Genomic DNA, 112,465 nt, shown 5'->3' on the forward strand with positions numbered 1-112,465 from the left:
ACCGAAACACCGTCCGGCCGCCACAAACCCCCCACCGGCCCCGTCAGACGGCTTGACTGACCGACTTGCTGTCCCGCCCGGAGGATCCATGACCCCGCCCACCGCCCATCACGATCCGTATGCGGAACCGTACGGGGACGAGGGCGACCAGCCGCTGGTGCGCCCGTACGCCATGACCGGCGGCCGCACCCGGCCGCGCTACCAGCTCGCCATCGAGGCGCTGATCAGCACCACGGCCGACCCCGCCGCCCTCATGGGGCTGCTGCCCGAGCATCAGCGGATCTGCCACCTGTGCCGCGAGGTCAAGTCGGTGGCCGAGGTCTCGGCGCTGCTGAACATGCCGCTGGGCGTGGCCCGGATCCTGGTCGCCGACCTGGCCGAGGCCGGCCTGGTCGCCATCCACCAGCCGGGCGGGGACGAGAACAACGGCGGCGCTCCGGACGTGACGCTGCTCGAAAGGGTGCTCAGTGGACTTCGCAAGCTCTGACGCGGGACGGGCCACCACCTCGGCGAAGATCGTGGTGGCGGGCGGCTTCGGCGTGGGCAAGACCACGTTCGTCGGCGCCGTCTCGGAGATCAACCCGCTGCGCACGGAGGCCGTGATGACCTCGGCCTCGGCCGGCATCGACGACCTGACGCACACCGGGGACAAGACCACCACCACGGTGGCCATGGACTTCGGCCGCATCACCCTGGACCAGGACCTCATCCTGTACCTGTTCGGTACGCCGGGTCAGGACCGTTTCTGGTTCATGTGGGACGACCTCGTCCGCGGCGCCATCGGCGCGGTGGTCCTCGTCGACACCCGGAGGCTCGCCGACTGCTTCCCGGCCGTCGACTACTTCGAGAACAGCGGGCTGCCCTTCGTCATCGCGCTCAACGGCTTCGACGGACACCAGCCCTACACGCCGGACGAGGTGCGCGAGGCGCTCCAGATCGGTCCCGACACGCCGATCATCACCACCGACGCCCGGCACCGGGCCGACGCCAAGAGCGCGCTGATCACCCTGGTCGAGCACGCGCTGATGGCGCGGCTGCGGTAACCGGCCGCGGTAGCACTCAAGTGCGACGCCCCGTACGGCAGTTGCCGTACGGGGACGCACGGGGCCCGGCGGGGCCCACTGTGGCCTTTGACACGGTGGGCCGCGGCGTTCATAACAGTTCGGCAGAGGAATCACCCGAGGCCGCCACGCGACGCGGTCGGCCGGTGCCGCTGCGCGCACGACCGCCCCGCCTTTTGGCGGGGCTCGCTCTTTATGACCGTTTTATCTCTCGCTCACAGCCGAACCGTCACAAGGTTTCCACTGTTTGGAAGTGCGCTGGTCCACGTGCTGGAATGCCTGAACTGCCCCATGGTCCCTGACGTACTGCGTCGTCGTCGGCCGAACGGGCTCTGAGAGACTGCGGCACGACGTAGGTGCCGACCGCCGAGAGGTTGTTGGTCGAGTGAGGCGAAGCAAGAACGGTCCCGAGCCGTCGGCACGGGGCAACTTCACCCCGCCGCCGCGCGCCGCGGCGCCCGCCCCGGTGTCCGGTGCGGAGCAGGCGGACACTCCCGCGCCGGGCGGCGGCCGCTTCTCCCCGCGCAACTGGCGGGTGCCCACCCGACTGAACGCGATCCTGCTCATACCCGCGGCCGTCGGCCTCGTCATGGGCGGCTTCCAGGTGAACAACTCGATCGAGACCTGGCAGCAGGCCCGTGACGCCGAGAACACCGCCCGGCTGGTGCGCGCGGCCCTCGTCTACGCGGACGCCGTGGAGAACGAGCGCGACATCACCGCCGAGCCGCTGCTGCTGAACAAGAAGGACAGCAAGAGCAAGGCGACGATCGAGGACGCGCGCAAAGCGACCGACGAGGCCGCCGCCGGCTTCACCGAGGCGACGAAGAGCATGCCGCACACGCCCGGTCTGGAGCGTCGGCTGAAGCTGTTCCGCAAGGCCGAGCCCGAGCTCCAGGTCCTGCGCAAGACCGCCTACACCTCCAAGCTCACCGGCGTGCAGACGGAGGAGGCGTACGTCGAGGTCGCCCACCCCCTGATGGAGTTCGCCAACGAGCTCGGTCTGGGCACCGGCAACATCACCTCGTACGGCCGTACCGTCTACGCCATGTCGCTGACCAAGGCGGCGCTGTCGCTGGAGCGGTCCATCGGCATGCACCTGCTGGTCAAGCCGGGTCCGGACGCGCCGAACCTGTCCACCCAGCGGGTCTCCCTGGCGTCGTACGCCTACCTCGAGCGCATCGCCATCGAGGAGTACCAGGGCGGTGGCACCGCGCAGGACTCGCAGGTGCTGGCCGAGGCGCAGAAGAAGGTCGCGGCACAGGCCAAGGCCGAGGCGGCACAGGCCAGGCAGGACGACCCGAACTACGTGCCGCCGCCGAGCAACCCGAACACCATGGTCTCGGCGCTGGCCACCATGAAGGACACCAGCCAGGCCACCCGTGACGCGCTCGCCGCGAACGGTGTCAGCGCCCAGAACTGGTTCGCGGTCAACACGCTGAAGTACAAGGCGTACCGCAAGATCGAGTCGGACATGGCCGACAAGGCCGTGAACGAGGCGTCCGGCATCGCCGACGACGCCCGCACCTCCGCGATCATCACCGGCACCATCGTGGTCCTCGCCCTGCTGCTCGCCTTCCTCCTGGCCGGCGCGGTCGCCCGGCAGATGAGCCGCTCGATGCGCCAGCTGCGCAACGCGGCCTTCGGCGTCGCCGAGCAGCGCCTGCCGATGCTGGTCGACCAGCTCTCGCGCACCGACCCCGGCCGGGTCGACACCCGCGTCGCCCCGATCCCGATCCACACCAAGGACGAGATCGGCGAGGTCGCCCGCGCCTTCGACCAGGTGCACCGCGAGGCGGTCCGGCTCGCCGCCGAGCAGGCCCTGCTGCGGGGCAACATCAACGCGATCTTCACCAACCTGTCGCGCCGCAACCAGTCGCTGATCGAGGGCCAGTTGACCCTGATCACCGACCTGGAGAACAACGAGGCCGACCCGGACCAGCTGGAGAACCTCTTCAAGCTGGACCACCTGGCCACCCGTATGCGACGCAACGGCGAGAACCTCCTGGTCCTCGCCGGCGAGGAGCCCGGCCGCCGCTGGGACCAGCCGGTCCCGCTGGTCGACGTGCTGCGCGCCGCCTCCTCCGAGGTGGAGCAGTACGAGCGCATCGAGCTGTCCGGCGTCCCGGACGCCGAGATCCACGGCCGCGCCGTCACCGACCTGGTGCACCTGCTGGCCGAGCTGCTGGAGAACGCCACCACGTTCTCCTCGCCGCAGACCAAGGTCAAGGTCACCGCGACCCGGCTGCCCGACGGCCGGGTCATGATCGAGATCCACGACAAGGGCATCGGTCTGACCGCCGAGGACTTCGCGGACATCAACCACAAGCTGGCCAATCCGCCGACCGTGGACGCCGCGATCTCCCAGCGCATGGGCCTGTTCGTGGTCGGCCGGCTGTCCGACCGGCACGGCATCCGGGTCCAGCTGCGCCCCTCGGGCGAGCAGGCCGGCACCACCTCGCTGGTCATGCTGCCGGACGCGATCACGCACGGCGGTGGTGGCGACACGGCGCTGGACCGCGAGGAGTTCACGGTCTCGCAGATCATCCCGGAGCAGCAGTTCCAGGCGCAGCACCCGGAGGCGCAGCCGCTGCGCACCGCCGCCGAACTCGGCTTCGACGACAGCCAGTACACCGAGGTCCCCGACGACATCCGCGAGCTGGACCCGGTCGGCCGCTCCCTGCTCCGCGAGGGGCGCCGGGCGGCGCTGGAGGCGCAGGCCAACGGCCAGCAGCAGCCGGAGGAGCCGCGCCAGGACACCGGCGAGACCTACGCCGAGCCGCTGTTCGAGGGGCAGCGGCACACCGGTTACCCGGAGCAGCCGCGGCAGCCGTACGAGGAGACGCCGTACCAGGAGGCCGGAGCCGGCTACCAGGGGCAGGGCTACCAGGAGCCGTACACGGAGACGCCGTCCGCGTCCTACGAGCGGTCGTACGACGGGCAGTTCTACCCCCAGGGTGGTGAACTGCCGGGCTCGGAGGGCTACCCGGCGGCCGGCGGTTACCCGCAGAACGGCTATGCGGAGCCCTCCTACCAGGGCGACTGGCAGCAGCAGGACGCCTACCAGAACGGCTACCCGGCCCATTACGCTCCGGAAACGGAATCCGCGCCGGCCGACGCGGGTGAGCAGAACCGCGTAGGCTTCGAGGGTCCCGAAGCGGTCGCTCCCGCCGCGCACGCGCTGACCGACGCCGGGCTGCCCCGCCGGGGTTCCGCCGCGAACGGCTTCGACGGTGCGGCCCCCGCACCGCAGGAGCCGCCGGCCGCCGCACCGGGGAACGACGGCGACGACGACTGGCGCTCGGCCAACGACGAGCGCTGGCAGCAGGCTTCGCAGCTGCGCAAGCCCAAGGCAGGCGGGGTCACCGCCTCCGGGCTGCCGCGGCGGGTACCCAAGGCCAACCTGGTCGAGGGCAGCGCCGAATCGACCCCCCAGGGAGGCCCCCAGGTCTCCCGCGCTCCGGAGGACGTCCGGGGCAGGCTGAGCAACCTGCGCCGGGGCGTCCAGCGCGGACGCAGCGCAGGCAGTGAAACGAACGGCCAGGCCACTGGGAATCACCACAGTGGTCCTGACAGCACCTACAACCAGGAGCGTTAGTGTGAGCCCGATGAGCCAGGCGGCACAGAACCTGAACTGGTTGATCACCAACTTCGTGGACAACACCCCGGGGGTGTCCCACACGGTGGTGGTCTCCGCCGACGGACTCCTTCTGGCGATGTCCGAAGGCTTCCCCCGTGACCGCGCCGACCAGCTCGCCGCCGTCGCCTCCGGTCTGACCTCGCTGACCGCCGGTGCCTCGCGCATCTTCGAGGGCGGCAGCGTCAACCAGACGGTTGTGGAGATGGAGCGGGGATTCCTCTTCATCATGTCCATCTCGGACGGATCGTCCCTCGCCGTCCTGGCCCACCCGGAAGCGGACATCGGCCTCATCGGGTACGAGATGGCCCTGCTGGTGGACCGCGCGGGCACGGTCCTCACCCCGGATCTCCGCGCGGAGCTCCAGGGCAGCCTTCTCAACTAGTAATCGGACGGTGCGTATTCGCGTCCCGGGGCCTTAAGGTTTCGGGACGCGGCTCCACACGGATGGGTGCCCGACGCAGTCGGAGGAGGAGAAAGTGGCAACACCCCCAGGAGGTTCGCCCTCGGGCAACTGGTCGTACGGCCCTGCCCAGGGCCACGGCGACGGCTCGGCGAGCCCGTACGACTTCCCCTCCGCCCCCCACCACCGGCAGCCGTACGCCCCGCAGGGACCCGGCCCCTCGCCGTACAACCAGCCGCAGGGGCCCGGCCCTTCGCCGTACGACCAGCCGCCGGCCCCGCGTATCCAGCCGGTCCAGCCGCAGCGCCGCCCCGAGCCGGCGCCCGCGGCGAACAACCCCCTGGTGCGTCCGTACGCCATGACCGGCGGCCGGACCCGCCCGCGCTACCAGCTCGCCATCGAGGCACTGGTGCACACCACCGCTGCTCCGCACCAGATGCAGGGCCAACTGCCCGAGCATCAGCGGATCTGCAATCTCTGCCGGGAGATCAAGTCGGTGGCCGAGGTCTCGGCCCTGCTCACGATCCCCCTCGGCGTGGCCAGGATCCTCGTCGCCGACTTGGCGGAGGCGGGCCTGGTCGCCATCCATCAGCCCGGCGGCGACGAGAACGCCGGTGGCCAGCCAGACGTGACACTGCTCGAAAGGGTGCTCAGTGGACTTCGCAAGCTCTAGCGGAGGGCCGGTTTCTCAGAGTCGCTCCACCACCTCCGCGAAGATCGTGGTGGCGGGCGGCTTCGGCGTGGGCAAGACCACGTTCGTCGGCGCCGTCTCGGAGATCAACCCGCTGCGCACAGAGGCCGTCATGACGTCCGCTTCGGCCGGCATCGACGACCTCACCCACACCGGGGACAAGACCACCACCACGGTGGCCATGGACTTCGGCCGCATCACCCTGGACCAGGACCTCATCCTGTACCTGTTCGGTACGCCGGGTCAGGACCGTTTCTGGTTCATGTGGGACGACCTCGTCCGCGGCGCCATCGGCGCGGTGGTCCTCGTCGACACCCGGAGGCTCGCCGACTGCTTCCCGGCTGTCGACTACTTCGAGAACAGCGGGCTTCCGTTCGTCATCGCGCTCAACGGTTTCGACGGGAATCAGCCGTACAGCCCGGACGAGGTGCGCGAGGCGCTCCAGATCGGTCCGGACACGCCGATCATCACCACCGACGCGCGGCACCGGGCGGACGCCAAGTCCACGCTCATCACGCTCGTGGAGCACGCGTTGATGGCTCGTCTGCGGTAGGTGGGTCCGCGGCTTCCGGGCTGCCCGTCACGGTCGTACGCCGGCTGCGGGCAGCCTTTGGCCGTTCGCGGACCCCGCGCCCCTTCGGGCGCGCACAGAAGTGGGGCCCCTCCGGAGAGGGGCCCCACTTCTGTGTCTGCTTCTTCGCTCAGCCGTGCCAGCTGTGCGGGGCGCGGAAGCCGGGCTCGCGCTCCAGGCGGCGCCAGCCGGCCTTGGGGTGCGGGCGGTGGTGGGCCGGCTCGGGGCGGGCGGCGGCGCGGGCGAGCAGGACGGCCGTGATGGCGGCGACCTCCTCGGGCTCGGCGTGGCCCTTCTCGACGCGGATGTCGGCAGTGCTCATGGGTGTCAGTCTCCGTAAGAGAGATGGCCGCTCGGTTACTGCGGGGGGTTGCCGTGCTTGCGGGAGGGGAGGTCGGCGTGCTTGGTCTGGAGCATCGCCAGCGACTTCACCAGCACCTCGCGGGTCTCGGCCGGGTCGATGACGTCGTCGACCAGGCCGCGCTCGGCGGCGTAGTACGGGTGCATCAGCTCGGACTTGTACTCCTTGACCATGCGGGCCCGCATGGCTTCGGGGTCCTCGGCCTCGGCGATCTGGCGGCGGAAGATGACGTTGGCCGCGCCCTCCGCACCCATCACCGCGATCTCGTTCGTGGGCCAGGCGTAGGTGAGGTCGGCGCCGATCGACTGGGAGTCCATGACGATGTAGGCACCTCCGTACGCCTTGCGCAGGATCAGCGAAATCCTCGGCACGGTGGCGTTGCAGTACGCGTACAGCAGCTTCGCACCGTGCCGGATGATGCCGCCGTGCTCCTGGTCGACGCCGGGGAGGAAGCCCGGCACGTCCAGGAAGGTCACGATCGGGACATTGAAAGCGTCACACATCTGGACAAAGCGCGCAGCTTTTTCACTCGCCTCGATGTCCAGTACGCCGGCGAGGACCTGCGGCTGGTTGGCGATGATGCCGACCACCTGGCCGTCGAGGCGGGCCAGGGCGCAGATGATGTTGCGGGCCCAGCGCTCGTGGACCTCCAGGTACTCGCCGTCGTCGACGATCTCCTCGATGACCTTCGTCATGTCGTACGGCCGGTTGCCGTCGGCCGGGACCAGGTCGAGCAGGATGTCCGAGCGGCGGTCGGCCGGGTCGGAGCACTCCACGCGCGGCGGGTTCTCGCGGTTGTTCTGCGGCAGCAGCGAGAGGAGGTAGCGCACCTCGGCGATGCAGGTCTCCTCGTCGTCGTAGGCGAAGTGGCAGACGCCGGAGGTCTCGGCGTGCACGTCGGCGCCGCCCAGGCCGTTCTGGGTGATCTCCTCGCCGGTGACCGCCTTGACCACGTCGGGGCCGGTGATGAACATCTGCGAGGTCTCGCGGACCATGAAGACGAAGTCCGTGAGGGCCGGCGAGTACGCCGCGCCGCCCGCGCAGGGGCCCAGCATCACGGAGATCTGCGGGATGACGCCCGAGGCCTTCGTGTTGCGCTGGAAGATGCCGCCGTATCCGGCGAGCGCGCTGACGCCCTCCTGGATGCGGGCGCCCGCGCCGTCGTTCAGGGAGACCAGGGGGGCGCCGGCCGCGATGGCCATGTCCATGATCTTGTGGATCTTGGTGGCGTGGGCCTCGCCGAGGGCGCCGCCGAAGATCCGGAAGTCGTGCGCGTAGACGAAGACGGTACGGCCCTCGACCGTGCCCCAGCCGGTGATCACACCGTCGGTGTACGGCTTCTTGGCCTCCAGGCCGAACCCGGTCGCCCGGTGCCGGCGCAGCTGCTCGACCTCCTGGAAGGACCCCGGGTCCAGGAGCAGCTCGATCCGCTCCCGCGCCGTCAGCTTGCCCTTGGCGTGCTGCGCCTTGGTCGCCTTCTCGCTGGGGCCGGCCACGGCCTGCGCACGGATGTCGTGCAGTTCGGCGACCCGTCCGCGCGCGTCCGTCGGCTCGCCGGTCGGCTCACCCGTCGTCTCTTCCAAAACGGTCATGTAGCGACCTTACGAAGGACACCAAGGAAAGCGAGCCGTCGACTCCGTACAGTCTCCGGCCCGTTTTCCTGGTGCCAGTGAACAGAACCATGGCGCGGTGCAGCCGTTCCGACTGCTCAGAGGCGGCTTGCGTTGTGGGAATACAACAAGGACACCACCGGCCGGCCATCCCGCATTCGTGGGAACGCGCATGCCATCCGTGGAGTGACGCCACCCCTCGGACGGCCCTCAGCCACGACCCCGGCCCCCACGCTACGCGCTTCTCCCGGCGGGCACGCACGGTGACTTCCAGTCATCGACGCGCCACGCTGCGGATGATGTTGAAAACCGAACGGAATGGGTCTACCGTCGGAGTCGTCGGGTTCGTTGAACGTTAAACCGAATGGCTCCCGGGAGGACACCATGGGCATCTTCGGCCGCAAGGACAGCACGACCACCGCCACCGCGCAGAGCGCCGGCCCCGACCTGGCCGCGCTGACCGGCGACTACACGATCGACCCCGCGCACAGCACGATCGGGTTCGTGGCCCGGCACGCGATGGTCACCAATGTGCGGGGCACCTTCCAGGACTTCACCGGCACCCTGCACCTGGACGGTCAGGATCCGGCCAAGTCCACCGCCACCCTCGACATCGCGATGGCGAGCATCGACACCGGCAACGCCGACCGCGACGGCCACCTGAAGTCGGCCGACTTCTTCAAGATCGACGAGTTCCCGACCATGACCTTCCGCTCCACCGAGGCGGAGGCCCTGGGCGGCGACGAGTACCGCATCACCGGCGACCTCTCGCTGCTCGGCGTCACCAGGCCGATCACCGTCGACCTGGAGCTCAACGGCGTCGCCAGGGACCCGTTCGGCAACGAGCGCGCCGGCTTCGAGGGCAAGGCCGAACTGCTGCGCTCCGAGTGGGGCCTGACCTGGAACGCCGCGCTGGAGACGGGCGGTGTGCTGATCTCCGACAAGATCAAGCTGAACTTCGACATCTCCGCGATCAAGAACGCGTGAGCCCCGGCCGGCCGCGCCCCACCGGCAGCAGCCACCACGCCGACGCCACCGAGAGCACCGCCCCGACCGCGATCGCGGACAGCCGGGCCGGCAGCAGCTCGGTGGCGTTCTGGCCGTAGTAGCCGTGCAGCAGGGACAGGGCGGTGGTCATGCCGGCCGCCCAGAAGGCGTAGTCGAGCGGGCGCAGCCACAGGGCCACGGCGAGGACGGCGAACAGCGCCACACCGCCCGGTGCCCGCCGAGCCCGGCCGCCGCCACGCCGGTGGCGAGCAGCGTGCCCGCGCAGGCACCGGCGAACCGGCGGACTCCCTTGTGCAGGACGTCCGTTCGTCCCCGGTTTCCGCTCGCCACGACGTAGGCGGTGAGCACGAGCCAGGGCCAGTGGTCGGCGTACAGGAGCCGGCCGAGCGCGAACGCGGCGGCGATGGCGGCCGCCAGCTGTACGGCCATCCGGGTGCTGGGGCGCGGACGCGGCGCGGTGGCGCGGCGGGGCGTCGGCGGTCCGGGGTCCTCGGGGCGCGGGGCGAGGCGGCCGGCCAGGGTCCGCACCAGCAGCATGCTCGTCCAGGCCAGGGCGCCGATCAGCGCGGACCAGCCCGGGTTCACCGCCGCGGACCGGGCGCCAGGAGGCAGGGTGGGTACGGGGACGATCAGCAGGGCGATGAGCGGCAGGGTGAGCAGGGTGCCCGCACGGGTGGCGGCGGGGCCGTAGCGGCGGATCCAGACGGCGAGGGCGAGGCCCGCGGTGAAGAGGGCGGCGCCGGGCCAGTAGTGGGCGGCGAGCAGCCGGGACAGGCCCGCGCACAGGGCGGCGGACGGGGGCAGCAGGGCGAGCGCGGTGAGCCGGCCGCGCCGGTCGGCACTCCACCGGCCCCGCGCCAGGGTCAGGGTCAGGGCGACCGCGAGGACCACGGAGTCGGTGTGCAGCCCGGCCGCGCCCTCCAGCCACAGGGCGGCCGCCCAGGAGAGCAGCACGGCCGCCATCGTCACGGCCGCTTCATAAGCGTTGCGTATCAGTCTCCGGCGCATTGACCGAGAATAGAGCCCCGGAGTCGTCTCATTAATAAGCTGCTGCGTACGATATCGCGATGGACGATCATCTCGCCGATGCCGCCGCCCTCCGCAGTGCCGTCGTCCGGGTCAACCGGCGGCTGCGACAGGAGCGCGGCGAGGGGGGCCTGAGCCCCAACCAGCTCGCGGTGCTGGGGTATCTGCACGCGCACGGCCCGGCCACACCGGGGCGGATCGCGGCGCAGGAACGGCAGCGGCCGCAGTCGCTGACACGGGTGTTCGCGGACCTGGAGGCGGAGGGGCTGATCGCGCGGGAGCCGGACGCGGGCGACCGCCGGCAGTCCGTGCTGACCCTGACGGAACCGGGGCGGCGGGCGCTGGAGCGGGACATGGCCGAGCGGGACATCTGGCTCGCCGCAGCCCTGAGCACACTCGGGGAAACGGAGCGGGGGGTGCTGAGGCTGGCGGCGGCGCTGCTGGAACGGGTGGGGTCGATGGAGATACCGGGCACGGAACCCTGACCGCCCCCGGCCGCCTCCCCTTACGGGTCCGCCTCAGTCGGCGTCTGTCGCCTTACGGGTCTCCCTCTGTCGCCTTACGGGCCGGCCCCTCAGTTGCCGAAGCCGCCGCCGAAGTCGCCCCCATCTCCCCCGCCGAAACCGCCGCCGTCACCGAAACCGCCACCGAAGTCGCCGGGGTCGAAGTCGGTGCCGGAGACGTCGCCGCCCTGGTAGCCGGCGCCGCCGAAGTCGCCGTACCCGGCGCCGTAGTCGGCGGCGTACGAGGGCGTGGCCATCATGCCGCCGAGCACGGTGCCGAAGAGGAGGCCGGGGAGGATGCCGCCGCCGAAGTAGCCGCCGGCCCAGGGGCCGTAGGCGGGTCCGGCGTCCCAGTAGGGGCGGCGGCCGTACTCCGTGTCGACCTCGCGGACCACGGGATCGCGGCCGTCGGCGAGGCGGGTGGCGTCGGCGGCGCAGACCGGGACCTCGCGCGGGGCGCCGCCGGGCGGGGTCCAGGTGGCGTCGGCGACGGAGGGGCCGTGCCGGGGGTCGAAGAAGCAGGGCGGGCGGCGCTCGGGCAGCGGGCGGCCCTCGCGGCGCGCGGCCAGCTGGGCGAGGCTGAAGCGGCCGTCCTCCAGCGCCTCGGTGACCGGCCGGACGTCTTCCGGTCTGCCCGCCTCGGCCATCCGCTGTTTCGCCCTCTCGTAGGCGTCCAGGGCCCGCTCGTAGTCGGCGCGCATCGCGTCGTCGGCGCCGGGTTCGGCCGGGTGGAAGTCGAGGCGGTCCAGTTCCTCGCCGAACGCGGTGATGTCCTCGTCCACCACCACCCGGAGCCGGTCGAGCGCGGCCCGCTGCTCCCGCTCGCGCCGCCGCCGGTTCCGCCGTACCAGCGTGTACGCGCCCGCCGCGCCCGCCACCAGCACCGCGGCGACCGCGATCAGGCCCGCGCCGGAGCCCTCCCCGCTGCCCGCGGCGCCCCAGCTGCGGGGCGCGCGGCCGCCCATGTGGGCGAGGGCGCGGTCGGTGAAGTCGGTGAGCTGGGTCTTGGTTTCCTCGCCCTGGACGCTGGTCACCAGGTTCTGCCGGGCGGTCGGCGACATCACGGAGGCGTCGGCGCGGGCGTCGAAGCGGTCGCCGAGCCGGATGCCGTACAGGCCGGTGATGCCGGTGGCGGCGCGCAGGTCGGGGAAGAGGCTGGTCGTGGGATAGCCGGCCGGGAGGACCGCGATGAACAGCGGTTTGTTCGCGTCCTTGATCCGTTTCGCCAGCGCGTCGGCGTCCGCGCGGGAGAGCCGGCCGGAGGCCGCCGGATCGACGTAGACCGGGCCGGAGCGCAGCGCGCGGGCGATGGCGGAGACGCTGGTGTCCGCGCTCGCTCCGGGGGCGAGTCCGGTCGCCAGGACCAGGGCGAGCGCGGCGAGCAGCAGGGCGGTGAGGCTTCGGGTCCGCGGGACTGCCTTCATGTCTCGACGCTACCCGAAGCCTCCCGCAAGGGGTGATTCAGGGGCGAACCGGGTCAGGCCGCCCGGTACGCCTGCATCAGCTTCTCCAGCGCCTGCCCGTAGTGGCCGGTCAGCAGCAGGTGGTCCGCGTCCGCGAAGGGTTTCGCCACGGCCGCCGTCATCCGCTGCCCCACCTTCCGCTGGACCAGCAGCCGGGCCTGGTCGACCAGCTCCCGTCCGGTACGCCCGTCACCGCGCCGCTGTGCCGTCGCCGCCCGCGCGGCCAGCGACCTCAGGGTGCCCGCGCCGCCGTGCGGGACGGCGGCGCGGGTGGTCAGGCCCCACCCGTAGGGGAACTGGGGGTCGTACGACGCGTCGCCCACGTTGATCGGGAGCTGGGACTCGGACTTCGGCCAGGTGACCGGGAGCTGACCGGTGAAGGGCCGGGTGCCATAGAGGACGTCGGCGACGCCCTCGCCCTCGGTGCCGGGCAGCCAGGAGGCCACCAGGGAGTCGATCTCGCCGAGCCGGTCGCCGATCAGCTGGGGCCGACCGGAGACGATCAGCACCACGCACTTCATGGCGCCGCACACCTTGTCCACCGCCGCCTGGTCGGCCGCCGTGAGGGACAGCGAGTGCCCGTTGCCGACATCGCCGACGCCCTCGGCGTAGGGGGTCTCGCCGACGACGACCACGCCCACGTCGTATCCGGCGGTCGGGGCGGAGGCGTCCTTGGAGTAGGTGACGTTCCCGCCGGCCTCGCGCATGCCCTGGAGGATGGTGGTGCCGGGGACGGTGCCGCCGGAGGCGCCCTGCCAGGTGAGGGTCCAGCCGCCGCTCTGGTTGCCGATGTCGTCGGCGTTGGACCCGGCGACGTACACCTTCTCCCGCTTGTCCAGCGGCAGCAGCCCGCCGCTGTTCTTCAGCAGCACCTGCGATTCGGCGGCCGCCTGGCGGGCCACGGCGCGGTGGGCGGGAGAGCCGATGGCGGCGGCGCCGCTGGTGTCGGCGTACGGGTGCTCGAACAGGCCCAGCTCGAACTTGCGGGTGAGGATGCGGGAGACGGCGTCGTCGATCCGCGCCTCGGGGACCCGGCCCGCCTTCACCTCGTCGATCAGGGTGGAGCTGAAGTCCTTGTAGGTGTACGGCACCATCATCATGTCGACGCCCGCGTTCACGGCCGTGCGGACGTGGTCCGCGTAGTCGCCGGGGAGCTGGTCGATGGCGTTCCAGTCGCTGATCACGAAGCCGTCGAAGCCCAGCTTCCCCTTCAGCTCGCCGTTGATCATGTCGCCGCGGGCGTGCATCCTCATCGCGCCCTTGCCGTCGCCGGTGATGTCGAGGGAGGAGTACGAGGGCATCACGGTACCGATCCCCCGCTCGACGGCGGTCTTGTACGGCGCCAGGTGGATGTCCGCCAGCTGCTGCCGGGTGACGGTGGTGACGCCCTGGTCGATGGTGTACGTGCCGGTGGTGGAGGAGCCGTAGGCGGTGCCGCCGTCGCCGACGAAGTGCTTGGCGGTGGCGAGGACCTTGTCGTCGCGGCTCAACTGGCTGCCGTCCGCGCGCCCTTGGAGGCCCTGGATCACCGTCTCCATGGACTGCACCAGCGCCGGGTCCTCGCCGAAGGACTCGTAGGAGCGGCCCCAGCGTTCGTCGCGGCTCACGCACAGGCAGGGCGCGAAGTCCCAGGGGACGCCGGTCGCGCGCACCTCGGCGGCGGTCACCGCGCCGGTCCGCTCGGCGAGTCCGGGGTCTCTGGTGGCGCCGATGCCGATGTTGTGCGGCATGACGGTCGCGCCGTACAGGTTGTTGTGGCCGTGCACCGCGTCCACGCCGTAGATCAGCGGGATCTGGAACCGCGTTGCCCGCGCCTGGAGTTGGAAGCCGTCGATCATCTGCGCCCAGCCCTCGGCGGTGTTGGGCGTGGGTGTGGAGCCGCCGCCGGACAGCAGCGAGCCGAGGCCGTACGAGGCGATGTCGCCCGGCGTGGTCAGGCCCGCGCGTTCGGCCTGGGTCATCTGCCCGGCCTTCTCGGCGAGCGACATCCGGGACAGCAGATCGGCGACCCGCTTCTTCACCGGCAGCTTCGGGTTCAGGTACGGCAGTCCGTGCGCGTCGATGACGACCTGCGGGACCTCGGCGGGGGCCTTGGCGCCGTCGGCGGTGAGCTTGAGGGGGATGGTCTCGGCGGGCTCGGCGGCCCCGTCCCTGCGGGTGGGCACCTCGATGGTCCGGGTGGTGCCGGAGGGGGTGCCTGCGGGGAAGGTGAGGGTGCCGGAGACCGGGGTGTAGTCCCGGCCGGCGGTGGCGGTGCCGCCGCCGGTGGCGTAGGTGACGGTCACCGGGTCGTCCACGGGCTTCGCGCCGGTGGTGGCGAGGGTGACCCGCACCCTGGCGGTGCCGCCCCCGGTCACCGGGTAGACGGTCGCGTCGGTGCTGACGGAGGCGTGCAGCGCCTGATCGGCCTTGCCGTAAAACTCCACGTCGTCCATGGCGAATTCGCCCTTGAGGCCGGTGGGGAGGGTGACCGCGTACCCCCACATCCGGGTGAGGCCGAGGACGTGGTCGATGCCGCCGACGGGCTGGTAGTCCGTGCGGTAGGTGAAGTCGGCGAACGGGATATGGATCTGCTTCCAGCCGGTGAAGTCATCGGTGAAGGACGTCGTCCACAGCTCGGACGCCTCGCCGTTGGCGCCGCCGTCCTTGATCTCGAAGCCGATCTTCCTGCCGTTGTCGTGCCCCTCCCACCAGAAGCGGATGCCCTGGTGGGCCGACCAGTCGTGGGCGGGCTGGTCGGCGGCGAAGTCATGGGTGAAGCCGCCGTAGCCGCTGATGTCGTAGGTGCCGGTGAGCACCTCGGCGCCCTCGGGGGCGTCGGCGCGCTCGGCGAGGCGCAGCGTGGGCGGGTCGTCGCTGTCGCCGCCCCAGGTGAAGATGCCGTCGGCGGGCTGGGCGGCGAAGGGCACCTCGCCCTCGAAGCGGTCCACGGGCACCGGTGGCGGATCTCCGGCGGCGTGCGCCGCGGCGGACAGGGGCAGCAGGGCGGCGAGCAGGGCTCCGGGGACGAGCAGGGCGGTTCTTGGCCTCGGCATGGACCTTCCCTCGTCTCTCATGGTTCACTCATGACTTAGCTCACGGCGTGAGTTAACTGACGGCTCCCCAACTCGTCAAGACCGGGCGTCAGTTGCTCCCCCCGCTCAGCCCCGCTCTGTCGACCCGAGAGGAAGGGCGACGCACCATGAGGAGATCCCCCCGCGCACTCCGGCTGCTGCTGGCCGGGCTGCTCTCCGCCGCCGGATTCACCGCGGCCACGCTCCCCGCGCATGCCACCGGTGAGCAGGTCACCGCGTGGCTGACCACCACCGACGACTCCGCGGGCCGCCATGTCGTACGCGGCCTCGAAGCGCAGGCGCCGTTCGCCTTCCAGTCCGGGACCGGCGGTGGCGGCACGAACATCACCGTGGACGAGAACACCCGGTACCAGACCTTCACCGGCGCCGGCGCCTCGTTCACCGACACCGCGGCCTGGCTGCTGAACAGCAGCGGCGCGCTGTCGCAGGCGACACGGGACGCGACGATGCGCAAGCTGTTCTCGCCGACGGACGGCATCGGCCTGTCGTTCCTGCGCAACCCGATGGGCGCCTCGGACCTCGCCCGCTACGGCTACACGTACGACGACGTGCCGTCCGGGCAGAGCGACCCCGGCCTGAGCAAGTTCTCCATCGCGCACGACCTCGCGGACGTCGCGCCGCTCACCAGGCAGGCGCTCCAGCTGAACCCCGCGCTGACCGTGATGGCCTCCCCCTGGACCGCCCCGGCCTGGATGAAGGACAGCGGCTCGCTCGACGGGGGCTGGCTGAAGGCGGAGGACTACGGCGCCTACGCGTCGTACTTCGTCAAGTACCTCCAGGCGTACCGGGATCAGGGCATCGACGTCGCGTACGTGACCCCGCAGAACGAGCCGACCTGCTGCTCCGGCTACCCGTCGATGAGCTGGAACGCGAGCGGTCTGGCCTACTTCCTCAAGAACGACCTGCTGCCGCAGCTCCAGTCGGCGGGCCTGAGCACCAAGGTCCTCGCACACGACTGGAATTGGGACACGTACGACTCCTACGCCGCGCAGTCCGTGGACGACCCCGCGATCCGCGACCACCCCAACTTCGGCGGCATCGCCTGGCACGGCTACGGCGGCGACGTCTCCGAGCAGTCGGCGATCCACGACAAGTACCCCTCGCTGGACGCCTTCGGCACCGAGCACTCCGGGGGCACCTGGATCGCCGACCAGCAGCACGAGGACATGTCGAACATCATCGACTACACCCGCAACTGGGCGAAGTCGGTGACCAAGTGGTCGCTGGCCGTGGACCAGAACATGGGCCCGCACAACGGCGGTTGCGGCACCTGCACCGGACTGGTCACCGTGCACGACGGGGACAGCAGGAGCGGGAGCGTGGACTACACCGTCGAGTACTACGACATGGGCCAGCTGACCAAGTTCGTACGGCCCGGCGCGCAGCGGATCGCCTCCACGGCGTCCACCACGGTGCCCAACGTGGCCTGGCGCAACCCGGACGGCAGCAAGGCGCTGATCGCCTACAACGGCTCCGCCTCCGCCCAGACGGTGACCATCGACTGGGGTTCCGAGCACGCGACTTACTCGCTGCCCGGCAAGACCTCCGCGACCTTCACCTGGTCCGGCACCCAGTCCGGCACCGGCGCCGCGAGCGGGGCGTTGGTGGGGCTGGCCGGCAAGTGCCTGGACGTGGCGGGCGCGTCGAGCGCCAACGGTACGGCCGTACAGCTCTACGACTGCAACGGCAGCGCCGCCCAGCAGTGGACCCTGTCGGCCGACGGCTCCGTGCGGGCGCTCGGCAAGTGCCTGGACGTCATCTCGGGCTCGACGGCCGACGGGGCGAAGGTGCAGCTCTACGACTGCAACGGGACCGGCGCCCAGCAGTGGTCGTACAACGCCGCCACGCATGACGTGGTGAACCTCGCCGCCGACAAGTGTCTGGACGTCACCGACAACTCCTCCGCCAACGGGGCCCGCGCGCAGATCTGGTCCTGCACGGGGGCGGCCAACCAGAAATGGCAGCTGCGGTGACGAGCGGCGGGCCGGTGGCTGGGGGACGATGAGGGGCAACGGCCGCGTCGATCTGGAGCCACCATGACCACACCGCAGGACCTGTTCCTCGTCAGCGTGGACGTTCCCGGCGCGCGCCCCGTCGAGCAGGGCGATCTGTCGCTGGCCCTCGCGGGGGCCGAGCTGATCGACCTGCTCGGGGTGCGGGCGCTCACCCTGGACGGGGAGCGCATCGTGCCGGGTCCGGTGCTGACCACCGGTGACCGGATGCTGGACGAGGCGGGCGCGGCGCTGGTGCGCGAGGAGCCGTACGAGACGGTCGAGGACTGGCTGTGGCGGCGCGGGCGCGGACTGGCCACGGCGTACCACGACGTGCTGGACACCGAGGGGCAGCTCACCGGGGAGCGCCGGCGCTGGCTGCCCCGGCTCGGCGGGGAGGCGCCTCAGCCCGACACCCCGGCCCGCCGCCGCGCCGCCGACCGCTGGTGGTCCGGCGAGCCGGTCCTGACCGCGCTCGCCGTCCCGCTGGGCATCGGCGAGGACCGCGCGGACGGCAACGAGAACGCCGACGACGCGGTCCTCACCGTGCTCGCCGCCGTCGGCGACGCGATCACCGAACTGACCGCGGTCCGCGAACGCCGCCGCATCGAGAACGCCGCCTTCGACAACATCTGGCGGGCGCCGTGAGGGCGGGGGGTGGACCGGCGGCGAAGAGGCGACGGAGCCGGGTCCCCGTCGGGGAGTCGGCACCCTGAGCCCGCCCCCGCGAGAGGACCCAGCTCAGCCCCGCCGGGGGCCGCGCCTCGGCACCGCTGGGGTGGGCGGCGCAGATCCGCCGGGGGGTGGCCCGGAGCCGCGTCCCATCCCCGCCGGCGCGCCCCCACGCCGGGCGCCTGGGGAGGGGCGCGCCCCGGAGCCCGTCCAGGCGGACATCGCGAGCCCCTGGGAACCCGGGGGCCCCGTGGAGGGTTACGCCGGTTGTACGCCCGCGCGCAGGAGGCCGTAGGTGTAGGCGTCCTCCAGGGCCTGCCAGGAGGCGGCGATGACGTTTTCCGCGACGCCGACCGTGGACCACTCGCCGGTGCCGTCGGAGGTGGAGATGAGGACGCGGGTGGTGGAGGACGTGCCGTGGCGGCCCTCCAGGATGCGGACGCGGTAGTCGACCAGTTCCAGGCCCGCGAGCTGGGGGTAGATCTTCTCCAGGGCGACCCGCAGGGCGCGGTCGAGCGCGTTGACCGGGCCGTTGCCCTCGGCGGTGGCCACGATGCGCTCGCTCTTGGCCCACAGCTTGACCGTGGCCTCGTTGGCGTGGGTGCCGTCGGGCCGGTCCTCGGCGATCGCCCGCCAGGACTCGACATCGAAGTACTTCAGCGCCTTGCCCTCGACCTCGCCGCGCAGCAGCAGCTCGAAGGAGGCGTCCGCGGCCTCGTACGTGTAGCCCTTGAGCTCGCGCTCCTTGACCCGTGCCACCACCCGCCCGATCAGCTCGCGGTCGCCGCCGAGGTCGACGCCGAGTTCCTTGCCCTTCAGCTCGACGGAGGCGCGGCCCGCCATGTCGGAGACCAGCATCCGCATGGTGTTGCCGACCCGCGCCGGGTCGATGTGCTGGTACAGGTCCGGGTCGACCTTGATCGCGGAGGCGTGCAGCCCGGCCTTGTGTGCGAACGCGGACACGCCCACGTACGGCTGGTGGGTGGAAGGCGTGAGGTTGACGACCTCGGCGATGGCGTGCGAGATCCGGGTCATCTCCCGCAGCCGCCCCTCGGGCAGCACCTTCTTGCCGTACTTCAGCTCCAGCGCCGCCACCACCGGGAACAGGTTCGCGTTGCCGACCCGCTCGCCGTACCCGTTGGCCGTGCACTGCACATGCGTGGCACCGCCGTCCACCGCCGCCAGCGTGTTGGCGACCGCGCACCCGGTGTCGTCCTGGGGGTGGATGCCGAGCCGGGCGCCGGTGTCGGCGAGCACGGTCGCGACGACGGCGTGCACCTGGGCGGGCAGCATGCCGCCGTTCGTGTCACACAGCACCACCACATCGGCCCCGGCCTCGGACGCGGCGCGCACGACGGCCTTGGCGTACTCGGGGTTCGCCCGGTAGCCGTCGAAGAAGTGCTCGCAGTCCACGAACACCCGGCGCCCCTGCTCGCACAGGTAGGAGACGGTGTCGCGGACCATCTCCAGGTTCTCGTCCAGCGTGGTGCGCAGCGCCATCTCGACATGCCGGTCGTGCGCCTTGGCGACCAGCGTGATCACCGGGGCGCCGGACTCCAGCAGCGCCCTGACCTGCGGGTCGTCGGCGGCCTTGGCACCGGCGCGGCGAGTGGCGCCGAAGGCGACCAGCCGGGCGTTGCGGAACTCGATCTCGTTTTTGGCGCGGGCGAAGAACTCGGTGTCGCGGGGGTTGGCGCCGGGCCAGCCGCCCTCGATGAAGCCGACGCCGAAGTCGTCCAGGTGCCGGGCGATGGCGAGCTTGTCCGCGACGGTGAGGTTGATGCCCTCACGCTGCGCGCCGTCGCGCAGCGTCGTGTCGAAGACGTGGAACGAGTCGTCGAGCTCGCTGGTTGCCGTCTCGGTCATGGTCTCAAGGCTCCTGTTGTGGATCTTCGGTCTTACCGGAATGACCGGCTCCACCGTCCCCCCAATACTCCCCCGCGCTCGGTTCACGGCTGAAGGTGGGCCGTAAAACGAAAAAACCCCTCGCGGATGCGAGAGGTCTGCGCGCGGGTCGAGGACGAACGGTGGCCACCCGCACCTGGTCGTACGAGATGGTCACTGCGGACCGGCGCGCCTGTTGCCGATAATCGTGGCGAACGTAAGCACGGGGGAAGTCTGGCACAGCACCGCCCCCGGCTCACCGTCCGTCTCAGGATGCGGTCGTCACGCGGGACTCCCCCACTCCGCCGGCCCCCCGGACGCCGGTCAGGTCCCGGTCCTTCGTCTCCCGCATCGTGACGTACACGATCAGCGATACGGCTGCGCATCCCGCCACGTACCAGAAGAAACCGGACTCGATCCCAGCCTTCTTGAACCACAGGGCGATGTATTCGGCGGTCCCGCCGAAGACGGCGTTGGCGAGCGCGTACGGGAGGGCGACGCCCAAGGAGCGGACACTCGTGGGGAACAGCTCGGCCTTCACACAGGCGTTGATCGAGGTGTAGCCGGTGACGATCACCAGCGCGAGCAGACTGAGGCCGAGGGCGGGCCAGTAGCCGCCGGTGTGCTTGAGCAGGGTCATGATCGGCACCGTCAGGACGGTGGAGCCGACCGCGAAGGTGATCAGCAGGGGCCGGCGCCCGATCCGGTCGGACAGGGCGCCGGCGAGCGGCTGGATCGCGGCGAAGACGATCAGCGCGGTGAAGGAGACGAGGGTCGCGGTGTCCTTGGACAGGCCCGCCGAGTTGGAGAGGTACTTGGTCAGGTAGGTGGTGTACGTGTAGTACGCGACCGTGCCGCCCATGGTGAGCGCGATGACGAGGAACGCCTCGCGCCGGTGCCGCCACAGGGCGCGCAGGGTGCCGCGCTCCTCGGCGGCCGAGGCGTCCTCGTCGTAGACCTCGCTCTCCAGCATGGTGCGGCGCAGGTAGAAGACGACGGCCGCGCCGAGGGCGCCGACGACGAAGGGGATGCGCCAGCCGTAGCTGTGCAGGGCGGAGTCGGACATGGTGCGCTGGAGGACGATCTGGAGGCCGAGGCCGAGGATCTGACCGACGGTCATGGACACGTACTGGAAGCTGGAGGCGAAGCCGCGCCGTTTCGGGTCGGTGGCCTCGGTGAGGTAGGTGGCGCTGGCCGCGTACTCGCCGCCCACCGACAGGCCCTGGAGCAGCCGGGCGACGAGCAGCACGAGGGCGCCGCCGTACCCGGCGACCGCGTACGTGGGCGCGACGGCGATCAGCACCGCCGAGGCCGACATCAGGGTGACGGTCAGCGTCAGCGCCGCCTTGCGGCCCCTGCGGTCGCCGACCCGCCCGAGCAGCCAGCCGCCGACGGGCCGCATGAAGAATCCGACGGCGAAGATCCCGGCGGTGTTCATCAGCTGCGCGGTGGGGTTCCCACTCGGGAAGAACGCCCCGGCGAAATAGGTGGCGAAGCTGGCGTACACGAACCAGTCGAACCACTCGACCATGTTCCCCGCCGAGCCGACCCAGATCTTCTTCCAGTGTTGGATTCCCATGCCCCCTTACCTGCCCGACTCCGCGACACGGGATGCGCCCCGAAAGGGCCGGGGGGACTGCGCGGTCGACCACACGGAAACCCGCACCCGCCGAACCGCCAACGCGGTCACGGCGATGGGGCGACTAGTCCTTGCTCGATGAACTCACTTACGTGCTGGAGCACTTGTTCTCGACGCACTCCCCGCAACCCGATCGCCACGTGGATCGAGAAGCCGTCGAGCAGCGCGCGCGTCCGGGTGGCGAAGCGGTCCGCGTCCACGGTTCGGAACTCGCCCCGTGAGATGCCCTCGGCGATCAGTGCGACGAGGTCCCGGTGCCAGGCGCCCTCGATCGCGGCCTGACGGGCGCGTGCGTCGTCGTCGGCGTTCTGGGAGCGGTTCCAGACCTCCAGCCACAGGCTCCAGTGGGGATCGCGGTGGCCGTCGGGCACGTACAGGTCGACGTAGGCCGCCAGCCGCTCGCGCGCCGGGCCCTGGCCCGCGAGCAGCCGGCCGCGCGCCGCTCCGAGCCGGCCCTCGCTCCACTCCAGGGTCTGGAGCAGCAGCTCGTCCTTGGAGCGGAAGTAGTAGAGGAGGTGCCCGCTGCTCATTCCGACCTCGCGGCCGAGCGCCGCCATCGTGAGCTTCTCCAGGCCGCGTTCGGCGATCATGCCCATGGCCGCGGCGAGCAGTTCCTCGCGGGGCGGGGCGGGGGTGCGCCGGCGCGGCGCGGAACCCTCGCTCATGCGGACACCGTCCGTGCGGCGAGGGGACGGCGTGCGGGCGACGCGGGCAGCGGCCGGACCGGCTCGGGGAGACGGTGGCCGCGGCCCGTACAGACCAGGACGTTCACCCGTATGTTCTACCCGACGCGGAGGCCCGGCGGTCGCCGGGACGCCGGGACGCCGGTTCCCCGACGCCCGCAGGCGGCCGCCCCTGCGTCCAGACCGCGCGGACGAGCATCCCGGCGAACCGCCAGCCGTCGCCGGTCCGCGTGAGGTCGGCCTCGAAGACACCGCCGACCTGGAACAGCGTGGCGTCGTGGTGGACGTGGACCATCAGGGCGTTCCAGGAGGCCCGCGCCGTGGCGCCGGACACGTCGGCGACGATGCCGGAGGCGAGGTGCTGCGTACGGTCGTACCGCGCGAGCGCCTCCTCGGTCGCCCGGACGGCCGCCGCGCCCCCGGACGTCCCGAGCGGGGTTTCCATCCGGGCGTCCGGGGTGAGGAACCCGTCCGCCCAGCCGGGCGTGAACTCCCGCGCGTCCAAGGCCCGGAAGTACCGGCCCACCAGGGCGGCGATCTCCGTCTGATCCGTGTGCGTGGTCATGTCCGTGGTCATGTGCAGACCGGCCGCCTTCCACGCCTTTCGCGTCCGGGGCCGCCCGGTGCACGCTACCGGTCGGCCGGGCCTTCAGCGGAGGTCAGCCCGGCGAACAGCGCTCTTGGGCTGCTGCTGGGTGATGCAGTGGATGCCGCCCCCGGCCGCGAAGATCTGGCGGGCGTCCACGAGGGTGACCGTGCGGTCGGGGAAGAGGCGGCGGAAGATGGCGGCGGCGGTCTCGTCGCGGGGGTCGTCGAAGGCGCACAGGACGACGCCGTCGTTGCACAGGTAGTGGTTGATGTAGGAGTAGTCGGCCCAGTGGCCGTCGGCCTCCAGGACGGTCGGGGCGGGGACCTCCACGACCTCCAGGGGGCGGCCTTGCGCGTCGGTCGAGGACTTGAGGAGGCCGATGATCTCCTTGGTGACCTCGTGGTCGGGGTGCGCCGGGTCCGGCTGGTGGTGGGCGAGGACGACACCGGGACGGGCGAAGGCGGCGACGATGTCGACGTGGCCCAGCGTGCCGAAGCCGTACGGCGGATAGTCGGCGGTCAGCCCGCGCGGCAGCCAGATCGCCTTGCTGGTGCCGAGGTGGGCGTGGATCTCCGCCTCGACCTGCTCCTTCGTCCAGTGCGGGTTGCGCTCGGGGCCGAGCTGCACGGTCTCGGTGAGCAGCACCGTGCCCTCGCCGTCGACATGGATGCCGCCGCCCTCGTTGACCAGCGTCGAGGTGTACGTCCGCGCGCCCGCGAGGTCGGCGACGTACGCGCCGATCTTCGCGTCGTGCTCCCAGCGGGCCCAGTCCTGGGCGCCCCAGCCGTTGAACGTCCAGTCCACGGCGGCCAGTCGGCCCTGGTCGTCGGTGAGGAAGGTGGGGCCGATGTCGCGCATCCAGGCGTCGTCCAGCTCGCGCTCCACGAGGTCGATGTCCGGCCCGAGCAGTTCCCGCGCCTGCGCCGAGGCGCCGGGGCCGCAGACCACGGTCACCGGTTCGAAGCGGCGGACGGCGCGGGCCACCGCGGCCCAGGCGCGCCGGGAGGCGGCGAGGTCCTCGGCGTCGTCGAAGGTGGGGTTGGGGCCCGGCCACGCCATCCAGGTGCGCTCGTGCGGGGTCCACTCGGCGGGCATGCGGAAGCCGTCGGCGGCGGGGGTGCTCATCTGGGGGTCCGTTCCAAGGTCGCGGGGGCGAGGTTCACAGGAAGTAGAGGCGGTTGAGGGAGACCGAGTCGGCCGGCTCCGAGCGCAGCGGGTCGCCGTCGAGGGTGACCAGGCCGGTGCGCTGGTCGACGTCGACCGCTCCGGTACGGGCGTTCAGGCGCAGGTCGGCGGGGCCGATGCCGCGGGTGCCGCGCACGGCGACCCGGCGGCGGCGCGTCGGCATGGTGTCGTTGCCCTGGTCCACGGCCGCCTGCGCGACGAACGCGACCGAGAGGTCGGCGGCCGTCGCGCCGTACGCCCCGAACTGAGGTCCCAGGACGAGGGGTTCGCAGGTGTCGGTGGCCGCGTTGGGGTCGCCGACGACGCCGTACGCCGGGAAGCCGGACTTGAGGACGAGCTGCGGCTTGGCGCCGAAGTACTCGGGGCGCCACAGCACGATGTCGGCGAGCTTGCCGACCTCGATCGAGCCGACCTCGTGGGAAAGGCCGTGCGCGACCGCGGGGTTGATGGTCAGCTTGGCCATGTAGCGCAGCACGCGGGCGTTGTCGTCGGCCTCGCCGTCACCCTCCAGGGGGCCCAGCTCGGCCTTCATCTTGCCGGCCATGGCGAAGGTGCGCCGTACCGTCTCCCCCGCGCGGCCCATGCCCTGGGCGTCGGAGGAGGTGATGCCGATCGCGCCCAGGTCGTGCAGCACGTCCTCGGCGCCCATGGTGCCGGCCCGGATCCGGTCGCGGGCCATGGCGGCGTCGCCGGGCAGCTCGGGCTTGAGGTCGTGGACGGAGACGATCATGCCGTAGTGTTCGGCGACCGCGTCCCGGCCGAAGGGCAGGGTGGGGTTGGTGGAGGAGCCGATGACGTTCGGCACCCCGGCCATCTTCAGCACGTTCGGCACGTGTCCGCCGCCGCAGCCCTCGATGTGGAAGGCGTGGATGGTGCGGCCCTCAAGCACCCTGAGCGTGTCCTCGACCGACAGGCACTCGTTCAACCCGTCGCTGTGCAGGGCTACTTGGACGTCGTGCTCCTCGGCGACCCGCAGCGCGGTGTCCAGGGCGCGGGTGTGGGCGCCCATGTCCTCGTGCACCTTGAAGCCGCTCGCGCCGCCCTCGGCCAGCGCCTCGATCAGCGGGGCTTCGTGCGAGGACGAACCCCGGCCCAGGAAACCGATGTTGACCGGCCAGGCGTCGAAGGCGCCGAAGGCGTGGCGCAGCGCCCAGGGGGAGTTGACGCCGACGCCCCACACCGGGCCGAACTCCTGCCCGATGATCGTGGTCACTCCGGAGGCGAGGGACGCCTCCATGATGCGCGGCGACAGCAGGTGGACATGGGTGTCGACGGCGCCCGCGGTGGCGATCAGGCCCTCGCCGGAGACGATCGAGGTGCCGGTGCCGACCACGACGTCCACGCCGTCCAGGGTGTCCGGGTTGCCCGCGCGGCCGATCGCGCTGATGCGGCCCTCGCGGATGCCGATGGACACCTTGCGGATGCCCTGCACCGCGTCGATCACCACGACGTTGCTGATCACCACGTCGCAGGTCTCGCGCACGGCGGCGGCCTTGAGGTGCAGTCCGTCGCGGGCCGTCTTGCCGAACCCGGCGAGGAACTCGTCGCCGTAGCGCTGGGCGTCGGACTCCACCCGGATGGTCAGGCCCGAGTCGCCGAGGCGGACCCGGTCGCCCGCGCGGGGGCCGTGGGTGGCGGCGTAGGCGCGCGGGTCGACATGGATCTCCCGGCTCACCTCGCGCCCCTTGGATCGGCTCATCGGTCCTGCCCCTTCTCCTCGTCGCCCGCGGCTCGCGGATCTCCGCCGGCCGTGTCCTCCCGGCAGCCCTCGCCCGGGACATCCCGGCAGCCCTCGCCCGTGACCCCCAGATATCCGCAGGCCGCGGCCCTGCGCAGCGCCTCCGTCCGGGCGCCCGGCGCGTCCAGCGGCCCGTCGACCAGCCCGGCGAAGCCGATCGCGATCCGCTCGCCGCCGATCGGCACCAGCCCGACCTCCTCGCTCTCGCCCGGCCCGAACCGCACGGAGGAGCCGGCGGGCACGGCGAGCCGCATGCCGTAGGCGGCGGCGCGGTCGAAGTCGAGGCGCGGGTTGGCCTCGAAGAAGTGGAAGTGGGAGGTGACGGAGACCGGCACGGAGGCGGTGTTGGTGACGGTGAGCCGGAGCACCGGCTCGGGGTCGGCGTGCGCGGGTGCCGGCAGCAGCGCGCCGGGGGCGTCCGTGCCCAGCCCGCCGCCGATGGGGTCGGAGACCACGGCGAGCCGGGAGCCGTCGTCGAACACGGCCTCGACCATCACCTCGGTCACCACGTCGGCGACGCCCGGCAGCACGTCCTCGGGGCCGAGCACACCGCGCGCCGCCTCGATCGCCTCCGCGAGCCGCCGGCCGTCGCGGGCGGCCTCGCAGACGGTGTCCGCGATCAGCGCGGTCGCCTCCGGCACGTTGAGCCGCAGGCCGCGGGCGCGGCGGGCGCGGGCCAGCTCGGCGGCGCCGAAAAGCAGCAGCCGGTCTCGTTCCGTGGGGGTCAGTCGCACGGCGCGGCGCCTCCTTCTCGTCGACCACTTTAGAGCGGCACTCTAAAGCTTTCGAGCACCACTCTAAGCAGGTGAAGCGGGGGTTGGCCAGAGAAGCCTGCGTGATGGATCGAACACCGCTCCAAAAACGCGCAGGGCCGCCGACGACCCCTGAGGGGTCACGGCGGCCCTGCGCGAGGGGCGGCCCCGTGCGAGGGGGCCCGAGCGTCAGCCGACCTTGTGCATCCAGCCGTGCTTGTCCTCGGTCATGCCCCGCTGGATGCCGAGCAGCGCCTCGCGCAGGCGCATGGTGACCTCGCCGGGGGTGCCGTCGCCGTGGGTCCACTCGTCCGTCTTGGTCTTGACGTGACCGATCGGGGTGACCACGGCGGCGGTGCCACAGGCGAAGACCTCGGTCAGCGCGCCGGAGGCGGCGTCCGCGCGCCACTGCTCCAGGGTGACCACGCCCTCCTCGGCCCGGTAGCCGAGGTCGCGGGCGACCTGGAGAAGGGAGTCGCGGGTGATGCCCTCCAGGATGGAGCCGGTCAGCGAGGGGGTGACGATCCGGTCGCCGTAGACGAAGGCGACGTTCATGCTGCCGCTCTCCTCGACCTTGGTGCGGGTGACCGCGTCGAGGTAGACGACCTGGTCGCAGCCGTGCGCGGCGGCCTCGGCCTGCGGGAGCAGGGAGGCGGCGTAGTTGCCGCCGGTCTTGGCGTCGCCGGTGCCGCCGGGGACGGCGCGGACGTGGTCCTCGGCGACCCAGATGGTGACCGGCTTGACGCCGCCGGAGAAGTAGGCGCCGGAGGGGGAGGCGATCAGCAGGAACAGGTATTCGTTGGCCGGGTGCACACCGAGCGCGGCCTCGGTGGCGATCATGAACGGGCGCAGATAGAGGGCCGCCTCGCCGCCGTGCGGCGGGACCCAGTCGGCGTCCTGGACGAGCAGCGCGTCCAGGGCGGCGATGAACAGCTCCTCGGGCAGCTCGGCCATGGCCATGCGGCGGGCGGAGGTGCGGAAGCGGCGGGCGTTGGCCTCGGGACGGAACAGCGCGATCGAGCCGTCGGGCTGGCGGTACGCCTTCAGCCCCTCGAAGATCTCCTGGCCGTAGTGCAGCACGTGCGTGGAGGGATCGAGGGAGATCGGGCCGTACGGCACGAGCTGGGCGTCGTGCCAGCCGCGGCCCTCGGTCCACCGGATCGTCACCATGTGGTCGGTGAAGTGGCGGCCGAACCCGGGGTTGGCCAGGATCGCCTCGCGCTCGGCGGCGGCGAGGGGGCTGGCGGAGGGCTTGAGCTCGATCGTGGGCGTCGTCATGAGTGATTGTCCTTCACCGGTTGTCGTGACGGGCCGCGCTCACACCTGACACCGGTTGGCGACCGGTGCTCGGACGTCCGAGCTTTCCCTCATACCGCGGCTCCGCGTTCGATTATCGCGCGCGTCCGTCGGCCGACGGAATCGGGTGGGCTGCGGCCCAGGGGTCGTGGTGGCGGCCCAAGGGGCGATGGTTTCACCCGGCGGGGACATGCGGAAGCCGCCGGGCGGTCGTGCGGCCCGGCGGCTTCTTGCGAAGGGAGCGCCGGGTCAGCCGGCTACTCGGGCGGCGAGCGCGTCGCCGATCTCGGAGGTGCCGCGGGCGGGCCGGTCCGCGCGCTCGGTGAGGTCGGCGGCGACCGCGGCGTCGATGCGGTCGGCCTCGGCGTCGTACCCGAGGTGGCGCAGCAGCAGGGCGACGGAGAGGACGGTGGCCGTGGGGTCGGCCTTGCCCTGTCCGGCGATGTCCGGGGCCGAGCCGTGCACCGGCTCGAACATGGACGGGAACTCGCGGCTGGGGTTGATGTTGCCGGAGGCGGCCACGCCGATGCCGCCGGACACGGCCGCGGCGAGGTCGGTGATGATGTCGCCGAAGAGGTTGTCGGTGACGATCACGTCGAAGCGCTCGGGCTGGGTGACCAGGAAGATGGTGGCCGCGTCGACGTGCAGGTAGTCGGTGCTGACCTCGGGGAACTCCTGGGCCACCCGGTTGAAGATGTCGGTCCACAGGTGGCCGGCGAAGGTCAGCACGTTGTTCTTGTGGACCAGGGTGAGCTTCTTGCGCGGGCGGGCCTGGGCGCGGGCGAAGGCGTCGCGGACGACGCGCTCGACGCCGTACGCCGTGTTGACGGAGACCTCGGTGGCGACCTCGTGCGCGGTGCCCTTGCGGATGGTGCCGCCGTTGCCGGTGTACGGGCCTTCCGTGCCCTCGCGGACGACGACGAAGTCGATCTCCGGCTGCCCGGCGAGCGGGGTGGAGACGCCCGGCAGCAGCTTGCTCGGCCGCAGGTTGACGTGGTGGTCGAAGGCGAACCGGAGCTTGAGCAGGAAGCCGCGCTCCAGGACGCCGGAGGGCACCGAGGGGTCGCCGATGGCGCCGAGCAGGATGGCGTCGTGCCGCTTCAGCCGCGCGAGGTCCGCGTCGGTGAGGGTCTCACCGGTGGCGTGGTAGCGCTTGGCGCCGAAGTCGTACTCCTGCGTCTCCAGCTTCACATCCTGCGGAAGGACGGCGGAGAGGACCTTCAGGCCCTCGGCCACGACCTCCTGGCCGATGCCGTCACCGGGGATCACTGCGAGATTGAGGCTGCGAGACATGTCGGCACCCTACTCCTCGTCCCACGGGATGACATGACCTGTCCGGCATTCGGACAGGCCATGTCCCGCGGGGCGGCACGGCGAGGGGCTCAGTGGCCGGTCTGCCCGCCGTTGTCCCTGCGGTCGAGGGCGCGCTGGAGGGCGGCGGCGGCCTGCCTGCGGTCGGTCTCGCTGGCGCGGTGCGTGTGGCGGACTCGGCGGACGGTCGTCTCGGCCATGGCAATCGACTCCTTCGGCAGAACCGGAGCACGGAATTGAGGGGTACGCAGGCGATACGAGGCGCCGGAAGGGGCGGGGAGCAACGGCCGCAGGGGTTGCCTGCACAGGGCCCGGCTCACAACCGCCGTTCGCTGGGTCGAGCGAGATGTTCGGCTTCCTCCAAAGTACGGGCATGCCCCTGTGCCTGTCTGCACAAATACTCGGGCTTCCTACTATCTGAGACGGACGATCCGGCGACCCTCCCCTGACCTGGCCCTTTACTTATCCGGCCGCGGGCTTTCCGGACATTTCCCCGGCGCGCAGGGCCCGGATCAGGGCGCGTACGGCGGTGGTGGCGGCCAGTTCGGGGGTGGTCACGTAGCCGACGCGGCGGTACGGCCGCTCGGGGCCGAGGTCGGTGATCTCCACCGAGGGCGGCGCCGCGGTGAGCGACAGCGCGGGCATGACGGCCATGCCGAGGCCGCTGCCCACCATGGACAGCACCGCCCCGTCGTCCTCGGCGCGGACGGTGGCGGCCGGCAGCCAGTCCTGGGCGGTCCACCAATCGCGGGTGTAGGAGCCGCAGTTCTCGGCCCAGTCCACGAGCGGCAGGCCGCGCGGGTACGGGTGCCCCGCCGGGTGCACCAGGGCGTACGGCTCCTCCAGCAGCACCCCGCCGACCAGGGGTGCCCGCGGCGTCCCGGTCAGCGTGGCGATCCCGAGGTCGGCCCGCCCGGCGGCGACCTCGCCCGCGGTGCCCGCCCCCAACTCCCGTACGACGGTGACCTTCACCTCGGTACCGGGGTGCGCGGCGGCCAGCCGCTCCAGGGCGCGCGGCAGCAGATGCAGGGCCGCGCTGCGGAACGCGGCGACGCGCAGCGTCCCTTCGGGCCGGCCGCCCCGCGCACCGCCCGCCGCGCCGCGCACCTCGCCCGGCATCAGCTCCAGCAGGCGCAGCACCCGCCGGGCGTGCGCGGCGGCCCGCTCCCCGGCGGGGGTGGGCCGGGCGCCGAACCGGCCGCGCTCGAACAGCACGGCGCCCAGCTTGCCCTCGATGCCGCGCACGGCGTGGGAGACGGCGGACTGGGTGGTGCCGAGCCGGGCGGCCGCGGCGGAGAAGCCGCCCTCCGCGTCCACGGCGGCCAGGACCCGCAGCTCCCGCGGGGCAAGGTCTGTCACTTCGGGGCTCCCACCTGCGTCTATGAGTCCGCTTCATGGATCCGCGGCTTCCATGAGCCCAACCCCCTGCTTCCGTGCGGCATTCCTCCCTACCGTCCTGCTCATGACCGAGACCGCGCTCACCGTGCAGCAGACCGCCCGCCCCACCGGCTTCCCCACCGCCGCCCACTTCCGCTTCGCCGAGTCCCCGGTGCCCGCACCGGCGCCGGGCACCGCCCTGGTGGAGAACCTGCTGTGGTCGGTGGACCCCTACCACCGCGAAATGATGGACGGCGACTTCGAGTTGGGCGCCCCGCTGGAGGGCCGCACCCTGGGCCGGGTGATCGCCTCGCGCACCCCGGACCTGCCCGAGGGCGAGATCGTCTTCCACCGCCGCGGCTGGCGCACCCACGCCGTACTCGCCCCCGAGGACGTACGGCGGCTCCCCCACCATCCCGGTGTCCCGCTGACCGCGTACCTCAGCGTGCTGGGCGGCACCGGTCTGACGGCGTACGTCGCCCTGACCCGGATCGCCCGGCTGCGCGCGGGCGAGGACCTGTTCGTCTCCGGCGCGGCGGGCGGCGTCGGCACCGCGGCCGGCCGCTTCGCCCGGCTCCTCGGCGCGGGCCGGGTGATCGGCAGCGCGGGCACCCCCGAGAAGGTGAAGTACCTGACGGAGCGGGTGGGTTACGACGCGGCCTTCGACTACCACGCCGGACCGGCCGCCGAACTGCTGGCCGCGGCCGCGCCCACCGGCGTCGACGTCTTCGTGGACAACGTCGGCGGCGAGCAACTCGGCGCCGCGATCGGCGCGTTGCGGCTCCGGGGCCGGGTGGCGCGGGTCGGCACGATCAGCCGCTACAACACACCCGACGCCCGGCCCGTCGCCCTCGACCACCGGGCCGTGGTGGAGAACCGGCTGCGCGTCGAGGGCTTCCTGGTCTCCGACTACCGGGATGCGCAGGAGGAGTTGTACGACTTCGCCGTGCCGCATCTGCGCGACGGCGCGCTGACGGCGGACGAGACGGTGATCGACGGCTTCGACCGGATCGTGGAGGCGTTCCTGCTGATGCTGCGGGGCGGCAACACGGGCAAGATCCTGGTGCGCAAGGCGGGTTGACGGGCGGAGCGGCGTGACGTCAACAGGTGGACCGGCGTCACGTCACATCACCGTCGCGCCAGTCGAGCACGAGCGCGTCGGCGGGGTCCAGTCCCGGTCGTACGTAGACGCTGCCTTCCTCCTCCGGCAGCCGCACGATCCCGTCCCGCGGCGACAGGGCGCACACCTGCCCCTCCCAGCGCCGCCATCCGCGGGCGGCGTACAGCAGTGCCCCGTCCGCACTGGCGGACAGCGCGCCGAGATCGTACGCCCGCTCGACAATCCGTTCGAGCTCCGCCCCAGTCCTCGTCGGAGAACCGGCCGCCGAAGGAGTCGTCCAACGAATGGGAAACGGGCCGGGAAGCCTGTTCGGACGTCAGGCTTCCCGGCCCGTCGTTCGGGTCAGGCTGTGGGTCAGCCCATGTGCGGGTACGTGTAGTCGGTCGGCGGGACCAGGGTCTCCTTGATGGCGCGGGTCAGGGTCCAGCGCATCAGGTTCTGGGGGGCACCGGCCTTGTCGTTGGTGCCGGAGGCGCGACCGCCGCCGAAGGGCTGCTGGCCGACCACGGCGCCGGTCGACTTGTCGTTGATGTAGAAGTTGCCCGCGGCGAAGCGGAGCTTCTCCATCGTGTACGCCGCCGCCGCGCGGTCGTTGGCGATGACCGAACCGGTGAGGGCGTAGTCCGAGACCGACTCCATCTGGGTCAGCATCTCGTCGTACTGGTCGTCCTCGTAGACGTACACCGCGAGGATCGGGCCGAAGTACTCGGTCGTGAAGACCTCGTTCTCCGGGTCCGAGCACTCGATGACGGTCGGGCGCACGAAGTAGCCGACCGAGTCGTCGTACGTGCCGCCCGCGACGATCGTGCAGGTGGCGTCGGCCTTGGCGCGGTCGATCGCGGCCTTGTTCTTGGCGAAGGAGCGGTCGTCGATGACGGCGCCCATGAAGTTGGACAGGTCCGTCACGTCGCCCACGGTGAGGGAGTCGACCTCGGCCGCGAACTCCTCCTTGAAGCCCGAGTTCCAGATGGACGCCGGGATGTACGCGCGGGAGGTGGCGCTGCACTTCTGGCCCTGGTACTCGAAGGCACCGCGGGTCAGGGCGGTCTTCAGGATCGCGCGGTCGGCGCTCGGGTGGGCGACCAGGAAGTCCTTGCCGCCGGTCTCGCCGACCAGACGCGGGTACGAGCGGTACTTCTCGATGTTGTTGCCGACCGTCTTCCACAGGTACTGGAAGGTCTTGGTCGAGCCGGTGAAGTGGATGCCCGCGAGGTCGCGGTGCTCCAGGGCGACCTTGGAGACCTCGATGCCGTCGCCGGTGACGAGGTTGATGACGCCCTTCGGCAGACCGGCCTCCTCCAGGAGCCGCATGAGCAGCACGGCGGCGTGGGTCTGGGTCGGGGACGGCTTCCAGACCACCACGTTGCCCATCAGGGCCGGGGCGGTGGGCAGGTTCGCGGCGATCGCGGAGAAGTTGAACGGCGTGATCGCGTAGACGAAGCCCTCCAGCGGGCGGTGGTCCATGCGGTTCCACACGCCCGGCGAGTTCGCCGGGGGCTGCTCGGCGAGGATCTGGCGGGCGTAGTGCACGTTGAAGCGCCAGAAGTCGACCAGCTCACAGGGGCTGTCGATCTCCGCCTGCTGGGCCGTCTTGGACTGGCCGAGCATGGTGGAGGCGGCGATCGTCTCGCGCCAGGGGCCGGACAGCAGCTCGGCGGCGCGCAGGATGATCGCGGCGCGGTCGTCGAAGGACATCGCGCGCCAGGCCGGGGCGGCGGCCAGGGCCGCGTCGATGGCGTCGCGGGCGTCCTGCTGGGTGGCGTGGCGGCCGGTGCCGAGGACGGCCTTGTGGTTGTGCGGCTGCACGACCTCGAACGGCTCGCCGCCGCCGAGCCGCTTCTCGCCGCCGATGGTCATCGGCAGCTCGACCGGGTTCCCGGCCAGCTCCTTGAGCTTGGCCTCAAGGCGGGCGCGCTCGGGCGAGCCGGGGGCGTAGCCGTGCACCGGCTCGTTGACGGGGGTGGGGACCTGGGTCACAGCGTCCATGAGATCCGAACTCCTTGTACGTGAGCGGGTGGTGGGCTCAGCCCTTGCTGACCATGCTGCGGAGGAAGAAGCGCAGGTTCGCCGGCTTCTCCGCCAGACGGCGCATGAAGTAGCCGTACCAGTCGGTGCCGTACGCCGTGTAGACGCGCATGCGGTGGCCCTCGGCGGCCAGCCGCAGGTGCTCGTCGCCGCGGATGCCGTACAGCATCTGGAACTCGTACTCGTCGAGCTTACGACCGGCCTTGTGGGCGAGCTCCTGCGCGATGGATATCAGGCGCGGGTCGTGGGACCCGATCATCGGGTAGCCCTCGCCCTCCATCAGGATCCGCAGGATCCGCACGTAGGCCTTGTCGATCTCGTGCTTCTGCTGGTAGGCGACCTCGGCGGGCTCCTTGTAGGCGCCCTTGACCAGGCGGACCCGGCTGCCGGCCTCGGCGAGCCGCTTGGCGTCGGCCTCGGTGCGGAAGAGGTACGCCTGGATGACACAGCCCGTCTGCGGGTGGTCCTTCCGCAGCTCCTCGTGGATGGCGAACATCGAGTCGAGGGTGGTGTGGTCCTCGGCGTCCAGGGTGACGGTCGTACCGATGGCGGCGGCGGCCTCCACGACGGGGCGGACGTTGGCGAGCGCCAGCTCGTGGCCGCCCTCCAGCGCCTGTCCGAACATCGACAGCTTGACCGACATCTCGACCTTCTCGCCGAGTTCGAGGTCCTTGAGGTGGTCGATCAGCGCGAGGTAGGCGTCACGGGCCTGGGTGGCCTGCTCGGCGGTGGTGATGTCCTCGCCGACGACGTCCATCGTCAGCTGGAGGCCCTTGGCCGTCAGGTCCTTGATGATCGGGACGATGTCGGACACCGTCTCCCCCGGAATGAAGCGGTCGACGACCTGCTTGGTCACCGGGGCCGCCGAGATCAGGCGACGCATCCGGTCGCTGCGCGACGCGGCGAGAATCACGGGACCCAGCACGGGGCACCTCCACAGACAAGCACCAGAAGAAGCCATCACCCGACGATTCGGGTACGGCACGGAGAACCACCGTGAAACCTACGGATCCCTCTGATCGTCGGCCATCGACAGCTGTCACGCATCCGTGCCCGCGATCTCAGACATCTGTATGAAGGTGGCCGGAATATGGGGGAGAATGCCCGTGTGGCGTCGGTTTACAAGGGTGATTACCAGGAACTGGTCGACGAGATCTCGGAGCTGCTCGGCGTGCCCGCGACTCTGGAGAACCGCGACTTCGAGCTGCTCGCCTTCGGCGCGTACGACAGCGACGAGGAACTGGACGCCTCGGCGCTGGACCCGGTGCGCACCCGCTCGATCCTGACCCGGCGCTCCACGGCGGGCGTGCGCACCTGGTTCGAGGGCTTCGGCATCACCCGCGCGACCGGCCCGGTCCGCATCCCGCCGAGCCCGGAGGCCGGCGTCTACCGCGGCCGGATCTGCCTGCCCGTGCGCCACCGCGGTGTCGTCCTCGGCTACGTCTGGCTGCTGGACGGCGACCCCGGCCCGACGGACGCCCAGCTGACCGCCGCGATGCGGGTGGCCGGCCGGATCGGCGCGCTGCTCGCGGACGAGGCGGAGGCCGGGGCGGGCCTGAGCCGGGAGCTGCGGGCCGTCCTCACGGCGGAGGGGGGCTGGCAGCGGGACATGGCGGTGGCCGACCTGCGCACGGCGCTGGGCCCCCGCGCCGACGGTCCGCACACCCTGGTCTGCGTGGCCCCCTGGCCCTCCCCCGACCCCGACGACGCCCCGTCCGCCCGCTCCATCCCGCACGCGGCCGCGCTGTGCACGATCCCCTGGGGCACGGCGGCCCAGAGCCTCGCGGTCCTGGTGCGCCTGCGCTCCACGTCGGTGGGGGCACCGGCGCTGGCGGCGGCGGCCCGGGTCCTGGAGGAGACGGAGGGGATGTGGGGGGCACTGGGTGTACGGAGCGGCCCGGAAGCCGAGTCGGACACGGGGGTGCGCGGAGCACGGGAAGCTTCTGGGGGTGCGGCGCGGGGAGCTTCGGGGGTTCCGGGCGCTTCGAGCGGCACTTCGGCGACGCCGAGCGGTGCTTCGGGGGCTTCGCGGGCGGGGGCTTCAGGGACGCCGAGCGGCGCTTCGGGGGCGGGGGCTGCGGGAGCGTCGGGTAAGGGGGCGGCCGTGGCTCGGGGTGCCGGGGCGGTGGTGGCCGCGGCGGTGGCGGCGGGAGCCCTCGGGGCGGCCGGCTTCGCCGGGGGCCGTGGGACGGCGGCCGGGTTCGGCGGGGCGGCCGCCGGGATCGGGGAGCCGCGCCTCGGACTGGCCGAGCTGGGCACGGTCTGGCAGGAGGCGCGCGCCGCAGCGCAGGCGGCGCTGGCCGAGCGGCGCCTCGGGCCGATCGCGCAGTGGCGGGGCATCGGGCCGTACCGCCTCCTGACCGCGCTCCCCCCGGAGTCCGCGCAGGACCCGGCCGCCGGCCCGCTCCTCTCCCCCGCCCACCGCGAGCTGGCCCGCACCGCCGAGGTCTACCTCGACTGCGCGGGCCAGGCGGGCCGCACGGCGTCCGAGCTGGGCATCCACCGCCAGACCCTCTACTACCGCCTCAACCGCGTGGAACAGCTGACCGGCCTGGACCTGGACGACGGCGAGGACCGGCTGCTGCTGCACATGGCGCTGAAGCGGGCGCGGTTGTGAATCAGCCAGAGTATTCCGATCGTAACCAATGGCAGTCGAACCGTCTCTGAAGTACACCGGGTCACCCGAATCGAGCACGATATCGCCCGGCTCCCTGGGCGGCACAGCAATTTCCGACTCCGGCGCGGCCGGCGTGGCGGGTGGAACCGTCGACGTGAGACCCACCGGACATATGGTGGCCACCGAAAGCACCGTGGCCCACGTGCCCCACACCGCCATCCGTATGAGCACCCGTGCCGGCCAACGCCGGTTCACGGGCCGGGGGGTCGAGTCGAGGCATCTCAGCAGGGGCCGTCCGAGAGGCCACCAGGTCGTGGGGCGCGTCCGACGCGTGCTGCACGACGTGGCCGTGGTGATCCAGGAGTTTGCCCTGTGGGTCGTAGTACCTAGCAGGAGCATGCTCGCCTGCGGGGAGCTTGGTCGTGCCTTCCGGCAAGACCCGCCCCTCATGATTTGCCGTGGGCTCGCAGGGGGAGTTCGGATCCGGCCTGTCACAGGATCGGCGAACATCCAGGCAAAAACTTGAGGACGTCGTACTGGTGGCCAACGCGGCGGTGCGCACAAAGGCCGCCGGTCACCAATTACTCCGCGCGGACCCCGGCAAGACGGTCCGGGCTCGTCTCAACCCAGCTGGCGGCGGCGGTAGTAGTGGAGGGTGACCACGCCGAGCAGGGGTCCCCATGCCGCCAGCGGGATGTAGCAGGCGTTCATCACCCACTCGCCCCACACCGTGATGTCCATGTCGGCGTGCAGCGTCGTATAGACGAACAGCACGCCGTAGACGGTACAGGCGAGTGCTCCGAGCGCCGCGGGCGCGACGGCGGCGTACAGCGGGATCCGGCGCCCTCCCAGACCGGGGATCCAGCGGGGCCACACCTCGCCCCACGGCCGGACGAGTCCCAACGCCAGCCAGGCGAGCCCCTCTTGGAACGCGCAGAGCAGCGGGAGGACTAGATAGCCCCAGCCGGGGATGAGCATGTCGTCGTACTCGGACGCGGCGAGCCCCAGCGGGACGCCGAGCACCACGGCGAGGCGCCACAGCGCCGAGGGCAGCGACGCCCAGACGACGGCCTGTGCCGTCCGGCGGGCCCAGGCAGGGACGGGCGAGGCGGTCGCGAGACGCGGGGAAACGGGTAAGGGCGCGCTGGTGGTCATGAGTCCGACTCCTTGAGCGGCGAACATGCTCCGACACCCAGGGACGTTGCCACGCGGCGATCCCCGCCACGTCCGCCCGCAGGACGGAAAGACGTACCTATCCGGACGCACCCGAGGAGCCGCCGGTCAGACCTCGGTCGCAGAACCCGTACGACCTACGGCCGCAGGGACTTTGACGCGTCAGCCGGCCACAGCCGCCTCGATGACCCGCCGCAGACCCTCCGTCAGTGCCTCCCCGTCCGGTGCGGTCGTCGGGTCGAAGGTCCACTGGGAGATCAGGCCCGTCATCAGGGTCAGGTAGAAACGGCCGACGGTGTCGGCGGTCTCGTCGGAGACGTCCTCCTCCGGCATCCCCATCAGCGCCGAGACCAGGCCCCGGCCGCCCTCGCGCTGGGCGCGGGACAACTGGTCGCGGACCTCGGGGAGTTGGTCGCCCATCGCGAGGATCTCCACGCTGAGCCGCCAGATCGAGCCCGGTTCGCGCAGGCTGTCGACGACGCCCGACCACACCTCCCGGAACCGCTCCAGCGAACCGGGAGCGCCGCTGAACCCGGCGTCACCTCCGAAGGACATCCCCTCCACCAGCGCGACGTAGGCCTGCGCCAGCAGCGTGTCCTTGGAGCCGTAGTGGTAGCCGATGGAGGCCAGGTTGGTCCCCGACGCCTTCACGATGTCGCGCGCGGTCGTCCGCGCGAAGCCCTTCTCCAGCAGACAGCGCTGCGCGCCGTCGAGCAGATCCTCGCGGTGTCCCATGCCGGCAGCCTACCGCGCCGTCCATACAGGCGTCCTAGACGCATGGCTTATACAAGCGTTCTAGACAGGCGTTTAAGACGCCCGTACGTTTCCCTGTCATGAAGCGTGAATGGACCGCCCTCTACGTGCTGATGCTCCCGCTGCTCCTGGTCTCGATGGACGTCTCGGTGCTGTACTTCGCCACTCCGGCGATCAGCGCCGACCTGCACCCCACCGGCACCCAGCAGCTGTGGATCTTCGACAGCTACGGCTTCGTGCTCGCCGGGTTACTGATGACCATGGGGTCGCTCGGGGACCGCATCGGCCGCCGCAAGCTCCTGCTCATGGGCGCCGCCGCGTTCGGCGGGGCCTCCCTCCTCGCCGCCTACGCGGACAGCGCCGGGACCCTCATCGCGGCCCGTGCCCTCCTCGGCGTCGGCGGCGCCACCCTGATGCCCTCGACCATGGCCCTGCTGCGCACGATGTTCACCGACCCGGCCGAGCGGACGAAGGCGATCGGGCTGTGGTCCGGCGTGATGACCGGCGGCATCGCCCTCGGCTCGGTGAGGAGCGGCATCCTGGTCGAACACTTCTGGTGGGGGTCCGTCTTCCTCGTCAACCTCCCCGCCATGGCCCTGCTGCTGGTGCTCGGACCCGTGCTGCTGCCCGAGTCCCGCGATCCCGCCCCCGGCCCCTTCGACTGGGTGAGCGTGCCCCTGTCCCTGGCCGCCGTACTCCCCGTGATCTACGGCCTGAAGGAGATCCCGTCCGAGGGCTGGCACCCGCTGTACGTCGTCTCGATCACCGTCGGCCTGCTGTTCGCGGCGCTGTTCGTGCACCGTCAGCGCACCCACACCGCCCCGCTGATCCCGCCCGCCCTGCTGAAGGGCCCCGGCTTCGCCCCGGCGCTGGTGCTCAACCTCCTCTCCGCGCTCGGCATGATGGGCTCGGCCGTCTTCACCACGCAGTACCTCCAGTCGGTGCTGGGCAAGAGCCCGCTCGCGGCCGCGCTGTGGAGCCTGCTGCCCTCGGTGTTCATCGGCCTCGCCGGGCCCCTCACCGCGTGGCTGGTCCAGCGGGGCGTGAACCGGGGGTCCGTCGTCGCGGGCGGATTCGTGACCATGGCAGGCGGATACGCGCTGCTCGCCCTCGCCGGCACCGACTCGCTGTGGCTGGTGCTCGCCGGGGCGGGCGTCCTCGCCTGCGGTGTCGTCGCGATCATGTCCCAGCTGAGCGATCTGGCGATGAGCGCCGCCCCGGTGGAGCGGGCCGGTGCCGCCTCCTCGCTGCTGGAGACCAGCTCGGAGTTCGGCGGGGCGCTCGGGATGGCCGTACTGGGGTCGATCGGTGCGGCGGTCTACCGCCATGAGATGCCGGGCACCGCCCCGGCGGGATCCCGCGAAACCCTGGGCGGCGCGCTCGCCACGGTGGGTCAACTGCCGCGCGCGGCCGGGCAGTCGCTGCTCGCCGCCGCCCGGAACGCGTTCACCAGCGGGATGCGGGATGCCGCGCTGGCGGGGGCGGTGGTGCTGGTGCTGGCGGCGGTGGGGGCGGCGATGACCCTGCGGAAGGCCGAGGGCAAGCCCTGACGGGAAAACCGGGGAAACCCCTGGGGGGCCGAGGTGTTCCTCGGCCCCCCAGGGGTTTCACACCGGCCCGCCACCCGCCGGGTCAGGTGGGCGGGTGGGCGGGAACGCGTCAGACCAGGTTCACCGAGCGGGCGGAGGCCGCGCCGATCTCGGCGGCGACCTCGGCCAGGACGTTCGGCGTCACCGTGTCGTCCACCGTGAGGACGGCCAGCGCCTCGCCGCCCACCGTGGCGCGGGCGACCTGCATGCCGGCGATGTTCAGACCGGCCTCGCCGAGGATCCGGCCGACGGTGCCGACGACGCCGGGGCGGTCCTCGTAGCGCAGCACCAGCATGTGGTCGGCGAGGGCGAGGTCGACGTCGTACTCCCCGACCGCGACGATCTTCTGGATGTGCTTGGGGCCGGCCAGGGTGCCGGAGACCGAGACCTCCTCGCCAGTGCCCAGCGTGCCGCGGACCGTCACCACATTGCGGTGCTCGCTCGCCTCGGAGCTGGTGGTGAGGCGCACCTCGACGCCGCGCTCCTGGGCGAACAGCGGCGCGTTCACGTACGACACCGTCTCGGCGACGACATCCTCGAACACGCCCTTGAGCGCGGAGAGTTCGAGCACCTTCACGTCGTGCTGGGTGATCTCGCCGTAGACCTCGACGTCCAGCCGCACGGCCACCTCGCCGGCGAGCGCGGTGAAGATGCGGCCGAGGCGCTCGGCGAGCGGCAGGCCCGGCTTGACGTCCTCGGCGATGACACCGCCCTGCACATTGACCGCGTCCGGGACCAGCTCGCCGGCGAGGGCGAGCCGCACCGACCTGGCGACCGCGATGCCCGCCTTCTCCTGCGCCTCGTCCGTGGAGGCGCCCAGGTGGGGGGTGCACACGACCTGGTCCAGCTCGAACAGCGGAGAGTCGGTGCACGGCTCCTTGGCGTACACATCGAGGCCGGCGCCGGCGACGCGGCCCTCCTTCAGCGCCGCGTACAGCGCCGCCTCGTCCACGATGCCGCCGCGCGCGGCGTTGACGATGCGCACGCTCGGCTTGACCTTGCGCAGCGCCTCGTCGCCGATGAGGCCGAGGGTCTCGGGGGTCTTCGGCAGGTGGACGGTGATGAAGTCGGAGACCTCGAGAAGCTCGTCCAGGGAAAGGACCTTCACGCCCATCTGGGCGGCGCGCGCCGGCTGCACGTACGGGTCGTAGGCGACGACCTTCATGCCGAAGGCGGACATGCGCTGCGCGACCAGGGCGCCGATGCGGCCGAGGCCGACGACGCCGAGGGTCTTCTCGGCCAGCTCGACGCCCGTGTACTTGCTGCGCTTCCACTCGCCGTTCTTCAGCGCCGCGTTGGCCTGCGGGATGTTGCGGGCGGTGGACAGCAGCAGACCGCAGGCCAGTTCGGCCGCGGTGACGATGTTGGAGGTCGGGGCGTTGACGACCATCACGCCGGCCTTGGTGGCGGCGGACACGTCCACGTTGTCCAGGCCGACGCCCGCGCGGGCGACGACCTTGAGCTTCTTGGCCGCGGCGACGGCCTCGGCGTCGACCTTGGTGGCGGAGCGGATCAGGATCGCGTCGACGTCGGCGATGGCGGGCAGCAGCTCCGCCCGGTCGGCTCCGTTGCAGTGCCGGATCTCGAAGTCGGGGCCGAGGGCGTCGACGGTCGCGGGCGAAAGCTCCTCGGCGATGAGTACGACGGGTTTCGAGCTCACGTGGGTCCTCACAAGTCCAATGCGGACGGCCGTCCCGACGGCCGCTGGCGGAGGGGTGCTAGCCGCGTGGAAGACGCACGACGCTGTGGGCCTGACGCGTATGTTGTGCAGCAGTCTAGTGGCGCCGCGGTCTTTGCTTTGCGCCGTTGCGGAAGGATCACCCGGACGGGGAACTCCACTGTGGAGTACTGCCGGAGATCGTGGCGAATGGGGGCCGGAGCAGCATGCCCCGGCCCCCTGACGCGAGGCTTACGCCTCCTCGTTCACCCAGCTCATCAGCTGGCGCAGCTGCTTGCCCGTGGTCTCCAGCAGGTGCTCGGAGTCCTGCTTCTTGTACTCGTTGTACTTCTTCAGGCCGCCGTGGTACTCGTCCATCCAGTTCTTGGCGAAGGTGCCGTCCTGGATCTCGGCGAGGACCTTCTTCATCTCCGCCTTGGTGGCGTCGGTGATGATGCGCGGACCGGTGACGTAGTCGCCCCACTCGGCGGTCTCGGAGATGGACCAGCGCATCTTCTCCAGGCCGCCCTCGTACATGAGGTCCACGATCAGCTTCAGCTCGTGCAGGCACTCGAAGTAGGCGATCTCCGGCTGGTAGCCGGCCTCGGTCAGGGTCTCGAAGCCCGCCTTGACCAGGGCGGCGGTGCCGCCGCACAGCACGGCCTGCTCGCCGAAGAGGTCGGTCTCGGTCTCCTCGGTGAAGGTCGTCTTGATGACGCCGGCGCGGGTGCCGCCGATGCCCTTCGCGTACGACAGGGCCAGCGCGAAGGCGTTGCCGGAGGCGTCCTGCTCCACGGCGGCGATGCAGGGCACGCCGCGGCCTTCCTCGTACTGGCGGCGCACCAGGTGGCCCGGACCCTTCGGGGCGACCATGCAGACGTCCACGCCGGCCGGGGGCTTGATGAAGCCGAAGCGGATGTTGAAGCCATGGCCGAAGAACAGCGCGTCGCCGTCCTTCAGGTTCCCGGCGATGGACTCCTCGTAGACCTGGGCCTGGATCGGGTCCGGGACCAGGACCATGATGACGTCGGCCTCGGCCGCGGCCTCGGCCGGGGTGACCACGCGCAGGCCCTGCTCCTCGGCCTTGACCTTGGACTTCGAGCCCTCGTGCAGACCGACCCGGACATCGACACCGGAGTCGCGCAGCGACAGGGCGTGCGCGTGGCCCTGGCTGCCGTAGCCGATGACCGCGACCTTGCGGTTCTGGATGATGGACAGGTCGGCGTCGGCGTCGTAGAACAGCTCGGCCACTTTGGGTCTCTCCCTATGTGTGCAGGTGGTGCGTCCCACCGTATGCCGGTGGGCGGTGAGGTGGTTCGGGGGTCTCGGCATACGGGCGAGCGGTGCGGACCGGCCGCCCGTACGCCCGCGTGCCGGGTGTTACGCGGAGCGGTCCAGCGCGCGCAGCGAGCGGTCCGTGATCGAACGGGCGCCGCGGCCGATGGCGATGGTGCCGGACTGGACCAGTTCCTTGATGCCGAACGGCTCCAGCATCTTGAGCATGGCGGAAAGCTTCTCGCCCGACCCGGTGGCCTCGATGGTCACGGCCTCCGGGGAGACGTCCACGGTCTTGGCGCGGAACAGCTGGACGATCTCCACGATCTGGGAGCGGGTCTCGTTGTCCGCGCGGACCTTCACCAGGACGAGTTCGCGCTGGACCGCCTGAGTGGGTTCCAACTCGACGATCTTCAGCACCTCGACGAGCTTGTTGAGCTGCTTGGTCACCTGCTCCAGCGGCAGTTCCTCGACACCGACCACGATGGTGATCCGGGAGATGTCGGGGTGTTCGGTGACGCCCACCGCGAGCGAGTCGATGTTGAAGCCGCGGCGGGAGAACAGGGCGGCGATCCGGGCCAGGATGCCCGGCTTGTTCTCCACCAGGACGGAGAGCGTGTGCTTGGACATGGTCTTTTTACGTCTCTCTCGCTCAGTCGTCTTCGCTGTCGCCGAAGTCGGGGCGGACGTCCCGCGCGGCCATGATCTCGTCGTTCGAGGTGCCGGCGGCGACCATCGGCCACACCATGGCGTCCTGGTGGACGATGAAGTCCACGACCACCGGACGGTCGTTGATGGAATTGGCCTCCTCGATGACCTTGTCCAGGTCCTCGGGGCGCTCGCAGCGCAGCCCCACGCAGCCCATCGCCTCGGCCAGCTTCACGAAGTCCGGCACCCGCGTGCCCCGCGCGTCGGGGTCGATGTCGTCGGGACCGCTGTGCAGGACGGTGTTGGAGTAGCGCTGGTTGTAGAACAGAGTCTGCCACTGGCGGACCATGCCGAGCGCGCCGTTGTTGATGACGGCGACCTTGATCGGGATGTTGTTCAGGGCGCAGGTGGTCAGTTCCTGGTTGGTCATCTGGAAGCAGCCGTCTCCGTCGATCGCCCAGACCGTCCGCTCGGGCCTGCCCGCCTTGGCGCCCATGGCGGCCGGGACCGAGTAGCCCATGGTTCCGGCGCCGCCGGAGTTCAGCCAGGTGGCGGGCTGCTCGTACTGGATGAAGTGCGCGGACCACATCTGGTGCTGGCCGACACCGGCCGCGAAGATGGTGCCCTCGGGGGCGAGCTGTCCGATGCGCTCGATGACGGCCTGCGGGGACAGCGAGCCGTCCTCGGGGCGGTCGTAGCCGAGCGGGTAGGTCTCGCGCCACCGGTTGAGGTCGTTCCACCAGGCGCTGTAGTCGCCCTGGCTGCCCTCGCTGTGCTCCTTCTGCACGGCCTGCACCAGGTCGGCGATGACCTCGCGGGCGTCGCCCACGATCGGCACGTCGGCCTCGCGGTTCTTGCCGATCTCGGCCGGGTCGATGTCGGCGTGCACGATCTTGGCGCCCGGCGCGAAGCTGTCCAGCTTGCCGGTGACGCGGTCGTCGAAGCGGGCGCCGAGGGCGACGATCAGGTCGGCCTTCTGGAGCGCGGTGACGGCGGTGACCGCACCGTGCATGCCCGGCATTCCCACGTGCAGCGGGTGGCTGTCGGGGAACGCGCCGAGCGCCATCAGGGTGGTGGTGACGGGCGCTCCGGTGAGTTCGGCGAGGACCTTCAGCTCGGCGGTGGCCTTGGCCTTCAGGACGCCGCCGCCGACGTAGAGCACGGGCCGCTTGGCGGCGGTGATCAGCTTGGCGGCCTCGCGGATCTGCTTGGCGTGCGGCTTGGTGACCGGGCGGTAGCCGGGCAGGTCCATGACCGGCGGCCAGGAGAAGGTGGTCTTCGCCTGGAGGGCGTCCTTGGCGATGTCGACCAGGACCGGGCCGGGGCGGCCGGTGGAGGCGATGTGGAAGGCCTGCGCGATGATCCGCGGGATGTCCTCGGCCTTGGTCACCAGGAAGTTGTGCTTGGTGATCGGCATGGTGATGCCGACGATGTCCGCCTCCTGGAAGGCGTCCGTGCCGATCGCCTTCGACGCCACCTGGCCGGTGATCGCGACCATCGGCACCGAGTCCATGTGGGCGTCGGCGATCGGCGTGACCAGGTTGGTGGCGCCCGGTCCGCTCGTCGCCATGCAGACGCCGACCTTGCCGGTGGCCTGGGCGTACCCCTCGGCCGCGTGCCCGGCGCCCTGCTCGTGCCGGACGAGAACATGGCGCACGCGGGTGGAGTCCATCAGCGGGTCGTACGCCGGCAGGATCGCGCCGCCGGGAATTCCGAATACCGTGTCCGCCCCGACCTCCTCGAGGGAGCGGATGAGGGACTGCGCGCCCGTGACGTGCTCGACGGGGGCGGAGTGCTGTCCGCCGGATCGGGGCCGGGGCTGCGGATGATGGGCCCCGGTGGCCTGCTCGGTCATCGGCTTCTCTTCTCGATGCTGAGGTTTTTTGCGAGGTTCGGGCGGAGTTCGGGTGTCGTACGAGGGTCACTCGTGCAACAAAAAACCCCTCGTGCCGTGAGGCAAGCGAGGGGAGCGCGCCGGTGAGGGTCGCTGGGGATTCCGGATCGCGTTCCGGTAGGTCCCAGCTCAGCCGACGCGCTGTCCAAGTACGAGAATTCGGGTGCGCATGGCACTGACCCTCCCTCCGGGGCGCACCACGTGTCAAGTGGGTGGGACGGACGTCTCAGAATGTGAGCGAAGGGCACTGCCGCCTCCGAGAACAGCGGGTACCCCTCCGGTCTACACCCCCGCGGCACCCAGCCGCCCCTGGGTTTCCCGAACCCGGCCCGCGAACGCCGGTTCGGCGGATGGGTGCGCCCCGGTGGGCGCGTGGGGGACGGTGGGCGCGTGCGGACCGGCGGGCGCGTGGGGGACGGCCGGTGAGTGCGGGCCGGCCGGCAGGTGCGGTCCGGTCTGTACGTGCGGCCCGGCCGACGGCGCCGGGCACACCCCGGCGCCGAGCGCCCGGCGCAGCCGGTACTCGTCCAGCGGGCCGGAGAACGCCGCGCCCATGCCATGGGTGCAGCCCATCGCACGCAGGGCCAGGGCCTGCTCGGGCAGGTCCACGCCCTCGGCGACGGACTGGAGCCCGAGATCGCCCGCGATCCGCAGCAGCCCGCTGGTGATCTTGTGCAGCCGCGCGGACTCCAGCACGCCCTCGACCAGGCCGCGGTCCAGCTTGAGGATGTCCACGGGCAGCCGCCGCAGCGCGGTGATCGCCGCGTGGCCGCTGCCGAAGCCGTCCAGCGCGATGCGCACCCCGAGCCGGCTCAGCGCGGTCAGCCGCCGCTCCAGCTCGTCCAGACCGAGACCGGGATCGGTGTCGGACAGCTCGATGACCAGCGCTCCCGGCGGCAGTCCGTATCTGGTCAGCAGCGCCTCCACGGAGCCGGGCGGCAGCGAGCGGTCCAGCAGCCGCCGGGCGCTCATCCGCACCGCCACCGGTGCGACGAGCCCGCTCGCCGCCCGCTCGGCGGCCCCCGCCACGGCCTCCTGGAGGGTCCAGCGGTCCAGCTCGGCCGTCTTGTCGCCGTCCTCGGCCACCCGCAGGAACTCGGCCGGGGTGAACAGCACCCCCTGCGAGGAGCGCCAGCGGGCCTGCGCGGAGACCGCCGTGATCCGGCCGTCGTCCAGGGACACCACGGGCTGGTGCAACAGCGCGAACTCCCCGTCGTGCAGCGCGGCGCGCAGCCTGGTGGCCAGCTCCGCCTTGCGTACGACGTCCTGCTGCATCTGCGGCTTGTACAGCTCGACCCGGCCCTTTCCGGCCGATTTCGCGCGGTACATCGCGAGGTCGGCGTTGCGCAGCAACTCGCCCGCGCCGAGGCCGGGTTCGGCGAAGGCGACGCCGATGGAGGCGTTGACCCGGACATCGTTGCCGTCGATCGCGTAGGGCTGGGAGAGGGCCATCCTGAGGCGGTCGGCGAGCTCCAGGATGTTGCGCTCGCGGGCGGCGCGGTCATGGGTGCCGTCCCCGACGATCAGGGCCGCGAACTCGTCGCCGCCCAGCCGGGAGGCGGTGTCGCCCTGGCGGACCGCGTCCTGGAGCCGCCGGGCGGCCTGGACGAGGAGTTCGTCGCCGGCCTGGTGTCCGATGGTGTCGTTGACGGCCTTGAAGCCGTCGAGGTCGATGAAGAGGACCGCGGTGCCGCGCAGGGCGGCGCCCCGGTCGGTGGCCCGACGGCCGGACAGGGCCTGCTGGACGCGCCGGGTGAACAGCGCGCGGTTGGGCAGGTCGGTCAGCGGGTCGTGCTCCGCGTTGTGCTGCAACTGCGCCTGGAGGCGCACGCGTTCGGTGACGTCCCGGCTGTTGAAGATCAGGCCGCCGTGGTGACGGCTGACGGTGGACTCGACGTTCAGCCAGCCGCCCGCGCTCCTGGCTTCGCCCGGCCGGGAGGTGGCCCCGCCCCCGGAGCGGAAGCGGCACTCGATGCGGGTGGTGGGCTCCACGGCCGGGGAGGCGGCGAGGAAGCGGCGCACCTCGTGCACCACACAGCCCAGGTCCTCGGGGTGGATCAGGGCGGCCAGCTCGGTGCCCACCAGTTCTTCGGCGGCGCGGCCGTAGACCCCGGCGGCGGCCGGGGAGACGTAGCGCAGGATGCCGTTGGGCGCGGCGATCATGATGACGTCGCTGGAGCCCTGCACCAGGGAGCGGAAGTGGTTCTCCTTCTGCGCCAGTTCCTGGGTGAGGGCGATGTTGTCCAGCAGCATGATGCCCTGGCGGATCACGAGGGCGAGCACGACGCAGCCCGCGGTGATCAGCACGACGTGGTCGGGCCTGCGGCCGTTGAGGACGTTGTACAGGATGCCCAGGGTGCACACCGCGGCGGCGAGGTACGGGGTGAGCGCGCCGAGCGAGCCGGTGATCGGGCGGCCGGCCGGGTAGCGGATGTGGTCGGCGCCGGGGTAGGGGGCGGGCTCGGGTGCCGGACGCGGCCCGTGCCCGGCGCTCGGGAACAGGCCGTCCCCGGCGTCCGGGAACGGGCTGCCTCCGGCGTCGCGGGGGTGGCCCGGTTCGGTGGCCGGGTACGAGCCGTGCCCGGAGCCCTCGTACGCGTCGCGCCCGGCGCCCCCGTACGTGTCGTGCCCGGAGCCCGGGTACGCGTCCTGACCGGAGCCGGGGTCCCGGCTGTGCTCGGCGGTCGGGGCGGGGACGGACGGCGGCTGGTGACCGGCGGCGGGCGCGGACGGCGTCCGGGTGCCGGTGGCGCGCGGCTGCCCGGCGGCCGCGCGGAGGTGCCCGGTGGCCGCGCGGGTGTGCCCGTCCGCCGCCCTGGCCTGCGGTGCGCTCCCCGGCCGGGGTGTGGCCCAGGGGGCGTAGGCGAGCAGCAGCGATCCGGCGAACCAGCCCGCGTCCAGCAGCTGCCCGGAGCGGTAACTGCTGTGCAGCAGCGGCGAGGTGAACAGCGCGTCGCACATCACGGTCAGGGCGAGCGCGCCGATCGCGGTGTTCACGGCGGTGCGGTTGCCGGGGGCGCGCCGGAAGTGCAGCGCGAGCACCATGCTGACCAGCGCGATGTCCAGCAGCGGGTACGCCAGCGACAGCGCGGTGTGCGCCACGCTCGGCCCGTCGAACCGGGCCGCCTGGGCGAGCGCGAGGCTCCAGGACAGGGTGAGCAGCGAGCCGCCGACCAGCCAGGCGTCCAGCCCCAGGCAGATCCAGCCCGCCCGGGTGACCGGACGGCTGGCGAGCACCAGCAGCCCCACGATCGCGGGCGGCGCGAAGCACAGGAAGAACAGGTCGGCGTACGACGGGCTGGGCACGGGCCGGCCGAGCACCACCTCGTACCACCCCCAGACGGCGTTGCCCAGGGAGGCCATGGCCGAGGAGAGGCCGAACAGCAGCCAGGCGGGGCGGTAGCGCACCCGCGGCCCGCGGGCGTACAGGAAGCAGGAGACGGCGGCGGCGCCGGCCGCGGCGCTGAGCCCGAAGTCGCCCATGATCAGCGCGATTTCGTCGGTGCCCCAGTCGAACGCGGCGCCGACGGCGTACGCCGCGCAGACCAGGGCGAGGACGAGTTGCTCGGAGGCGCGGGTGCGCCGGATGCGGAGCCGTCCGGGCGCCGGCGGGTCCTGGTGCGGGTGCGGCGCGCGCGCCTGCGCGTGGACGGTGGTGGTCGGCGTGGGGGCGCTCACCGGGGCCTCCCGGTGGCCGACGCGCCCGCTTCCCGCCGCACCCGGCGCACCGGGTGTGCGTGCCTGCGGGGGCCGGCCGGCCGGCGCGGGTGGTGGGTGTGGTGAGCGGTGTGGTGGTCGCGGCTGCCCGCGGCCGCGCGCCAGGGCCGCCGTCGCCGGCTCCACCGCGTCGGATCGTTCGTCCATAGGCCGTGCATCGCCCGTCGCCCCCCTCACATGATCTGAAATGTCATCCCCGGCGCCGATGTAGGCGGCGCTGCCCCAGTCGGGACGATACACCAGGATCGTCACTCAGGGACATAGCTTCTCTACGCTCCGTGACGATCAGCGGTGATGCGCGCACGGGCCGCGTCCGAGAGGTCGCGGAGGGTGCCGGAAAGGCCCTAAAGCCCGTTCGTTCCGGGGCTGTCCGGGCCCTCCGGATCTGTTCCCGACGGATCACCGGGGGCGGTTCCCACCGGGTCCTTCGGGTCCTGACCCGTCGTCAGGATCACGTTCCGCAGCGGCTCGTGGTTCACGAACCGGGTCAGCTGATCGACCAGCAGCCGCTTGGCGCGCGGCAGGAAGGCGGAGGTGGGTCCGCCCACATGCGGGGTGATCAGTGCGCCGGGGGCCTTCCACAGGGGGTGGCCGGGCGGCAGCGGCTCGGGGTCGGTGACGTCCAGGGCGGCGGTGATCCGGCCCCGCTCCAGCTCCGCGAGCAGCGCGTTCGTGTCCACGACGGGCCCGCGCGCGACGTTCACCAGGAGCGCCCCGTCCTTCATCCGGGAGAGGAATTCGGCGTCCACCAGACGGTGGGTGGCGTCCGTGAGGGGGGTGGACAGAATCACGACGTCGGCGTCCGGAAGCACAGAGAGCACATCGGCGATCGGATGCACGAGACCGCGCGCCGTGGTGCGCCGGGAGCGCGCAACGCGCGCCACCCGCGCAACCTCGAAGGGCGTGAGCCGGTCCTCGATGGCGGCGCCGATCGAGCCGTAGCCGACGATCAGCACGTTCTTGTCGGCGAGCGCGGGCCGGAACGCGCCCTGCCAGCGCTCCTGTTGCTGGGCGCGCACGAAGTCGGGGACGCCGCGCAGCGCGGCCAGGGTCAGGGTGAGCGCCAGCTCGGCGGTGCTCGCCTCGTGCACCCCGCGCGCGTTGCACAGCCGTACGCCCGGTCTGATGGCCGAGAGCCGCGCGGTGATGTCGTCGACACCGGCCGTGAGCGTCTGGATGACCTCGACGCCGCTCAGCCGCTCCAGTGGGCGCACCTTGACCGGCCCGCGCTTCATGTACGGCACCACGTACATCACGCAGCGCGCGGGGTCGCCCGGAAAGTCCTGGTCGCCGTCCTCGCCGCCGTCCCAGAACAGATACCGGAGGCCCTCGGGCAGCCCCTCGATCTCCTCGGGCGGAAGCGGAAGCCATACGTCTGCGCTCATGGTCAGGAGGCTATGTCAGGTACGCGCGGCGCAGAGGTTAGGTTGGGGACCGGCCAAGGGAGGTTCCGGAGCAGGTGGAGCGCAGGACGATCGGCGCGGGGGCGCTCGCGGTGGGGGCCGTCGGACTCGGGTGCATGCCGATGAGCTGGGCCTACAGCACCTCGCGGCAACGGGGCGACGAGTCGGTGAGATGCGTGCACCGGGCGCTGGACCTGGGGGCGAGCCTGCTGGACACCGCGGACATGTACGGCCCGTTCACCAACGAGCTGCTGCTCGGGCGGGTGCTCAGGGAGCGGCGGGCGGACGCGTTCGTCTCCACGAAGGTGGGGCTGCTGGTGGGCGAGCAGCACATCGTGGCCAACGGCCGCCCCGGCTATGTGCGACGGGCCTGCGACGCCTCGCTGCGCCGGCTCCAGACGGATGTGATCGACCTCTACCAGCTGCACCGCCCCGACCCCGAGGTGCCGATCGAGGAGACCTGGGGCGCGATGGCCGAGCTGGTGCGGGCCGGGAAGGTGCGGTCGCTGGGCCTGTGCGCGCTGGGCGCGCGCGGCGGACGCCGCTCGGGCGCGGGCCTGTACGACGGCACGCTGCGCCTGTTGCAGCGGGTGCAGCAGGTGTTCCCGGTGGCCGCGGTGCAGGCGGAGCTGTCGGTGTGGTCGCCGGAGGCGCTGCGGACGCTGCTGCCGTGGTGCGAGGCGCGGAGTGTGGGCTTCCTGGCGGCGATGCCGCTGGGCAACGGCTTCCTGACCGGCACGCTCACTCCGGGCGAGGGCTTCGAACCGGACGACGTGCGCGCCCGGCATCCCCGGTTCACCGCCGAGATGATGGCCGCCAACCAGCCGATCGTGGCCGGTCTGCGCCGCGTCGCCCGGCGGCACGGCCCGGAGGTCACCCCGGCGCAGGTGGCACTGGCCTGGGTGCTGTCGCGGGGGCGCCATGTGATCGCGCTGCCGGGCACGAAGCGGGAGCGGTGGGCCGCTCAGAACGCGGCGGCGGCCGGGCTGCGGCTGTCGCCCGCGGATCTGGCGGAGATCGCGCGGTTGCCGGGGGCGCAGGGGTCGTGGGACTGAGGGACCCTTGGGAAGGGAAGACCCCCCGCTGGAACGCCGCCCCGAAGGGATCATGATCGTGCGACGTCGAGCTGTGCCGACCGCGCTGGCCGCGGCCGCCCTCCTGCTGGCGGCGGGCTGCTCGTCCGGCTCTCCGGGCGTGGGCTTTCCGGGGCAGTTGCCCCGTACGGCGCCGCCGAGCACCGCGTCCGCCGCCCCGGCCACGGAGTCGGCGGCGCCGGCCAAGGGCTCGGTACGGGTGCTGCGCACGGTGGCCGAGGGCCTGAAGTCACCGTGGGGGCTGGCCGTGCTGCCGGGTGGCGATCTGCTGGTCTCCTCCCGCGACGACGGGACGATCACCCGCATCGACCCCGGCACGGGCCGTAAAACCGAACTGGGCACGGTCTCCGGGGTCGCCCCGGCGGGCGAGGGCGGCCTGCTGGGCATCGCGCTGTCCCCGCACTTCGCCTCGGACCGCATGATCTACGCCTACTTCACCTCCGCCTCGGACAACCGCATCGTCCGCATGCTGTACGACGACAGGAAACCGGCCGGTGAGCAAGTGGGCGCCCCCGACACGGTGTTCAAGGGCATCCCCAAGGGCCCCATCCACAACGGCGGCCGGATCGCGTTCGGCCCCGACGGCATGCTGTACGCCGGCACCGGTGAAAGCGGCCGGCGCGGGCTCGCCCAGGACCGGAACTCCCTGGGCGGCAAGATCCTGCGGCTGACCCCGGACGGCGAACCGGCCCCCGGCGACCCCTTCCCCGGCTCCCCCGTCTACTCCCTGGGCCACCGCAACGTCCAGGGCCTCGCCTGGGACGACCGACAGCGCCTGTTCGCCTCCGAGTTCGGCCAGGACACCTGGGACGAGCTGAACGCCATCAAGCCCGGCGGCAACTACGGCTGGCCCGACGCCGAGGGCAAGTCCGCGAACCCCCGTTTCCAGAACCCGCTCGCCCAGTGGCACACCGACGACGCCTCCCCCAGCGGCATCGCCTACGTGCACGGCGTCATCTGGATGGCCGCCCTCAAGGGCGAACGCCTGTGGCGCATCCCTCTGCGCGGCACCCGAGCGGCGGCCGCTCCCCAGTCCTTCCTCACCGGCACCTACGGCCGCCTGCGCACGGTCGCCCCGGCCGGTGACGGCAGACTCTGGCTGCTCACGAACAACACGGACGGCCGGGGACATCCGAAGAAGGGGGACGACAGGCTGCTGGAACTGCAGGTGAGCTAGCCGCCCTACGGCTCCCGGGGGTCTCCCTCCGTCCCTTCGGGCTCCGGCTCCGTGGTGGGGGCCGGAGCGGCAAGGCGTATGACCGCCTTGCCGGAGGTGAGGTCTATGGGACCGCGACCGGGATCGCTGTCGCCGACCTCCTCGCGGGTCAGTTCGAGGCGGTTCTGCTCCTCGCGGGTGTGTTTGCGCCCTGGCGCGAACAGTTCACTGAAGGCGTCGAACACGGCTGCTCCCCCTTGCCGGTTGTCCTGGGGCCATCATCTCCCGCACCGCACGCGTAAGGGGCCTCGGGGAACCGCGACGTGTGCACGAGTTCCCCGAGGCCCCTGGGCGTCGTGGTCTACCGCCCGCTCAGCTCGCCGACGGCAAGGCCAGGAGGGCGTCCGAGTACTTCAGGACCGCCAGCAGCAGCCCGATGACGCCGAGTGAGACGCCTGCCCAGGCCACCGACTTGATCCAGGGCGCCTGCGGGCGGCCGGGGGCGCCGAAGGCGGGGCGGGCGAGGACGACCACGCCGGTGATCAGCGCGAGCAGGGCGAAGAAGCCGGCCCACAGCGCGGTGGTGTGCCAGGCGTCGCCGTAGACCGCCTTGATCTGCGTGGCGACGCCCGCCGTGGAGGACGTCCGCAGCTGACCGATGAGCTGCTGGCGGGCGCCCGCGACGGTGCCGACCCAGCCGCCGGTGAGCGAGACCAGGCCCAGCGCGGCGGAGACGACGGCACCGGCGCCCTGGCCGACCCCGGTGGGCGTCTTGGCGTCCGCCGCGTCGTCCGCGTCGGCCGCGTCGTCCTCGGGCTCGTCCACGGGACCGTCCGCCGCGTCCGCCGCCTCCCCGGCGCCCTCGGCGACCGCGCCCTCCGCGCTCGTGCCCGCCGTCTCCGCCTTGACCGCGGTGTCCTGCCCCCCGGTGTCGCCCCCCTGTGTCGTCTCGTCGTCGTGCTGCGCCGCCGTCGTACCGGCCGCGGCGTCTTCCGATGTCTTCGTTGCCATGGCAGCAACCGTACGGATGCCGTCTGAGAGGGCGCTTAATGATCGTCAGTGGGCGTGTTGCGCGTCACCGGAACGGGCCATGCGCCATTCGGGTGCCAGCAGGGACCAGATCTCGGTGCTGGTGCGCTTTCCATGGTGCGGGTAGTTCTCGCGCAGGACACCCTCACGGGTCATGCCGAGCCGCCGGGCCACGTTGATGCTGGGCTGGTTCGCTGTGGAGACGTGCCACTCGACGCGGTGCATGCCGCGCTCCTCGAACGCCCAGTCGAGCAGGACCCGCATGCCGCGCGTGACGAGCCCGCGTCCGGCCGCCGCCGGCTCCAGCCAGCAGCCGGCCTCGCACACCCCGCTCGGCGTGTCCCAGGTGCGGAAGAGGAGGCCACCGACCAGCGTCCCGTCCTGCCGGATGCCGTGCAGCGCGCCGGCGTCGGCGGCGCGCTTGTCGGCGTACGACCGCAGATAGGCGCGGGCTCCGTCCAGGTCGGCCACCACCTCCGGCAGTCCGACGTGCTGCCCGATGAACGCGCGTCCCCGGTCGATATGGGCCAGCAGTTCCTCGGCGTGCCAGACCTCCAGCGGGCGCAGTTCTGCGCCGTCACCCAGGGATATCGCGTACATGATGCTGTGCTTCCTCCTGCCGTCCGTCCGGTCGGTCGCGGCCGATCCGGTCGGCCGGGACCCGTGCGAGCCTCTCATGCGCGGCGCGGCACTCCGGCGGCTCGATGCTGATGCGCGGCAGCCTGCGCTCCAGCCAGCCGGGCAGCCACCAGTTGGCCGCGCCGAGCAGATGCATCAGGGCGGGCACCAGCAGGGTGCGCAGCACGAAGGCGTCCAGGGCGACGGCGGCGGCCAGCGCGATGCCGAACATGGCGATCACGCGGTCGCCGCTGAGCACGAAGGCCAGGAAGACCGAGATCATGATCACGGCCGCGGAGTTGATCACCCGGCTGGTCTCGGCGAGGCCCACCCGGACGGCGCGCCGGTTGTCGCCGGTCGCCAGCCATTCCTCGTACATCCGGCTGACCAGGAAGACCTGGTAGTCCATGGAGAGCCCGAAGAGGACGGAGACCATGATCACGGGCAGGAAGGGCTCGATGGGGCCCGCGCGGCCGAGACCGAGCGGTTCGCTGCCCCAGCCCCACTGGAAGACGGCGACGACGACGCCGAACGCGGCGGCCACGGCGGCGATGTTCATCACGGCGGCCTTGAGCGGGATGCCGAGCGAGCGGAAGGCGACGAGCAGCAGCAGGCAGCCGAGCCCGATGACGGTGCCGACGAACAGCGGGAGTTTTCCGACGATCACATCGGCGAAGTCGTCGTAGCTGGCGGTCACCCCGCCGACCTGGATGTCGAGGGAGGTGCCCTGTTCCGCGCGGGGCAGCACGCTCTCGCGCAGCCGGTCCACCAGGGCGCTGGTGGCCTTCGACTGGGGCGCGGAGTCGGGCACGACGGTGAGGTAGGCGGTCTCGCCACCGGTGGCGTAGGCGGCCGGGGTGGCGGAGGCGACACCGGGGGTGGCGCGCAGGGTGGAGTCGAGGCGGTCCAGGGCGAGCCGGTCGGCGGCGCCGTCCACGCGGGTGACGAGAGTCAGCGGCCCGTTGACGCCGGGGCCGAAGCCGTCGGCGAGCAGGTCGTACGCCTTGCGGGTGGTGGAGGTGCGGGGGTCGTTGCCCTGGTCGGAGGTGCCGAGGTGGAGCGAGAGGGTGGGCAGGGCGAGCAGCGCGATCACGGCGACGGCGAGCGCGCCGAGCAGTTTGGGGCGCCGTTCCACCAGCGCGGACCAGCGGGCGGCGAGGCCGGTGGGCACCTCGGGGCGCGGCCCGTGCTCGGCGAGCCGGCGCCGTTCGCGGCGGCTCAGGGCGCGCGGTCCGATGTACGACAGCAGGGCGGGCAGCAGGGTGACCGAGGCGGCGACGGTGAGGAGCACGGTGAGGCTCGCGGCCACAGCGACGCCGTTGAGGAAGCTCAGCCGCAGGATCAGCATGCCCAGCAGGGCGATGCACACGGTCGCGCCCGCGAAGACGACGGCGCGTCCGGTGGTCGTCACGGCGCTGACGGCGGCCTCGGTGGCGTCCAGGCCGCGTTTGAGTCCGCGCCGGTGCCTGGTGACGATGAACAGCGCGTAGTCGATGCCGACGCCGAGGCCGACGAGCATGCCGAGCATGGGCGCGAAGTCGGCCACCGTCATGGCGTGGCCGAGCAGTCCGATGCCGGCGTGCGCGGTGCCCACCCCGATCAGGGCGGTGGCGATCGGCAGCAGGGATGCGGCGAGCGAGCCGAAGGCGAGGAAGAGGACGACGGCGGCGACGAGGACGCCAACCACCTCGGCGGTGCGGTCGTCCGGCGTCTCGGTGAGCCCGATGGCGCTGCCGCCCAGCTCCACCTGGAGTCCGTCGCCCCCGGCGGCCTTGGCGGCGCCCACGACGGCCTGGGCCTCCTTCTTGCCGATGTCCTCGGCCTGCTGCGCGAAGGTGATGGTGGCGTAGGCGGTGCGGCCGTCGGCGCTGATCTGCCGGGCGCCCTGAGCGCCGTACGGCCCGTCCACGGAGGCGACGCCGGGCAGTTCGGCGATCCGGTCGAGGGCGCCGGTCATGCTCTGTTCGACGTCGGCGGCGCGGACGGTGCCCTCGGTGGTGTGCCAGACGACGGTGTCGCTGTCGCCGCCGAGGCCGGGGAAACCCGCCTGGAGCAGCTGGGCTGCGCGGCCGGACTCGGTGCCGGGGACCGCGTAGTCGTTCGAGTACGCCGTGCCGGCGACGGAGGCGGCCGCGGTGACCCCGCCGAAGGCGCACAACCACAGCAGGACGGCGATCAGTCGGTGCCGGACGCACCAGCGCGCGAGGGCTGCCACGGACGTGCTCCCAGGATGGTTTGTGGATCTTTGACCGGGAACGATCGTCCATAGACGGAACAGCCCGCAAAGAACGCATGAGCAATCACTGGACACTCTTGCAGGCAAAAGTGATCGTTTGCCGCGTTCGTGGGCTTACTCACAGCGGGAGCGGACGACACCGGGAAACGCCGAGGGGGACGCGCCGGTGCGGCGCGTCCCCCTCGGGTGACGGTGGCTCAGCCCTCGCTGACGCCGAGCTTCTCCAGGATCAGCTCCTTGACGCGGGCCGCGTCGGCCTGGCCGCGGGTGGCCTTCATGACCGCGCCGACCAGGGCGCCGGCCGCGGCCACCTTGCCACCGCGGATCTTGTCCGCGATGCCGGGGTTGCCGGCGATGGCCTCGTCCACGGCGGTGCCGAGCGCCGAGTCGTCGGAGACGACCTTCAGGCCGCGCTTGTCGACGACCTCGTCCGGGGTGCCCTCGCCCGCGAGGACGCCCTCGATGACCTGGCGGGCCAGCTTGTCGTTCAGATCACCCTTCGCGACCAGCTCGGTGACGCGGGCCACCTGCTGCGGGGTGATCGGCAGCTCGTCCAGGGAGGTGCCGGACTCGTTGGCGCTGCGCGCCAGCTCGCCCATCCACCACTTGCGGGCGGACGCCGCGTCGGCCCCGGCCTCGATGGTGGCGACGATCGGGTCCAGCGCGCCGGCGTTCAGGATCGCCTGCATCTCGGTGGCGGAGATCCCCCACTCGGCGAGCAGCCGGGTGCGGCGCACCAGCGGCAGCTCGGGCAGCGCCGCGCGGATCTCCTCGACCCACTCGCGCGAGGGCGCGACGGGGACCAGGTCGGGCTCCGGGAAGTACCGGTAGTCCTCGGCCTCCTCCTTCACGCGGCCCGAGGTCGTGGACCCGGTGTCCTCGTGGAAGTGGCGGGTCTCCTGGACGATGGTGCCGCCGGAGGAGAGCACGGCCGCGTGCCGCATGATCTCGAAGCGGGCCGCGCGCTCCACCGAGCGCAGGGAGTTGACGTTCTTCGTCTCCGAGCGCGTGCCGAACTTGTCGGCGCCCTTGGGCATCAGCGACAGGTTGACGTCGCAGCGCATCTGGCCCATCTCCATGCGGGCCTCGGACACGCCGAGGGCACGGATGACCTCGCGCAGCTCACGGACGTACGCCTTGGCCACCTCGGGGGCGCGCTCGCCGGCGCCCACGATCGGCTTGGTGACGATCTCGATGAGCGGGATGCCGGCGCGGTTGTAGTCCAGCAGGGAGTGGGACGCGCCGTGGATCCGGCCGGTGGCGCCGCCGACGTGCGTCGACTTGCCGGTGTCCTCCTCCATGTGGGCGCGCTCGATCTCCACGCGGAAGGTCTCGCCGTCCTCCAGCTGTACGTCGAGGTAGCCGTCGAAGGCGATCGGCTCGTCGTACTGGGAGGTCTGGAAGTTCTTCGGCATGTCCGGATAGAAGTAGTTCTTCCGGGCGAAGCGGCACCATTCGGCGATCGAGCAGTTCAGCGCGAGGCCGATCCTGACGGCCGACTCGACGCCGGTCGCGTTGACGACCGGGAGCGCGCCGGGCATGCCGAGGCAGACGGGGCAGGTCTGCGAGTTGGGCTCGGCGCCCAGCTCCGTGGAGCACCCGCAGAACATCTTGGTCTTGGTGCCGAGTTCGACATGGACCTCAAGGCCCATGACGGGGTCGTACGACGCCAGCGCGTCCTCGTACGACACCAGGTCGGTCGTGGTGGTCACGGTGAAAACTTCCCTCTCAGCCCAGCAGGACGTCGTCGTCGCCCAGCCGCTTCAGCTCGCGGTAGAGGATCGCGAGGCCGGTGACGATCGCGACGGCGGAGACCGTGGCGTCGATCAGCCGCAGCGTGTCGTGCTCGGCGCGGGCCTTCTTGATCTGCTTGGTGACACCGATCGCGCCGAACGCGGTGGTGGCCATGGACAGGTACGTACCGGACTTGGACTTCTTGAAGTCCTTGGCCTTGGACAGCTTGCTCACAGCGACGGAGCCTCCTCAAGCAGCGGGTGTCCCCACTTTTCCACGAAGGCGGCCTCGACGGCGGCGCCCACCTTGTACAGGCGATCGTCCCGCATCGCCGGGGCGATGATCTGAAGACCCACCGGGAGGTTGTCCTCCGGGGCGAGACCGCAGGGCAGGGACATGGCCGCGTTGCCCGCCAGGTTGGTCGGGATGGTGCACAGGTCCGCGAGGTACATCGCCATCGGGTCGTCGGCGCGCTCGCCGATCGCGAAGGCGGTGGTCGGGGTCGTCGGGGAGACGATCACGTCGACCTGCTCGAACGCCTTCTCGAAGTCCCGCGTGATGAGGGTGCGGACCTTCTGCGCGGAGCCGTAGTAGGCGTCGTAGTAACCGCTCGACAGTGCGTACGTGCCGAGCATGATGCGGCGCTTGACCTCGGGACCGAAGCCGGCCTCGCGGGTCAGGGAGGTGACCTCCTCGGCCGAGTGCGTGCCGTCGTCGCCGGTCCGCAGGCCGTAGCGCAGGCCGTCGAAGCGGGCGAGGTTGGAGGAGCACTCGGACGGCGCGATCAGGTAGTACGCCGACAGCGCGAGGTCGAAGGACGGGCAGTCCAGCTCGACGATCTCGGCGCCCAGCTCCTTCAGCAGCTCGACGGACTCGTCGAAGCGCTGGATGACGCCGGCCTGGTAGCCCTCGCCGCGGAACTGCCTGACGACACCGACGCGCATGCCCGCCACGCTGCCGTTGCGGGCGGCCTCGACCACCGGCGGGACCGGGGCGTCGATGGAGGTGGAGTCCATCGGGTCGTGGCCCGCGATGACCTCGTGCAGCAGGGCCGCGTCCAGGACCGTGCGGGCGCAGGGGCCGCCCTGGTCGAGGGAGGAGGAGAAGGCGACCATGCCGTAGCGGGAGACCGCGCCGTAGGTCGGCTTCACGCCGACGGTGCCGGTGACGGCGGCCGGCTGGCGGATGGAGCCGCCGGTGTCGGTGCCGATGGCGAGCGGCGCCTCGTAGGAGGCGAGCGCGGCGGAGGAGCCGCCGCCGGAGCCGCCGGGGATCTTGGTGAGGTCCCAGGGGTTGCCGGTCGGGCCGTAGGCGCTGTTCTCGGTGGAGGACCCCATGGCGAACTCGTCCATGTTGGTCTTGCCGAGGATGACGACGTCGGCGTCCTTGAGGCGCTTGGTGAGCGTCGCGTCGTACGGCGGGATCCAGCCCTGGAGGATCTTCGAGCCGACGGTCGTGGGCACGCCCTCGGTGGTGAAGATGTCCTTGAGCGCGAGCGGGACGCCGGCCAGCGGGCCGAGCTTCTCGCCGCGGGCCCGCTTCTCGTCCACTGCGCGGGCCTGGGCGAGGGCGCCCTCGCGGTCGACGTGCAGGAAGGCGTGCACCTTCTCGTCGACGGCCTCGATGCGGGCGAGGTGGGCCTCGGTGACCGCGACGGCCGTCAGCTCGCCGGAGGCGATCTTCTCGGCGATCTGCGCGGCCGTGAGCTTGATGATGTTGTCCGTCATGGTCACTCCTCCCCCAGGATCTGCGGCACCTTGAAACGCTGCTGTTCCTGGGCGGGGGCGCCGGAGAGCGCCTGCTCGGGGGTGAGCGAGGGACGGACCTCGTCCGCGCGCATGACGTTCGTCAGCGGGAGCGGGTGCGAGGTCGGCGGTACGTCTTGGTCGGCGACCTCGCTGACGCGGGCGACCGCGCCGATGATGTCGTCGAGCTGGCCGGCGAAGTGGTCGAGTTCTTCGGGCTTCAGCTCCAGACGCGCCAGCCGGGCGAGGTGGGCGACCTCCTCGCGCGTGATGCCAGGCATGCAGCGATCCTCTGGGTGAGTGTGTGTGGTTTGGAGCCAATCCTATGGGGCGGGGTGGCCCGGCCGTTAAACGGTTTCCCCGCAGGCGCTCGCTCAGCGGTGCCGACCGTCCCAGGCGGCGCTCTCCAGGAAGTGATTGTCGTACCGCTCCTGTACCTCCAGCAGGCTCTCCGGGGTGAGCTCGCCGAGGCGGATGCGCTGGAGGTGGCGGAAGTACTCGAAGCGCTCGACGCCCGGCGCGATGACGACCAGGAGGTCGGCGGTGGCGCCGGGGGCCGCGGCGAAGGCGTGCGGACGGTCCGGTGGTACGACGATCAGATCGCCGCGCTCGGCGGTGACCACGTCCTCGCCGGAGAGCACCTCGGCGGCGCCGTCCAGCAGGTAGAACATCTCGGCGGAGCGGTGGTGCACATGCGGGCGGGCACCGTCGGCGCCCGCCGCGAGCGTGACGCGCACCGTGGACAGGGCGCCGCCGGTGGCACTGCTGTCCGCCAGCAGCCGTACGGCGACGGGGTCGTCGCCGACCACCTCGGCCCCGGCCTCCCGCACCAGCGCGGTGTCCTCGAACCTCGGTACGAACAGCGACATGCCCATCTCCCCACGATGCGATCCGGTCAGGCCGCGAACAGGACCGCGGCGCAGACGAGGACAACCACCGCGGTGGCGAAATGCATCCCGAACGCGACGGCCTTCCGTCCGCCGTGCCGCTGGCGGACCGGTTCGCGAGAGGGGGGCCGACGGGAGAGTAGGGGGGCGCGGGGGGCGTACGCCACCGGGCGCCGGCGCGCTCGCGGGGGCGCGGGGGACTGACGCGGGGAACTGAGGGGTACGCACCGGGTGCCGGCACGCTTGCGGAGGCGCGCCGGGAACCGCGTCCGCGCGCGGGGGCGCCGGGAACTGCGCGACCGGCCGCGACGCGCCCGCGGGCGGACGATCCGCGGCACCGCTCGACGCCCGCACGGTTCACGCCACCGCCCGACGCCCACACGGTTCGCGGCACCGCTCGGCCGCTGCCCCGGTCGCAGCCGGCGACGAGCGGCTGTGACCGGCGCGTTCACCGCAGGGCCTAGGCGGACGGCTTGCGGCCCCCCGTCGTCGCCGGAGGCGGGCCGCTCGCGTCCGGGACCGAGACCTCGCCCTCGGGCAGCGGGCGGCGCGTGGGTGAGCCGACGCTGGTCTGGCGGAAGCGCAGCCATGCCGTCGTCTCCTCCGGCGGCATCGCCGCGGCCACCAGCCATCCCTGCACCGCGTCGCAGCCCAGGTCCCGCAGCCGCTCCCAGGTCTCGTCGTCCTCCACGCCCTCCGCGACCACGAGCAGCCCCAGGGAGTGCGCGAGGTCGAGGGTGCAGCGCACGATCTCCGCGTCCTCGGCGTCCACCGCGAGGCGGGCCACGAAGGAGCGGTCGATCTTCAGCTCGCTGACCGGCAGCCGCCGCAGGTGCACCAGGGAGGAGTACCCGGTGCCGAAGTCGTCCAGGGACATCTTCACGCCGTGCCCGGTCAGCGCCGCGAGGGTGTCGGCGGCCCGCTGCGGGTCCTCCAGCAGGACGTGCTCGGTGATCTCCAGCTGCAACGCGCCCGCCGGCACCCCGTGCCGGGCCAGCCGCGCGGCGACCGAACCCGCGAAGCCGGGCGTGTGCACATCGCGGGGCGAGACGTTGACCGCGACCGGCACCCGGATGCCCTGCGCCCGCCAGCGGGCGACCTGGGCGAGGGCGGTCTCCAGGACGTACTCGGTGAGATGGGGCATCAGCCCGGAGGACTCGGCGATCGCGATGAACTCGTCCGGCGGTACCTTCCCGCGCTCCGGGTGCACCCACCGCACCAGCGCCTCCAGACCGGCCACCTGGCCGTCGAAGCGCACCTTGGGCTGGTAGTGCAGCTGCACCTCGTGGGCATCCAGCGCCCGGCGCAGATCGCCGAGCAGCCCGAGCCGGTCCGGGGTGTTGGAGTCCCGCTTGGACTCGTAGACCTCGACGCCCGTACGGTCCCGCTTCGCCTGGTACATGGCCACGTCGGCCCGCCGCAGCAGCCCCTCCGCGTCCATCGCGTGGTCCGGGAAGACGGCGACCCCGGCGCTCGCCTCCAGGACGAGGGTGAGGCCGTCCAGGTCGAGCGGGGAGCTGAGGGCGGTCACCAGGCCGCGGGCGACCCGCATCGCCGACGTGATGGAGTCGGCGGCGGGCAGTAAGACCGCGAACTCGTCGCCGCCGAGCCGGGCCGCCTCCGCGCCGCGCGGCAGGGCGAGCCGCAGCCGCTCGGCGATCTGCAACAGCAGCCGGTCACCGGCGAGATGGCCGAGGGTGTCATTGACCGAACGGAAGCGGTCGAGGTCGATCAGCATCAGCGCGGAACGGGCGCCCGCGCGGTCGGCGTCGTCCAGCGCCGTCCAGATCCGCTCCTGGAGCCACTGCCGGTTGGGCAGTCCGGTCAGCGGATCGCGCAGCTGCTCCTCGGCGCGGGCGCGGGCCATCCACAGAGCCGAGTCGAGGGCGATGAGGGGGATGGCGAACAGCGGCAGCAGCACCGGCTGGGCCTCCGCGACCACGCAGAGCAGCGGCGCGATGCCGAGCAGCGCCACGGCCACCAGTCCCTGCCGGACCAGGGCGGGCCGGGGGATGCTCGGCAGGCCGTGCTCGCCCGGCGCGGTCAGGTACCACAGCAGGCCCCGGCCGACGGCGAGATAGGCGACGGCGGCCAGCGCGACCTCGGGCACGGTGGCGAGGCTCCAGCTCTGCGCCCGCCAGGGCTGCTCCACGCTGGGCACCCGGCCCAGCGCGCCGAGCAGCAGGGCGGCCACGACGATGCCGAGGATGTCCGTCGCGCCGTGCAGCACGCCCTGGCGCCAGCGGTGCCGGCGGGCGATGCCGACCAGGACGACGACGGTCAGGCTGACCATGCCGGCGGGCACCCAGCCGTAGAGCAGCAGCACGGCGAGGGTGAGCGCGGCGCCCGAGCCGGTGCCGCCCCACCAGCGGGCGCGGCCCAGCATGACGAGGTGCCCGACGATGATCCCGGTGAGCAGGGCCAGCGACCAGCCGAGGGTGCCGCACGGGAAGAGGGCGTGGCCGCCGTCGAAGGCGCGGACGAAGCCGGCGGCCAGGACGAGCGCGGCGGCCGCCGTGACGGCCGCGGGCAGCGCGGGCCAGGGGCCCTGCCGGCCGGGCTCCTGCCCGGCGCCGAGGCTGGTGCCCGCGCCCGCCAGGCTGGGCGCGGGTTCGATGGCGAGGGGGACGCGGGTGCCCGGCGCGCCGGCGGGGCCGGCCATGGCCGGGTGGACGCGCGGGCCGGTACGGCCGCCACCGCGTCCGGGCCGCAGGATCTCCCGCCAGGCGAGCGCGCGGCGGCGCAGGCGCAGCCGTGAGTCCGGGGCGACGCTCTCGGTCGGTTCCATTCCCGTCCCTCTCACAGCCGGCGGTGCCCACGCCGCGCGGCCCGATGTCCGACACCATCGACGGCTCCGCACTGAAGAAACCCTCGCCGCGCCCGCGGCGGGCAGGGAAATGCCCCCGTCCGCCGCCGGGCACGGCAGGTGCACAACTCAACACTAGGCCGCGTGGGGCTTCCACGGGCACCGGTCGTCGGCGGTTGCCCGAATGCGCCCGGCGCCACCCGTATGCAACTGGTATGCGCCGAACGGGTGGCCTTCAACCGCTACTCCTCGGTCGGAAGCGCGGCCTCCGTCGCGGCCTCGGGACCCTGCTCCAACAGGACGCCGAATCCGTCCTCGTCGAGCACCGGAACCTTCAATTGCATGGCCTTGTCGTATTTCGATCCCGGATTGTCACCAACGACAACGAAAGAGGTCTTCTTCGAAACCGAGCCGGTCACTTTGGCGCCCCGGCTCTGAAGCGCCTCCTTGGCGCCGTCCCGTGTGAAGTTCTCCAGCGTGCCGGTGACCACGACGGTCAGCCCCTCCAGCGGACGCGGACCCTCCGCCTCCCCGCTGACCTGGTCCTCCAGCGGAACCCCGGCGGCCTTCCACTTGCGGACGATCTCGCGGTGCCACTCCTCGGCGAACCACTCCTTGACCGCGGCGGCGATGATGGGTCCGACGCCGTCGGTGGCCGCCAACTCCTCTTCCGTGGCCTGTTCGATGCGGTCGGTGGAGCGGAACTCGCGGGCGAGGGCCTGGGCAGCGACCGGGCCGACATGCCGGATGGACAGCCCGTTCAGGAAACGCGCCAGCGGGCGGGACTTGGCCGCCTCGATGTTCTCCAGCAGCGCGAGAGTGTTCTTCTTCGGCTCGCCCTTCTGGTTGGCGAAGACCGTGACGACCTTCGCCTCGCCGGTCTTGGGGTCGTGCTTGGGCAGCCCGCTGTCCGGGTCGAGGACGTACGCCTTGATGGGCAGCAGCTTCTCCACCGTCAGGTCGAACAGGTCGCCCTCGTCCACCAGCGGCGGGTCGGCCGGCTCCAGCGGGCGCGTGAGGGCGGCGGCGGCCACCCCGCCGAAGTGCTCGATGTCCAGGCACTCGCGGCCCGCGAGGTAGGAGACGCGCTCGCGCAACTGGGCCGGGCAGGTGCGGGCGTTGGGGCAGCGGAGGTCGATGTCGCCCTCCTTCATGGGCCGCAGTGGGGTGCCGCACTCGGGGCACTCGCCGGGCATCACGAACTCCCGCTCGCTGCCGTCGCGCAGGTCGACCACCGGGCCGAGGATCTCCGGGATGACATCGCCGGCCTTGCGGATGACGACCGTGTCACCGATCAGCACGCCCTTGGCCTTGACGACCTCCTGGTTGTGCAGGGTGGCGAACTCGACCTCGCTGCCCGCGACGGTGACCGGCTCGACCTGGGCGTACGGCGTGACCCTGCCGGTGCGGCCGACGCCCACCTTGATGTCGATGAGCTTGGTGTTGACCTCCTCCGGCGCGTACTTGTAGGCGATGGCCCAGCGGGGGGCGCGCGCGGTGGAACCGAGGCGGCCCTGGAGGCGGATCTCGTCCAGCTTGATGACGGCGCCGTCGATCTCGTGCTCCACGGAGTGGCGGTTCTCGCCGTCGTAGTGCGCGATGAACTGCCGGACGCCGTCGAGGTCGTCGACCACCCGGTTGTGCGAGGAGGTGGGCAGGCCCCAGGACTTGAGGAGGTCGTACGCCTGGGACAGGCGGGTCATCCCGCTGAAGCCCTCCAGGGCACCGATGCCGTGCACCACCATGTGCAGGGGGCGGGTGGCGGTGACCCGGGGGTCCTTCTGGCGCAGCGAACCGGCCGCCGCGTTGCGGGGGTTGGCGAAGGGCTTGTCGCCGGCCGCGACCAGGCGCTCGTTCAGTTCGAGGAACTTCTCCATCGGGAAGTAGACCTCGCCGCGGATCTCCACCAGGTCGGGGACCTTGTCGCCGTCCAGCCGGTCGGGGATGTCCGCGATGGTGCGCACGTTGGGCGTGATGTCCTCGCCGGTGCGGCCGTCGCCGCGGGTCGCGGCGCGGGTGAGACGGCCGTGTTCGTACGTGAGGTTGACGGCGAGGCCGTCGACCTTCAGCTCGCACAGGAAGTGGTACTTCTGGTCGCCGAGTTCGCGGGCGATGCGGTCGGCCCAGGCGGCCAGTTCCTCGTCGTTGAAGGTGTTGTCGAGGGAGAGCATGCGCTGGCGGTGCTCGACGGCGGTGAACTCCGTCTCGTACGACCCCGCGACCTTCTGGGTGGGCGAGTCGGGGGTGCGCAGTTCAGGGTACTGCTCCTCCAGCGCCTCCAGGGACTTCAGGAGCTGGTCGAACTCCGCGTCGCTGATGACGGGAGCGTCCTTCACGTAGTACCGGAAGCGGTGCTCCTCGATCTGCTCCGCCAGCTGCGCGTGCCTGTCGCGGGCCTCGGCGGGCACCGCCGTGGTCTCCGCCTGCTTGTCGCCGGCCACCGTGTTGTCCTCCCGTTACTCTGGGTTGTCCGCGAGGGATCTCGCCGCCCGGACGCAATGGGCGAGCGCCTGGCGCGCGTAGCCGGGGGAAGCGCCCGCGAGACCGCACGCCGGGGTGAGGGTGACCGCCTCGGCGAGCAGGCCCGGATGCAGCCCCAGCCTGCGCCACAACGTCCTGACACCCATGACGCTACCGGCAGGGTCTGACAATGGGCCGTCCGTGCCGGGTACGACACCGGCGAACAGCCGGGTACCGGCCTCGACGGCCTCGCCGATCGCGTCGTCGTCACGTTCGGTGAGCAGCGCGAAGTCGAACGACACGGCGTCGGCGCCGGCCCGGCGCAGCAGGGCGAAGGGCACGTCGGGGGCGCAGGAGTGGACGGCGACGGGGCCGTCCGGGTGGGCGCCGACGACCTCCCGCAGGGTGTGTTCCACGACCTGGCGGTCCACGGCGCGATGGGTGCGGTAGCCGCTGGCGGTGCGGACCTGGCCGCGCAGCACGGCGGTGAGGGAGGGCTCGTCGAGCTGGAGCAGCACGCGGGCGCCGGGGACGCGGCGCCGGACCTCGGCGAGGTGGAGTCGGAGCCCCTCGGCGAGGGAGCCGGCGAGGTCGCGGCAGGCGCCGGGGTCGGAGAGGGCGGCCTCGCCGTTCCTCAGCTCCAGGGCGGCGGCGAGCGTCCAGGGCCCGACCGCCTGCACCTTCAGGTCGCCCTCGTAGCCTTGCGTGAACTCCTCCAGCGCGTCCAGGTCCTCCCTGAGCCAGCCGCGCGCCCGCCGGGTGTCCCGCCCCGGCCGGTCCCCGATCCGCCAGCCGCTGGGCTCCACGTGCGCGTACAGCTCGACCAGCATCCCGGCGGTCCGGCCGATCATGTCCGCGCCGGGCCCGCGGGCGGGCAGTTCGGGCAGGTACGGGAAGTCCTCGAAGGACCCGGTGACGGTCTTGACGGCCTCCCGGGCGTCCCCGCCGGGCATGGACCCGACTCCGGTGGCCCCGGCGAACCTGAACACGCTGTTTTCGCTCACCGGAGAAGCCTACGGAACCCGCGGGCCCCGCTCACCGTCCCGGTCGTACCGTCAGATCATTGACCTCGGCGTCTCGCGGGAGGTCCAGCGCCATCACGATCGTCGTGGCCACCGACTCGGGATCGATCCACTTGCCGGCGTCGTACTCCTTGCCCTCCTGCTGGTGCACCTTGGCCTGCATGGGGCTCGCGGTGCGGCCCGGATAGACGGAGGTGACGCGGACGCCCGCGGCGTGCTCCTCCTGGCGCAGGGCGTCGGCGAGGGCCTTGAGGCCGTGCTTGGAGGCGGCGTACGCGCCCCAGCCGGCGTGCGCGGCGAGGCCCGCGCCGGAGTTGACGAAGAGGACGTGGCCGCGGGCCGCGCGCAGCTGGGGCAGCAGCAGGCGGGTCAGCTCGGCGGGGGCCATGAGGTTGACGTCGAGCTGGTGGCGCCAGGACTTGGGGGTCAGCTCGCCCACCTCGCCGAGGTCCACCACGCCGGCGATGTGCAGCAGGGAGTCCACCCGGTCGGGCAGTGTCTGGTGGGAGAGCGCCCAGGAGAGCCGGTCCGGTTCGGCGAGGTCGCCGACCAGGGTGCGGGCGCCGGGAAACTCCCCGGCCAGTTCCTTCGCGCGGCCCGCGTCCCGCGCGTGCAGCAGGAGTTCGTCCCCGCGCGCGTGCAGCCGGCGGGCGACGGCCGCGCCGATGCCGGAACCGGCCCCGGTGATCACATGTGTAGCCATACCCGCCATGCTCGCATCAGCGGGTACCGAGCTGCTCCTCCAGGTAGGCGAGGGCGCCGACCGGCTCCTCGGCGAAGAAGACCAGCTCGGCCAGGGGGCGGGGCAGGAAGCCCTCCTCCTCCATGCGGCGGAACTGCTCGCGCAGCCCGTCGTAGAACCCGGCGGTGTTCAGCAGCACCACCGGCTTCTGCGTGCGCCCGTGCTTCTTCAGCTCCAGGATCTCGGTGGCCTCGTCCAGCGTGCCGGTGCCGCCCACCATGATGACGACGGCGTCGGCCTTCTCCAAGAGGAGCTTCTTGCGCTCGGCGAGGTCGGCGGCGATCACCATCTCGTCGGCGGCGGGCCGCGTCTTGTTGGCCAGGAACTCCACGGACACGCCGACCAGCCGGCCGCCCGCCTCATCCACCCCGTCGGCGACGACCTTCATCAGACCGACGTTGGAACCGCCCCAGACCAGGGTGTGGCCGCCCTTGCCGAGCAGCTCCGCGAACTCGCGGGCGGGGCGGGTGTACCGCTCGTCGAGATCGGCGGCGGAGAGGAAGACGCAGATGTTCATGTTCCCTACCGTACGCGGGAGGAACCCGGCGTCGTACGCGGGAAGAACCCGGCGCCCGGCGGCGCTGTCCTGGTATGGCTGAAGGACACATCATCACCATCGAAGCCGGCGAGCGGCACGTGCGCGTGGTGCACGGCGACCAGGTGCTCGCGCAGACCGACCGCCCCCTCCTCCTGCGCGAGACGGGCTGCCCGGACCGCTACTACATCCCGGCCGGGGACGTACGCCTCGACCTGCTGACCCGCTCCGGGACCCACACCGTCTGCCCCTTCAAGGGCACGGCATCCTACTGGTCGCTGCCGGACGCGCCCGATCTCGCCTGGGCGTACCCGGAGCCGAAGCCGGACGTCGCGGCGATCAAGGACCACCTCTGCTTCTACGACGTCGACGTGTCGTGAGCGACGAGTCCGGGCTCGTGCGGCAGTCTGCACCGACATGGACAAGAGGACGACTTCACGCGACGGAACCCCCCTCGCCTACGCGGTGACCGGCCGGGGGCCCGCGGTGATCCTGGTGAGCGGCGCGATGTCCACCGGTGGCACCCTGGCCCCCCTGGCCGAGCGGCTCGCGGACCGGGTGACGGCCGTCGTCTACGACCGCCGGGGGCGCGGTGAGAGCGGCGACACCCCGCCGTACGCGGTGGACCGCGAGATCGAGGACCTGGCCGCGCTGCTCGACGCGGTCGGCCGGGACGCCGCGCTGTTCGGCGTCTCCTCCGGCGGCGCGCTGGTGCTCCAGGCGGCGGCGAGCGGGCTGCCGGTCACCCGTGCGGCGGTGTACGAGGTGCCGTACGCGGACCATCTGGCGGGCGGCGCCGAGCGGGAGGCCGCGTACAAGCGGGACCTCGGCCGGGCGCTCGCGGCGGACCGGCGCGGGGACGCGGTCGAGCTGTTCCTGCGGCTCACCGCGCTCGGCGAGGAGATGATCGGGCGCGCCCGGCAGTCCCCCATGTGGCCCGGCCTGGAGGCCGTCGCGCCGAGCCTCGCGTACGACGACGCCGTGATGGGCGACGGACTGCTCCCCCGCGACCGCCTCGCGGCCGTCTCCGTGCCCCTGCTGGCCATCGCGGGCGGCGCGAGCCCCGAGTGGATGCGCCGGGCCGGCCGGGACATCGCGGACGCGGTGCCCGGCGGCGCGTACCGGGTCCTGGAGGGCCAGACCCACATGGTGGAGCCGGAGGCGCTGGGCCCGGTACTGGCCGAGTTCTTCACGGCCTAGGTGTGCTGTCCCAGGGGGGGGTCACACCGCCGTCGTCGCCCGTGTGGTGGAGGCGATCGTGGCCGAGCCGACGACGCGGGTGCCGTCGTAGAGCACGATCGCCTGGCCGGGGGCGACGCCGCGGACCGGTTCGGTGAAGGTGACGCGCAGTTCGCCGTCGACCGGCTCGGCCCGCACCTCGGTCTCGCCGCCGTGGGCGCGCAGCTGGGCGGTGTAGGTGCCGGGGGCGGTGGGGGCGGTGCCGCACCAGCGGGGCTTGATCGCGGTGAGGGCGGTGACGTCCAGGGCGGCGGCCGGGCCGACGGTGACGGTGTTGGTGACCGGGGAGATGTCGAGGACGTAGCGCGGCTTGCCGTCCGGGGCCGGGGTGCCGATGCGCAGGCCCTTGCGCTGGCCGATGGTGAAGCCGTACGCCCCCTCGTGCGTGCCGAGGCGGGTGCCGGACTCGTCCACGATGTCGCCCTCGGCCTTGCCGAGCCGCCGGGCGAGGAAGCCCTGGGTGTCGCCGTCGGCGATGAAGCAGATGTCGTGCGAGTCGGGCTTCTTGGCCACCGCGAGGCCCCGGCGCTCGGCCTCGGCGCGGATCTCCTCCTTGGTGGTGACCGTGTCGCCGAGCGGGAACATCGCGTGCGCGAGCTGCTTCTCGTCCAGGACGCCGAGGACGTACGACTGGTCCTTGGCCATGTCGGAGGCGCGGTGCAGCTCGCGGGAGCCGTCCTCGCGGACGATCACCTTGGCGTAGTGGCCGGTGCAGACGGCGTCGAAGCCGAGGGCGAGCGCCTTGTCCAGGAGCGCGGCGAACTTGATCTTCTCGTTGCAGCGCAGGCACGGGTTGGGGGTGCGGCCGGCCTCGTACTCGGCGATGAAGTCCTCGACGACGTCCTCGCGGAAGCGGTCGGCGAGGTCCCACACGTAGAAGGGGATGCCGATGACGTCGGCGGCGCGGCGGGCGTCGCGGGAGTCCTCGATGGTGCAACAGCCCCGCGCGCCGGTGCGGAAGGACTGGGGGTTGGCGGAGAGCGCGAGATGGACGCCGGTGACGTCATGGCCGGCTTCCGCGGCGCGCGCGGCGGCGACGGCGGAGTCGACACCGCCGGACATGGCGGCGAGGACGCGGAGGGGGCGCTGCGGGGTCTCAGTCATAACGCTTCCAGGGTACGGGCCCCGGAAAAATCATGGGCCGGGCTCTTTATGTCTGGTATGGGCGGTCTTATCCTGAACACAGACCTACGAGACGAGTGAGGGAGTCCAAGCGGAGTAGCCGACGTCAGCGTGAGACCGCGAGGGATCCGCTGGTGCCGACGTCGACGCTCGGGCTGAGAGGCCGGATGGTCGTAGACCGGAAGGCGACCTCCAGACACCTGATCCGGACAATGCCGGCGAAGGGAACCCGCCTCGTAGGTCGTTTGCATGCCCGCCGCGGGGTCCGGTTCAGGTGAGACCGGCGGCGCGGGCGCGTTCCACGGCGGGGCCGATGGCCTTGGCGACGGCGTCCACGTCCGCCCGGGTGGAGGTGTGGCCCAGGGAGAAGCGCAGGGTGCCGCGGGCCAGGTCCGGGTCGACGCCGGCGGCGAGCAGGACGTGGCTGGGCTGGGCGACGCCCGCGGTGCAGGCGGAGCCGGTGGAGCACTCGATGCCCTGGGCGTCCAGCAGGAGCAGCAGGGAGTCGCCCTCGCAGCCGGGGAAGGTGAAGTGCGCGTTGGCGGGCAGCCGGCCGCCGGGCGCGGGGTCGCCGCCGAGGATCGCGTCCGGTACGGCGGCCAGCACGGCGTCGGCCAACTGGTCGCGCAGGGCGCCCACTTCCCGCTCGAACCGCGCGCGCCGCTCCGTCGCCAGGCGGCCGGCGACGGCGAAGGAGACGATGGCGGGGACGTCGAGGGTGCCGGAGCGCACATGGCGCTCCTGGCCGCCGCCGTGCAGCACGGGTACGGGGGTGTGCTCGCGGCCCAGCAGCAGGGCGCCGATGCCGTACGGACCGCCGATCTTGTGTCCCGAGACGGTCATCGCGGCGAGGCCGGAGGCGCCGAAGCCGACGGGGACCTGACCGAACGCCTGGACGGCGTCGGCGTGCAGCGGGATGCCGAACTCGGCGGCGACGTCGGCGAGTTCGCGGATCGGCATGATCGTGCCGATCTCGTTGTTGGCCCACATCACGGTGGCCAGCGCGACGTCCTTCGGGTTGCGGGCGATGGCCTCGCGCAGGGCGTCGGGGTGGACGCGGCCGTGGGAGTCGACGGGCAGGTACTCGACGGTGGCGCCCTCGTGCTCGCCGAGCCAGTGCACGGCGTCCAGGACGGCGTGGTGCTCGACGGGGCTGGACAGGACGCGGGTGCGGGCGGGGTCGGCGGCGCGGCGGGACCAGTACAGGCCCTTCACGGCGAGGTTGTCGGCCTCGGTGCCGCCGGAGGTGAACACGACCTCGCTGGGCCGTGCGCCGAGTGCGTCGGCGAGGGTCTCGCGGGATTCCTCGACCGCCCGACGGGCCTGGCGGCCGGAGGCGTGCAGGGAGGAGGCGTTGCCCGTAACGCTCAGCTGGGCGGTCAGAGCCTCCGCCGCCTCCGGGAGCATCGGGGTGGTCGCGGCGTGATCGAGGTAAGCCATGGTGGGGAGATTCTACGGCGCGGCGGGTCATCGGGCCGTGCGCCCCACGTCGGCCGCACCGGACGCGGCCGCGGCGCACCCGGCACCGCGCTCCTCCCAGCGGCCCCGCGGGAGGCATGCCCGCGTCGGCGGGCGGTGCGCCGGCGGGTCACAGGCTCCAGGAGACCGTGTGGGAGACCTGCATGACGATCAGCAGGACGGCCAGGTCGGCGACGCCCAGGGCGAGGCCCAGGTAGGCGCGGCCTCGGCGGGCCGTGCCGCGCCACAGGGAGACCGCGGCCAGGACGATGGCGATCGGGCCGAGGAAGAGGTTGAGGACGAGGAGGCCGAGAAGGCCGAGGATGAAGGACGCCACGGCCATGCCGTCGGCGTCGCGCTTGCGTGCGGGGGCCTGGGAACGGGCCGGGGCCGGTGCGGTGAGCTGCATGGTGCTCGCCTCCTGAGGGTCGGTGGGCGGTCGGCGGGCGGTCAGTTGGCCGAGGTGCGCCGGCGGCGGCCGAGCCGCTCGCGGACGGCGAAGACGCCGAGCCAGACGGCGATGACGGCGGCCAGGACACCGGTGACCGGCAGCGGTGCGTGGGCCACGGTGCCCAGCACCACACCGAGCAGCATGAGTGCGGCGACGAGGAACAGCATGGGATCGGATCCCCCTCCGAGATGCCTCGTGTGGCAGGCTCTGTAAAGTTTCGGTGAACAGCTGTAGTAACACTTGTTCACTCACTTTGAGTGTATCCCGTCCGGCCGCTTTTCAATTCCGGAGAACAGTTGTTAACTGGATGACATGAGTCACACCCTCGGCGTCCGGCAGGCCCAGAAGCAGAAGACCCGGCAGGCGTTCCTCGACGCGGCGCTCGCGCTGCTGGAGGAGCAGAGCCTGAGCAGCCTGGGCCTGCGCGAGGTCACCCGTGCCGTCGGGGTCGCCCCCACCGCCTTCTACCGGCACTTCCGCTCGATCCCCGACCTCGGTGTCGCCCTGGTCGACGAGGCGCTGGGCAGCCTGCACCCGATGGTGCGCGAGACGGTGTCCACGACCGGTGACAGCGAGGAACGCATCACCCGCGCCGTGGAGCTGATCGCCCGTTACGTCGCCGCCCACCCCTCCCACGTCCGCTTCATCGCCCGCGAGCGGCACGGCGGGGTGCAGCCGGTACGCGAGGCCATCGGCGACCAACTGGCCCGGTTCGCCGGGGAGGTGAAGGCCGAGCTGGCCCAGGACCCCGCGTCGGCGGGCTGGAGCGACGACGACGTGCTGATGCTCGCCCGCCTGTACGTCGACCAGATGCTGATCAGCGCCTCCCAGTTCCTGGAGGCGCTGGACGGCCCGGTGCAGGAGCGGCACCGGGTGACCCGGCTGGCCACCCGGCAGCTGCGGCTCATCACCATCGGCCGCGACCACTGGCTGGACTGAACCGCCGCCGCAGGTTCCGGCCCGGCAGCGCCGTCAGCGCTTGGTCTCGCTGTTGAACAGCGAGCGCGACCAGAGGTGGCCGATCAGGGCGATCCCGGCGCACCAGGCCAGCGCGATCCATCCGTTGTCGCCGATCTCCGTGCCGCAGAGCAGTCCGCGCAGCGTCTCGGTCATCGGCGTGAACGGCTGGTTCTCGGCGAACCAGCGCAGCCCCGGCGACATGGACCCGGCCGGCACGAACGCCGAGCCGAGGAACGGCAGGAACTGGATCAGCAGCGGCTTGTTGCTCGCGGACTCGACCGTCTTGGAGATCAGACCGAGCGCCACCGACAGCCAGGTCACCGCGAACGCGATGGCCGCGAGGAGGCCGGCCGCGGCGAGCCACTCCAGCGGGCTCGCCGCGGAGCGGAAGCCGACCGCGAGGGCGACGCCCACGACCGGGACGCAGCAGAGCATCGTCTGGATGACGCTGCCGACGACGTGCCCCGTCAGGAACGACGAGCGGGTGATGTTCATGGTGCGGAAGCGGTTGATGATGCCTTCGGTCATGTCGTTGCAGACCGCGATCGACGTCGACATCGAACCGGCGGCCACGCCCATGATGACGATTCCGGGGGTGAGGTAGCCGATGTAGGCGTCCCGGCCGCCCATCCCGGCGCCGATCGAGCCCCCGAAGGCGTACACGAACAGCAGCATCATCAGGATCGGCATCATGGCGGCGCCGAGCCCGACGGACGGGTAGCGGATCGCGTGCTTGAGGTTGCGCCGCAGCATCGCCCGGGAGTCGTGCACGGCGTGGACGAAGGTGCTCATCGGTTCTCCTTGAAGTGGAGCGGGGCGCCGGGGCCGCCGGTGCCCTGGCCGGTCAGGGCGAGGAAGACGTCGTCGAGGTCGGGGGTGTGCACGGAGAGGTCGGCGGTCCCGATGCCGGCGTCGGCGAGCCGGTCGAGCAGGGCGCGCAGGGCGTCGAGTCCCCCGTCGCCGGCGACCCGCAGGGCGAGTTCGCCGTCGTCACGGGCGGCGCCGGGGAAGGCCGCCGCCGCGCGCCCGTACGCGGCCGGGTCGGTGAACCGCAGCCGTACATGGCCGCCGGGGATGCGCGCCTTCAGCTCGTCGGCGGTTCCCTCGGCCACGATCCGGCCGCCGTCCAGCACCGCGATCCGGTCGGCCAACTGGTCGGCCTCCTCCAGGTACTGGGTGGTGAGGAAGACCGTCGTACCGCCCGCGACCAGCTCGCGGACCATCTCCCACATGGTGCGGCGGCTGCGCGGGTCGAGGCCGGTCGTCGGCTCGTCCAGGAAGATCACCCGGGGGTCGCCGACCAGTGTCATGGCGAGGTCGAGCCGGCGCCGCATGCCGCCGGAGAAGGTCGCGGCCCGCTTGCCCGCGACGTCCGCGATACCGAACCGTTCGAGCAACTCCCGTGTGCGGGCGCGCCCTTCGCGCTTGCCGAGGCGGAGCAGGTCGGCCATGAGGAGCAGGTTCTCCTCGGCGGTGAGCAGGTCGTCGAGCGCGGCGAACTGGCCGGTGACCCCGATCGCGGCGCGCACCCCGTCCGGGGCGGTGGCGATGTCGTGGCCGGTGACCTGCGCCTGTCCGCCGTCCGCGGCGACGAGCGTGGTCAGGATCTGCACGGTGGTGGTCTTGCCGGCCCCGTTGGGCCCGAGCAGCGCGAACACGGTGCCGGCCGGGATGCGCAGATCGATGCCGTCGAGGACGGTCTTGTCGCCGTACGACTTGCGCAGATCGAAGGCGGAGACGGCGGCGGGTGCCTGCGCACCGCCACCCTTTCTTGGTGTGAGCATGACAGAAGAAGGCATGACGCCCCCCGTTCGAAGGCTGAAGTGGGTGAAAGAGCGGAAGTGGCGGAAGAAGCGGGCGGGTTGCGGCGTGCCGGCCTCTGGTCAGCGCCGGGCGCGGCGCACGTCGATGCTGCCGTAGCGGGTACGGGCGCGGACCTTGACGGTCTCCTCGGACTCCTCGGGGGCCCCGGAGGCGGTGAGCGCGTTGCGCACGTGCCCGCGCTCGGAACTGACGTCCAGCCAGGCGGCCGTGCCCTCGCGGACACCGACCTCGATGGCGCCGTAGGAGGTCTCCAGCTGGACGCTGCCGCGCACGACTTCGGCGGCGCGCAGGGTGCCGTGGGCGGTGGTGGCGACGACGTCGCCCTCGGCGCACTCGATGTCGATGTCGCCGTTGGCGCCGTTCACCCGCAGGTCACCGGTCACGCGGCCGACGACCGTGCTGCCGTGCGAGTTCTTCAGGACGGCGGGGCCGTGGACGGCGCCGACGCGCAGACTGCCGGAGCTGGTGGTGATCTCGGCCCCGCCCGCGGCCCGGTCGACGCTGATCGAGCCGTGGGACACGGTCAGCTGGAGCGGCCCGGCGGTATCGAGGCGGACGTCGCCGACCGAGGTCTTCACGCGGGTCTCGCCGAGCGCGCCCTCGGCGAACACCTGGACCCAGGAGCCGCCCACGTCGACGCGGGAGCCCGCGGGCAGTTCGACCGTCACCTCGACGGTTCCGGTGGGTCCGATGAAGGTGCGCTCCCTGGTCCGGACGCTCAGCTCGCCGTTCGCGTACGTGACCTCGGTCTGTTCGGCGGCCCGTACGTCCTTGTTCCGCTTGCCGCCGGGCAGTACCTCCACGACGGTGTCGAGGCGGTCGCTCGCGATGAACCGGACGGAACCGGCGCCCACATGAGCGGTGACCGAAATGGGCTCGGGTGTGTCGAAAGCAGGCATGGCTGTGCCGTCCTCATGAGTCCGTGGGGCGTCCCCGCTGGTGGGACGTGGTGTGGGTGAAGAGGTCGGGCGGGGCGCTGCTAGCGCACCCAGCCCGTGAAGCTCTGCCCGAACGTCTGGGTCTTCTCCGTGGAGCGCGGCCGTGCCCCGCCGTCGACCGCGGCCGACACGGCCCGTACGAGCCAGGCGTTGACCGACAGCCCCTCCCGGCTCGCGGCCTCCTCGGCCCGCGCCTTGAGCTGGGCCGGCAACCGCAGATTGACGCGCGCGGTGCCGCCCTCGTCCGTGTCGGCGGGCACCTGCGGCAGCGCGACCGGCTCGCCGGCGGCCTCGGCGGGGCCGCCGGTCTCCGGCAGCGTCACCACGAAGTCGGGATCCAGTCCCCGCAGCCGCACATCGACCGAGCCGGGCGCCAGGTCCCGAGTGATCTCGTCCATCGCCGCGGACAGCACGTTGAGCATCGTCAGGCGGGTCGCCGACTCCAGCGGAGCGGTCAGCCGCTCGGCCAGCTCGCGGGCCTCCTCGCCGCCCGCTTCGGCGGCGACGGAGAGTTCGCGGCGGAGGTTGTCGACATAGGGGGTGAGGTCCATGACGCCATCATGGCACCACTTTGGCGCCATCCGCAAGAGGGTTTGGCGCTACAGGTCTCGACGTCTTGAGCAAAGCGAGGCGCGACCGCCTTGACCTGTATTAACGCGCAACAGCAGGCGCGTACGCCAAGGTGGCACCACATGGCGTCACGTGATGCCATGTGGTGCCATCCGGTTCACGCGCGTGTCGGCACGGCGAACGCCCGGCGGCTGTGCGCGAGGAGTGCGCGCACCGCCGGACCCTGGCCGCCCTTCCAGATCAGGGCGAGCAGTGCGGGGGCTTCGGCGTCCTCGATCAGGCGGGCGGTGAGCCGGTCGGTGTGGCGTGCGGCCATGGACTCACTGAGGACGGCGACCGCGAGATCGCGGGCCGCGAGGTCGGCGATGGCGTCCGCGGCGGTGGCCTGGAGGGCGATGACGGGACGGAGGTCCCGCGCGGCACACGCCTGGTCGAACACCGTGCGCACTCCGGTGCCCGGCGGCATGCACACGAGCGGGTGCGCGAGCAGCTCGGACAGGGTGATCCGGGGCCGCGCCGCCAGCGGATGGCCGGGCGGGACGGCCGCGACCAGCCGCTCGCCGACTAGGGTCAGCGCCTCCAGGTCCGTCGGTACGGCGGCGGTGCCGACGAGCGCCAGGTCGACCGCGCCGGTACGCACCCCTTCGAGGAGCCGGTCGGAGTTGTCCTCCAGCAGCGAGAGCTCCACGCCGGGGTGGGCCCGGTGGAACGCGGCGAGGGCGTCGAACAGCGGTGTCACGGTGCAGCCGACGACCATCCCGACGGTGAGCCGGCCCCGGATCAGGTCGCTCACCTCGCCCACCGCCTGCCCGACCGCCCCGGCGGCGGCCAGCGCGGCCCGCGCGTGGGCGAGGGCGGCCTTGCCCGCCACGGTGAGCGTGACCGTGCGGGCCGAGCGGTCGAACAGCTCAGCGCCCAGCTCCCGCTCCAGCCGGCGGATCTGGGCGCTGACGCCGGACTGGCTGATGTGCACCCGCTCGGCGGCGCGGGTGAAGTTCCGCTCCTCGGCGACCGCGACGAAGTACTCCAGCTGCCTCAGCTCCATGACCGGGGATTCTATGACCCCTGGTTCTGGTTTCCATACGTTCCATCTGTTGGACTTCTGGTCGGGCCACCACCAGGCTGGGAGGTGTCGGACGGAGTCAACAGGAGGAAGCCGTGCCGGAGTACGAGAAGGCCATGCGGCCCGAGGACATCACCCGCCTGTTCGTCGAGCGGTCCAACGCGGGGGACGCTACCGGGGTCGCCGCGCTCTACGAGGAGGAGGCGGTGCTCGCCTACCCGCCGGGCGAGCGGACCGTGGGCCGGGAGGCGATCCGGGCGCTGTGGGAGAAGGTGCTGGCGGGCCGGCCCCGGTTCGAGCCGGAGCCGCCGCTGCCCACGCTGGTCAGCGGCGACATCGCGCTCACCGCCACCCCGCCGAGGGACGGCGCCGGGGCCCGCGCCCAGGTCGCCCGGCGCCAGCCCGACGGAAGCTGGCTTCGCCTGCTCGACCAGCCCGAGTTCGTCACGCCCGCCCGCTGACCGGGGCTCGGGGCGCCCGATCAGGCCAGCCTGACCCGCGCCAGCTGGCGGGACTGGGCCACCAGCCGGTCCTCGCTGTCCCAGACTTCCGCGTCCTCTTCCAGGAAGCCGCCGGCGAGGTTGCGGGTCGTGATGGCGACGCGCAGCGGGCCCGGCGCGGGGCGGTGGCGGATGTGGGCCGTCAGCTCGACGGTGGGCACCCAGCCCTTGAGGCCCATCTCGAAGGCGGTCGGGGGCAGGGCGTCCACCGCCAGCAGCAGGGAGAGCGGGTCGGCGTCCCGGCCGTCCGCGAGCCCGAACCAGGCCCGCATCTCACCCTTGCCCGAGGGCTGCCCGAGCGCCCAGCCGAGGGTGGCCGGGTCCAGCTTCAGCAGCAGCCGGTCGGTGATGGCCGAGGTGCCCTTGAGCGGGTCGGGGCCGTCGGCGGGGCCGAAGCACTGCTCGAAGGGCGGGATCGCGGGCGGCTTCGCGGTCGTACGGACGTCATCGGGGAGGGCGGCGAGGTCGCCGTAGGAGGCGAGGACGCGGATGCGTTCGACCTCGTTGCCCTCGTCGTCGTACTGGAGGAGCGAGGCCTGGCCGGTGGAGAGGGTGCGGCCGGCGCGCACGGTCTGCGTGCGGATCACGGCCTTGCCCGGCCGCGACGCGGTCAGATAGTGCGCCGAGATGGTGAAGGGGTCCGGATGCGGGAGGGCGTCGCCGAGAGCCCGGCCGAGCACGGCCAGCAGATAGCCGCCGTTGACGGCGCCGAGGATGGTCCAGCCGGCCGAGAGGTCGAGATCGTAGACACCGGGCGCGCGGCGGGCGACGGCGGTGTCGCGGTCGAACTCGCTGTCGCCGATCACGGCCCGCGACGAGGAGGACGCGGAAGCTGCTTCTGACATGGTGAAACGGTACAACAGGCAATTACTAAGCGGTAGCTTTCTGGTTCGATCACCCCTCGCCGTCACGGTAGGATTACGGGAGGTGAGGTTTCGGCAATTTCTCGGTAAGTGTCAGGACACGTCCGTAACCCCGAGCCCTTGTTTCCCCTCTATGGGGACATGAGCCTCACCGGGACTCCGTTCCTCTACACGACCATCGTGCTGGCCGTGGTCGCCCTCATACTGCCGCTTCTGTTGTGGTCGAAGATGCGCGGCCCCAGACACCTGCGCACCGCCGCCCGCGTGCTGATGCTGCTGTTCGCCCAGGGCACGGCCGTCACGCTGGTCTTCGTGCTGGTGAACAACCAGAACAACCTGTACGACAACTGGGCCGACCTCTTCGGCACCGGCAGCCACGTCGAGCAGGCCGCCGACCTCGGCCGCGACGGCACCGGCGGCATAGCGGTCAAGAACCTGCCGAAGGTGAAGCAGACCTTCACCCAGGCCACCGGCCCCGGCATGCACTCCGCCGGCGGCGTCCGCGTCACCCAGCTCAAGGGCCGGGTCTCGGGCGTCGACGCCGAGGTCTACGTCTGGCTGCCGCCGCAGTACAACGACCCGGCCTACAGGCACAAGAAGTTCCCGGTGGTCGAGGTGCTGCCCGGCTACCCCGGATCGGCGCGCGCCTGGTTCGGCTCGATGAAGGCCCATGAGCAGCTGCTGCCGCTGATGCGCAGCGGCCAGGTGGCCCCCTTCATCATGGTCGCGCCGCGCACCAACCTGCTGGCCGGCGTGGACACCGGCTGCGCCAACATCCCGGGCCAGGTCAACGCCGACACGTGGCTCAGCATCGACGTGCCCAAGATGGTCATGGACAACTTCCGTGCCCAGCCGGCGCCGCAGGGCTGGGCCATCGCCGGGTACTCGGCGGGCGCCCAGTGCGCGGTGAAGCTGGCCGTGGCGCACCCGGACCGGTACCGGGCCGCGGTGAGCATGTCGGGCTACAACGACCCGATCGGCGAGCGCAACTCGCTGGCCGCGCAGAACCCCACCCTGCGCGCCGAGAACAACCCGTACCTGCTGCTGAAGAAGGCCGCCGTGCCGCCGCCCGTCGCGCTCTACGTCTCCGGCGAGTCCGGCGACGGCTACGAGGCGGGCATGGCGCTGGAATCGGTCGCCAAGGCGCCGACCACCGTGCACGTGGTCTTCCTGCCGAAGAGCGCGGGCGGTCACACGATGGCGCTGTGGCGGCCGCAGGTGCCCGCGGTGTTCCGCTGGCTCACCCTCCAGATGGGCCAGAGCCACGCCAAGGGCCGGGACCACTCGGTCACCGGCACGCCGGGCACCGGCGTCGGGGCGGCCGGCGAGGCCGGTACTACTCCTCCGTCACGGTCGACCGGCGGTTCCACGCACGCGGAGCTCGCCAGTGGAACCGCATCGCGAGCAGGCGCAGCACAAAAGCGGTGACGGCCGCGATCCCACTGGTGAGGGGGGTCAGCGCGTCGTAGCGGATGCACAGCGCCACCATGCCCGCGCCGACCATCGCCGGGACCGCGTACAGGTCGCGGTCCCAGCGCAGCAGCGAGGGCACCTCGTTGGCCACCAGGTCGCGCAGCACACCGCCGCCGACCGCGGTGGCCAGCCCCAAGGTCGCCGACGCGGTCAGGCCGAGGCCGTAGCCGTACGCCTTCGTCGTACCGCTGACACAGAACAGGCCGAGGCCGGCCGCGTCGAAGACGAGCACCGCCGTCTGGATCCGCTCCACGTGCGGGTGCAGGAAGAAGACGACGAGGGTGGCGAGCAGCGGGGTGACGAAGTACCCGAGGTCCGTGAAGGCCGCCGGGGGTACGGCTCCGATCACCACGTCGCGGAAGAGTCCCCCGCCCAGCGCGGTGACCTCGGCGAGCACGGCGATGCCGAACACGTCGAAGTTCTTCCGCACGGCCAGCAGCGCGCCGGAGATCGCGAAGACGAAGATGCCGATCACGTCGAGCGTGTGCTGGACGGAGGGGCTGAAGAACTGTTGGAGCTGCACCCTGACATTCTCACCTGTCGAGCGGGTCGAACCTTACAAAGCCAGGCTCACAGGGCCGGTTTACCTGTAGTGAACAGCCAGGTGTCGAACAGATCGCCGAGGTGCTGTCCGCTGATCCGTTCGGCGAGCCGGATGAAGTCGGCGGTGTCGGCGTTGCCGTACCGGTGCAGCCGGGTCCAGGCGGGGAGCAGCTTGAAGAAGGCCCTGTCCCCGATCCGCTCGCGCAGCACCTGGAGGGTCATGGCGCCGCGGTCGTAGACGGCGTCGGCGAACATCGTGTCGCGCTTCGGGTCGGCGACCTTCGTCTGCCAGAACGACGAGTCGGCCGGGATGGAGCCGTAGTCGGCCAGGAAGGAGTCGCGGGTGCTGCGGGTGCCCCGGTGCTCGGCCCACAGCCACTGGGCGTAGGTGGCGAAGCCCTCGTTCAGCCAGATGTCCTTCCACTGGGCCACGCTCACCGAGTCGCCGAACCACTGGTGGGCCAGCTCGTGCACGATGGTCGTCTCGCTGCGCACGGCGGAGTACGCCGGCTTGCTCTGCACCTCCAGCGAGAACCCGGCCTCGGGCATGTCGTCCACGATCGCGCCGGTCTCCTCGAACGGGTACGGCCCGAAGACCTTCGACCAGTAGTCGGTGGCCGCCGCGGTGACCCCGTACACGTCGACCTTGTTCGCGTTCTTCAGCACCGGGTCGACGGCGACGTAGATCGGGGTGCCGCCGGGGGTGCGGCCGGTGCGGACGTCGAACTTCCCGATGGTGGCGGTGGCGAGATAGGTCGCCATCGGCCTGGCCTCCCGCCAGTGGGTGTACGTCGAGCCGCCCCGGTCGCGCGTCGACACCAGCAGGCCGTTGGAGACGGCGGTCAGGCCCTTGGGGGCCTTGATCCGGATGTCGTAGGTGGCCTTGTCGGAGGGGTGGTCGCTGGAGGGGAACCAGGTGGAGGCGGCATTGGGCTCACAGGCGACGAAGACGCCGTCGGGGGTCTTCATCCAGCCGTACTTGGAGCCGAAGACGATGGGTCCGCTCAGCGGCTGGGGCACACCGCCGTAGGTGACACGCACGGTGAAGCGGCGGTTCTCGGCCAGCGGGTGGCGCGGGGTGACGGTGACCTCGTCGCCGTTCCGGCTGAAGCGGGCGTTCCTGCCGTTCACCTGGACCTGGGATATCTCCAGCTTCTGGAGGTCCAGGTCGAAGGAGGAGAGGTTCTGGGTGGCGCGGGCGATGAGGGTCGTACGACCGTCCAGGCGGCCGGTGCCGGGGGCGTACGCGATGTCGAGGTCGTAGTGCAGGGCGTCGAAGCCGCCGTTGCCCAGCTCAGGGAAGTAGAGGTCGCCGACGCCGGGGGCGCCGTGGACGGGGGCCGGGGCGGCGGCGATGAGCAGGAAGGAGACCGCGGCGGTGGCCAGGATCCCCGCGCGTGCCGAACGGGAGAGTGCCATGAGTCGTCCCTTTCGAGCGTGTACCGATCAGCTGTCGGACACGGACGACTCTGCACTCTCCCGTTCGGTCATGTACATGCCCTTGCGGGAACTCGGCCGGTGGATGACCTTTCCCGGCTACTTGCCCTTCGGCTTCGGCGACTTGGGGGCGTCGCCGGACTCGGCGGCGGCCTCCGCCGAGGGCCCGGCGGTCTCGGCCTCCGGCTCGGTCTCCTCGGCGGCGGACTCCGGCTCCGCGGCGGTCGCGGGCCCGGCGGCCGCGGCTTCCGCCCCGGACGCGCCCTCCGACTTCTCCGTGGCCTCGGGCTTCGTCTCCGCGCCCGGCGAAGCCCCGGCCGCTTCCTCGGACTTGACCCCGGCCGCACCCTTCACCCCGGAGGCCGGCCCGATCGCAGCCTCCGGCTCCGGCGAAGCACCGGCCACGGCCCCGGACCTGGCCTCCGCCGCGGACTCCGACCCGGCCCCGGCACCCGCCGCCGCCTCCGCCTTCTCCGCGGCCTCCGGCTTCGCGTCGGACTTCGGGGAAGTCCCGGTCACCGCCGCGGACTTGGCATCGGACTTCGCCGCGTCCTCCGCCGCCGGCTTCGCCTCGGTCCCGGCCTCCGCCGAAGACTCCGACCCGGTCCCGGCCTCCGCTGCCTCCGGCTTCTCCGCGGCCTCCGGCTTCGCGTCGGACTTCGGGGAAGTCCCGGTCACCGCCGCGGACTCGGCATCGGACGCGGCCGCGTCCTGCGTCGCCGGCTTCGCCTCGGTCCCGGCCTCCGCCGATGACTCCGACCCGGTCCCGGTATCGGCCCTTTCCGCCGGCTCCGGCTCGCCGGTCAGTACCGCGTCCGGTACCAGTTCCGACGCCTCCTTCGCCGCCGACAGCAGGACCGTGTCCTGCGGTGCCTGGTCGGCGAAGTTCTCCGGGTGGTGGCACGCGACGCGCTGGCCCGGCTTCAGTTCCAGCAGCGGCGGCTCGGTCGTCGTGCAGATCTGCGTCGCCTTCCAGCACCGGGTGTGGAAGCGGCAGCCCGACGGCGGCGCGATCGGCGAGGGCACGTCGCCGCGCAGCAGGATGCGCTCGCTCTTGAGCCCCCGGCGCTTGGTGTCCGGCACCGGCACCGCCGACATCAGCGCCTTGGTGTACGGGTGCATCGGCGCCTCGTACAGCGCGTTGCGGTCGGCCAGTTCGACGATCTTGCCGAGGTACATCACCGCGATCCGGTCCGAGACGTGCCGGACGACGGAGAGGTCGTGCGCGATGATGACGTAGGTCAGGCCCAACTCCTGCTGGAGGTCGTCCATGAGGTTGACGACCTGGGCCTGGATCGACACGTCCAGCGCGGACACCGGCTCGTCGGCCACCACCAGCTTCGGCTTCAGGGCGAGCGCGCGGGCGATGCCGATGCGCTGGCGCTGGCCGCCGGAGAATTCGTGCGGGTAGCGGTTGTAGTGCTCGGGGCTCAGACCGACCAGTTCGAGCAGCCGCTGGACCTCCTTCTTCACCCCGCCCTCGGGCTCGACGCCCTGGAGCCGGAAGGGCGCCGAGACGATCGAGCCGATGGTGTGCCGGGGGTTCAGGGAGCCGTACGGGTCCTGGAAGATCATCTGGATGTCGCGGCGCAGCGGACGCATGCCGCCGGTGGACAGCCGGGTGATGTCCTGGCCCTCGAAGGTGATCGTGCCGCCGGTCGGGTCCTGGAGGCGGGTGATGACCCGGCCCATGGTCGACTTGCCGCAGCCCGACTCGCCGACGACGCCCAGGGTCTCGCCCTTGCGCACCTCGAAGTCGATGCCGTCGACGGCCTTCACCGCGCCGACCTGGCGGCGCAGGATGCCCTTCCTGATCGGGAAGTGCTTGGTCAGGCCCTCGACCCTGAGCAGCACCTCCCGCTCGTCCGGAGCCGGCGCCTGCGCGGGGACCGCGGCCTTCGCGGCGGCGTCCGCGGTGTCCGCGGTGTCCGTCTTCTTCGTCTCACTCACAGCTTCGGCGCAATCTCTTCGGTCCAGATCCGCTCACGGTCCTCGGCCGCCAGGTGGCAGGCGGACCAGTGTCCGGCGCCGACCAGCTCCAGCTCGGGGCGCACCGTGCGGCTGACGTTCTCCGCGGGGATGTCCGCGTACGGGCAGCGCGGGTGGAAGGCACAGCCCGAGGGGACGTTGATGAGGCTCGGCGGCTGGCCCTTGACCGGGATGAGCCGTTCGGAGGTCTCGCGGTCGATGCGGGGCATCGAGCCGAGCAGGCCCCAGGTGTAGGGGTGCTGCGGCTTCTCGAAGACCTCGGTGGCGGTGCCGCGCTCCACGCACCGGCCGCCGTACATCACGAGGACGTCGTCGGCGATCTCGGCGACCACGCCGAGGTCGTGCGTGATCATGATGACCGCGGACCCGAACTCCTTCTGGAGGTCCCGGATCAGGTCGAGGATCTGTGCCTGGACGGTCACGTCGAGCGCGGTGGTCGGCTCGTCGGCGATGAGCAGTTCGGGGTTGTTCACCAGCGCCATGGCGATCATGGCGCGCTGGCGCATACCGCCGGAGAACTCGTGCGGGTAGCCGTCGACGCGCTTGGCCGGCTCGGGGATGCCGACGCGGTCGAGCATCTCGATGGCGCGCTTGCGGGCTTCCTTCTTGCCGACCTTGTGGTGTACCCGGTACGCCTCGACGATCTGGTCGCCGACCTTGTAATAGGGGTGCATCGCGGACAGCGGGTCCTGGAAGATCATCGCCATCTCGCGGCCGCGGAGCCTGCGCACCTCGTCCGGGGAGGCGCCCACCAGCTCCTTGCCGTTGAGCCAGATCTCGCCGGACATCCTGACGTTCTTGCCGCGCGCGCCGAGCCGGTGCAGGCCCATCACGGCGAGCGAGGTGACCGACTTGCCGGAGCCGGACTCGCCGACGATGGCGAGGGTCTTGCCCTTCTCCACCGAGAAGGAGAGCCCGTCGACGGACTTGACGAGGCCGTCGTCGGTCGGGAAGTGCACCTTGAGGTCGCGGACCTCCAGGAAGGCCGAGGGCGCCTCGGCGGTGGCGTCCTTCTCGCCTGCGGCGGTCTTGGAGAGTTCGGTCACGAGAGCCTCACCCGCGGGTCGGCGGCGGCGTAGAGCACGTCCACCAGGAGATTTGCGATGACGACGAAGATGGCGGCGAGCAGGGTCACGCCCAGGATCTTCGGCAGGTCGTTGTCGGTGATGCCCTGCACCGCGTACTGGCCGACGCCGGGCAGCGAGAACACGGACTCGGTGATCACCGCGCCGCCGAGCAGCAGACCGACGTCCATGCCGAAGACGGTGATGATCGGGGTGAGGGCGGCGCGCAGGCCGTGCCGGACGACGACCGTACGTTCGGGCAGGCCCTTGGAGCGGGCCGTGCGGATGAAGTCCTCGTTCATCGTCTCCAGCATGCCCGAGCGGGTGAGCCGGGCGTAGATCGCGGAGTACAGCAGAGCGAGCGAACACCACGCGGGGAACAGGGTGTTGGCCCACTGCGCGGGGTTCTGGGTGAACGGGACGTAGGTGCGGCCGAAGATCGGCCAGGTGTAGGTGAACAGCAGGATCGCCAGGTTGCCCGTGAAGAACATGGGCAGCGAGACGCCGGCGAGGGCCACGCCCATGAAGGTGCGGTCGAACAGCGAGCGCGGCTTGAGCGCGGAGACGACACCGACGGCCACACCGGAGAGCAGCCAGAGCACGGCGGCACCCGCGGCCAGCGAGAGGGTGATCGGGATGCGCGAGGTGAGCTGCGACCAGACCGCGACGTGATCCTTGAAGGAGTAGCCGAAGCAGGGAACACCGCAGTGCACCGTCTTGGGACCGAGGTTGTAGTCGGTGCCGACCACGATGCCCTTGATGAAGTGCCAGTACTGGACGTAGAGGGGCTGGTCCAGACCGAGGTTGTGCTTGACCGCAGCGATGTCCGCCTTCGACGGGCTCTTTCCGATGTACTGCTGCGCCAGTTGGTCCGCCGACTGGCCCACGAGCCGTGGCAGCAGGAAGAAGATGGCGAAGGTGACCGCGGTGACGACCAGCAGCAGGATCACTGCCGCGAACGTCCGGCGGAGGATGTACGAGATCACGGGGACCGGCGCTGGTGCCCGCGGGCCGCGAAGCCCGCGGGCACCAATGCCTTCACCTGCCTTCCGGGGCTGCTACTTCTTCGTGGTGCCGAGGTTGAGGTAGTCGTACTGACCGCTGAAGGCGGCCGTGGAGACCACGTTGGTGGCGTACGGCGAGCGGTACAGCAGAACCTTGAAGTAGGTCAGCGGGACCAGGACGGCGTCGTCCATCGCCTGCTTGTCGATCTGCGCGTACAGGGCGTTGCGCTTGGCCGTGTCCGGCTCGGCGATCGACTGCGCGAGCAGGTCGTCGACCTTCTTGTTCGTGTACTGCGACAGGTTGGTGTTGCCCGACTGGCTGATCGCCTTGCTGTTCAGGATCTGCTGGAGGAAGCCGTAGCCGGAGGGCCAGTCGGCACCCCACTGCATCATCATCAGGCCGACGTTCTGCTTCTTGTCGAAGCTCGGCACACCCGCGTAGTCGGTGAAGTACTTGCCCTGCGGGTACTGCTTGAGGCTGGCGTTGATGCCGACCTTCTTCAGCGAGTTGATGATCGCGGTGGCCGCGTCCACCTCGCCCGGACGGTCGGAGCGGGCCGTGATGTTGGTGTTGATCGTCTTCTGGCCGCAGGCCTTCAGCTGCTCCTTGGCCTTCGCGACGTCGCCCTTGTCGCCCGGCGTCGCGTAGGTGTCCGCCTTCTGGTAGCCGGTGATGTCCGGCGGCAGGACGGTGGAGGCGATGTCACCACGGATCGGGCCGCCCATGGCGGTCTGCACGGAGACCTTGTCGATGGCGTACTCGACGGCCTTGCGGCAGGCGACGTTGTCGAACGGCTTCACCTTGGTGTTGATCGCCGCGTAGACCAGCCGGCCGCCGAAGGTGTTGTCGGTGCTGGCCTTGCCGTCCGCGGAGTTGAGCAGGTCGGCCTGGGTGGAGGCCTGGACGCCGGTGCCCGCGAGGTCGACGGTGGCGTCGCCGGACTGGAGGTCCTTGTCGATCGTCTCCGCGTTGACCTTCAGATTGACGACGATCTTGTTGGCCAGCTGCTTGCGCAGCGGGTCGGTCTTCGGGTCCCAGTTCTTGTTCGGGACCAGCACGACCTGCTTGCCGTCCTGGTAGCTCTGGAACTGGTACGAGCCGGAGGACACGATGTGCTTGACGTAGTCGACGCCGTCGTCCTTGGACTGCGGCACCGGGGCCGTCTCCGGCGTGGCGACCAGGTAGTCGAACTCCTGGAACGGCCGGTTCAGGTGGAAGACGATCGTGGTGGCGTCCGGGGTCGCGATCGAGGCCAGGCCCTTGGCGCTCTTGTCCTTGTAGGGACCCTTGTACTTGTCGCCGCCCACCAAGTACTGCTGGAAGTAGTTCGGGCCGAGCGAGAGCACGTCACGGGCGAAGTTCGACCGCTCGACGGCGTACTTGACGTCCTTCGAGGTGATCGGGGTGCCGTCCTGGTACTTCAGGCCCGAACGCAGCTTGTACGTCCAGGTCTTGCCGCCGTCGCTGGAGACGCCCTTGCTGGCCGCGAGGTCCGGGACCAGGGTGTTGCCCTTGGAGCCGGGGGCGGGCTCGAACGTCATCAGCGGACGTGCGTACAGCCGGCTGAAGTTGTACATGTACGCGTAGTACGTGTTGCCCGTCGAACGAGTCCGGCACGTCCGACATCTCGTAGGTGACCGTGCCACCCTTCTTGTCGGACGCGTTGACGACGCTCTTGGTCGCCGCGTTGGCGCCGGCCGCCTTCGGAGTGTCCTTGTTGTCATCGGCCTTGCTACAGCCTGCGAGCAGCAGGCTTGCGGAGCCGATGGCCGCGACCGCGGCCAGCGCTGACCTTCGCATGATGGTCTGCTTCCCCTCCATTGATCGGAAAACTTGGGTGAGCTCTCTGGCTGCCTAGCGGCTGCGCGGGTCGAGAGCGTCGCGGAGACCGTCGCCGAGCAGGTTGAACGCGAGGACGGTGATGAAGATGGCGAGGCCGGGCACGATCATGTACTGGGGATCGACCTGGTAGTAGGTGACCGCTTCGCGGAGCATGCCGCCCCAGGAGGCCTGCGGGGGCTGGATACCCACCCCGAGGAAGCTCAGGGACGCCTCGAAGAGGATGTTGGTCGGGATGAGCAGCGTCGAGTAGACGATGATCGGGCCGACCAGGTTCGGCATCAGCTCGCGGAAGAGGATGTACGGCGCCTTGGCGCCCATGCCGCGGGCCGCGTCGACGAACTCGCGCTCGCGCAGGGCCAGCGTCTGGCCGCGCACGATCCGGCCCAGATAGGGCCAGTTGAAGAAGCCGATCACGAAGATGAGCACGGCGAGGTGGAGCGGAAGACCGTTCAGGCCGAAGGCGCCGCCCTGGAGCGTTGCGGAGATCGCGATGGCGAACAGGAGCAACGGGAAGGCGAGGAAGGTGTCCATCAGCCGGCTGATGACCGAGTCGACCCGGCCGCCGTAGTAGCCCGCGATCACACCCATGATCGCGCCGATCACGTTGGACAGGATCGTGGCGCCGAAGGCGACGACCAGCGAGACCCAGGAGCCCTCCAGGACGCGGGTGGCGATGTCCCGGCCGAACTTCGGGTCCACACCGAGCGGGTGGGCCAGGCTCATGCCGCCCATGCCGCCCTTGGGCAGCGAGGTGTCGGGGACGATCAGGTCCTGGTGGAAGGCGTTGGGGTCGAGGCCGAGGGCGGCCTGGAGCGGGCGCGAGAGGATGGCCAGCAGGATCAGCAGGATCACGATGACGCCGCCGGCCACGGCGGCTCTGTCACGCTTGAAGCGGGTCCAGGCGATCTGGCCCAGGGAACGACCCTCGATCCGCCCCTTGTCGGCTCCCGCCAGCACAGCCTCAGGCTGCGCGCCGGCTGCCGCCCCGGTGGTCTCGATCGGTGCGGTCACGATGTGCGACCCCTCTCGCCGGTGGTGACCGGCCTGCGCTGCCGCGGTTTGCGGCTTTGTCGACTTGCAAGCGAACACGAGTTCTGAAGGCTCGTGGTCTGAGTGGGGAGTCTTCAGCGTCCTCGCGATCACTCGCCAGAGCTGACGGTGAAAGTATGCGCAACCGTGATGCACCGCGGAGGATTCCGTTATCCGGACAGTGGGTAACGGCCCCCGGACAGGGGCTAGTTGGGACACACCGGCGTAATGCCGCGGTTCGGGAGGTAGGGCGGCAACGGCTCCGGAAGCGGCGGAAGCTCAGTAACCGCCGTGCACCGGTGGATAGCCGTAACCCGGCGCGGGGGCCTGGAGCCGGGGGCCGGGGCGGCCGGCGGGGGCGGGGGCGTGGGCCTCGCGGTCGTAGAACGGGCGGGCGGTGGCCCGCATCCACATCACGACCGGGTCGTGGTCGTCGGTCAGCGCGACCGTGGACACGGGCAGGCCCTCGGGGACCGCGGTGACCGAGCGCTGCATCATCGCGCGCACCGAGTCGACCGCGGCGGGCGAGGTCTCGTACAGGTCAAGACCGATGGCGAGGTACGGCGCGCCGAGCGCGGGCTGCACCCAGGCGCGGCGCAGGGAGCGCAGGGCGGGGGTGCGGTGGGCGTGCTGGGTGAGCAGGGCGTAGAACTGCGGGATCGCGATGCCGGGTTCGGACAGCCGGAGGGGTCCGGCGGGCTGGCGGTCCAGGCCGGTGGCGATGCGGCGCAGGTCCAGCCAGGGGATGCCGACGCCGCCGCCGGGCGCGTGCGGATTGAGCCAGAGGCCGTAGTGGTCGGGGTAGAGGGTGCGGGCGACGTCCAGGCCGTCGACCACCTCGTACGAGCGGTTCCAGCCGCTGGCCGACAGTTCCTGGGCGGAGGTGACACAGGGCGCGTAATGGCAGCCGCCGACCTCCATGTCTCCGTACTGCGCGTCCGGGGAGCCGGCCTGGCCGTGCCACAGCAGCATCCAGATCTGGCCGGCGGAGGGGGTGGCGAGGGCGCGGAGAAGAGCCTCGTAGGCGTCGTAGCGTCCGGGCGTGACGTGGCGGAGCGTGTGTTCGACGCTTCCGCTGTGGGTGGCGCTCACCTGGTCATGCCCTTCTTCTCCATCGTGCCCCGCGTGTGCAGACAGCTTATGCGCCGACGGGCACGGGGCCCGTTGTCCGTTCGCCCCGGCCGGGGCTAGCGGACGTAGAAGGGCCGGACGCTTGACTTCAGCCATTCGGCCACCGGGTCGTCCGTCACGTCCAGGAGGATCAGGTTGACCGGCCAGGCGGTGGGGACCAGGGCGAGGGCGCGGCCGAGGGCTTCCAGGGGCAGGGCGCGGAAGTCGCCTTCCCACTGGGAGAGTTCCACGCCGACGAACATGACCGGGTCGGCGTTCTCGATGGCGGCCAGGCAGCGGCGGGCGGTGAGGACCACACCGGTGGCGGCGAACTCGGCGGAGGCGGCGGAGAGGAAGTCGACCGGGTCGACCTGCCAGTCGGGCTCGAAGAGGCGGACGCGGCCGCCGGTGGCCGGGCCGTCCAGCGGAGTGCGTCCGGCACGGCACAGCTCGGCGACGGCCTCCGGCGGGAGCGGAATCCCGACCGTGCCGCCGGGGTTGACCGCGATGCCCGCCTGCGGGGGCAGACCGCGGGCGAACTCCACGGCCGGGGCGATGGTGTACGACATGTGGGAGCCGACCGCCTGGCGGAACTGCTCCTCGGAGCTGAACACCGGGACGTACGCCTGGCCCTCGATCTCCAGCGTGGGCAGGTCCAGCGGGCCGCTGCCCGGTCCGCCGCCGGACGGCAGCGGCACCCAGACGAAGCTGCGGCCGAGGACCTCGATGATCCGGCCGCCCGCCGCGGGTATGCCGAGGGAGGCCGAGAGCACCTCCTCCAGCTCGTTGCCGGGCCAACCGCCGTGCGGGTGGGGGTGCGCCTGTGCCGGGAAGTCCGCGGGAAAGTCCGCCGGGAAGTCCATCTGCCTACCGCCTGCTGGAAACCACTGGTGACCATGAAGGCTAACGGGTACCGGTGACAGAGCCGTACTCCGTGAACACGATCCGCTGTACGGCGTCGGCCGCGGCCCGGTCCAGCAGCACCGCCGATCCGCAGCCCGCGGGCATCTCGCCCCGCCTGAGGGCGCCGAGCAGCCGGGCGGTCGTGCGCCGGTGGCGTTCGAAGGCGCGGCGGGAGACGGTCCGGCCGCGTCGGTACTGGCCCGCGCGGGCCGCCTCCGCGGGCACGTCCAGCAGGAGCAGGTGCAGGGTGGCGCCGGAGCGGCGGGCGGCGCGGGCCAGCCAGCGGCGCACCCAGGGCTGGGTCCCGCAGTCGTGCACCACCAGCCCCTGTTCCGCGCGCAGGGCGCGGCGCAGGGCCCAGTAGTGCGCGGCGCGCGCCAGGGGGCGGTAGAGGGCGTACGGCAGCGGGCGGGGCAGGCGGGCGGCGAAGCGGGCGCGGGTGTCCTGGGAGTCGAGGCGGCGGGCGGTGACCGCGCGCCGCATCAGCGTGGACTTGCCGCTGCCGGGCAGCCCGGTGACCACCACGATGTCGCGGGGGCCGAAGCGGAGGGTGTCGGGGCACCGGGCCGGCCGGCCGCGCAGGTCCAGCACGCCGGGCGCGGGGCGGGCGGCGCGATCGCGGAATGCCGGGCGCTCGTGAGGCGCGGCGCGCTCGCGGGGCGTGGGGCCGCTCGGCGCCGGGACGCCGGTCGCGTGCGCCATGGTCCTGTTCACCGTGATCGTCCTCCCCTTGTGGTTCGCAATATCCATGCCCAGGGGAAGTAAAGGGAAGGTAATGGCCGGTGTGCCGCGGGAGGGTGCGCGTACCGCCACAGGTCGGTTACGGATGCGGCCCCTGACGGGCGGGGGCCCGACGTGCAATGATGTGGCCGCCAACTGCATACCGGCCGTTTGAATCCGCGCGGGAGAGTCCCCAGCAGGCTTCGCTGGGGCGCCGAAGGAGCAAGTCCCTCCCTTGAATCTCTCAGGCCCCGTTACCGCGCGGGCGAGGCACATCTGAAAAGCGGGCCGCCGCGACGGCGGCCCCACCCAAGGTGCAAGCCGTGGTCGCCCCCGTGGCGGTCCCGGCGAACCTCTCAGGTTCCGATGACAGATGGGGAGGAACGTTCCTCGCCCCATCCCTGTTGCCCTGGGAGACGACCGACCGATGAGCAGTACCGAACTCCGACACACCGCGCTGGACGCCGTGCACCGCTCGCTCGGTGCGACGATGACCGACTTCGCGGGCTGGGACATGCCGCTGCGCTACGGCTCCGAGCGCGACGAGCACCTGGCCGTGCGGACCAAGGCGGGTCTGTTCGACCTCTCCCACATGGGCGAGATCACCGTCACCGGCTCCGAGGCCGCCGCCTTCCTGAACACCGCCCTGGTCGGCAACATCGCCTCCATCGGTGTCGGCCGCGCCCGCTACACGATGATCGTGCGGGCCGACGGCGGCATCCTGGACGACCTGATCGTCTACCGGCTCGCCGAGACCGAGTACATGGTCGTGGCCAACGCCTCCAACGCCCAGGTGGTCCTGGACGCGCTGGCCGAGCGCTCCGGCGGCTTCGACGCCGAGGTCCGCGACGACCGGGACGCCTACGCCCTCCTCGCCGTCCAGGGCCCGGCCTCCCCCGGCATCCTGAAGTCCCTCACCGACGCCGACCTGGACGGTCTGAAGTACTACGCGGGCCTGCCCGGCACCGTCGCCGGCGTCCCCGCGCTGATCGCCCGCACCGGCTACACCGGTGAGGACGGCTTCGAGCTGTTCGTGAAGCCCGAGCACGCGGTCGAGCTGTGGCAGGCGCTGACCAAGGCGGGCGAGGGCGCCGGCCTGGTGCCCTGCGGCCTGTCCTGCCGGGACACGCTGCGCCTGGAGGCGGGCATGCCGCTGTACGGACACGAGCTGACCACCTCGCTGACCCCCTTCGACGCCGGACTCGGCCGGGTGGTCAAGTTCGACAAGGAGGGCGACTTCGTGGGGCGCGCGGCGCTCACCGAGGCCGCCGAGCGCGCCGCGCAGAACCCCCCGCGGGTCCTGGTCGGCCTGATCGCCGAGGGTCGTCGGGTGCCGCGCGCCGGGTACCCGGTGGTCGCGGACGGCAAGGTGATCGGCGAGGTCACCTCCGGCGCCCCCTCCCCCACCCTGGGCAAGCCGATCGCCATGGCCTACGTGGACGCCGCGCACGCCGCGCCCGGCACCGAGGGCGTCGGCGTGGACATCCGCGGCACCCACGAGCCCTACCAGGTCGTGGCGCTGCCGTTCTACAAGCGCCAGAAGTAGACAGCAGCCCCCTCGCGCCCCGCCCCCGCCGAGCGGCCGCGTGACCCTGCGCACATTCGCCCGCCCACCGGCGGTCACCGCGCTCCCCCCGTCATCACCACTCCCGCGCGTACAGGAGAATTCAGGCCATGAGCAACCCCCAGCAGCTGCGCTACAGCAAGGAGCACGAGTGGCTGTCGGCCGCCGGCGACGGCGTCTCGACGGTCGGCATCACCGAGTTCGCGGCCAACGCGCTCGGCGATGTGGTCTACGCCCAGCTCCCCGAGGTCGGCTCCACCGTTGAGGCGGGCGAGACCTGCGGTGAGCTGGAGTCCACCAAGTCGGTCTCCGACCTGTACTCCCCGGTCACCGGCGAGGTCACCGCGGTCAACGAGAACGTCGTCGACGACCCGTCGCTGGTGAACTCCGAGCCATTCGAGGGCGGCTGGCTGTTCAAGGTACGCGTCACGGAGGAGCCGGGCGACCTGCTCTCCGCCGCCGAGTACGACGCCCACATCGCCGGCTGAGGAGTCGTAGCCGTATGACTGTCCTGAACACGCCCCTGCACGAGCTGGACCCGGAGATCGCCGCCGCGGTCGACGCCGAGCTGCTCCGCCAGCAGTCCACGCTCGAGATGATCGCGTCCGAGAACTTCGCGCCGCTCGCGGTGATGGAGGCCCAGGGCTCGGTCCTCACCAACAAGTACGCCGAGGGCTACCCCGGCCGCCGCTACTACGGCGGCTGCGAGCACGTCGACGTGGCCGAGCAGATCGCCATCGACCGGATCAAGGAGCTGTTCGGCGCCGAGTACGCCAATGTGCAGCCCCACTCCGGCGCCTCCGCCAACCAGGCGGCCCTGTTCGCGCTGGCCCAGCCCGGCGACACCATCCTGGGCCTGGACCTGGCGCACGGCGGCCACCTGACCCACGGCATGCGGCTGAACTTCTCCGGCAAGCAGTTCAACGTGGTCGCCTACCACGTGGACGAGGAGAGCGGCCTGGTCGACATGGCCGAGGTCGAGCGGCTCGCCAAGGAGCACCGCCCCAAGGTGATCATCGCGGGCTGGTCCGCGTACCCGCGGCAGCTCGACTTCGCGGAGTTCCGCCGGATCGCCGACGAGGTCGAGGCGTACCTGTGGGTCGACATGGCGCACTTCGCCGGCCTGGTCGCCGCCGGTCTGCACCCGAACCCGGTCGAGCACGCGGACGTGGTCACCTCCACGACGCACAAGACCCTGGGCGGCCCGCGCGGCGGCATCATCCTCGCGAAGAAGGAGTTCGCGAAGAAGCTGAACTCCTCCGTCTTCCCGGGCTTCCAGGGCGGCCCCCTGGAGCACGTGATCGCGGCGAAGGCGGTGTCCTTCAAGGTCGCGGCCTCCGAGGAGTTCAAGGAGCGCCAGCGGCGTACGGTGGACGGTGCCCGCATCCTCGCCGAGCGCCTGACGGCCGACGACGCGCGCGCGGCCGGGATCAACGTGCTGTCCGGCGGTACGGACGTGCACCTGATCCTGGTCGACCTGCGCGCCTCCGAGCTGGACGGTCAGCAGGCCGAGGACCGGCTGCACGAGGTCGGCATCACGGTCAACCGCAACGCGGTCCCGAACGACCCGCGTCCCCCGATGGTCACCTCGGGCCTGCGGATCGGCACGCCCGCCCTCGCCACCCGCGGCTTCACGGCCGAGGACTTCGCCGAGGTCGCGGACGTGATCGCCGAGGCGCTGAAGCCGTCCCACGACGCTTCGGCGCTGAAGGCCCGGGTCGAGGCCCTGGCCGCCAAGCACCCGCTGTACCCGGGTCTGAGCAAGTAATCCCCCGGTGGGGCACCCGCCCATGGTCGGGTGCCCCACCACTGCCCCAAGGAGTGACCGTGGCCATCTCGGTCTTCGACCTGTTCTCGATCGGCATCGGCCCGTCCAGCTCCCACACGGTCGGCCCGATGCGCGCCGCGCGCATGTTCGCGCACCGGCTGCGCAACGAGGAACTGCTGGCCTCGGTCGCCTCCCTGCGCTGCGAGCTGTACGGCTCGCTGGGCGCGACCGGACACGGCCACGGCACCCCCAAGGCGGTGCTGCTCGGCCTGGAGGGCGACTCCCCGCGCACGGTCGACGTGGAGACCGCCGACGACAAGGTGGAGTCGATCAAGCGCTCGGGGCGGCTGTCGCTGCTCGGCGAGCACGAGATCGCCTTCTCCTTCGACGACGACCTGATCCTGCACCGCCGCAAGGCCCTGCCGTACCACGCCAACGGCATGACGATATGGGCGTACGACGCCTCCGGCGCGGAGCTGCTCACCAAGACGTACTACTCGGTCGGCGGCGGCTTCGTGGTGGACGAGGACGCGGTCGGCGCGGACCGGATCGTGCTGGACGACACGGTCCTGAAGTACCCCTTCCGCACGGGCGACGAGCTGCTGCGCCTGACGAAGGAGACCGGCCTGTCGATCTCCTCCCTGATGCTGGAGAACGAGCGGGCCTGGCGCACCGAGGACGAGATCCGCGCCGGTCTGCTGGAGATCTGGCGGGTGATGCGCGGGTGCGTGCAGCGCGGTCTGACCCGTGAGGGCATCCTGCCGGGCGGCCTCAAGGTCCGCCGCCGGGCGGCCGGTTCCGCCCGCCAACTGCGCGCCGAGGGCGAGCCGCTGGCGCGCGCGATGGAGTGGATCACGCTCTACGCGATGGCGGTGAACGAGGAGAACGCGGCCGGCGGCCGGGTGGTGACCGCCCCGACGAACGGCGCGGCCGGCATCATCCCCGCGGTGCTGCACTACTACATCAACTTCGTGCCGGGCGCGGACGAGGACGGCGTGGTCCGCTTCCTGCTGGCCGCGGGCGCGATCGGCATGCTGTTCAAGGAGAACGCCTCCATCTCCGGCGCCGAGGTCGGCTGCCAGGGCGAGGTCGGCTCCGCGTGCTCCATGGCCGCCGGCGCCCTCGCCGAGGTCCTGGGCGGCACCCCCGAACAGGTGGAGAACGCCGCCGAGATCGGCATGGAGCACAACCTGGGCCTGACCTGCGACCCGGTCGGCGGCCTCGTCCAGATCCCGTGCATCGAGCGCAACGGCATGGCTGCGGTGAAGGCGGTCACTGCGGCCAAGATGGCGATGCGCGGGGACGGTTCGCACATGGTCTCCCTCGACAAGGTCATCAAGACCATGAAGGAGACCGGCGCGGACATGTCGGTGAAGTACAAGGAGACCGCGCGGGGCGGGCTCGCGGTGAACATTATCGAGTGCTGACATTTACATGATCGGTCCGCGGCACAATCATGGCTTCCATGGACCGACCGAGTCAGCTCATCGAGTGCGCGGAATTCGCCCTCCGGCGTTTACGGGGCGAGCGTGATTTCGCTCAACTGTTCACGCTGATAGTGGAATCCAGGGATCATCTGCGGCCGTGGATGCCCTGGGCCGACGGTCACGACGAGCAGAGCACGCGAGAACTGCTGGCGCGTTCCGAGGCGAAGTGGGAGAGCGGGGAGCTGTACAACTACGCCGTCGAAACGGACGGCCGGCTCGTCGGGATGTGCCAGGCGTACCGCGCCGAGCCCCGTGGGCTGCGGCTGGGGTACTGGCTGCATCCCGCAGCCGTGGGACGGGGCATCGCGACGCGGGCGACGGCGGCGCTGGCCGGGGAGCTGTTCGCGCTGCCGGACGTGGACTACCTGGAGATCGCGCATGACTTGGCGAACGCCCCCAGTCGCGCCGTTCCGCGCCGACTGGGCTTCACCGAGCTCCGGCGTGAGCAGGCGCCCGGGCCGGCGGCGCCGTCGGGCTGCGGTATCGACGCGATCTGGCGTCTGAATCGCCCCGCGACCGGGGGCAAGTTTCCGGGGGGCCCTGCGGGGGGCACAAACTCTGCATGCTCCACGGCATCGACGTAAGTTCTTTCCAGTCCACGTCATATGACACGGACGGCCTTTCCTTCGTCTTCATGAAGGCGACCGAGGGCCGTTCGTATGTGAACCCCCGCCTCACCGCGCAGACCAAGACCGGCCGTGACGCCGGACTGGTCGTGGGTTTCTACCACTTCCTGTGGCCGGGCGATCTTTCGGCCCAGGCCGACTACTTCCTCCAGCACGCGCCGGAGCGCTCCGGTGACATCCTCGCCGTCGACTGGGAGCCCACCAGCGACGGTTCCCATGCCAGCAACGCGGAGAAGGACTCCTTCATCCGCAAGCTGAAACAACTGCGCCCGCACAACCGGGTCGTGCTCTACACCAACCGAGACTTCTGGCTGAACATCGACCGCACCTCGTATGCGGGCGACGGCCTGTGGATCGCCGACTACGTCACCGCGGGCAAGCCCCGCATCAAGGCCAAGTGGCGCTTCCACCAGTACGCGAGCCAGCCCCTCGACAAGGACGTGGCCGACTTCTCGTCCAAGGCGGCGCTGAAGGAGTGGGCGGCCGGCTGACGCACGCAGGGGTGCCCGTTCCCGTGAGACGGGGCACCCCTGCCGGCCCGTGTCACTTGTTCAGGTAGGTCCAGAACTCGTCGAAGGACAGGACCTGGTCGCCGTTGAGGTCACGGGACTTGATGATGGCCTCCGCGACCGTGTCGGTGACGTTCCAGTCGCCGCCCTGGGCCAGGGCGGACTTGAACTCGGCGGCGGTGATGAAACCGTCTCCGTCCGCGTCGATCCGCTGGAATTCCTTGCGTGCTTCCTCGATGTCCGCCACCGATCCGCCCCTTTTGTTCGTGTTTCTTGTGCCGTGCAGGCGTACTGACGCTGGTCAGATTAGCTGTCCGTGCGGGCACGCAGTGCCGCGACCACCCAGGCGAAGTCCTCGGCGTGCGGCGGCGCGGGGACGCGGTTGACCAGGGCGACGAGTTCGCGGTAGCGGGCGACCCGGTCGTTGAAACCGGCCGCCATGCGCTCCAGGACGTCCTCGTACGCCGCGTCGCCGAAGAGGTCGTGCAGCACCGGCTCCGCCGCCGGTGACTCGGGGGCGACGCCCCGCTCGCGGGCCGGGGCCACCAGTTCCACCAGCCGCTTGGCGAACCAGAGCGAACGGCCGCGCCCCTCCCCCGGCGCCCCGTCCGCCGCGTTGAGCTCCATCGCCCGGCGCATCTGCGCGCGGAACTCCGGGTCCTGGAGCATCTCCGCCAGCTCCACCCACGCGTCCACCTCCTCCGGCGTGGGGTCGTCCGCCAGGTCCACCGTGGTGGCGCGCAGCCGCTCGCGCACCTCGGGGTCCACCGCGTCGAGCCCCTGGAGGGCCTCCGCCACGAACTCCGCCATGATCCGCTGCCGTTCGGCCGCCGACAGCCGGGCCAGTTTGTTCATCAGGGTCGTCTCCCTCGCACTCGAACCGCGCCTCGCGACCGACGACAGCACCGCACGGGTCACCTTCAGCGACCTGATCTGCGCGTCCAGCGCGGCCACGTGCGCCGCCGCGACCTGTGCCACGGTCCGCTCTCCCGTCAGCACCCGTCGCACGTCGTCCAGGCCGAGCCCCAGCTCGCGCAGGGTCCGGATCAGCTCAAGCCGGGCGACGCTCGGGGCGTCGTACAGCCGGTAGCCGCCCGAGGAGCGGGTCACCGGGGTGAGCACGCCCTCGTCGGACCAGTAGCGGATGGTGCGCACGGTCAGTCCGGTGGCCCGTGCCAGCTCGCCGATGGTGAGAAGTCCGGTGCCGTCGTCGTTCATGTCTGGGAGTCTGGGCCTTCCAGCGGGTGGAGACTCAAGGGGGGCGTCTTGGCGGCCTTGCGGGAGATTCTCGACGGTGCGGTCCGGGGCGTGTTCCCGCCGACGGACGGGGGTACGACGGTCCTGCCGCAGCCCTCGCCGCGGCACGCGGGCGTGCTGGCGTTCACCGCGCACTCCGTCGTCGTCACGGACGAGGACCCGGCGTGGGTGTACGAGGCGCTGCGCGGCCCGGACTGCGATCCGTTGGCCGCCGCCCTGCACCCGCGCTTCCTGACCGCGCTGCTGGAGCGCACCGGGCGGCGGGCGGAGACGGTCGACGCGGTGCTGGCGGCCACCCCGCTCCCCGGCGCGCCCCCGCTCGCCCTGACGGAGATCCGGGACGCCGGTCATCCCCGCATCCGCTACGCCCGCGAGCGCCGCGAGGCGGTGCGGGCCTGGCGGGCGGCGGGCGGGGTGCTGGTGACGGGGCGTGGGATGGCCGGGCGGCTGGAGGTCTCGGTGGAGGTGGACGAGGCGGCGCGGGAGAGGGGTCTGGGGCGGCTGCTGGCGGGCGCGGCCCGGCACCTGGTGGGCGAGCCGCTGTGGGCGCAGGTGGCGCCGGGGAACGCCCGGAGTCTGCGGGCGTTCCAGGCGGCCGGCTACGCGTCCGTCGGCGCGGAGCTGCTGCTCCAGCCCCCCGCCTCAGCGGAAGACGCCCGTGTGACCCAGTGAGTAGCGGCCCGGCTGGGGGTAGACCGCGAGGCCGTGCGGGCCGCTGCCGACCGGGATGCGGGCCAGTTCCCGGCCGGTGCGGGTGTCGATGGCGTACACCTCGGCGTCGTAGCGGCCGGAGAGCCACAGGACCTTGCCGTCGGCGGAGACGCCGCCCATGTCGGGGCTGCCGCCGCCGGGCAGCTCCCACTTCTTGGTGAGCTTGTTCCGGGCGAAGTCGAAGACGGAGATGCTGCCCTCGCCCCGGTTGGAGATGTACATCTCGCGGGAGTCGCGGCTGACGTAGAGGCCGTGCGCGCCCTTGCCGGTGGCGAGGAAGGCCGGCTTGGTGAAGCGGTCGCCGTCCAGGACCCACACGCCGTTCGCCATCATGTCGGCGATGTAGAAGCGCTTGCCGTCCGGGGAGACCTTGACGTCCTGCGGCATGGAGCCGTGCACGGGCAGCTTCTGCTGGCCGACCACCCGCATCCCCGCGGTGTCGACCTTCAGGATCTCGCCGCTGAACTCGCAGGAGACGATGAAGTAGCGGCCGTCGCGGGAGAAGTCCGCGTGGTTGACGCCGTAGCAGTCGACCGGCACCGCCTTGACGGTCTTCATGGTGTGGGCGTCGCGGAAGACGAGCTGGCGGTCCATGGAGGCCATGACGACCGCGTACTTGCCGTCGGGCGTGAAGTACAGGTTGTACGGGTCATGCACGGCGACCGGCTTGCCCGCCTTGCCGGTGCGCGGGTCGAGGGGGGTGAGGCTGTTGCCGAGGTCGTTGTTGACCCAGAGGGTCTTCAGGTCCCAGGAGGGCACCACGTGCTGGGGCTGGCGGCCGACCGGGATGGTGTCGATGACCTTGTAGGTCTTCGGGTCGATGACGGTGACGGTGTCGGAGTTGGTGTTGGGCACGTACACCCGTGAGGGGAAGTCCCTGACCACCGGGGAGAGCAGGCCCGGCCGGTCCGCCGCGTAGACGTCCGCGGGGTCCTGGACCGGGGGCATGCCGGGCAGCACGTTCACCCGCGCCTGGTCCACCTGGGGCTGGGCCGGCGGCTTGCTGCCGAGGCTCTGGGTCGCGTGCCGTGCGCCCTGCCCGCTGCACGCGGACACCAGGGCCAGGGCGGCGAGGGCGGCACCGGCGGCCAGCCGGCGGGCGGCTTTCGTGGTTCGCATCAGCTCAGCAGCTCCGTGGTGGTGACGGCGCGCAGGTGGCGGCGGCCGAGTTCCGTGAGGACGTCGGGGAGGGCGGCGACCGTGTCCTCGTACCCGAAATGCAAACTCACCACCGACCCCTCGCGCACCTCCGAGAGGACCTTGCGGGTGACGGCGGCGGCGCCGGGGCGGGTGTAGTCGAGCGAGTCGACGTCGTACGACAGTACGTGCGGGTAGCCCGTTTGGCGGGCCAGTTCCGCGACGAGCGCCGACGCCGTCGGGGAGCGGGAGGGGCGGAACCAGGTGCCGATGGAGCCGGTGAGCCGGCGGAGCCGGTCGGCGCAGTCGGCGATCTCCTTGCGGGCGTCGGCCTCGGCGAGGTCGTTGACGGAGATGTGGTGCTGGGTGTGGTTGCCGAGGTCGTGGCCGCCGTCGAGGATGCGGCGGGCGATGCCGGGGTGTTCGTCCAGCCAGGTGCCGACGGCGAGCACGGTCAGACGGGCGCCGTGCCGTTCGGCTCTGGTGAGCAGGGTGCGGGCGAGGTCCGGGTCGCCCTGGCCGTGGAAGGTGAGCGCGACCTGCGGGCGGGTGCGGGGGCCGTGGGTGATCTGGGCGGGCAGGCCGGGGTAGGCGCGGGGGGCCGGGGCGGTGGACGCGCGCACGGTGGCGGAGGGGGCCTGCGGGGTGGTGGGGGACGCGGTGGCGGCGGCCGGGGCGGCCGGGCCGCTCGCGCAGCCGGCGGCGAGCGCGCCGCCCGCGAGCAGCCCGGCGCCCGCGCGCAGCGCGTCGCGGCGGTTGGTGGTGGTCACGCGCGCCATTTAAGGGACGAAAGGTAAGAAACGCGCGTTTTGTCCGAATTGACGTCCAGGGGCGCGCCGCGGCCGCCGCCTACCGCTCGTTCACCCGGATCTCGAACCACGTCGTCTTGCCGCGCGGCAGCAGGTCGACGCCCCAGCGGTCGGACAGCTTGTCGACCAGGAACAGGCCCCGGCCGCTGACGTCCAGCTCCTGGACCGGCATCAGGCAGGGCAGCCCGCGGGAGGGGTCGCGCACCTCGACGCGCATCCAGCCGGGGCGGCAGCGCATGCGCAGGCCGAAGACGCGGGCGCCGGTGTGCCGTACCGCGTTGCCGACCAGTTCGGACACGAGCAGGACCGTATCCTCGGCCAGCTTGGGGGTGAGCCGCCAGGTGCGCAGGACGACGACCTGGGCGAGGCGGCGGGCGGTGGCGGCGGATTCCGGGCGGGAGGGCAACTGCACCTCGCGCTCCGTCGGATTGCCGAACAGTTCGAGCGCCTTGAGCGCCTGTTCGTCCTCGACCGTGGGCGACCAGCGTGCCGCGGATGCGCGGCTGTGTCCCCGCGGCTGTTCGATGCCCTCCAGCCCCGCCATGCCCCCATGATGGCCGTCGCAAGCCGTCTTGGGGGCCGTTCCGGAGGAATACGCCCCCCGTACGCCCCCGCTGCACACCGCGCATCCGGCATATGCCGACGGCATGTCACTGGCCGGTACACCCCGGCTGAGCTGCGAGGACGACTCACTTCCGGGCAATCGCGGGGCTCCCTCGACCGGACAGACTTAAGGGTGCTTTAAGGCTCCCATAATCCGCCCCATCGAGGGACCCGTATGAGACGACACGTCAACTGGTGGTGGACTAAAGGGAGTTCGGTCCACGTTTCAAAGAACTCCGGAGAGCATTCGCCAACCCCGCTTCGTCTAGGCGAACTTGGCCTTGCCCGGCCCCTCCTCCACGAAGCTGCGCATGCCGCGCTCGCGGTCCTCGGTGGCGAACAGACCCGCGAACCAGTTGCGTTCGACGGCGAGCCCGGTGTCGATGTCGGTCTCCAGACCGACGTCGACGGCCTCCTTCGCCGCGCGCAGCGCGACGGCCGGGCCCTGGGCGAGCCTCGCCGCCCAAGCGTGCGCCTGCTCGTAGACCTCGGCGGCCGGGACGACCCGGTCCACCAGGCCGATCGCGAGGGCCTCCTCGGCCTTGACCATGCGGCCGGTGAAGATGAGGTCCTTGGCCTTGGAGGGGCCGACCAGGCGGGGCAGGCGCTGGGTGCCGCCGGCGCCGGGGATCAGGCCGAGCAGGATCTCGGGCTGGCCGAGCTTGGCGTTGTCGGCGGCGATGCGGAAGTCGGCGCACAGGGCGAGTTCGCAGCCGCCGCCGAGGGCGTAGCCGGTGACGGCGGCGACGACGGGCTTGGGGATGCGGGCGACGGCGGTGAAGGCGTCCTGGAGGCCGCGGGAGCGCAGGACCATCGCGGTGTGGTCCATGTTCTGCATCTCCTTGATGTCCGCGCCCGCCGCGAACACCCGTTCCCCGCCGTAGATCACCACGGCGCGTACGTCCTCGCGGCGCGTGGCCTCCTCGGCGAGTTCCCTCAGCCGGTCCTGGGTGGCGACGTCCAGCGCGTTCATCGGGGGGCGGTCGAGACGCAGCGTGCCGACGCCTTCGGCGACATCGAGTGTGACGGTCATACGGCCCAGGTTAACGGCGACTAACGGCGGCGGGCCCGGTGCCGTAGGTCACAGCACCGGGCCCGCACACCGTTCGGGGCGCGCCCCGAAGGGGAGATGGGCTACTTCTTCCAGTCCGCCCAGGACATGTTCCACCCGTTGAGCCCGTTCGCCGGGTCCACGGTCTTCTCGTGGGAGTTCTTGACGACGACCACGTCACCGAGGATCGAGTGGTCGAAGAACCAGGCGGCCGGCGTCGAGGAGTCGTAGCCGCCCTTGACGTCGCGCAGGCCGATGCAGCCGTGGCTGGCGTTGTAGTTGCCGAAGGCGCCGCCGCCCCAGTAGTTGCCGTGCGCGAAGGTGCCGGAGGTGGTCAGGCGCATGGCGTGCGGGACGTCCTTGATGTCGTACTCGCCGCCGTAGCCGACCGTGTCGCCGTTCATCCGGGTCACGGCCAGCTTCTCGCTGATGACCATCTGGCCGTTCCAGGTGTCGTAGCCGGGCTTGCCGGTGGTCACCGGGAGGGTCTTGATCACCTTGCCGTCGCGGGTGACCTTCATCGTGTGCCTGCTCGCGTCCACGACGGAGACCTGGGCGCGGCCGATGGTGAAGGACACCGTCTTGTGCTGCTTGCCGTAGACGCCGTCGCGGCCCTCGACGCCGTCGAGGTCGAGGTCGACGGTGACTTTGGTGCCGGGCTTCCAGTAGTGCTCGGGGCGGAAGTCGAGGCGGTCGTTGCCGAACCAGTGGCCCTCGACGTCGACCGGCGGGTCCGTCTTGATCTTGATGGACTTCTCGACGGCGCCGGGGTGGGTGATGCCCCGCGAGAAGTTGACGGAGAACGGCATGCCGACGCCGACGGTGGAGCCGTCCTCGGGCGTGAAGTAGCCGGTGAAGGTGGCCTTCGGGGTCAGGGTGGTGAAGCTGGAGTCCTTGGTGGTGGCCTTGCCGTCGGTGTCCTTGGCGACGGCGTGCACCGTGTACCTGGTGCCGGCGGCCAGATGGGCGGAGGGCGTCCAGGAGGCGCCGTCGGCGGTGATGCTGCCGTCGACCTTCGCGCCCTTGGCGTCCTTGACGGTGACCTCGGTCAGTTTGCCGCGGGCCGCGCTGACTTTGAGGGCGCCGTCGGTGGCGACGCCCGTGGCACCCTGCTCCGGGGCGATGCTGACGTCGGCCGTGGCGGGCCGGCCCTGCTGGGTCGCGGCGCCCTTGCCGTCGTCCTTGCCGCCCCCGCCCCCGCCGCACGCCGCGAGCGCGAGCACCAGGGAGCCGGCTATGAGCCCCCCGGCCGCGCGCCGCCGCCTCGCCACCGACGCCCCCGATATCGGCCGCACGTTCACGTCGTTCTCCCCTCGCAGGGCCTGCCCGGCCCGCTCCCCACCACAGTTGGTGCGCGCATATTAACTGCCCTGATGTGAGCGGGATGTCAGGCGTCGGTCACCGTTCCGTCGCAACGTCCGCCTGCCACCCGAACCGTCCCCCCGCGCACCGCCCGTGGCCGTCCACGTGGTTATTTCACCGCGGAACCCGCCTTCCATGCCTGCCAGGACAGGTTCCACCCGCCGAACCCGTTACCGGGGTCGACGGTCTTGTCCTGGCTGTTGACGATCTCCACGACGTCACCGACGAGGCTGCGGTCGAAGAACCACCCGGCGGGGGTGTCCGAACTGCCGCCCTGGACGTCCCTGAGCCCCACACAGCCATGGCTGACGTTGGCCACGCCGGGGGCGGTCGGGTCCCAGTAGTTGCCGTGCAGGAAGGTGCCGGAGTCGGTGAGCCGCATGGCGTGCGGCACGTCGGGGATGTCGTACTCGCCGCCGAAACCGACCGTCTGACTGTTCATCCGGGTCTCCTCCAGCATCTCCATCACCACCATCTTGCCGTTGTAGGTGGGGTTCTCCGGGGCGCCCGCGGTGATCGGGACGGTGGCCAGCAGCCGGCCGTCGCGCCGCACCTGCATGGTGTGCGCCGCCGCGTCGACCAGGGAGACCTGGCTGCGCCCGATGGTGAAGGAGAAGGTCTTGGACTGAAGTCCGTAGACCCCCTTGGCGGCCTCCACGTCCCGCAGGGCGAGGTCGACGGTGACCTTGGTGCCGGGCTTCCAGTAGTGCTCGGGGCGGAAGTCGAGGCGGTTCTTGCCGAACCAGTGCGCCCGGACCTCCACCGCTGGCCGCGCGGTGATCCGCACCGCGCGTTCGACGGCGGCCTTGTTCACGATGTCCGTGCTGAAGGCCAGGGAGACGATCTCCCCGGTGCCGACGAGGGAGCGGTTCTCCGGGGTGGCGTAGGCGATGAACCTCTTGTCGGGGACGTAGGTGGTGAAGGAGGCGTGCCGGGCCGAGCGGCGCCCGGCGGAGTCCAGCGCCACCGCGTCCACGGTGTACCGGGCGGCGAGCGCCAGCCGGTCGTCGTCCGGCCGCCAGATCAGCCCGTCGGAGCTGAGGTGGCCGCGCACCGGGGTGGCCCGCGCGTCCTGTTCCCTGACGACCTTCACCTTCTCCAGGCGGCCGTCGGGCACACTCACCCGCAGCCGCCGGCTCTGCGGGACCGCCCTGCTGCCGTCGTCCGGGGCGATCCGGATCGTGTCCTTGGGTGCCGAAGTCCCGCCGGGTCTGCCGCCCAGGCCCAGCGGGCCCGAGCCGCCCGCGGAGCATCCGGCCAGCAGTCCGGCCCATGTCAGTACGGCCGCCAGTGCGGCCCCCGCGCGCCGTGCGCGCCCATGTACGTGCCTCACGCGCTGCTCAACGACCGGGCATGCTCCGGGGAAACGTGAGTGCGAGCCATGCGGTGGGCAGAACTGTGGGAAGGACGACACGTCAGGGAGCCGACCGCCGCGCCCGCACCGGAGCCGAGGGGCGCGGCCGCACCGGGCGGCCGGGTTCGCCGGCGGCCCGGAGCGCCGGGCCGCGCCGGGTCCGTCCGGGTGCCTTCGGGCCCGCCCGGCGGCCCGGCGCGCGGGGCTGCGCCGCTCCCGGCCGAGCCACTGGAAGAGGGGCCGACAGGTGACGAGCGCAGCCGAGCAGCGGGCACCGGCCGGAGGGCGGGCCGTGGTGCCCTCGACGAACGGCGCCCGGCGCGCCCCGGTGCCCGCCCCGGCGGTGTGGCCGGGGTCGCCGACCCCGTTGGGGGCCCGGTTCCGGGTCGGTCCGGACGGGGTGGCGGGCACCAACTTCGCGCTGTGGGCGGCCGGGGCGCAGGCGGTCCGGCTGTGCCTGTTCGACGCGGACGGCCGGGAGATACGGGTGCCGCTGACCGAGCTGACGCACGAGATCTGGCACGGCTTCGTGCCGGGTGTGCTGCCCGGACAGCGGTACGGCTACCGGGTGGACGGCCGCTGGGACCCGTGGACCGGCGCCCGCTGGAACCCCGCCAAGCTGCTCCTCGATCCGTACGCCCGCGCGGTGGACGGCGAGTTCACCCTGCCGGCCGAGGTGTACGGCCATGTGCGGGACTGGCCGGAGCAGCACGCCGCCGACACGGTGCGCGACGACCGGGACTCGGCGCCGTACGTCCCCAAGGGTGTCGTCGTCCACGATGACGACGACTGGTCCGACGACCGCCGCCCCAAGACGCCCTGGGCGGACTCGGTCATCTACGAGCTGCACGTCCGCGGCTTCACCAAGCTGCACCCCGGCATCCCCGAACACCTGCGCGGCACCTACGCGGGGCTCGCCCACCCGGCCGCGATCGAGCACCTGGTGAAGCTCGGCGTCACGGCCGTGGAGCTGCTGCCGGTCCACCAGTTCGCGCACGAGGACCACCTGCTGCGCCGGGGCCTGGCCGACTACTGGGGCTACAACTCCATCGGCTACTTCGCCCCGCACGCCGGCTACGCCGCCTCCGGTACGGCCGGGCAACAGGTCGGCGAGTTCAAGCGGATGGTACGCGCGCTGCACGCGGCCGGCATCGAGGTCATCCTCGACGTGGTCTACAACCACACCGCGGAGGCCGGGGAGCTGGGGCCGACGCTGTCCCTCAAGGGCATCGACAACCGCGCCTACTACCGGCTCCAGGACGACGCCCGCCGCTACGCCGACTACACCGGCTGCGGCAACACGCTGCACGTGGTCCGGCCCCAGGTGCTGCGGCTGATCACCGACTCCCTGCGCTACTGGGTGACCGAGATGGGCGTGGACGGCTTCCGCTTCGACCTGGCGGCGGCGCTCGCCCGCTCGATGCACGACGTGGACATGCTCTCCCCCTTCCTCGCGGTGATCGCCCAGGACCCGGTGCTGCGCCGGGTCAAACTCATCGCCGAGCCCTGGGACATCGGCTCGGGCGGCTACCAGGTGGGCGCCTTTCCGCCGCTGTGGGCCGAGTGGAACGACCGGTACCGGAACACCGTGCGGGACTTCTGGCGGCACGCGCTGCCCGATGTGCGCGAGATGGGCTACCGGCTCTCCGGCTCCAGCGACCTGTACGCCTGGGGCGGGCGCCGCCCGTACGCCTCCGTCAACTTCGTCACCGCGCACGACGGTTTCACGCTGCGCGACCTGGTGTCGTACGAACGCAAGCACAACGAGGCCAACGGCGAGGAGAACCGGGACGGCACCGACGACAACCGGTCCTGGAACTGCGGCGCGGAGGGCGAGACGGCGGACGAGCGGGTGCGTGCCCTGCGCCGCCGCCAGCTGCGCAATCTGCTGACCACGCTGCTGCTGTCCACCGGCGTGCCCATGCTGGTGGCAGGCGACGAGCTGGGGCGCACCCAGGGCGGCAACAACAACGCGTACTGCCAGGACAACGCGACGAGCTGGCTCGACTGGTCGCTGCTGGAGGAGCCGGGCTGGCGGGCCCTGTTCGCCCTCGCCGCCCGGCTGATCGCGCTGCGCCACCGGCATCCGGTGCTGCGCCGCCGCGCCTTCTTCTCCGGGCGGGCGCAGACCGCGGACGGGCTGCGGGACCTGGCCTGGTTCACGGCGCGGGGCGCGGAGATGACCGAGGCCGACTGGTACGCGCCCGCGGCCACGCTCGGCATGTACCTGTCCGGGCGGGACATTCCGGGCCGCGACGAGCGGGGCGCGCGGGTGGTGGACGACAGCTTCCTCGCCGTGCTGCACGCGGGCGAGACCCCGACCGGCTTCGTGCTGCCGGGTCCGCCCTGGGCCGAGCGGTACGAGGTGGTGGTGGACACCTCCCGCGAGGACCAGTCGGCGGCGCCCGGCACGGTGCACCCGGCGGGCGCGGAACTCACGGTGCCGGAGCGGGCGGTGCTGCTGCTGCGGGTCGTCTGAGCCTGTGCGCGGACTGTGCGTGACGTGGATCACGCACGTCCGGTGCAGCGCGCGCGGGGGTCCAGGGCCTTACCTCTGGTGAGAAGCGCCGGCGAGAGACGAGGACCCGTGGGAATGGAGCAGGCTCGGGCCGGTGAGTACGACGCGTTCGTGGCGGCCCGCTGGTCGGTCCTGTGCCATCTGGCCCGTCTGCTCACCGGGGGCGATCGGCATCGGGCCGAGGACCTGTTGCAGGAGTCCCTGGTCAAGCTGTGGTTCGCCTGGCCGAGGGTGGCCGACCAGGCGCCGGAGGCGTATGTGCGCACCGTGCTGGCGCGGGCGGCGGCCCGTTCGGCGCGGCGGCGCTGGTGGGGCGAGCGGCCCGTGGAGCAACTGCCCGAGGTGGCGGCGGCCGGCGACCTGTCGGCGGCCGTGGCCGAGCGCTCCCGGCTGGAGGCGGCGCTCGCACAGCTGACGCCGCGGCAGCGGGCCGCCGTGGTGCTGCGCTACTACCAGGACATGCCCGACCGGCAGGTCGCCGAGACGCTCGGCTGCCCGGTCGGCACCGCACGCTCCCACGCCGCGCGCGGGGTGGCCCGGCTGCGGCAACTGCTGTCGGACGTCATCGAGCCGGTGGGGTGAGTGATGAAGCTCGGTAATCACACGGACGCGACCGGCGAGGCCGAGGGGCCCGACGGGACCGGCGGGGGGTCCGGCGGGCCCGACGGATTCGAGCAGGGGCTGGCGCGGCTGATGCACGGGACGCTGGAGCCGGCGCCGTTCGAGGCGCGGCACCGGGAGCGGCTGCGCGCCCGCGTGCGTACCCGGCGCCGGGTGCGGGCGGTCTGCCGGGCCGCCGGTTCCGCGGCGGTGGTCGCGGGGCTCGGCCTCGGGCTGTTCCTGTGGCCGCACGGGCCCACCGAGGTGCGGCCCGGCGCGCCGGGGCCCCGGCCCACGACCAGTCCGGCGCCCTCGCCGTCGGCCGCGCCGAGCACCACGCCGACCGCTCCGCCCACGTCGGCCCCGGATGCGTCGTCGAGTTCGACGAGTTCGGTACCGCCCGGCGCTCCCAGTACGGCCCCGACCACCTCGTACCCGCCGCCGCCCACGACCACCACGACCACCGCCAGGTGACACCGAACGGGGATCCCCTTTGCTCAGCATCCGACCGGGCCGGTATTCCGCGCCAGCCCAGGCCCCGGCGCCCCGCCGCGCCCCGCTGCCCACCCACCACGTCGAGCCCGTACTGGACCTGGTCGTCCCGGTGTTCAACGAGGAGAAGGACCTGGAGCCGAACGTCCGGAGGCTGCACGCGCATCTGCGGGACACCTTCCCCTACCCCTTCCGGATCACGATCGCCGACAACGCGAGCACCGACGGCACCGAGCGCATCGCGGCCCGACTCGCCCTGGAGATAGCCGAGGTGGCCTCGCTCCGGCTGCCGGTGAAGGGCCGCGGCCGGGCGCTGCGGGCGGCCTGGTCGGGTTCGCGCGCGCCGGTGCTGGCGTATCTGGACGTCGACCTGTCCACGGGGCTCGCGGCGCTGCTGCCGCTCGTCGCGCCGCTCATCTCCGGCCACTCCGACCTGGCCATCGGCACCCGGCTGGCGTCCGGCGCGCAAGTGGTGCGCGGGCCCAAGCGGGAGGTGATCTCGCGGTGTTACAACGTGCTGCTGCACTGGACGCTCGCCGTCGGCTTCTCGGACGCGCAGTGCGGGTTCAAGGCGGTGCGCCGCGAGGCCGCCGAGCGGCTGCTGCCGCTGGTGCGGGACGAGGAGTGGTTCTTCGACACCGAGCTGCTGGTGCTCGCCGAGCGGGCCGGGCTCAGGATCCACGAGGTGCCGGTGGACTGGGTGGACGACCCGGACAGCAGCGTCGACATCCTGGCCACCGCGCTGGCCGACCTGCGCGGGATCGCCCGGATGCGGCGCACCCTGGCGGCCTCGGTGCCGCGCGCCCGCCGTCCCCGCCCGGCCGCGTGACCGCGACCCTGCCGCGGCCCCTCGCCCCGGCCCTCGCGCCCGGCTCCCGGCTGCGCGCCGCCGCCCGCCGGCACGGCCCGGTCCTCGGCGTGTTCGGCGCGCTGAAGCTGGCCGGGTTCCTCTCCTTCATGTACCTGCTGTCCGCCGCCGGTGACTACCGGGGCAAGGACCCCCGCTTCGGCGGCGGGGCGCACGCCTGGGACGTGCTGGCCACCTGGGACGGCTGGTGGTACCAGCAGATCGCGCTGCACGGCTACGACCCGAAGCTCGTCCCCGTGCCGGGCGCCACCGGGATGATCACGCTGGAGGGCAACTCGGCGGCGTTCTTCCCGCTGTACCCGGCGCTGATCCGGATGGCCTCCGCGGTGACCGGCCTCGGCTCGTACGGCGCCGGGCTGCTGGTGTCGATCCTCGCGTCGTTCGCGGCCGCGCTCGGCGTCTACGCGGTGGCGGAACGCTTCGGCGGACGCCGCGCGGGGCTCGCCGCGGCCGGCCTGTGGGCGGTGTGGCCGGGCTCGGGCGTGGAGTGGGCGGTCTACTCGGACTCCCTCTACGTGGCCCTGGCCGTCTGGGCCTGCCACGCCGTGCTGACCCGCCGCTGGCTCACCGCCGGGGTGCTCACCTTCGCGGCCGGCCTCAACCGGCCCACGGCCGGGGCCCTGATCGCCGCGCTCGCGGTGGCCGCGCTGCTGGCGGTGCGCCGGGGCGAGGACGGAGTGGCGCGCCCGCTGGCCGCGCTGGCGCTGGCCCCGCTCGGACTGCTCGGCTACCTGCTCTGGGTCGGCGACCGGATGGGCGACCTCGGCGGCTACTTCAAGCTCCAGTCGGGGGCGTGGGCGCACCGCTTCGACTACGGCAGCCAGACCCTGGACGTGCTGCGCTCGGTACCGGTGGGCCGGTTCGGCGACTACCTGTTCGCCTACCCCTACGCGGACATGATCGGCGTCGCCGTGGTGCTGCTCGCCCTCACGCTGCTCCCGCTGCTGATCCGGCTGCGCCCGCCGGTGGTACTGGTCGTGTACACCGTCCTCACCCTGGCCCTGGTCCTCGGCAGCCAGCAGATCTTCGCCAACGTCTCGCGCTACCTGCTCCCCTGCTTCCCCCTCTTCCTGCCGCTCGCCACCGCGCTTCGCCGGCTGTCGCTGCCGATGCTGTGCACCGTGCTCACCTTCGCGGCCCTGGCCTCGGGTTCGTACGCGGGGTACGCGCTGTTCGAGCTGGGGGTGCC

At 71.8% G+C, this 112,465-nt stretch carries 100 protein-coding genes, 3 pseudogenes and 2 riboswitches (2 of these 105 cut by a window edge); of the genes and pseudogenes, 32 read left to right on the plus strand and 71 right to left on the minus strand.

Features of this window, described 5'->3' with window-relative positions:
- Positions 1 to 88 precede the first annotated feature (88 nt).
- From ACE4Q9_RS09800 to ACE4Q9_RS09825, 6 genes are all read left to right on the plus strand, one after another.
- Complete coding sequence (locus ACE4Q9_RS09800; RefSeq protein ID WP_037654659.1) at positions 89 to 487, plus strand: DUF742 domain-containing protein; 399 nt, start codon at positions 89 to 91, stop codon at positions 485 to 487.
- The gene (locus ACE4Q9_RS09805) at positions 468 to 1,043 is read left to right on the plus strand and encodes an ATP/GTP-binding protein (RefSeq protein ID WP_085566720.1); all 576 of its coding nucleotides are present in this window, start codon (positions 468 to 470) and stop codon (positions 1,041 to 1,043) included. Before ACE4Q9_RS09800 ends, ACE4Q9_RS09805 begins: the two co-directional genes overlap by 20 nt.
- A 403-nt stretch (positions 1,044 to 1,446) precedes the next feature.
- Positions 1,447 to 4,656: a nitrate- and nitrite sensing domain-containing protein gene (locus tag ACE4Q9_RS09810; protein ID WP_397983845.1), complete on the plus strand. Its 3,210-nt coding sequence runs from the start codon at positions 1,447 to 1,449 to the stop codon at positions 4,654 to 4,656.
- A 10-nt stretch (positions 4,657 to 4,666) separates the two neighbouring features.
- On the plus strand, positions 4,667 to 5,080 hold the full coding sequence (locus ACE4Q9_RS09815; RefSeq protein ID WP_004983065.1) for a roadblock/LC7 domain-containing protein: 414 nt from the start codon (positions 4,667 to 4,669) through the stop codon (positions 5,078 to 5,080).
- 94 nt (positions 5,081 to 5,174) lie between these two features.
- Entirely contained in the window at positions 5,175 to 5,771 is a 597-nt protein-coding gene (locus ACE4Q9_RS09820; protein WP_397983846.1) for a DUF742 domain-containing protein, read from the plus strand.
- Positions 5,752 to 6,342, plus strand: a complete 591-nt coding sequence (locus ACE4Q9_RS09825) for an ATP/GTP-binding protein (protein ID WP_070022337.1) — start codon at positions 5,752 to 5,754, stop codon at positions 6,340 to 6,342. Before ACE4Q9_RS09820 ends, ACE4Q9_RS09825 begins: the two co-directional genes overlap by 20 nt.
- A 148-nt stretch (positions 6,343 to 6,490) precedes the next feature.
- Here the strand turns inward: ACE4Q9_RS09825 and ACE4Q9_RS09830 are convergent, their stop codons facing one another.
- Together ACE4Q9_RS09830 and ACE4Q9_RS09835 are read right to left on the minus strand one after the other, a co-directional pair.
- A complete protein-coding gene (locus ACE4Q9_RS09830) occupies positions 6,491 to 6,682 on the minus strand; it encodes an acyl-CoA carboxylase subunit epsilon (protein ID WP_397983847.1) in 192 nt (63 codons plus the stop codon).
- Positions 6,683 to 6,717: 35 nt separating this feature from the next.
- A complete protein-coding gene (locus ACE4Q9_RS09835) occupies positions 6,718 to 8,313 on the minus strand; it encodes an acyl-CoA carboxylase subunit beta (RefSeq protein ID WP_397983848.1) in 1,596 nt (531 codons plus the stop codon).
- Positions 8,314 to 8,715: 402 nt separating this feature from the next.
- Here ACE4Q9_RS09835 and ACE4Q9_RS09840 point away from each other — a divergent pair, with 402 nt between their 5' ends.
- Positions 8,716 to 9,318: a YceI family protein gene (locus tag ACE4Q9_RS09840; protein WP_397983849.1), complete on the plus strand. Its 603-nt coding sequence runs from the start codon at positions 8,716 to 8,718 to the stop codon at positions 9,316 to 9,318.
- On the opposite strand, the gene ACE4Q9_RS09845 is transcribed toward ACE4Q9_RS09840, so the two are convergent.
- Both ACE4Q9_RS09845 and ACE4Q9_RS09850 read right to left on the minus strand, forming a co-directional pair.
- Entirely contained in the window at positions 9,305 to 9,517 is a 213-nt protein-coding gene (locus tag ACE4Q9_RS09845) for a hypothetical protein (RefSeq protein ID WP_397983850.1), read from the minus strand. The genes ACE4Q9_RS09840 and ACE4Q9_RS09845 overlap by 14 nt on opposite strands.
- Positions 9,466 to 10,308, minus strand: coding sequence for a hypothetical protein (locus ACE4Q9_RS09850; RefSeq protein ID WP_397983851.1), 843 nt, complete (start codon positions 10,306 to 10,308; stop codon positions 9,466 to 9,468). The genes ACE4Q9_RS09845 and ACE4Q9_RS09850 overlap by 52 nt, the downstream gene beginning before the upstream one ends.
- 98 nt (positions 10,309 to 10,406) lie before the next feature.
- Here ACE4Q9_RS09850 and ACE4Q9_RS09855 point away from each other — a divergent pair, with 98 nt between their 5' ends.
- On the plus strand, positions 10,407 to 10,850 hold the full coding sequence (locus ACE4Q9_RS09855) for a MarR family winged helix-turn-helix transcriptional regulator (RefSeq protein WP_397983852.1): 444 nt from the start codon (positions 10,407 to 10,409) through the stop codon (positions 10,848 to 10,850).
- Positions 10,851 to 10,939: 89 nt separating this feature from the next.
- Here ACE4Q9_RS09855 and ACE4Q9_RS09860 read toward each other — a convergent pair whose 3' ends face one another.
- Together ACE4Q9_RS09860 and ACE4Q9_RS09865 are read right to left on the minus strand one after the other, a co-directional pair.
- Positions 10,940 to 12,292, minus strand: coding sequence for a hypothetical protein (locus ACE4Q9_RS09860; protein WP_397983853.1), 1,353 nt, complete (start codon positions 12,290 to 12,292; stop codon positions 10,940 to 10,942).
- A gap of 53 nt (positions 12,293 to 12,345) precedes the next feature.
- Entirely contained in the window at positions 12,346 to 15,366 is a 3,021-nt protein-coding gene (locus tag ACE4Q9_RS09865; RefSeq protein ID WP_397983854.1) for a glycoside hydrolase family 3 protein, read from the minus strand.
- A 146-nt stretch (positions 15,367 to 15,512) separates the two neighbouring features.
- Between ACE4Q9_RS09865 and ACE4Q9_RS09870 the strand changes: the two genes are divergently transcribed.
- Together ACE4Q9_RS09870 and ACE4Q9_RS09875 are read left to right on the plus strand one after the other, a co-directional pair.
- Positions 15,513 to 17,378, plus strand: a complete 1,866-nt coding sequence (locus ACE4Q9_RS09870) for a ricin-type beta-trefoil lectin domain protein (RefSeq protein ID WP_397983855.1) — start codon at positions 15,513 to 15,515, stop codon at positions 17,376 to 17,378.
- 63 nt (positions 17,379 to 17,441) lie between these two features.
- Positions 17,442 to 18,044, plus strand: a complete 603-nt coding sequence (locus tag ACE4Q9_RS09875; protein ID WP_397983856.1) for a GPP34 family phosphoprotein — start codon at positions 17,442 to 17,444, stop codon at positions 18,042 to 18,044.
- Between the two features lie 282 nt (positions 18,045 to 18,326).
- Here ACE4Q9_RS09875 and cimA read toward each other — a convergent pair whose 3' ends face one another.
- The 11 genes from cimA to ACE4Q9_RS09930 all read right to left on the minus strand — a co-directional run bounded on the left by cimA (position 18,327) and on the right by ACE4Q9_RS09930 (position 30,504).
- Positions 18,327 to 19,934, minus strand: a complete 1,608-nt coding sequence (cimA, locus tag ACE4Q9_RS09880; RefSeq protein ID WP_397983857.1) for a citramalate synthase — start codon at positions 19,932 to 19,934, stop codon at positions 18,327 to 18,329.
- Between the two features lie 286 nt (positions 19,935 to 20,220).
- Complete coding sequence (locus tag ACE4Q9_RS09885) at positions 20,221 to 21,531, minus strand: MFS transporter (protein ID WP_397983858.1); 1,311 nt, start codon at positions 21,529 to 21,531, stop codon at positions 20,221 to 20,223.
- A gap of 107 nt (positions 21,532 to 21,638) precedes the next feature.
- Complete coding sequence (locus ACE4Q9_RS09890) at positions 21,639 to 22,256, minus strand: TetR/AcrR family transcriptional regulator (RefSeq protein ID WP_397983859.1); 618 nt, start codon at positions 22,254 to 22,256, stop codon at positions 21,639 to 21,641.
- Positions 22,257 to 22,359: 103 nt separating this feature from the next.
- Positions 22,360 to 22,839: a nuclear transport factor 2 family protein gene (locus ACE4Q9_RS09895; protein WP_397983860.1), complete on the minus strand. Its 480-nt coding sequence runs from the start codon at positions 22,837 to 22,839 to the stop codon at positions 22,360 to 22,362.
- An 84-nt stretch (positions 22,840 to 22,923) separates the two neighbouring features.
- Positions 22,924 to 23,988, minus strand: coding sequence for an agmatine/peptidylarginine deiminase (locus ACE4Q9_RS09900; RefSeq protein WP_397983861.1), 1,065 nt, complete (start codon positions 23,986 to 23,988; stop codon positions 22,924 to 22,926).
- A 34-nt stretch (positions 23,989 to 24,022) separates the two neighbouring features.
- Entirely contained in the window at positions 24,023 to 25,747 is a 1,725-nt protein-coding gene (locus ACE4Q9_RS09905) for an urease subunit alpha (protein ID WP_397983862.1), read from the minus strand.
- Positions 25,744 to 26,520 (minus strand): urease subunit gamma, encoded by a 777-nt coding sequence (gene ureA, locus ACE4Q9_RS09910; protein WP_397983863.1) that lies wholly within the window; start codon positions 26,518 to 26,520, stop codon positions 25,744 to 25,746. The genes ACE4Q9_RS09905 and ureA overlap by 4 nt, the downstream gene beginning before the upstream one ends.
- Positions 26,521 to 26,727: 207 nt before the next feature.
- Positions 26,728 to 27,816 carry a branched-chain amino acid aminotransferase gene (locus tag ACE4Q9_RS09915; protein WP_397983864.1) on the minus strand — a complete coding sequence of 363 codons (1,089 nt, stop codon included), beginning with the start codon at positions 27,814 to 27,816 and terminating at the stop codon, positions 26,728 to 26,730.
- Between the two features lie 267 nt (positions 27,817 to 28,083).
- Positions 28,084 to 29,127, minus strand: a complete 1,044-nt coding sequence (locus ACE4Q9_RS09920; protein ID WP_397983865.1) for a 3-isopropylmalate dehydrogenase — start codon at positions 29,125 to 29,127, stop codon at positions 28,084 to 28,086.
- A gap of 89 nt (positions 29,128 to 29,216) precedes the next feature.
- Entirely contained in the window at positions 29,217 to 29,345 is a 129-nt protein-coding gene (locus tag ACE4Q9_RS09925) for a hypothetical protein (protein ID WP_397983866.1), read from the minus strand.
- Positions 29,346 to 29,607: 262 nt separating this feature from the next.
- Positions 29,608 to 30,504 (minus strand): LysR family transcriptional regulator, encoded by an 897-nt coding sequence (locus ACE4Q9_RS09930; protein WP_397983867.1) that lies wholly within the window; start codon positions 30,502 to 30,504, stop codon positions 29,608 to 29,610.
- Between the two features lie 103 nt (positions 30,505 to 30,607).
- Between ACE4Q9_RS09930 and ACE4Q9_RS09935 the strand changes: the two genes are divergently transcribed.
- Positions 30,608 to 31,603 (plus strand): zinc-binding dehydrogenase, encoded by a 996-nt coding sequence (locus ACE4Q9_RS09935; protein ID WP_397983868.1) that lies wholly within the window; start codon positions 30,608 to 30,610, stop codon positions 31,601 to 31,603.
- A 37-nt stretch (positions 31,604 to 31,640) separates the two neighbouring features.
- On the opposite strand, the pseudogene ACE4Q9_RS09940 reads toward ACE4Q9_RS09935, so the two are convergent.
- The 3 genes and pseudogenes from ACE4Q9_RS09940 to ACE4Q9_RS09950 all read right to left on the minus strand — a co-directional run.
- Positions 31,641 to 31,880, minus strand: a pseudogene (locus tag ACE4Q9_RS09940) (aminoglycoside 2'-N-acetyltransferase); the annotation flags it as partial.
- 116 nt (positions 31,881 to 31,996) lie between these two features.
- Entirely contained in the window at positions 31,997 to 33,628 is a 1,632-nt protein-coding gene (pruA, locus tag ACE4Q9_RS09945; RefSeq protein WP_397983869.1) for an L-glutamate gamma-semialdehyde dehydrogenase, read from the minus strand.
- Between the two features lie 37 nt (positions 33,629 to 33,665).
- On the minus strand, positions 33,666 to 34,592 hold the full coding sequence (locus ACE4Q9_RS09950; RefSeq protein WP_397983870.1) for a proline dehydrogenase family protein: 927 nt from the start codon (positions 34,590 to 34,592) through the stop codon (positions 33,666 to 33,668).
- Positions 34,593 to 34,757: 165 nt separating this feature from the next.
- Here ACE4Q9_RS09950 and ACE4Q9_RS09955 point away from each other — a divergent pair, with 165 nt between their 5' ends.
- Entirely contained in the window at positions 34,758 to 36,284 is a 1,527-nt protein-coding gene (locus ACE4Q9_RS09955) for a PucR family transcriptional regulator (RefSeq protein ID WP_397983871.1), read from the plus strand.
- Positions 36,285 to 36,905: 621 nt separating this feature from the next.
- Here the strand turns inward: ACE4Q9_RS09955 and ACE4Q9_RS09960 are convergent.
- Positions 36,906 to 37,439, minus strand: coding sequence for a hypothetical protein (locus ACE4Q9_RS09960; protein ID WP_397983872.1), 534 nt, complete (start codon positions 37,437 to 37,439; stop codon positions 36,906 to 36,908).
- Between the two features lie 180 nt (positions 37,440 to 37,619).
- A complete protein-coding gene (locus ACE4Q9_RS09965) occupies positions 37,620 to 38,192 on the minus strand; it encodes a TetR/AcrR family transcriptional regulator (RefSeq protein ID WP_397983873.1) in 573 nt (190 codons plus the stop codon).
- Positions 38,193 to 38,290: 98 nt separating this feature from the next.
- Here ACE4Q9_RS09965 and ACE4Q9_RS09970 point away from each other — a divergent pair, with 98 nt between their 5' ends.
- Positions 38,291 to 39,760, plus strand: coding sequence for an MFS transporter (locus tag ACE4Q9_RS09970; protein WP_397983874.1), 1,470 nt, complete (start codon positions 38,291 to 38,293; stop codon positions 39,758 to 39,760).
- A gap of 109 nt (positions 39,761 to 39,869) precedes the next feature.
- On the opposite strand, the gene serA is transcribed toward ACE4Q9_RS09970, so the two are convergent.
- From serA to ACE4Q9_RS10000, 6 genes are all read right to left on the minus strand, one after another.
- Complete coding sequence (gene serA / locus ACE4Q9_RS09975; RefSeq protein ID WP_397983875.1) at positions 39,870 to 41,459, minus strand: phosphoglycerate dehydrogenase; 1,590 nt, start codon at positions 41,457 to 41,459, stop codon at positions 39,870 to 39,872.
- A 249-nt stretch (positions 41,460 to 41,708) separates the two neighbouring features.
- The gene (ilvC, locus tag ACE4Q9_RS09980; RefSeq protein WP_397983876.1) at positions 41,709 to 42,707 is read right to left on the minus strand and encodes a ketol-acid reductoisomerase; all 999 of its coding nucleotides are present in this window, start codon (positions 42,705 to 42,707) and stop codon (positions 41,709 to 41,711) included.
- Between the two features lie 129 nt (positions 42,708 to 42,836).
- On the minus strand, positions 42,837 to 43,361 hold the full coding sequence (gene ilvN / locus ACE4Q9_RS09985) for an acetolactate synthase small subunit (protein WP_397983877.1): 525 nt from the start codon (positions 43,359 to 43,361) through the stop codon (positions 42,837 to 42,839).
- 22 nt (positions 43,362 to 43,383) lie between these two features.
- Complete coding sequence (locus tag ACE4Q9_RS09990) at positions 43,384 to 45,234, minus strand: acetolactate synthase large subunit (protein WP_397983878.1); 1,851 nt, start codon at positions 45,232 to 45,234, stop codon at positions 43,384 to 43,386.
- 321 nt (positions 45,235 to 45,555) lie between these two features.
- Positions 45,556 to 48,951, minus strand: coding sequence for an EAL domain-containing protein (locus ACE4Q9_RS09995; protein ID WP_397983879.1), 3,396 nt, complete (start codon positions 48,949 to 48,951; stop codon positions 45,556 to 45,558).
- A 383-nt stretch (positions 48,952 to 49,334) separates the two neighbouring features.
- Complete coding sequence (locus ACE4Q9_RS10000; RefSeq protein ID WP_397983880.1) at positions 49,335 to 50,375, minus strand: 2-hydroxyacid dehydrogenase; 1,041 nt, start codon at positions 50,373 to 50,375, stop codon at positions 49,335 to 49,337.
- Positions 50,376 to 50,449: 74 nt separating this feature from the next.
- Here ACE4Q9_RS10000 and ACE4Q9_RS10005 point away from each other — a divergent pair, with 74 nt between their 5' ends.
- Positions 50,450 to 51,448, plus strand: coding sequence for an aldo/keto reductase (locus tag ACE4Q9_RS10005; RefSeq protein WP_397983881.1), 999 nt, complete (start codon positions 50,450 to 50,452; stop codon positions 51,446 to 51,448).
- Between the two features lie 52 nt (positions 51,449 to 51,500).
- A complete protein-coding gene (locus ACE4Q9_RS10010) occupies positions 51,501 to 52,664 on the plus strand; it encodes a PQQ-dependent sugar dehydrogenase (RefSeq protein ID WP_397983882.1) in 1,164 nt (387 codons plus the stop codon).
- Positions 52,665 to 52,669: 5 nt separating this feature from the next.
- On the opposite strand, the gene ACE4Q9_RS10015 is transcribed toward ACE4Q9_RS10010, so the two are convergent.
- The 14 genes from ACE4Q9_RS10015 to ACE4Q9_RS10080 form a co-directional block, all read right to left on the minus strand.
- Complete coding sequence (locus tag ACE4Q9_RS10015; RefSeq protein WP_397983883.1) at positions 52,670 to 52,888, minus strand: DUF6191 domain-containing protein; 219 nt, start codon at positions 52,886 to 52,888, stop codon at positions 52,670 to 52,672.
- Between the two features lie 127 nt (positions 52,889 to 53,015).
- Complete coding sequence (locus ACE4Q9_RS10020; RefSeq protein WP_397983884.1) at positions 53,016 to 53,654, minus strand: hypothetical protein; 639 nt, start codon at positions 53,652 to 53,654, stop codon at positions 53,016 to 53,018.
- Between the two features lie 45 nt (positions 53,655 to 53,699).
- A complete protein-coding gene (locus ACE4Q9_RS10025) occupies positions 53,700 to 54,272 on the minus strand; it encodes a GNAT family N-acetyltransferase (protein ID WP_397983885.1) in 573 nt (190 codons plus the stop codon).
- Complete coding sequence (locus tag ACE4Q9_RS10030) at positions 54,250 to 56,505, minus strand: MMPL family transporter (protein ID WP_397983886.1); 2,256 nt, start codon at positions 56,503 to 56,505, stop codon at positions 54,250 to 54,252. Before ACE4Q9_RS10030 ends, ACE4Q9_RS10025 begins: the two co-directional genes overlap by 23 nt.
- Before the next feature lie 218 nt (positions 56,506 to 56,723).
- Positions 56,724 to 58,238, minus strand: coding sequence for an Asp-tRNA(Asn)/Glu-tRNA(Gln) amidotransferase subunit GatB (gene gatB, locus ACE4Q9_RS10035; RefSeq protein WP_397983887.1), 1,515 nt, complete (start codon positions 58,236 to 58,238; stop codon positions 56,724 to 56,726).
- A gap of 16 nt (positions 58,239 to 58,254) precedes the next feature.
- Entirely contained in the window at positions 58,255 to 58,494 is a 240-nt protein-coding gene (locus tag ACE4Q9_RS10040; protein ID WP_053662973.1) for a hypothetical protein, read from the minus strand.
- A complete protein-coding gene (gene gatA / locus ACE4Q9_RS10045) occupies positions 58,491 to 59,987 on the minus strand; it encodes an Asp-tRNA(Asn)/Glu-tRNA(Gln) amidotransferase subunit GatA (RefSeq protein WP_397983888.1) in 1,497 nt (498 codons plus the stop codon). Before gatA ends, ACE4Q9_RS10040 begins: the two co-directional genes overlap by 4 nt.
- A 2-nt stretch (positions 59,988 to 59,989) precedes the next feature.
- On the minus strand, positions 59,990 to 60,286 hold the full coding sequence (gatC, locus tag ACE4Q9_RS10050) for an Asp-tRNA(Asn)/Glu-tRNA(Gln) amidotransferase subunit GatC (protein ID WP_006130840.1): 297 nt from the start codon (positions 60,284 to 60,286) through the stop codon (positions 59,990 to 59,992).
- A gap of 93 nt (positions 60,287 to 60,379) precedes the next feature.
- On the minus strand, positions 60,380 to 60,874 hold the full coding sequence (locus tag ACE4Q9_RS10055) for a cupin domain-containing protein (RefSeq protein WP_397983889.1): 495 nt from the start codon (positions 60,872 to 60,874) through the stop codon (positions 60,380 to 60,382).
- 478 nt (positions 60,875 to 61,352) lie between these two features.
- Positions 61,353 to 63,680: a putative bifunctional diguanylate cyclase/phosphodiesterase gene (locus ACE4Q9_RS10060; RefSeq protein WP_397983890.1), complete on the minus strand. Its 2,328-nt coding sequence runs from the start codon at positions 63,678 to 63,680 to the stop codon at positions 61,353 to 61,355.
- Positions 63,681 to 63,940: 260 nt separating this feature from the next.
- Positions 63,941 to 66,139, minus strand: coding sequence for an NAD-dependent DNA ligase LigA (gene ligA / locus ACE4Q9_RS10065; RefSeq protein WP_397983891.1), 2,199 nt, complete (start codon positions 66,137 to 66,139; stop codon positions 63,941 to 63,943).
- Between the two features lie 15 nt (positions 66,140 to 66,154).
- Positions 66,155 to 67,162: a methionine synthase gene (locus ACE4Q9_RS10070; RefSeq protein ID WP_397983892.1), complete on the minus strand. Its 1,008-nt coding sequence runs from the start codon at positions 67,160 to 67,162 to the stop codon at positions 66,155 to 66,157.
- A 31-nt stretch (positions 67,163 to 67,193) separates the two neighbouring features.
- Positions 67,194 to 67,892, minus strand: a complete 699-nt coding sequence (locus tag ACE4Q9_RS10075; protein WP_397983893.1) for an SDR family oxidoreductase — start codon at positions 67,890 to 67,892, stop codon at positions 67,194 to 67,196.
- Between the two features lie 7 nt (positions 67,893 to 67,899).
- Positions 67,900 to 68,439: a TIGR00730 family Rossman fold protein gene (locus ACE4Q9_RS10080; RefSeq protein WP_397983894.1), complete on the minus strand. Its 540-nt coding sequence runs from the start codon at positions 68,437 to 68,439 to the stop codon at positions 67,900 to 67,902.
- Between the two features lie 74 nt (positions 68,440 to 68,513).
- Here ACE4Q9_RS10080 and ACE4Q9_RS10085 point away from each other — a divergent pair, with 74 nt between their 5' ends.
- Both ACE4Q9_RS10085 and ACE4Q9_RS10090 read left to right on the plus strand, forming a co-directional pair.
- Complete coding sequence (locus tag ACE4Q9_RS10085; protein ID WP_397983895.1) at positions 68,514 to 68,837, plus strand: DUF427 domain-containing protein; 324 nt, start codon at positions 68,514 to 68,516, stop codon at positions 68,835 to 68,837.
- Positions 68,838 to 68,874: 37 nt separating this feature from the next.
- Positions 68,875 to 69,657, plus strand: a complete 783-nt coding sequence (locus ACE4Q9_RS10090; protein ID WP_397983896.1) for an alpha/beta fold hydrolase — start codon at positions 68,875 to 68,877, stop codon at positions 69,655 to 69,657.
- A 21-nt stretch (positions 69,658 to 69,678) separates the two neighbouring features.
- Here ACE4Q9_RS10090 and mnmA read toward each other — a convergent pair whose 3' ends face one another.
- The 4 genes from mnmA to ACE4Q9_RS10110 form a co-directional block, all read right to left on the minus strand.
- A complete protein-coding gene (mnmA, locus tag ACE4Q9_RS10095; RefSeq protein ID WP_397983897.1) occupies positions 69,679 to 70,800 on the minus strand; it encodes a tRNA 2-thiouridine(34) synthase MnmA in 1,122 nt (373 codons plus the stop codon).
- Positions 70,801 to 70,887: 87 nt separating this feature from the next.
- Positions 70,888 to 71,062, plus strand: a riboswitch (TPP riboswitch).
- 26 nt (positions 71,063 to 71,088) lie between these two features.
- Positions 71,089 to 72,258 carry a cysteine desulfurase family protein gene (locus ACE4Q9_RS10100; RefSeq protein WP_397983898.1) on the minus strand — a complete coding sequence of 390 codons (1,170 nt, stop codon included), beginning with the start codon at positions 72,256 to 72,258 and terminating at the stop codon, positions 71,089 to 71,091.
- Positions 72,259 to 72,406: 148 nt separating this feature from the next.
- Positions 72,407 to 72,685, minus strand: a complete 279-nt coding sequence (locus ACE4Q9_RS10105; protein WP_397983899.1) for a DUF4190 domain-containing protein — start codon at positions 72,683 to 72,685, stop codon at positions 72,407 to 72,409.
- Between the two features lie 41 nt (positions 72,686 to 72,726).
- Entirely contained in the window at positions 72,727 to 72,894 is a 168-nt protein-coding gene (locus ACE4Q9_RS10110; RefSeq protein WP_397983900.1) for a hypothetical protein, read from the minus strand.
- A 145-nt stretch (positions 72,895 to 73,039) separates the two neighbouring features.
- On the opposite strand from ACE4Q9_RS10110, the gene ACE4Q9_RS10115 reads away from it, so the two are divergent.
- Positions 73,040 to 73,666 (plus strand): TetR family transcriptional regulator, encoded by a 627-nt coding sequence (locus ACE4Q9_RS10115; protein ID WP_397983901.1) that lies wholly within the window; start codon positions 73,040 to 73,042, stop codon positions 73,664 to 73,666.
- A gap of 33 nt (positions 73,667 to 73,699) precedes the next feature.
- Here the strand turns inward: ACE4Q9_RS10115 and ACE4Q9_RS10120 are convergent, their stop codons facing one another.
- The 5 genes from ACE4Q9_RS10120 to ACE4Q9_RS10140 all read right to left on the minus strand — a co-directional run bounded on the left by ACE4Q9_RS10120 (position 73,700) and on the right by ACE4Q9_RS10140 (position 78,064).
- Positions 73,700 to 74,479: an ABC transporter permease gene (locus ACE4Q9_RS10120; protein ID WP_397983902.1), complete on the minus strand. Its 780-nt coding sequence runs from the start codon at positions 74,477 to 74,479 to the stop codon at positions 73,700 to 73,702.
- A complete protein-coding gene (locus tag ACE4Q9_RS10125) occupies positions 74,476 to 75,471 on the minus strand; it encodes an ATP-binding cassette domain-containing protein (RefSeq protein ID WP_397987168.1) in 996 nt (331 codons plus the stop codon). Before ACE4Q9_RS10125 ends, ACE4Q9_RS10120 begins: the two co-directional genes overlap by 4 nt.
- Before the next feature lie 99 nt (positions 75,472 to 75,570).
- The gene (locus tag ACE4Q9_RS10130) at positions 75,571 to 76,410 is read right to left on the minus strand and encodes a DUF4097 family beta strand repeat-containing protein (RefSeq protein ID WP_397983903.1); all 840 of its coding nucleotides are present in this window, start codon (positions 76,408 to 76,410) and stop codon (positions 75,571 to 75,573) included.
- An 80-nt stretch (positions 76,411 to 76,490) separates the two neighbouring features.
- Complete coding sequence (locus ACE4Q9_RS10135) at positions 76,491 to 77,000, minus strand: toxin-antitoxin system HicB family antitoxin (protein ID WP_397983904.1); 510 nt, start codon at positions 76,998 to 77,000, stop codon at positions 76,491 to 76,493.
- Positions 77,001 to 77,176: 176 nt separating this feature from the next.
- Positions 77,177 to 78,064: a LysR family transcriptional regulator gene (locus ACE4Q9_RS10140; protein WP_397983905.1), complete on the minus strand. Its 888-nt coding sequence runs from the start codon at positions 78,062 to 78,064 to the stop codon at positions 77,177 to 77,179.
- 113 nt (positions 78,065 to 78,177) lie between these two features.
- Between ACE4Q9_RS10140 and ACE4Q9_RS10145 the strand changes: the two genes are divergently transcribed.
- A complete protein-coding gene (locus ACE4Q9_RS10145) occupies positions 78,178 to 78,543 on the plus strand; it encodes a YybH family protein (protein WP_397983906.1) in 366 nt (121 codons plus the stop codon).
- A 20-nt stretch (positions 78,544 to 78,563) separates the two neighbouring features.
- Here the strand turns inward: ACE4Q9_RS10145 and ACE4Q9_RS10150 are convergent, their stop codons facing one another.
- Positions 78,564 to 79,427: a thioesterase family protein gene (locus ACE4Q9_RS10150; RefSeq protein ID WP_397983907.1), complete on the minus strand. Its 864-nt coding sequence runs from the start codon at positions 79,425 to 79,427 to the stop codon at positions 78,564 to 78,566.
- A gap of 159 nt (positions 79,428 to 79,586) precedes the next feature.
- On the opposite strand from ACE4Q9_RS10150, the gene ACE4Q9_RS10155 reads away from it, so the two are divergent.
- Positions 79,587 to 80,873: an alpha/beta hydrolase gene (locus ACE4Q9_RS10155; RefSeq protein ID WP_397983908.1), complete on the plus strand. Its 1,287-nt coding sequence runs from the start codon at positions 79,587 to 79,589 to the stop codon at positions 80,871 to 80,873.
- On the opposite strand, the gene ACE4Q9_RS10160 is transcribed toward ACE4Q9_RS10155, so the two are convergent.
- From ACE4Q9_RS10160 to ACE4Q9_RS10205, 10 genes and pseudogenes are all read right to left on the minus strand, one after another.
- A complete protein-coding gene (locus ACE4Q9_RS10160; protein ID WP_397983909.1) occupies positions 80,782 to 81,441 on the minus strand; it encodes a trimeric intracellular cation channel family protein in 660 nt (219 codons plus the stop codon). The two genes, ACE4Q9_RS10155 and ACE4Q9_RS10160, sit on opposite strands and share 92 nt — an antisense overlap.
- Positions 81,442 to 81,488: 47 nt before the next feature.
- On the minus strand, positions 81,489 to 82,880 hold the full coding sequence (locus ACE4Q9_RS10165) for a M1 family metallopeptidase (RefSeq protein ID WP_397983910.1): 1,392 nt from the start codon (positions 82,878 to 82,880) through the stop codon (positions 81,489 to 81,491).
- Between the two features lie 117 nt (positions 82,881 to 82,997).
- The gene (locus ACE4Q9_RS10170) at positions 82,998 to 84,848 is read right to left on the minus strand and encodes an ABC transporter ATP-binding protein (protein ID WP_397983911.1); all 1,851 of its coding nucleotides are present in this window, start codon (positions 84,846 to 84,848) and stop codon (positions 82,998 to 83,000) included.
- A complete protein-coding gene (locus ACE4Q9_RS10175) occupies positions 84,845 to 85,933 on the minus strand; it encodes an ABC transporter ATP-binding protein (protein WP_397983912.1) in 1,089 nt (362 codons plus the stop codon). The genes ACE4Q9_RS10170 and ACE4Q9_RS10175 overlap by 4 nt, the downstream gene beginning before the upstream one ends.
- Complete coding sequence (locus ACE4Q9_RS10180) at positions 85,930 to 86,937, minus strand: ABC transporter permease (RefSeq protein ID WP_397983913.1); 1,008 nt, start codon at positions 86,935 to 86,937, stop codon at positions 85,930 to 85,932. The genes ACE4Q9_RS10175 and ACE4Q9_RS10180 overlap by 4 nt, the downstream gene beginning before the upstream one ends.
- A gap of 72 nt (positions 86,938 to 87,009) precedes the next feature.
- Positions 87,010 to 88,777 (minus strand): annotated as a pseudogene (locus ACE4Q9_RS10185) (ABC transporter substrate-binding protein).
- A 33-nt stretch (positions 88,778 to 88,810) separates the two neighbouring features.
- Entirely contained in the window at positions 88,811 to 89,809 is a 999-nt protein-coding gene (locus ACE4Q9_RS10190; protein ID WP_397983914.1) for an ABC transporter permease, read from the minus strand.
- Between the two features lie 297 nt (positions 89,810 to 90,106).
- A complete protein-coding gene (locus tag ACE4Q9_RS10195; protein WP_397983915.1) occupies positions 90,107 to 90,919 on the minus strand; it encodes an enhanced serine sensitivity protein SseB C-terminal domain-containing protein in 813 nt (270 codons plus the stop codon).
- 95 nt (positions 90,920 to 91,014) lie between these two features.
- Entirely contained in the window at positions 91,015 to 91,800 is a 786-nt protein-coding gene (locus tag ACE4Q9_RS10200; RefSeq protein WP_397983916.1) for an enhanced serine sensitivity protein SseB, read from the minus strand.
- 40 nt (positions 91,801 to 91,840) lie between these two features.
- Positions 91,841 to 92,554 carry an AAA family ATPase gene (locus tag ACE4Q9_RS10205; RefSeq protein WP_397983917.1) on the minus strand — a complete coding sequence of 238 codons (714 nt, stop codon included), beginning with the start codon at positions 92,552 to 92,554 and terminating at the stop codon, positions 91,841 to 91,843.
- A gap of 178 nt (positions 92,555 to 92,732) precedes the next feature.
- Positions 92,733 to 92,830, plus strand: a riboswitch (glycine riboswitch).
- A 157-nt stretch (positions 92,831 to 92,987) separates the two neighbouring features.
- Here ACE4Q9_RS10205 and gcvT point away from each other — a divergent pair.
- From gcvT to ACE4Q9_RS10235, 6 genes are all read left to right on the plus strand, one after another.
- Entirely contained in the window at positions 92,988 to 94,106 is a 1,119-nt protein-coding gene (gcvT, locus tag ACE4Q9_RS10210; protein ID WP_397983918.1) for a glycine cleavage system aminomethyltransferase GcvT, read from the plus strand.
- 128 nt (positions 94,107 to 94,234) lie between these two features.
- Positions 94,235 to 94,612: a glycine cleavage system protein GcvH gene (gene gcvH / locus ACE4Q9_RS10215; RefSeq protein WP_397983919.1), complete on the plus strand. Its 378-nt coding sequence runs from the start codon at positions 94,235 to 94,237 to the stop codon at positions 94,610 to 94,612.
- Positions 94,613 to 94,626: 14 nt separating this feature from the next.
- On the plus strand, positions 94,627 to 95,892 hold the full coding sequence (gene glyA, locus ACE4Q9_RS10220) for a serine hydroxymethyltransferase (protein ID WP_397983920.1): 1,266 nt from the start codon (positions 94,627 to 94,629) through the stop codon (positions 95,890 to 95,892).
- A gap of 59 nt (positions 95,893 to 95,951) precedes the next feature.
- A complete protein-coding gene (locus ACE4Q9_RS10225; RefSeq protein WP_397983921.1) occupies positions 95,952 to 97,319 on the plus strand; it encodes an L-serine ammonia-lyase in 1,368 nt (455 codons plus the stop codon).
- A 38-nt stretch (positions 97,320 to 97,357) separates the two neighbouring features.
- On the plus strand, positions 97,358 to 97,963 hold the full coding sequence (locus ACE4Q9_RS10230) for a GNAT family N-acetyltransferase (protein ID WP_397983922.1): 606 nt from the start codon (positions 97,358 to 97,360) through the stop codon (positions 97,961 to 97,963).
- Entirely contained in the window at positions 97,942 to 98,496 is a 555-nt protein-coding gene (locus ACE4Q9_RS10235) for a glycoside hydrolase family 25 protein (RefSeq protein ID WP_397983923.1), read from the plus strand. Before ACE4Q9_RS10230 ends, ACE4Q9_RS10235 begins: the two co-directional genes overlap by 22 nt.
- Before the next feature lie 52 nt (positions 98,497 to 98,548).
- On the opposite strand, the gene ACE4Q9_RS10240 is transcribed toward ACE4Q9_RS10235, so the two are convergent.
- Together ACE4Q9_RS10240 and ACE4Q9_RS10245 are read right to left on the minus strand one after the other, a co-directional pair.
- A complete protein-coding gene (locus ACE4Q9_RS10240) occupies positions 98,549 to 98,761 on the minus strand; it encodes an EF-hand domain-containing protein (RefSeq protein ID WP_397983924.1) in 213 nt (70 codons plus the stop codon).
- 59 nt (positions 98,762 to 98,820) lie between these two features.
- Positions 98,821 to 99,732 (minus strand): MerR family transcriptional regulator, encoded by a 912-nt coding sequence (locus tag ACE4Q9_RS10245; protein WP_397983925.1) that lies wholly within the window; start codon positions 99,730 to 99,732, stop codon positions 98,821 to 98,823.
- Between the two features lie 48 nt (positions 99,733 to 99,780).
- Between ACE4Q9_RS10245 and ACE4Q9_RS10250 the strand changes: the two genes are divergently transcribed.
- The gene (locus ACE4Q9_RS10250) at positions 99,781 to 100,443 is read left to right on the plus strand and encodes a GNAT family N-acetyltransferase (RefSeq protein WP_397983926.1); all 663 of its coding nucleotides are present in this window, start codon (positions 99,781 to 99,783) and stop codon (positions 100,441 to 100,443) included.
- On the opposite strand, the gene ACE4Q9_RS10255 is transcribed toward ACE4Q9_RS10250, so the two are convergent.
- The 6 genes from ACE4Q9_RS10255 to ACE4Q9_RS10280 all read right to left on the minus strand — a co-directional run bounded on the left by ACE4Q9_RS10255 (position 100,414) and on the right by ACE4Q9_RS10280 (position 106,777).
- The gene (locus tag ACE4Q9_RS10255) at positions 100,414 to 101,601 is read right to left on the minus strand and encodes a hypothetical protein (protein ID WP_397983927.1); all 1,188 of its coding nucleotides are present in this window, start codon (positions 101,599 to 101,601) and stop codon (positions 100,414 to 100,416) included. The two genes, ACE4Q9_RS10250 and ACE4Q9_RS10255, sit on opposite strands and share 30 nt — an antisense overlap.
- Positions 101,601 to 102,398 carry a polysaccharide deacetylase family protein gene (locus ACE4Q9_RS10260; protein ID WP_397983928.1) on the minus strand — a complete coding sequence of 266 codons (798 nt, stop codon included), beginning with the start codon at positions 102,396 to 102,398 and terminating at the stop codon, positions 101,601 to 101,603. The genes ACE4Q9_RS10255 and ACE4Q9_RS10260 overlap by 1 nt, the downstream gene beginning before the upstream one ends.
- Before the next feature lie 70 nt (positions 102,399 to 102,468).
- Positions 102,469 to 102,972, minus strand: coding sequence for an ATP-binding protein (locus tag ACE4Q9_RS10265; RefSeq protein WP_397983929.1), 504 nt, complete (start codon positions 102,970 to 102,972; stop codon positions 102,469 to 102,471).
- Between the two features lie 324 nt (positions 102,973 to 103,296).
- Positions 103,297 to 104,064, minus strand: coding sequence for an enoyl-CoA hydratase/isomerase family protein (locus ACE4Q9_RS10270; RefSeq protein ID WP_397983930.1), 768 nt, complete (start codon positions 104,062 to 104,064; stop codon positions 103,297 to 103,299).
- Between the two features lie 101 nt (positions 104,065 to 104,165).
- Positions 104,166 to 105,383 carry an Ig-like domain-containing protein gene (locus tag ACE4Q9_RS10275; RefSeq protein ID WP_397983931.1) on the minus strand — a complete coding sequence of 406 codons (1,218 nt, stop codon included), beginning with the start codon at positions 105,381 to 105,383 and terminating at the stop codon, positions 104,166 to 104,168.
- Positions 105,384 to 105,553: 170 nt separating this feature from the next.
- A complete protein-coding gene (locus ACE4Q9_RS10280; protein ID WP_397983932.1) occupies positions 105,554 to 106,777 on the minus strand; it encodes an Ig-like domain-containing protein in 1,224 nt (407 codons plus the stop codon).
- Between the two features lie 268 nt (positions 106,778 to 107,045).
- Here ACE4Q9_RS10280 and glgX point away from each other — a divergent pair, with 268 nt between their 5' ends.
- The 5 genes and pseudogenes from glgX to ACE4Q9_RS10305 all read left to right on the plus strand — a co-directional run.
- Complete coding sequence (gene glgX, locus ACE4Q9_RS10285; protein ID WP_397983933.1) at positions 107,046 to 109,277, plus strand: glycogen debranching protein GlgX; 2,232 nt, start codon at positions 107,046 to 107,048, stop codon at positions 109,275 to 109,277.
- Between the two features lie 114 nt (positions 109,278 to 109,391).
- Positions 109,392 to 109,898, plus strand: coding sequence for a SigE family RNA polymerase sigma factor (locus ACE4Q9_RS10290; protein WP_397983934.1), 507 nt, complete (start codon positions 109,392 to 109,394; stop codon positions 109,896 to 109,898).
- 3 nt (positions 109,899 to 109,901) lie between these two features.
- On the plus strand, positions 109,902 to 110,390 hold the full coding sequence (locus ACE4Q9_RS10295; protein WP_397983935.1) for a hypothetical protein: 489 nt from the start codon (positions 109,902 to 109,904) through the stop codon (positions 110,388 to 110,390).
- Positions 110,391 to 110,418: 28 nt separating this feature from the next.
- Positions 110,419 to 111,195, plus strand: a pseudogene (locus ACE4Q9_RS10300) (dolichyl-phosphate beta-glucosyltransferase); the annotation flags it as partial.
- A gap of 38 nt (positions 111,196 to 111,233) precedes the next feature.
- Positions 111,234 to 112,465: the 5' portion of a hypothetical protein gene (locus tag ACE4Q9_RS10305; protein ID WP_397983936.1), read on the plus strand. It continues 4 nt past the right edge of the window; only the first 1,232 of its 1,236 coding nucleotides appear in the window; it begins with the start codon at positions 111,234 to 111,236; the stop codon falls past the right edge of the window.
- Positions 112,402 to 112,465, minus strand: partial view of a GNAT family N-acetyltransferase gene (locus ACE4Q9_RS10310; protein WP_397983937.1) — the end only. 509 nt of this gene lie beyond the right edge of the window; 64 of the gene's 573 nt are visible here — the last part of the coding sequence; its start codon lies off the right edge, out of view; the stop codon is at positions 112,402 to 112,404. The genes ACE4Q9_RS10305 and ACE4Q9_RS10310 overlap by 68 nt on opposite strands.

The organism is Streptomyces sp. AM6-12 (assembly GCF_044327085.1).
GTDB lineage: Bacteria > Actinomycetota > Actinomycetes > Streptomycetales > Streptomycetaceae > Streptomyces.

What these genes read in the sequence shown, in the direction of transcription:
- ACE4Q9_RS09800 (WP_037654659.1), top strand. Translation starts at nt 89, where the DNA reads ATGACCCCGCCCACCGCCCATCACGATCCGTATGCGGAACCGTACGGG.
- ACE4Q9_RS09815 (WP_004983065.1), top strand. Translation starts at nt 4,667, where the DNA reads ATGAGCCAGGCGGCACAGAACCTGAACTGGTTGATCACCAACTTCGTG.
- ACE4Q9_RS09830 (WP_397983847.1), bottom strand. Translation starts at nt 6,682, where the DNA reads ATGAGCACTGCCGACATCCGCGTCGAGAAGGGCCACGCCGAGCCCGAG.
- ACE4Q9_RS09835 (WP_397983848.1), bottom strand. Translation starts at nt 8,313, where the DNA reads ATGACCGTTTTGGAAGAGACGACGGGTGAGCCGACCGGCGAGCCGACG.
- ACE4Q9_RS09840 (WP_397983849.1), top strand. Translation starts at nt 8,716, where the DNA reads ATGGGCATCTTCGGCCGCAAGGACAGCACGACCACCGCCACCGCGCAG.
- ACE4Q9_RS09855 (WP_397983852.1), top strand. Translation starts at nt 10,407, where the DNA reads ATGGACGATCATCTCGCCGATGCCGCCGCCCTCCGCAGTGCCGTCGTC.
- ACE4Q9_RS09860 (WP_397983853.1), bottom strand. Translation starts at nt 12,292, where the DNA reads ATGAAGGCAGTCCCGCGGACCCGAAGCCTCACCGCCCTGCTGCTCGCC.
- ACE4Q9_RS09865 (WP_397983854.1), bottom strand. Translation starts at nt 15,366, where the DNA reads ATGCCGAGGCCAAGAACCGCCCTGCTCGTCCCCGGAGCCCTGCTCGCC.
- ACE4Q9_RS09870 (WP_397983855.1), top strand. Translation starts at nt 15,513, where the DNA reads ATGAGGAGATCCCCCCGCGCACTCCGGCTGCTGCTGGCCGGGCTGCTC.
- ACE4Q9_RS09875 (WP_397983856.1), top strand. Translation starts at nt 17,442, where the DNA reads ATGACCACACCGCAGGACCTGTTCCTCGTCAGCGTGGACGTTCCCGGC.
- cimA (WP_397983857.1), bottom strand. Translation starts at nt 19,934, where the DNA reads ATGACCGAGACGGCAACCAGCGAGCTCGACGACTCGTTCCACGTCTTC.
- ACE4Q9_RS09885 (WP_397983858.1), bottom strand. Translation starts at nt 21,531, where the DNA reads ATGGGAATCCAACACTGGAAGAAGATCTGGGTCGGCTCGGCGGGGAAC.
- ACE4Q9_RS09890 (WP_397983859.1), bottom strand. Translation starts at nt 22,256, where the DNA reads ATGAGCGAGGGTTCCGCGCCGCGCCGGCGCACCCCCGCCCCGCCCCGC.
- ACE4Q9_RS09895 (WP_397983860.1), bottom strand. Translation starts at nt 22,839, where the DNA reads ATGACCACGCACACGGATCAGACGGAGATCGCCGCCCTGGTGGGCCGG.
- ACE4Q9_RS09900 (WP_397983861.1), bottom strand. Translation starts at nt 23,988, where the DNA reads ATGAGCACCCCCGCCGCCGACGGCTTCCGCATGCCCGCCGAGTGGACC.
- ACE4Q9_RS09905 (WP_397983862.1), bottom strand. Translation starts at nt 25,747, where the DNA reads ATGAGCCGATCCAAGGGGCGCGAGGTGAGCCGGGAGATCCATGTCGAC.
- ACE4Q9_RS09915 (WP_397983864.1), bottom strand. Translation starts at nt 27,816, where the DNA reads ATGACGACGCCCACGATCGAGCTCAAGCCCTCCGCCAGCCCCCTCGCC.
- ACE4Q9_RS09920 (WP_397983865.1), bottom strand. Translation starts at nt 29,127, where the DNA reads ATGTCTCGCAGCCTCAATCTCGCAGTGATCCCCGGTGACGGCATCGGC.
- ACE4Q9_RS09925 (WP_397983866.1), bottom strand. Translation starts at nt 29,345, where the DNA reads ATGGCCGAGACGACCGTCCGCCGAGTCCGCCACACGCACCGCGCCAGC.
- ACE4Q9_RS09935 (WP_397983868.1), top strand. Translation starts at nt 30,608, where the DNA reads ATGACCGAGACCGCGCTCACCGTGCAGCAGACCGCCCGCCCCACCGGC.
- pruA (WP_397983869.1), bottom strand. Translation starts at nt 33,628, where the DNA reads ATGGACGCTGTGACCCAGGTCCCCACCCCCGTCAACGAGCCGGTGCAC.
- ACE4Q9_RS09955 (WP_397983871.1), top strand. Translation starts at nt 34,758, where the DNA reads ATGGGGGAGAATGCCCGTGTGGCGTCGGTTTACAAGGGTGATTACCAG.
- ACE4Q9_RS09960 (WP_397983872.1), bottom strand. Translation starts at nt 37,439, where the DNA reads ATGACCACCAGCGCGCCCTTACCCGTTTCCCCGCGTCTCGCGACCGCC.
- ACE4Q9_RS09965 (WP_397983873.1), bottom strand. Translation starts at nt 38,192, where the DNA reads ATGGGACACCGCGAGGATCTGCTCGACGGCGCGCAGCGCTGTCTGCTG.
- ACE4Q9_RS09970 (WP_397983874.1), top strand. Translation starts at nt 38,291, where the DNA reads ATGAAGCGTGAATGGACCGCCCTCTACGTGCTGATGCTCCCGCTGCTC.
- ilvN (WP_397983877.1), bottom strand. Translation starts at nt 43,361, where the DNA reads ATGTCCAAGCACACGCTCTCCGTCCTGGTGGAGAACAAGCCGGGCATC.
- ACE4Q9_RS09990 (WP_397983878.1), bottom strand. Translation starts at nt 45,234, where the DNA reads ATGACCGAGCAGGCCACCGGGGCCCATCATCCGCAGCCCCGGCCCCGA.
- ACE4Q9_RS10000 (WP_397983880.1), bottom strand. Translation starts at nt 50,375, where the DNA reads ATGAGCGCAGACGTATGGCTTCCGCTTCCGCCCGAGGAGATCGAGGGG.
- ACE4Q9_RS10010 (WP_397983882.1), top strand. Translation starts at nt 51,501, where the DNA reads ATGATCGTGCGACGTCGAGCTGTGCCGACCGCGCTGGCCGCGGCCGCC.
- ACE4Q9_RS10020 (WP_397983884.1), bottom strand. Translation starts at nt 53,654, where the DNA reads ATGGCAACGAAGACATCGGAAGACGCCGCGGCCGGTACGACGGCGGCG.
- ACE4Q9_RS10025 (WP_397983885.1), bottom strand. Translation starts at nt 54,272, where the DNA reads ATGTACGCGATATCCCTGGGTGACGGCGCAGAACTGCGCCCGCTGGAG.
- gatA (WP_397983888.1), bottom strand. Translation starts at nt 59,987, where the DNA reads ATGACGGACAACATCATCAAGCTCACGGCCGCGCAGATCGCCGAGAAG.
- gatC (WP_006130840.1), bottom strand. Translation starts at nt 60,286, where the DNA reads ATGCCTGGCATCACGCGCGAGGAGGTCGCCCACCTCGCCCGGCTGGCG.
- ACE4Q9_RS10055 (WP_397983889.1), bottom strand. Translation starts at nt 60,874, where the DNA reads ATGTCGCTGTTCGTACCGAGGTTCGAGGACACCGCGCTGGTGCGGGAG.
- ACE4Q9_RS10060 (WP_397983890.1), bottom strand. Translation starts at nt 63,680, where the DNA reads ATGGAACCGACCGAGAGCGTCGCCCCGGACTCACGGCTGCGCCTGCGC.
- ACE4Q9_RS10075 (WP_397983893.1), bottom strand. Translation starts at nt 67,892, where the DNA reads ATGGCGGGTATGGCTACACATGTGATCACCGGGGCCGGTTCCGGCATC.
- ACE4Q9_RS10080 (WP_397983894.1), bottom strand. Translation starts at nt 68,439, where the DNA reads ATGAACATCTGCGTCTTCCTCTCCGCCGCCGATCTCGACGAGCGGTAC.
- ACE4Q9_RS10085 (WP_397983895.1), top strand. Translation starts at nt 68,514, where the DNA reads ATGGCTGAAGGACACATCATCACCATCGAAGCCGGCGAGCGGCACGTG.
- ACE4Q9_RS10090 (WP_397983896.1), top strand. Translation starts at nt 68,875, where the DNA reads ATGGACAAGAGGACGACTTCACGCGACGGAACCCCCCTCGCCTACGCG.
- mnmA (WP_397983897.1), bottom strand. Translation starts at nt 70,800, where the DNA reads ATGACTGAGACCCCGCAGCGCCCCCTCCGCGTCCTCGCCGCCATGTCC.
- ACE4Q9_RS10100 (WP_397983898.1), bottom strand. Translation starts at nt 72,258, where the DNA reads ATGGCTTACCTCGATCACGCCGCGACCACCCCGATGCTCCCGGAGGCG.
- ACE4Q9_RS10105 (WP_397983899.1), bottom strand. Translation starts at nt 72,685, where the DNA reads ATGCAGCTCACCGCACCGGCCCCGGCCCGTTCCCAGGCCCCCGCACGC.
- ACE4Q9_RS10110 (WP_397983900.1), bottom strand. Translation starts at nt 72,894, where the DNA reads ATGCTGTTCCTCGTCGCCGCACTCATGCTGCTCGGTGTGGTGCTGGGC.
- ACE4Q9_RS10115 (WP_397983901.1), top strand. Translation starts at nt 73,040, where the DNA reads ATGAGTCACACCCTCGGCGTCCGGCAGGCCCAGAAGCAGAAGACCCGG.
- ACE4Q9_RS10120 (WP_397983902.1), bottom strand. Translation starts at nt 74,479, where the DNA reads ATGAGCACCTTCGTCCACGCCGTGCACGACTCCCGGGCGATGCTGCGG.
- ACE4Q9_RS10125 (WP_397987168.1), bottom strand. Translation starts at nt 75,471, where the DNA reads ATGCTCACACCAAGAAAGGGTGGCGGTGCGCAGGCACCCGCCGCCGTC.
- ACE4Q9_RS10130 (WP_397983903.1), bottom strand. Translation starts at nt 76,410, where the DNA reads ATGCCTGCTTTCGACACACCCGAGCCCATTTCGGTCACCGCTCATGTG.
- ACE4Q9_RS10135 (WP_397983904.1), bottom strand. Translation starts at nt 77,000, where the DNA reads ATGGACCTCACCCCCTATGTCGACAACCTCCGCCGCGAACTCTCCGTC.
- ACE4Q9_RS10140 (WP_397983905.1), bottom strand. Translation starts at nt 78,064, where the DNA reads ATGGAGCTGAGGCAGCTGGAGTACTTCGTCGCGGTCGCCGAGGAGCGG.
- ACE4Q9_RS10150 (WP_397983907.1), bottom strand. Translation starts at nt 79,427, where the DNA reads ATGTCAGAAGCAGCTTCCGCGTCCTCCTCGTCGCGGGCCGTGATCGGC.
- ACE4Q9_RS10155 (WP_397983908.1), top strand. Translation starts at nt 79,587, where the DNA reads ATGAGCCTCACCGGGACTCCGTTCCTCTACACGACCATCGTGCTGGCC.
- ACE4Q9_RS10165 (WP_397983910.1), bottom strand. Translation starts at nt 82,880, where the DNA reads ATGGCACTCTCCCGTTCGGCACGCGCGGGGATCCTGGCCACCGCCGCG.
- ACE4Q9_RS10200 (WP_397983916.1), bottom strand. Translation starts at nt 91,800, where the DNA reads ATGGACTTCCCGGCGGACTTTCCCGCGGACTTCCCGGCACAGGCGCAC.
- gcvT (WP_397983918.1), top strand. Translation starts at nt 92,988, where the DNA reads ATGAGCAGTACCGAACTCCGACACACCGCGCTGGACGCCGTGCACCGC.
- gcvH (WP_397983919.1), top strand. Translation starts at nt 94,235, where the DNA reads ATGAGCAACCCCCAGCAGCTGCGCTACAGCAAGGAGCACGAGTGGCTG.
- glyA (WP_397983920.1), top strand. Translation starts at nt 94,627, where the DNA reads ATGACTGTCCTGAACACGCCCCTGCACGAGCTGGACCCGGAGATCGCC.
- ACE4Q9_RS10230 (WP_397983922.1), top strand. Translation starts at nt 97,358, where the DNA reads ATGGACCGACCGAGTCAGCTCATCGAGTGCGCGGAATTCGCCCTCCGG.
- ACE4Q9_RS10235 (WP_397983923.1), top strand. Translation starts at nt 97,942, where the DNA reads ATGCTCCACGGCATCGACGTAAGTTCTTTCCAGTCCACGTCATATGAC.
- ACE4Q9_RS10245 (WP_397983925.1), bottom strand. Translation starts at nt 99,732, where the DNA reads ATGAACGACGACGGCACCGGACTTCTCACCATCGGCGAGCTGGCACGG.
- ACE4Q9_RS10255 (WP_397983927.1), bottom strand. Translation starts at nt 101,601, where the DNA reads ATGCGAACCACGAAAGCCGCCCGCCGGCTGGCCGCCGGTGCCGCCCTC.
- ACE4Q9_RS10260 (WP_397983928.1), bottom strand. Translation starts at nt 102,398, where the DNA reads ATGGCGCGCGTGACCACCACCAACCGCCGCGACGCGCTGCGCGCGGGC.
- ACE4Q9_RS10265 (WP_397983929.1), bottom strand. Translation starts at nt 102,972, where the DNA reads ATGGCGGGGCTGGAGGGCATCGAACAGCCGCGGGGACACAGCCGCGCA.
- ACE4Q9_RS10270 (WP_397983930.1), bottom strand. Translation starts at nt 104,064, where the DNA reads ATGACCGTCACACTCGATGTCGCCGAAGGCGTCGGCACGCTGCGTCTC.
- ACE4Q9_RS10290 (WP_397983934.1), top strand. Translation starts at nt 109,392, where the DNA reads ATGGAGCAGGCTCGGGCCGGTGAGTACGACGCGTTCGTGGCGGCCCGC.
- ACE4Q9_RS10295 (WP_397983935.1), top strand. Translation starts at nt 109,902, where the DNA reads ATGAAGCTCGGTAATCACACGGACGCGACCGGCGAGGCCGAGGGGCCC.